This is a genomic window from Pseudomonas asplenii, from assembly GCF_001293465.1.
Classification (GTDB): domain Bacteria; phylum Pseudomonadota; class Gammaproteobacteria; order Pseudomonadales; family Pseudomonadaceae; genus Aquipseudomonas; species Aquipseudomonas fuscovaginae_B.
On sequence record NZ_JSYZ01000019.1, the window covers coordinates 182,966 to 297,020 of the forward strand.

Consider the following 114,055-nt stretch of genomic DNA (forward strand, 5'->3'; position numbering starts at 1 on the left):
GCGATTTCGTACATAGCCTAGCGCAGTTCCCCGGCTTTTCGGTGAATGGCGCCGTGCGGCACGGGGCGCGGCGAGGATGGATTTCATCGGGAGGTGATTGAGCGAGGCAAAATGTTCGCGTTGCGAGTAGCCTGTAGCAGACAGATTGCTGGAGCTATCGATGAAAGGCATGACCCTGGCGGCCGTTGTGTGGGCCGCGCTGACGATGACGTCGGCATGGGCCGAGGACATTGCGCCGGCCCCCGTGACACCCGCTCCGGGTTCCCCGGGCACCGCGACCCCGACACCCTACCCGCAGGTCACCCCACGCACGCCACCCAAGCCGGGCGAAGCCCTGCCGAGCATCGAGTTGCCGTCGCCGCCCAAGGACCAGACCCTGCCGGGCCTGGAGCAGAACGACAAGACGGACAAGGCCAAGCCGAGTTCGAGTTAAACCTGCTGCGAGAGCAACTGCCCGTCGACCATGCGCAGGCGCCTGGACATCGCGATGGCGATGGCGCGAATGATCTTGGCGGCGATTTTCGGCGCTTCGTTGAGCATCTTTTCCAGGGAGTCCTTGCCCAGGTTCAACAACTGGCAGTGGCTGGCCGCGACGCAACTGGCCGAGCGTCGTTCGCCGTCGAGCACCGCCATCTCGCCAAAGGCCCGGCCGGCGCGCAGGGTGGCGATCACCACGGCCTGGCCGGCCTCGTTGAGTTTCTGCACGTTGACGCTGCCGTGGTGGATGATGCACATGAAGGTGCCGGCATCGCCTTCGTGGAAGATTTCCTCGCCCTTGTCCACGCTGCTGATGCTGAAGTAGCCGGCGGCCGCCTGGCAGTCGGCGGGCAGAAGTTGGCTGAACAGACCGCAGTCCATCAGCATGTCGCGAATTTCGTTATTCAGTGAAGTCGGTTCTGACATGTTTCACGATCTATTGTTGTTGTCCGTTCCCGGCCCGGCGGCGCAGCGTCATGGTCTATGACCATGGCGCCGGGCAGAGTTCCTCAGGCGATGCCCAGAACCTTGAATACGAAGCCATATTCGAGCGCTACGTCACGCAATCCCTGGTAGCGCCCGCTCATGCCGCCATGGCCGGCACCCAGCTCGGTCTTGAGCAGGAGTAGATGCTCGTCGGTGCGGGTCGCGCGCAATTTCGCCACCCACTTGGCCGCTTCCCAGTACTGCACGCGGCTGTCGTTGTAGCCGGCGATCACCAGCATCGCCGGGTAGTCCTGGGCGCGGACGTTCTCGTAGGGCGCGTAGGCCTTGAGCCGGGCATGTACCTCGGGCTCCTGCGGGTTGCCCCATTCGTCGTATTCGGTGACGGTCAGCGGCAGGTCGGGGTCGAGCATGGTGTTCAGCACATCGACGAACGGCACCTCGGCGATCGCCGCCTGGAACAGTTCCGTGCGCTGGTTGAGCACGGCACCGATCAACAGGCCGCCGGCGCTGCCACCGCTGATCACCAGTTGTCCGGAGGTGGTCAGGCCTTCGGCGATCAGGTGTTCGGCGCAGGCGATGAAGTCGTCGAAGGTGTTCTGCTTGTGCTCCTGCTTGCCGGCGCGATACCAGGCTTCACCCAGTTCGCCGCCCCCGCGCACATGGGCGATGGCAAAGGCCACGCCGCGTTCGAGCAGGCTCAGGCGGGCATGGGAGAACCAGGGGTCGAGGCTTTCGCCATAGGCCCCATAGCCGTAGAGGTAGAGCGGGGTGGGCTGGCCCAGCAGCTCGCGCTTGACCACCAGGCTGATCGGCACCCGGGTGCCGTCCGGTGCGCGGGCCCACAGCCGTTGGCTGACGTAGGCGTCGGCATCGAACGGGCCGAGTACCGGCGTCTGCTTGAGTACAGCCTGTTCGCCATTGGCCAGGGTCAGTTGACGGACCTGGGCCGGGCGGTTGAGGGCTTCGTAGCGCAGGCGGATGCAGTCGCTGGTGAATTCCAGGCTGTCCTGCACGTAGAGGCTGTAGGCCGCGTCCGGCAGTTGCACGCGATAGGCCGGCAGGCCTTCGGGGCGTACCTCGATGATCGGCAGGCCGCCTTCGCGCAGGCTCAGGCACAGGGCCCGGGCGTTCAGCGTGACCCCTTCGAGCATCACCTGGTCGTTGTGGGGCACCAGCCGTTGCCAGTCCTCGCGACGGGGAATGCCCTCGTCCGCGGCATGGAACAGGGCGAAGTTGATGCCGTCCTGGTTGCTGCGGATGAACCAGCGCCACTGGCCCTGGTAGCGACCGTGGTCGACGGAGTATTCGTGGCCTTCGACCCGCGTCGCCAGGCAGGCGAAGGGCTTGTCCGGCGTGTCGGCGTCGAGCACCCAGGCTTCGCTGGTGGTCTTGCTGCCCAGCATCGCCACCAGTTGCCGTTCGGAGCTGCTGCGGTAGCAGTGCAGGAAGAAGCGGCCGTCTGGCTCATGCAGGACTTGCTCGGCACTCTCCTGGCCCAGCACATGGCGATACAGCTTGTGTGGGCGGTGGGTGTCGTCCAGTTCGCCGAAGAACAGCGTGCGGCTGTCGTTGGCCCAGGTCATGCTGCCGTCGCAGTCGTCGAAGGGCAGCTCGCTGACGCTGCCGCTGTCGAGTTCCTTGACTTACAGGCGGTAGACCTCGTCGCCGCTGGTATCCAGGCTGTAGGCCAGGCGCTGGTGGTCCGGACTGACGCTGAAGCTGCCGAGAGACAGGAAGCCGCCAGCGGCCAGCACATTGGGGTCGAGCAGCAGTTGCTCGGTACCTTCATCCACTGTCAGGCTACCATCGGCCGGGCGTGGGCAGCGGTAGTGGCGGGCGTACTCGTCGCCGGCGGTGGTGCGGGTGTAATACAGGAACGGCCCCCAGGGCGAGGGCAGGGACAGGTCGGTTTCGAGGATCCGTCCCTTGATTTCCTCGAACAGCGTTTCGCGCAGTTCGGCCTGGTCGGCCAGTTGCGCCTGCTGGTAGCTGTTTTCGGCCTTGAGGTAATCGAGCACCGCCTCGCTGTCGCGCTCCTGCAACCAGGCGTAGGGATCGGGACCTTGGTCCTTGCGGGCAATCGGGGCGCTGCTGATGGCGGCTTTGCGGGACATGGGCACTCTCTGTCTTGAGGATCGCTGACGGCGATGCAGCCGGGCCGGCGAAAAGCCGTTATCATAAGCCCCTCATTGCCAGCCTTGCCATGGACACCATGACCGAGAACGACTATCTGATCGCCTGGGGTTGCTACGCCTTTGCCGCCTTGGGCTGCCTGTTGGTGTGGTTTCGCCTGACCCGCTGGACCTGGCGCTGGTTGCGCGAGCCGCTGCGCCTGCTGGTGGCGGTGCTGCTGTTCAGCCCGACCATTCTCGACCCGGTGAAGGAGCGGTTCGCCCCGGCGGTCGCCATTACCGCCCTGGACCTGCTGTTCAAGGTCGGCAACAACGCCTGGCGTGCGGTTTCCGACCTGTTCATGTACCTGGTCATCGCCGCCGGCGTGTACCTGGTCTTCGTCCTGATCCGCTGGCCGCTCGAGCGTTCGAGCAAGGCCCGCAAGCTGCAGGCCGAAGCCGCTGCCGCTGCGGCCCGTGCCGAGATCGAGGCCGACGACCAGCCGTTCGCCGCCGAGCGCCAGGAGCGTCCACGCCGTCCGCCGCCTGCCGCTGGTGCCGGCCGCCAGCGGGTCGAGCCGCGCTTGTAGGCGCGTTGCAGCATTCAAGCGAGAGTCCGAGCATGTGTGAATTGTTGGGCATGAGCGCCAATGTGCCGACCGATATCGTTTTCAGCTTTACCGGGCTGATGCAGCGCGGCGGGCGTACCGGCCCCCATCGCGACGGATGGGGCATCGGTTTCTACGAAGGGCGCGGCTTGCGGGTGTTCCAGGATCCGGCGGCGAGCTGCGATTCGGAAGTCGCGCAACTGGTGCAGCGTTATCCGATCAAGAGCGAAGTGGTGATCGGGCATATCCGCCAGGCCAACGTCGGCAAGGTCTGCCTGTCCAATACCCATCCGTTCGTCCGTGAGTTGTGGGGGCGCAACTGGTGTTTTGCCCATAACGGCCAGTTGGCGGACTTCCAGCCGCGGCACAGCTTCTACCGCCCGGTCGGCGACACCGACAGCGAAGCGGCCTTCTGCGACCTGCTCAACCGTATCCGCGAAGCCTTTCCCGAACCGGTGGAAGTGGAGCAACTGTTGCCATCGCTGGTGGCCGCCTGCGCCGAGTATCGTGGCAAGGGTGTGTTCAACTGCCTGCTCAGCGACGGCGACTGGCTGTTCTGCTACTGCTCGACCAAACTGGCGCAGATCACCCGGCGCGCGCCGTTCGGCCCGGCCCGCCTGAAGGACGTCGACGTCATCGTCGACTTCCAGGCCGAGACCACGCCCAACGACGTGGTCACGGTGATCGCCACCGAACCCCTGACCGAAAACGAGACCTGGACCCGCTACGAGCCGGGGCAATGGAGCCTGTGGCGACGCGGCGAATGCGTCAGCCAGGGCCGGACTGAACAAGGACACCCGTCATGTGGTTGAGTTACCTGCGCTTGATACTGTTTACCCTGGGGCTGCTGCTCGGTGTCCAGGTGCCCGGCTTTCTCAGTGACTACACCAAGCGGGTCGAAGCCCACCTGATCGAGGCGCAGACCAGCCTGCAAGGCTTCCAGAAGACCGCCGAGCAGTTCTTCGGCGGCGACCTGCAGAAACTGGTGGCGCACTATCGCGCCAGCGACGACCCGGTATTCCGCAGCGATGCCGACAGCCTCGGCAACCTGCTCAATCGCCAGCGCCTGCTGGACGACCAGTTCCAGGCGATGCAGGGCCCCTGGTACAAGCGTGCCTTGCAGGTGGCCTATGCCTCCGACCCGGCGATCCGCCAGGAAACCCTGCAGGGCTACACCTACCAGGTATTGCTGTCGCCCGAGGCGATCGGCTGGGCCATGGGCGGTGCGTTGCTCTTCTCCTTCGTGATCGAAGGTTTCTTCCGCCTGGTGGACTGGGTGGTGCTGGGCGGCAAGCGCCAGCGTGAGCGCCTGGCGCGGCGCGAGCGGGGCTGGTGATCCCGCCGCTGTAGGAGCGTGGCTTGCCCGCGAAGCTTTTAGCGGTCTTGAGGCCCCATTCGCGGGCAAGCCACGCTCCTACAGAGCCTTGTGCAGCCCTGGCGGTCACGCCTTCTTCAGCACCACATGCTGCTGCCCCATCTTGTCGGCATAATCATGCAGCACCTGTTGGCACAGTGCGACGATCTCCTCCACCAGCTCTTCGCCGGCCCGCCAGGACACCACCACCTCCAGGTTCGGTGGGCGCTCCTGCAACGCCAGCAGGGTCAATTCGTTCCGGGCCAGTTCCTCGCTGACCAGCGCCAGCGGTAAGGCGCCGATCCCGAAGCCATCGCGCAGCAGGCGGGTGATCGCCGACACCGAGTTCACGCAATTGAGTCGTGGCGCAGAAACCCCATGGGCCTGCAGCAGGGCGAGCAGTTCCTGGTGCGGCCGGGAGTTCTTCGAGAAGGTGACGATCCGCTCCTGCGCAACATCCGTCAGGCTCAGGTACTCGCGGTTGTAGAGCGAATGGCTCGCCACCACCCAGCCCATCGGGTAGCTGGCCAGCTCCAGGCTGCGGATGGACTCCTGGCGCAGCGGGTCGGTCTGCAGGATCAGGTCGAGGAAGCCCTTGTGCAACTGCTCGGCCAGGTTCAGCGCGGTATCGGCCACCAGCTCGATCTCCACCCGCGGGAAGCGCTCGGTCAGCTGTGCCACCAGCGGGCTGAGCCAGGTGTGGATCACCGTGTCCATCACGCCGATCCGCAGGCGGCCGACCTTGGTCGAGCCGGGTTCGATGGCGTGCTTGAGCGCCTGCATCGTATCGAGCATGCGTTCGGCGTGGTCGAGCACCTTCAGCCCTTCGGGCGTCAGCTTGACCCCGCGTGAATCGCGCAGGAACAGCTTGACCCCCAGTTCGCTTTCGAGCACGGCGATCCGGCTGGAAATGGCGGCCTGGGTAGTGAACAGCTTGTCCGCGGTCAGGCGGAAACTCTTGAGCCGGGCGACCCAGACGAAGGTTTCGAGAAACTTGAGATTCATGCAATCAACTTTTCTTATGTCTGGGAACGGCTTTTATTAGTTGGACGCGCCGGGCGGGCACCCTCGAGAATGGCCCAGGCCGACGAATTACCATAAGCATTGCCGACCCCCAGGGCAATGCCCACAGCCCACAGGAGCAGCTACCGTGAGCCGCCTGCTACTCAATTGCGATATCGGTGAAAGTTACGGCAACTGGACCCTGGGTCTGGATGCGCAAGTCATGCCCTTCATCGACTGTGCCAACATCGCCTGCGGCTATCACGCCGGCGACCCGAGCATCATGCGCAAGACCGTCAGCCTGGCCCTGTCCAATGACGTGCGGATCGGCGCCCATCCGGCCTATCCGGACCTGGTCGGTTTCGGCCGCCGCTCCATGGCCTGCACGCCCCAGGAAATCCAGGACCTGCTGCATTACCAGATCGGCGCACTGGACGGCATCTGCCGGGCCCAGGGCGCGCGGGTCAGCTATGTCAAACCCCATGGCGCGCTGTACAACGACATGATGGCCAACCCGCAGCAACTGCGTTCGGTGATCCAGGCGATCGCCGCCTACGACCGCGGACTGCCCCTGATGCTGCTGGCGATGCGCGACAACAGCGCCGCCCAGGCCCTGGCCGACGAGTTCGGCGTGACCCTGTGGTTCGAAGCCTTTGCCGATCGCGCCTACGACCCCGAAGGGCGTCTGGTGTCCCGGCAACTGCCGGGGGCTGTGCACCATGAGCCGCAGCGGATCATCGAGCAGGCCCTGACCATCGCCCGTGGCAACCCTCTGACCGCCAGCGACGGCAGTGCCCTGCGCCTGCACGCCGACACCCTGTGCGTGCATGGCGACAATGCCAGTTCGGTCGAGGCCGTTCAGCGCATTCGCGAGGCCCTCGACCGGCAGGCGACCCCATGAGCGCGGCGCCGATGAAGCCGCGTATCGAAGTGGTGGCGATCGATTGCCTGATGGTGCGTCTGTTCGAGGTGATCGCCGAGGACAACATGCCGTGGATGCTCGCCGCCAGCGAGCGTCTGCGGGCCGGTTTTGCCGGTCAGTTGATCGACCTGGTGCCGTCCTATACCACCCTGATGGTGCATTACGACCTGACGCAACTGAGCCCGGCCCAGGCCCGGGAACTGATCGCCGAAGCGCTGGACGATCTGCAGCCGAACGCCACCGCCGGCGGGCAATGCCACGTACTTCCGGTGTGGTATGACCCGAGTGTCGGCCCGGAGCTGCGCCTGCTGTCCGAGCGCAGCGGCTGGTCGGTGAGTGACATGATCCGCCGCCACAGCGAGCGCGAGTACCAGGTGTTCGCCCTCGGCTTTGCGCCGGGGTTCGCCTTCATGGGGCTGGTGGTCGAACCGTTGGCGGCGCCGCGGCTCGATACCCCGCGCAAGAAGGTGGCGGCGGGCAGCGTCGGCATCGCCGAACGCCAGACCGCGGCCTATCCGGTGGTGTCGCCGGGGGGCTGGAACCTGATCGGGCGTACCCCGAGCAAGCTGTTCGACCGTGAGCGGGACGGCTACAGCCTTATGCAGCCGGGCGATACGGTGCGTTTTGCGGCGGTCGAGCATGCCGAGTTCATCCGCCTGGGTGGCGACGATACGCCTTTGGAGGCCCTGGCATGAGCCATTTGTCGATCGAGGCCAGCACCCGGCTGTGCCTGTTGCAGGACCGTGGGCGGTTCGGTGTGCGTCATCTGGGTGTGACCCAGGGTGGGGCGTTGGACTGGGTGTCGATGGCCTGGGCCAACCGCCTGCTGGGCAACTCGCCGGATGCGCCGGTGGTGGAGATCACCCTCGGCGGCTTTGCCGTGGTGGCGCGGGAAACCTGCTGCCTGGCCCTGGCCGGGGCCGATCTCGGTGCCCAGGTGGACGGGCAGGCGCTGGCGCCCTGGCGCAGCTTTATCCTGGAGGCCGGGCAGCGCCTGCAATTTACCCAGCCACTGCTGGGCGCGCGGGCGTATCTTGCGGCGCCCGGCGGTTTCGTCGCGCCGAAGGTACTGGGCAGCAGCGCCTGTGTGGCGCGTGAGGAACTGGGTGGCCTGGATGGCCTGGGGCAGCCGTTGCACAAGGGCGATAGCCTGCGCTATGCCGGGACAGCGGTGACGCCAGCGGCGGTGCCGGCCGCGCAGGTTCCCGACTTCCAGGCCGAGGCCACGCTGCAGGTGGTGCTCGGTGCGCAGATCGGCGAATTCAGCGGGCAGAGCCTGTTCGATGCGTTCAACAGTCCCTGGACCCTCGACAGCCGCGGCGACCGCATGGGGATCCGCCTGCTCGGGGCGGAGTTGAAGTACCAGGGGCGGCCGATGATTTCCGAGGGGATACCGCTGGGGGCGATCCAGGTGCCGCCGGATGGGCAGCCGATCGTGCTGCTCAACGATCGGCAGACCATCGGCGGTTATCCGCGCCTGGGCGCCTTGACGCCATTGTCGCTGGCGCGGTTGGCGCAGTGCCTGCCGGGCAGTGGGGTGCGACTGGTACCGACGGTGCAGGAGTCGGCGTACCGGCAGCACATCGAGTTCATCAGCCGGTTTGCCTGAGGCCCCAAAAGCTTCGCGGGCAAGCCATGCTCCTACAGGGTGTTGATCGTTCACAAGTCCGATGAACGTCTGCGCCCTGCAGGGGCTTGGCTTGCCCGCGAATAGGCCATCAAGCGATTTCACCTCACTTGGACAGAAACCGCATCCCTTCTTCCAGGCCCCGCAGGGTCAGCGGATACATCTGGTCCTCGATCAGGTCGCGCACGATGTTGGTCGAAGATGTGTACCCCCAGGTGTCCTTCGGATACGGGTTGATCCAGATGAGCTTCTTGTATTTCTCCATGAAGCGCTGCATCCACACGTAGCCCGGCTCTTCGTTCCAGTGCTCGACGCTGCCGCCGGCCTGGGTGATCTCGTAGGGCGCCATCGCCGCATCGCCGACGAACACCACCTTGTAGTCGGCGCCGTACTTGTGCAGCAGGTCCTGGGTCGAGGTGCGCTCCGAGCTGCGGCGCAGGTTGTTCTTCCACACCGACTCGTAGATGAAGTTGTGGAAGTAGAAGTACTCCAGGTGCTTGAACTCGGTCTTGCAGGCCGAGAACAGTTCCTCGCAGATTTTCACGTGGGCGTCCATCGAGCCGCCGATATCGAACAGCAGCAACAGCTTGACCGTGTTGCGCCGCTCCGGCCGCATCCGGATGTTCAGCAGACCGGCGTCACGGGCGGTATGGTCGATGGTGCCGTCGATGTCCAGCTCTTCCGCGGCGCCCTGGCGGGCGAACTTGCGCAGGCGCCGCAAGGCCACCTTGATGTTGCGGGTGCCGAGTTCGACCTGGTCGTCGAGGTTCTTGTATTCGCGCTGGTCCCAGACCTTGACCGCCTTGCCCTGGCGCTTGCCGGCATCGCCGACGCGAATGCCTTCCGGGTTGAAACCGCCCGAGCCGAACGGGCTGGTGCCGCCGGTACCGATCCACTTGTTGCCGCCGGCATGACGTTCCTTCTGTTCCTCCAGGCGTTTCTTGAACTCCTCGATCAGCTTGTCCAGGCCGCCGAGGGACTGGATCTGCGCGCGTTCCTCGTCGCTCAGCGAGCGCTCGAACTCCTTGCGCAGCCAATCCTCGGGGATCAGCGCCTGCAGGTGGTCGTCGAGCTTTTCCAGGCCGTTGAAGTAGGCGCCGAAGGCCCGGTCGAACTTGTCGAAATGCCGTTCGTCCTTGACCAGGATCGCCCGCGCCAGGTAGTAGAACTCGTCCATGTCGGCGAAGGTCACGCGCTGTTTCAGCGCGTTGATCAGGTCGAGCAGCTCACGCACCGACACCGGTACCTTGGCCGCGCGCATTTCATTGAACAGGTTGAGCAGCATGGCTATTGCCCTTCAATGGTTTAACGGCTGCCGCGACGGCTCATGAAGGCCAGGCGTTCCAGTAGCTGGACATCCTGCTCGTTCTTGACCAGCGCACCGGCCAGCGGCGGGATGGCCTTGGTCGGATCGCGCTCGCGCAGCACCGCCTCGCCGATGTTGTCGGCCATCAGCAGCTTCAGCCAGTCCACCAGCTCGGAGGTCGACGGCTTTTTCTTCAGGCCCGGCACCTTGCGTACATCGAAGAACACGTCGAGGGCTTCGCTGACCAGGTCCTTCTTGATGTCCGGGTAGTGGACGTCGACGATCTTCTGCAGGGTTTCGCGGTCCGGGAAGGCGATGTAGTGGAAGAAGCAGCGGCGCAGGAAGGCGTCCGGCAGTTCCTTTTCGTTGTTGGAGGTAATGATGATGATCGGGCGCTGCCTGGCCTTGATGGTTTCATCGATCTCGTAGACGTAGAACTCCATCTTGTCGAGTTCCTGCAACAGGTCGTTGGGGAACTCGATATCGGCCTTGTCGATCTCGTCGATCAGCAGGATCACCCGCTCCTCGGACTCGAAGGCCTCCCAGAGCTTGCCCTTCTTCAGGTAGTTGCGCACATCGTGGACCTTGTCCACGCCCAGTTGCGAATCGCGCAGGCGGCTCACCGCGTCGTACTCGTAGAGGCCCTGGTGCGCCTTGGTGGTGGACTTGATGTGCCAGGTGATCAGCTTGGCGCCGAAGGACTCGGCCAGTTGCTCGGCGAGCATGGTCTTGCCGGTGCCGGGCTCGCCCTTGACCAGCAGTGGACGCTCCAGGGTAATGGCGGCGTTGACGGCCAGCTTCAGGTCAGCGGTGGCGACGTAGGCCTGGGTGCCTTCGAACTTCATCTATGCTTCCTCGAACGGTAGCGCCGGCCCGGCAGCGGGCGGCGGGGGAAATTCCATGTTCCGACTATAACGCGGTGTCCGGTCGAGTGTGAACGCAGACGGCTTATTCAGTCTCTGAATGGAGCGTCACATCCTGACCTGGTCAGGCCCGTCAGCCGGTGCCGGGCTTGGGCTGCTCGTAGCGGGCATTGAAGGCCTGGATGAAACCGTTGCGCAATATCTGCAAAAAGGCGGCGAACGCGCTGATATCCTGCTGGTGGACGCTGCCGCTGAGTTCGACGCGGGTGGCGAACTGGTTCTTCTTCTGGTTTTTCAGCAGGGTCTCGCCGGCGCCGACGATGGCTTCCCAGACCGAGCGCAGCAGGCTCTTGTCCTGGTTCTCGACGTCCTGCTGCCAGTCGAACACTTCGACATCGTGCAGCAACGGCTTGATATAGCCGGTGAGCCGGCCCTTGTCGGCCTGGGCCTCGATCACCACGTCGCCGCTGCCGCCGTTGAAGTCGAACTTGCCGTAGGCCGCGGCGAAGTCGTTGACCTTGCGCAGCTCGATGCCGGTGGCCCGCAGGCGGAATTCGAAATCCTCGAAGTTGCTCAGCGGATCGAAGGTGGCGGTGGTTTCCAGGGGCGCGTGGCCGAGCAGCAGGGCCTTGCCTTCGAAACGCGCATCGCGATGGCCCTTGAGGTCGACGATGTTGGTCAGGTTGTAGAGGCTGGCATTGACCTGGGTGGCCTGCAGGTTGACCGGTGGCTGGGAGTTGAAGTTGCGGAAGGTGATGCGCCCGTTGTCGATGCGCACCTCGTTGAGGGTGATCGGCAGCAGTTTGCCCAGTTGGGCGCGCCAGTCGGTGCCCTGACCGGTCTGCGAGGCCTGGCGATTGTTCGCGCCGCCGTCGACGAAGTTCAGTTCCGGTTCGACGAACTGCACCTCGGCCACCACCGCATGGTTTTCCCAGAGGGCTTTCCAGCTCACCGACAGGTCGATCAGCGGCGCCTTGAGGAACGGCACTGGCACCTTGCCGGCGACCTTGACGATTTCCAGCCCGTTGATCCGGTAGGCGCCGCGCCACAGGGCCAGGTCGACATCCGTCACCTGGCCGCGGTAGTCGCCCATGTCGGCGAGCTTTTCATTCAGGTAGTTGCGTACCAGGTAGGGCAGGGCCAGGTTCACCGCCACCACCAGCAGAACAACAATTGCCAGGCCCCACAACGGCCAACTGTAACGACGTTTCATCGACGTGCCCCGCAGACTGTCCATAGGCGATGGACCCCCGGCAACGCGAGACGTTCGCATGACTGGACGCCCGTCACCTCGGGGCATACCCTTGTGGGCTAATTCTCAAATGAACATAGGACCTGTCATGAGCCGTATTTTTGCCGACAACGCCCATTCCATCGGTAATACGCCCCTGGTTCAGATCAACCGCATCGCCCCCCGCGGCGTAACCATCCTGGCCAAGATCGAAGGGCGCAACCCGGGGTATTCGGTGAAGTGCCGGATCGGCGCGAACATGATCTGGGACGCCGAAAGCAGCGGCCGCCTCAAGCCGGGCATGACCATCGTCGAGCCGACCTCCGGCAACACCGGCATCGGCCTGGCCTTCGTCGCCGCCGCCCGCGGTTACAAGCTGCTGCTGACCATGCCGGCGTCCATGAGCATCGAGCGGCGCAAGGTGCTCAAGGCCCTGGGGGCCGAACTGGTGCTGACCGAGCCGGCCAAGGGCATGAAAGGCGCTATCGAGAAGGCCGGTGAAATCGTCAACAGCGATCCGGCCCGGTACTTCATGCCGGCGCAGTTCGACAACCCGGCCAACCCGGCGATCCACGAAAAGACCACCGGTCCGGAAATCTGGAACGACACCGATGGCGCGGTCGACGTGCTGGTGGCTGGCGTCGGCACCGGCGGCACCATCAGCGGCGTTTCGCGCTACATCAAGCAGACCCAGGGCAAGCCGATCCTCTCGGTGGCGGTGGAACCGGTGACGTCGCCAGTAATCACCCAGACCCTGGCCGGGCAGGAGGTCAAGCCGTCGCCGCACAAGATTCAGGGCATCGGTGCCGGTTTCGTGCCGAAGAACCTCGACCTGTCGCTGGTCGACCGGGTCGAGCTGGTGACCGACGAGGAGTCCAAGGCCATGGCCCTGCGGCTGATGCAGGAGGAGGGCATCCTCTGTGGCATCTCCTGTGGCGCGGCGATGGCGGTGGCCGTGCGCCTGGCGGAAACCCCGGAGATGCAGGGCAAGACCATCGTCGTGGTGCTGCCGGACTCCGGCGAGCGCTACCTGTCGAGCATGCTCTTCAGCGACCTGTTCACCGAGCAGGAAAACCAGCAGTAACAGGCGGGGCGACGCCGGCCTTTTCCCCACAGGCCGGCTCCCGGTGGGCCGGCCTGTGGGCGATCATGGATTGACCTGACCTGCATCAGTCCGCCTTCAGGCGCCTTATGCTAATTAACGCTTTGTTGCGCAGTTCTTAACGCTGATTGTTGAGTTGCGCGGGTTTTTCCGGCGGTCGGTAATGTTTATCATGGCCGGCTGCCACGTCTCGTGGATTTTTCCTACCCGGACGTCGCCCATTTTCAAGGAGTGCTGAATGACCTTTTCCTTCGCCGCCAAGGCCGCCGTGTTGCTGCTGTTCGTGGGCAGTACGCTCTACGTGCATCTGCGGGGCAAGGCGCGTTTGCCGGTATTGCGCCAGTTCGTCAACCATTCGGCGCTGTTCGCTCCGTACAACGCCCTGATGTACCTGTTTTCCGCGGTGCCGTCCAGACCGTACCTGGACCGCAGCAAGTTTCCCGAACTGGACGTGCTCAAGGACAACTGGCAGGTGATCCGCGAGGAAGCCATGCACCTGTTCGACGAGGGCTACATCCGGGCCGCCGAGAAGAACAACGACGCCGGCTTCGGTTCGTTCTTCAAGAAGGGTTGGAAGCGTTTCTACCTCAAATGGTATGACAAGCCGCTGCCGTCGGCCGAAATGCTCTGCCCGAAGACCGTCGAGCTGGTCAGCCGCATCCCCAACGTCAAGGGCGCGATGTTCGCCCTGCTGCCCGGCGGCAGCCACCTGAACCCGCACCGCGATCCGTTCGCCGGTTCGCTGCGTTATCACCTGGGCCTGTCGACGCCGAACTCCGACGATTGCCGGATTTTCGTCGATGGCCAGGTCTACGCCTGGCGTGACGGTGAAGACGTGATGTTCGACGAGACCTACGTGCACTGGGTCAAGAACGAAACCGAGCAGACCCGGGTCATCCTGTTCTGCGACGTCGAACGGCCGTTGAGCAACCGCCTGATGACCTCGATCAACCGTTCGGTCAGCGCCTTCCTGGGCCGTGCCACCGCACCGCAGAACGTCGATGACGAGCGCGTGGGCGGGATCAACCAGGCCTATGCCTGGAGCAAGCGCTTCAGCGACAACTTCAGCAGCGTGGTCAAGCAGTGGAAGCGCAAGCATCCCAAGGCCTACCGCGTGATGCGTCCGGTGCTGGCGGTCCTGGTGGCCTGGGCCCTCGGCTACTGGCTGTTCGGCTGATCTGTTGCAATAGGTGACGAGCGCTGGTTATAGTCAGCGCTCGGTGCATCGCCTGATTCACCGTCGTTTCCCCTCACTGAAGATCTGCCTATGCCAGCTTCCTCCCTCAACGCGGTCGTCGTTCCAGCGCTCAACGCTGGCGTAGTGCCGTGCGGAAGCCTGCAACCGCTGCAGATCAGTCATTACCCACCACCTGTCAGTAGCACGCCGGTGTGCGCCGTCGTATCACCGCCAGGCGTCGTTGGCATTCGGGGCTGATCAGCAAGCGTTGCTGTTTTCCTGCCTGCCCGCCTGAAAAAACCTACTGAATCTTCAGCTTCACAGCTGAGTTGGCATTTGCCTGAATCACAGGTGGTATCCATGTTGGTCATTTCAAAGCAATCCGCGACTGCGGCGGCTTCGACGAGTCTGTTCGTGCTGCTCTGGAGCAGCGGGGCTATCTTCTCCAAGTGGGGCCTGGCCCATGCCTCGCCGTTCGCCTTTCTGCTGGTGCGTTTTTCCATTGCCCTGCTGGGCCTGCTGTTGCTGGTCCCGCTGCTCAAGTTCAAGTTGCCCAAAGGCGGCAAGCCGCTGCGTTATGCCGCGGCGACGGGGCTGGTGTTGCTCGGCGCCTACCAGATCTTCTATCTGCTGGCGCTGGACCTGAAGGTCACGCCGGGCGTCATGGCGACGATCATGGGCGTGCAGCCGATCCTCACGGCGGTGCTGATGGAGCGCCAGCGCTCCTGGAGCCGGATGTTCGGTCTCGGGTTGGGGCTGGCGGGGCTGATCCTGGTGGTCTACCAGGGCATCGGCCTGGCGGGCATGTCGCTGGCCGGGATGCTCTTCGGCCTGCTGGCGCTGGCGAGCATGACCTTCGGTTCGATCATGCAGAAGCGCATCACCGACAATCCCCTCGGCACGCTGCCGGTGCAGTACCTGGCCGGGCTGCTGTTGTGCGGAGTGTTCGTGCCGTTCCAGCCGTTTCATGTCGAGACCGGCAGTGGCTTCATCATTCCGGTGCTGTGGATGGGGCTGGTGGTGTCGGTGCTGGCGACGTTGTTGCTGTACCGGCTGATCGCCCGGGGCAATCTGGTGAATGTCACCAGCCTGTTCTACCTGGTGCCGGCGGTGACGGCGGTCATGGATTACCTGATCTTCGGTAACCGGCTGGCGTTGCTGAGCATGCTCGGGATGGGGTTGATCATCGTCGGCCTGGTATTCGTGTTCCGCAAGGCGGGTTGATGCGTCTCTGGAACGGGTACGGCAGCCTGGTGCTGTTGTGCCTGTTCCGGAGCATTCGCGGGCAAGCCCTGCTCCTACAGGATGGCGTCGCTCCGTGCGATCCACAATCTGTAGGAGCCGGGCTTGCCCGCGAATGGGCCCTCAAATTTCCTACAGCGTTACCGCTGCGCCACGGCGCCGGCTTTCGCCACCGCCGGCTTCAACACCAGCCACAACGCCACCGCGATCAATACCCCGCCGTACAGATGCGCCATCGACAGCGGCTCATCGAGAAACAATGCCCCCCACAACACTCCGAATGCCGGGATCATGAAGGTCACGGTCATCGATTTCACCGGCCCGATATTGCTCAGCAGCTTGAAATACACGATGTAGGCGAACGCCGTGCAGATCAGGCCGAGCCCCAGCAGCGCACCCCAGACTTCAAGGCCGCCCCAGCTTGCCGGCGGGTGGCTGATGGCGCTGGCGGCGAAGAACGGCAGGATCACCAGCGTCGCACCGAACATGCTGCCCAGGGCCGACAGCCGTGGGTCGAGCCCGCCCTGATGGTCGAGCCAGCGCCGGGTCAGGAAACCGGCGAAGCCATAGCTGGTGGTGGCGAGCAGGCAGGCGCCCGCACCCAGTAGCAGGTCGAGGTCGAAGGTCACCGGGCCGGCCCGGGTCAGCACCGCCACACCGAACAGCCCGAGGAAAATCCCCAGCAGCTTGTTCAGCGTGAACTTTTCGTGGAAGAACAGGCCGCCGATCAGCACCCCCATCAACGGCGTGGTGGCGTTGAAGATCGACGAGTAGCCGGCCGGCAGCACCTTGGCCGCCACCGAATACAGGGTCGCCGGCAGCCCCGAGTTGATCACCCCGAGCAGCAGGCAGACCTTGAACTTGCCCTTGAAGTCCCATTTCACGCGCATCAGCGCGAGCATCGCCAGCAGGCCGACAGCCGCGATCGAGACACGAAAGAACGCAGTGGGAAACGCACCCAGCACAGGGGCAATGATGCGCATGAACAGGAAGCTGGCGCCCCAGACGGCAGCCAGGCTGAACATGCGGACGATATCGGCGGGATTCACGGTGGGCTTCCTTGGCAGGCTAGGGCGAGCAAGTGTGTCGGGATGTTACGTTCAGGGCAAGGTTGCACAACACGATGACAGGCTTCTAAGCTCAACGGGCTCGCGACCAGAACAACGAACGAAAAATCCCGCAGAGGTTTGACTATGCCGCAGCAATGGCCGGCCGCCGATATCGCCCGTACGATCCTTGATGGCTTCGATAACTATCGCGAGCATTTTCGCCAGATCACCGATGGCGCCCGTGCCCGCTTCGAGGGTGCACGCTGGCAGGAGGCGCAGGCGGCATCGGCGGCGCGGATCAATCTTTACGAAGAGAAGGTCGCCGAGGTCAATGCCCGGTTGCGGGCCGGGTTCGAGGCCGAGTCGTTGCTCGATCTGGGCATCTGGCCGCTGGTGAAAAGCGCCTATATCAGCCTGATCGATGTGCGCTTCGACGATGAACTGGCGGAAACCTGGTACAACTCGGCCTTCTGCAGCCTGTTCAGTCACGACCTGATCAGCGACGGCTGCATGTTCATCCACACCACCCGGCCGTCCCTGCGGCGCGCGCGGGCGGCGCAGACGCGGATCTATCGCCCGCAGGGCGAACTGTCGGGCATGCTCGAACGGATCTTCACCGACTATCGCTTCAGCGAGGATTACGCCGACCTGTCCGGCGACCTGCGGCGCCTCGAAGCGCAACTGCGCGAAAGCCTGCCGGACTGGGTGTGCAAGGACCCGGAACTGAGCGTCGAGCTGTTTTCCTCGGTGCTCTATCGCAACAAGGGCGCCTACCTGGTGGGGCGCATCTACACTCACGACGAGCAGTGGCCGCTGGTGATCCCGTTCCTGCACCGCGAGGGCCGCGGGATCCGTATCGATGCCTTGATCACCGACGAGGCCGAGGTGTCGATCATCTTCTCCTTCACCCGTTCCTATTTCATGGTCGATGTGCCGGTGCCGGCGGAGTTCGTCGGTTTTCTCAAGCGCATCCTGCCGGGCAAGCACGTGGCCGAGCTGTACACCTCGATCGGTTTCTACAAGCACGGCAAGTCGGAGTTCTACCGGGCGCTGATCGACCACCTGGCCAACACCGACGACCGTTTCATCATGGCGCCCGGGGTGCGTGGCATGGTCATGAGCGTGTTCACCCTGCCGGGCTTCAACACGGTGTTCAAGATCATCAAGGACCGCTTCTCGCCCTCGAAGAACGTCGACCGGGCCACGGTGATCGAGAAGTACCGGCTGGTGAAGAGCGTCGACCGGGTCGGGCGCATGGCCGATACCCAGGAGTTCGCCGACTTCCGTTTCCCCCTGGGCAAGTTCGATCCGGCCTGCCTCGAGGAGTTGCTGGAGGTGGCGCCGTCCACCGTGCAGGTCGAGGGCGAGACGGTGCTGATCCGCCACTGCTGGACCGAGCGGCGCATGACCCCGCTGAACCTCTACCTCGACAACGCCAACGAAGCCCAGGTGCGCGAGGCGCTGGATGACTATGGCCTGGCGATCAAGCAACTGGCGGCGGCGAACATCTTCCCCGGCGACATGCTGCTGAAGAACTTCGGGGTCACCCGCCATGGCCGGGTGGTGTTCTATGACTACGATGAAATCTGCTTCCTCACCGAAGCCAACTTTCGCCATATCCCGCCGCCGCGCACCCCGGAGGACGAAATGGCCTCCGAGCCCTGGTACTCCATCGGTCCGCTGGACGTATTCCCCGAGGAGTTCCCGCCCTTCCTGTTCGCCGATATCGGCCAGCGCCGGCTGTTCGCCCAGTTGCACGGCGAGCTGTACGACGCCGATTACTGGAAGGGACTGCAGGAGGCGATTCTCGCCGGCAAGGTCATCGATGTGTTCCCGTATCGGCGGCGGGCATTGGACAACGAGTAGGCTTGGCCAAGGCGGGCTCGCCACAGAGGGGGGCAAATCTGCGACAATCCGCCCCCTGCCTACATAGACGACCCTTGCCGAGCCGATGACCGACGAATCGCCCACTATCGACCAACTGCTGAAAAACCTCGACCTTGCCATGATCGCCGACCGCCACCGCCTGCGGCGGCAGTTGCTCGACCTGCGCAAGAAACCCGATGAAGCCAGGCTGGCTCAGTGGGTCGAGAGAATGCAGGCTTCCTGCGCCCTGGTCACGGCGCGGCGCCAGAGCGTGCCGACGATTCGCTACGACGACAGCCTGCCCATCGCCGCCAAGCGCGACGAGATCAAGGCGGCGCTGCTCAAGCACCAGGTACTGGTCATCGCCGGCGAGACCGGCTCGGGCAAGACCACCCAGTTGCCGAAGATCTGCCTGGAAATCGGCCGCGGCCAGCATGGCCTGATCGGTCATACCCAGCCGCGGCGTATCGCTGCGCGCAGCGTGGCGAGCCGGGTCGCCGAGGAACTGGCGACACCGCTGGGCAGCCTGGTCGGCTACCAGGTGCGGTTCGAGGACCAGAGCGATTCCAACACCCTGGTCAAGCTGATGACCGACGGTATCCTGCTGGCGGAAACCCAGAACGATCGCTACCTCGAACGCTACGACACGATCATCGTCGACGAAGCCCACGAGCGCAGCCTGAACATCGACTTCCTGCTCGGCTACCTCAAGACCCTGCTGCCGCGGCGCCCGGATCTCAAGGTGATCATCACCTCGGCGACCATCGACCTGGAGCGTTTTTCGAAGCACTTCAACGATGCACCGATCGTCGAGGTGTCGGGGCGCACCTTCCCGGTGGAGACCTGGTACCGGCCGATGACTTCCGAGCAGGACGAGGAAGGCAACCGGGTCGAGGACGACCTCACCGTCGATCAGGCGATCCTCGCCACCCTCGACGAGATCGCCGCCCATGAGCGCCATGAGCGCAAGAGCCCCGGCGACGTGCTGGTGTTTTTGCCCGGCGAACGCGAGATCCGCGATGCCGCCGAGATGCTGCGCAAGGCCCAGCTCAAGCACACCGAGATTCTTCCTTTATACGCGCGGCTGACACCGGCCGAGCAGCAGCGGATCTTCCAGTCCCACGCGGGGCGTCGGGTCGTGCTGGCGACCAACGTCGCGGAAACCTCGCTGACCGTACCGGGCATCCGCTACGTGATCGACAGCGGCACCGCGCGTATCAGCCGCTACAGCTACCGCGCCAAGGTCCAGCGCCTGCCGGTCGAGGCGATCTCCCAGGCCAGCGCCAACCAGCGCAAGGGTCGTTGCGGGCGCGTCGAACCGGGGATCTGCGTGCGCCTGTACAGCGAAGAGGATTTCAACGGCCGGCCGGAGTTCACCGATCCGGAAATCCTGCGCACCAACCTGGCGGCGGTGATCCTGCAGATGCTGCACCTGCGCCTGGGCGAGATCACCGCGTTCCCGTTCATCGAGCCGCCGGACGGCAAGGCCATCAGCGACGGCTTCAACCTGCTGCAGGAACTCTCGGCGGTTACCCGCGACAACCAGCTGACCCCGCTCGGCCGCCAGTTGGCGCGCCTGCCGGTGGACCCGCGCATGGGCCGCATGCTGCTGGAGGCAGCCAAACTCGGCAGCCTGCAGGAAGTGCTGATCGTCGCCAGCGCCATGTCGGTGCAGGACCCGCGCGAGCGCCCGCCCGAGCGCCAGCAGGCCGCCGACCAGGCCCACGCGCAGTGGAAGGACGCCGATTCGGACTTCGCCGGGCTGATCAACGTCTGGCGCGGTTTCGAGGAGCAGCGCCAGGCCCTCGGGGCGAGTGCCTTGCGCAACTGGTGCCGGAAGAACTTCCTCAATTACCTGCGCATGCGCGAATGGCGTGACTCCCACCGACAGCTGGCGCTGATCTGCCGCGACCTGCAACTGGCGATCAACAAGGAACCGGCCGACTATCCCAAGCTGCACAAGGCGGTGCTGTCCGGCCTGTTGAGCCAGATCGGCCAGAAGACCGAGGAAGGCGACTACCTCGGCGCGCGCCAGCGGCGCTTCTGGGTCCACCCGTCCTCGGGCCTGGGCCGCAAGCGGCCGCAGTGGCTGATGACCGCCGAACTGGTGGAAACCACCAAGCTCTATGCGCGCATGGTCGCCAAGATCGAGCCGGACTGGATCGAGCCGCTGGCCGGGCACCTGATCAAGAAGAACCACTTCGAACCCCACTGGGAGAAGAAGCGCGGCCAGGTAGTGGCCTTCGAGCAGATCACCCTGTTCGGCCTGATCGTGGTCGGCCGGCGGCCGGTGCATTTCGGCCCGGTCGACCCGGTGGTTTCGCGCGAACTGTTCATCCGCGAGGCGCTGGTGCGCGGCGAAATCCAGTCCAGGGCCAAGTGTCTGGGCGCCAACACCCGCCTGCTCGAACAGCTCGATGAACTGGAGGCCAAGGCCCGTCGACGCGACATCCTCGCCGACGAGGAAACCCTGTTCGCCTTCTACGACGCGCGCCTGCCGGCGGAGATCCACCAGACCGCGACCTTCGACAGCTGGTACCGTGTCCACAGCCAGAAGAATCCGCAACTGCTGATCATGCGCGAAGAAGACGTGCTGGCCCGCGAGGCCAGTGAAGTCACCGCCGCGCAGTACCCGGACACCCTGCATCTGGGCGATCTGACCCTGGCGCTGAGCTATCACTTCGAACCCAACCACCCCCGCGACGGTGTGACCCTGCGCGTGCCGGCGCCGCTGTTGCCGATGCTGCCCGCCGAGCGCCTGGAGTGGCTGGTGCCGGGCCTGATCGAGGCCAAGTGCATCGCCCTGGTACGCAACCTGCCCAAGGCCCTGCGCAAGAACTTCGTGCCGGTGCCGGACTTCGTCAAGGCGGCGCTGCAACGCATCGACTTCGCCGAGGGTTCGCTGCCCCAGGCGCTGGGGCGTGAGCTGCTGCGCATGACGGGCGCGCGGGTCAGCGACGAGGCCTGGGCCGAAGCGGCGCAGCAGGTGGAAAGCCACCTGAAGATGAACCTCGAAGTGGTCGACGCCCAGGGCAAGTTCCTCGGCGAAGGCCGTGACCTGGCGGAACTGACCGCGCGCTTCGCCCAGGCCAGCCAGGCGGCGCTGGCCGTGCCGCAAACCGCGAAAAGCCAGCAGCCGGTGGAAGCCAAGGGTTTCGCCGCTGTCGCCGAGACCACCCAGCAGAAGATCGCCGGCCTGTCGATGACGGTCTATCCGGCACTGGTGGAAGAGGCGGGTACGGTCAAGGAAGGGCGCTTCTCCACCCCGGCCGAAGCCGAGTTCCAGCATCGTCGGGCGTTGCAGCGGCTGTTGCTGCAGCAACTGGCCGAGTCGGCGAAGTTCCTGCGCGGCAAGCTGCCGGGCCTGACCGAGCTGGGCCTGCTGTATCGCGAGCTGGGTCGTGTCGAAGCGCTGGTGGAAGACATCCTGTTGGCCAGCCTCGACAGTTGCATCCTCGACGGTGAAGACCCGCTGCCCCGCGACGGTGCCGGCCTGGCGTCCCTGGCCGAGCGCAAGCGCGGCCACTGGACCGAGCATGCCGAGCGCCTGGCACGCCTGACCCTGGAGATCCTCAAGCTCTGGCACGGCCTGCAGAAGCGCTTCAAGGGCAAGATCGACCTGGCCCAGGCGGTGGCGCTCAACGATATCAAGCAGCAACTGAGCCACCTGGTCTACGCCGGGTTCGTCCGGGAAACGCCGGGGCTCTGGCTGAAGGAATTGCCGCGCTATCTCAAGGCGATCGAGTTGCGCCTGGAGAAGCTGCCGGCCCAGGTGCAGAAGGATCGGGTCTGGAGTACCGAGCTGGGCGGCCTGTGGAGCCAGTACCAGGCCCGCGCGGCCAAGCATGCCCAGGAAGGCAAGCGCGACCCGCAACTGGAACTATATCGCTGGTGGCTGGAGGAGTACCGGGTCTCGCTCTTCGCCCAGCAGTTGGGGACCCGGGCACCGATCTCGGACAAGCGCCTGAACAAGCAGTGGAGTCAAGTGGAAGCCTGACCATGGGTAAAGGCCCATTGATCTTCACAATGGGCCAAACTCCCGTGTTTATGGCACACTTCGCGGATAAATGCCCGGTTCAGCGATTGAGCCGCAAGAAAACCACCCGGCGTCATCCCCGTTGTCAGGGGTTGGCCTTTTTACATGTTGGTACGACTGTACCAATGCCTTCTGCCTGAACAGAACATAGAGGAACGACCGTGCATAACGTCGTCATCAGCGGCACCGGCCTGTACACCCCGGCCAACAGCATTTCCAACGAAGAGCTGGTGCACTCTTTCAATACGTATGTACAACAGTTCAATGAAGAAAATGCGGCGGCCATCGAGCGCGGCGAGGTTCAGGCCTTGACCGAGTCCAGCGCCGCCTTCATCGAAAAGGCCTCGGGCATCAAGAGCCGCTTCGTCATGGACAAGGACGGCATTCTCGATCCGCGGCGCATGAAGCCGCGCCTGCCCGAGCGCAGCAATGACGAGTGGTCGATCCTCTGCCAGATGTCCGTGGCCGCCGCCGAACAGGCCCTGCAACGGGCCGGCAGGACCGCCGCGGACATCGACGGGGTGATCGTCGCCTGCTCCAACCTGCAGCGCGCCTATCCGGCGATTGCCATCGAGGTCCAGGAAGCCCTCGGTATCCAGGGGTTCGGTTTCGACATGAACGTCGCCTGTTCCTCGGCGACCTTCGGCATCCAGAACGCCTGCAACAGCGTGCAACTGGGCCAGGCCCGGGCGATCCTGATGGTCAACCCGGAGATCTGCACCGGCCACCTGAACTTCCGCGACCGCGACAGCCACTTCATCTTCGGCGATGCGGCGACGGCGGTGATCATCGAACGGGCGGACCTGGCCACCTCGGCCCACCAGTTCGATATCGTCAGCACCAAGCTGCTGACCCAGTTCTCCAACAACATCCGCAACAACTTCGGCTTCCTCAACCGCGCGGGAGAAGAGGGGATCGACGCCCGCGACAAGCTGTTCGTCCAGGAAGGGCGCAAGGTGTTCCGGGATGTCTGCCCGATGGTGGCGGAACTGATCAGCGAGCACTTGCAGGAGAACCAGCTGAATGTCGGCGACGTGAAGCGTTTCTGGCTGCACCAGGCCAACCTCAGCATGAACCATCTGATCGTCAAGAAACTGCTGGGTCGCGACGCCACCGCAGAGGAAGCCCCGGTGATCCTCGACACCTACGCCAACACCAGTTCGGCCGGTTCCGTGATCTCGTTCCACAAGAACCAGGACGATCTGGCGGCCGGTTCCCTGGCAGTGCTCAGTTCGTTCGGTGCCGGCTATTCGATCGGCAGCGTGATTCTGCGCAAGCGCTGATCGAGCGGCGGCATGTGGAAAAAGACAGCGTCGCGATAGTCTCAAAAAGCCACTACTGAAAGCGCAAAGCCCCGTAAACCGGGACTTTGCGCTTTTTTCTGTCGGCTCGAAAAAGTTCCGCTGTCATAAAAGCTTTATATAAAGGCAACGGTCCTGAAATAACCCCACGCCAAGATTCCCTCCCAACAAAGCGGGTCAGTCCCCGGCAACAGCCGTGCCCCCGCACGATGACAGCGGACGTCGCAAAAAAGACCCGAAGCGTTTGAATCCAGAGGAGCGAAACAATGAACAAGTGCACCTTGGCCCTGGCAGTGGCCGTAGGGGTTTTGTCCCAACAAGCATTTGCCGAGAGCCAGGCTGACGCCAAAGGTTTCATCGAAGGTGCTACGTCGACCCTGGGTCTGCGTAACTACTACATCAACACCGACAACCGCAGCGGCAAGCCGGCCCAGAGCCTGGTGTCGGAATGGGGCCAGGGCTTCGACCTGCGTTTCAACTCCGGCTACACCCAGGGCACCGTCGGTTTCGGTCTGGATGTGATCGCTCTGGAAGGTATTCGCCTGGATTCCGGTCGTGGCACCAACGGCGCCACCACCACTTCCTACGGCACCACCATGTTCCCGGCCGAATCCACCGATGGCAAGAACGCCAAGGCCGTCAACGATTTCGGCAGCCTGGGCGTGACTGGCAAGGTGCGCGTTTCGCAGACCGAACTGAAAGTCGGTACCCTGATGCCGAACAACCCGGTCATCAAGTACAACGACGGTCGCCTGCTGCCGCAGACCTTCACCGGTGGCGAGCTGAAGTCGAACGAAATCAAGGACCTGACCCTGGTCGCTGGCCAGGTGGAAGCGGCCAAGGGCCGTAACTCCAGCAACGACGAAGGCCTGTCCCTCGCCGGTGCCAACAGCCCGACCTCGAGCGGCCGTCGCAGCAACAAGTTCTACTACGGTGGTGCCGACTACAAGATCACCAAGGACCTGACCGCTTCGTTCTACCACGGCGAGCTGAAGGACTTCTACTCGCAGAACTTCCTGGGTCTGGTGCACAACTGGGCAATCGGCCCTGGCGTACTCAAGAGCGACCTGCGCTACTACCGCAGCCGTGACAACGGTGCCAATGGTGATACCAGCGCCTACTTCACCACGGGCTACTACGATGACAAGCCAGCCAACAGCCGTACCAAGGGCAAGGTCGACAACGACCTGTACAGCTACCTGGCCCTGTACTCGATCGAAGGTCATACCTTCGGTGCCGGCTACCAGTACACCAAGGGTGACAGCGACTTCCCTTGGCTGAACCAGGGTGACGGTTCGTCCAACAGCACCATCACCGACGCCCAGATCCAGAAGTTCGCCCGTGCCGGCGAGCGTACCTGGCAGGCTCGCTACGCCTATGACTTCGCCAAGGTTGGCGTACCTGGCCTGACCGCCGGCGTGACCTACCTGCACGGCGACAACATCCAGAACGCCGCGGGTGACCAGAGCGAGTGGGAGCGTGACATCAGCCTGGCCTACGTGATCCCGCAAGGCACCTTCAAGAACCTGGGCTTTGCCTGGAAAAACGCCATGTGGCGTACCAACTCGGCCGTGGCTTCCAGCACCCAGGACGAAAACCGCCTGATCGTCAGCTACTCGATTCCACTGCTGTAAGCACTGTTGTGTAAGCTCTTTTTCACTTCACGCCCTGCTCGGCACACTGCCGGCGGGGCGTTTTTTTGCCTTTTGCGCTGTCATTACGGACGTCTTCGCGGCGGTTCGGCGCCCCGACAAGCCCTGCTCCTACAGAGTCGCGTCTTGCACGAGTCCTGCACACGGCGCTGCCCTGTAGGAGCAGGGCTTACCCGCGAAGAGGCCCCCCACAATCGCTACAAGTCCCGTTAGCCCATCATCCGCAAATCATCTCTGCAACGTCTGTCTGAACTCGTTGCACCATGGTGTTCCCACCCCCGTCCCCAGTCCAATGAAATAGTTTTTAATCTCCTCTCCCTGCGCGATACTGCCCCGGCGAATGCACCTGCCCTGGGGATATCGATGCCGCTACAACGCCTGCAAAGCCTTGCCGAGATCGCGCCCGAGGATTGGGATGCGCTGGTGCCGTCGGGGCAACCCTTCCTGCGTCACGCCTTCCTCAGCGCCCTGGAGGACAGCGGCAGCCTCGGCGAGCGTTCCGGCTGGCAGCCGGAGCATCTGCTGCATATCGAGCAGGGGCGGCTGATCGCCGCGTTGCCCAGCTATCGCAAGTGGCACTCCTACGGCGAGTACGTGTTCGACCATGCCTGGGCCGACGCCTGCCAGCGTGCCGGTATCGCCTACTACCCCAAGCTGCTCACCGCCGTGCCGTTCAGCCCGGTCGGCGGCCCACGGCTGCTGGCGGCCAGCGCCGAGGACGGTGTCGAGTTGCTGTCGGCGTTGCCGGGCTATCTGGAGATCGAGGAACTGTCCAGCGCTCACATCAACTTCACCGACGCCCTGGCCGATGCCGCCCTGGCCGGGCAACCGGGCTGGCTGCAGCGCCTGGGTTGTCAGTACCACTGGCAGAACCGCGACTACCGGGATTTTCAGGATTTCCTCGACGCCTTGAGCTCACGCAAACGCAAGCAGATGCGCAAGGAACGCGAGCAGGTGTTGGCCCAGGGTTTCGAGTTCGAGTGGCTGGAGGGCAGGGCGTTGACGCAGGCGCAATGGGACTTCGTCTACGCCTGCTACGCCAACACCTACGCGGTGCGGCGCCAGGCGCCATACCTGACGCGGGCGTTCTTCAGCCTGCTGGCCGAACGCATGCCGGAGGCGATCCGGGTGGTCATGGCCCATCAGGGCGGGCGGCCGGTGGCCATGGCCTTCAGCCTGATCGGCGGCGACAGCTTCTACGGGCGCTACTGGGGTTGCCTGGCGGAGTTCGACCGCCTGCACTTCGAGACCTGTTTCTACCAGGGCATGGACTACGCCATCGCCCAGGGCCTGAAACGCTTCGATGCCGGAGCCCAGGGCGAGCACAAGCTGATTCGCGGCTTCGAACCGGTGATCACCCACTCCTGGCACTACCTGCGCCACCCCGGCCTCAAGGCGGCGGTGGCGGATTTCCTCGAACGGGAGCGGGTCGGCATCCTGGAATATGCCGAGCAGGCGAGGGCGGCGCTGCCTTACCGGCAGGCCTGACCCTCGAGGGCACGCTCAGTCGATCCCGACAAAGCCACCAGTCTGGTGCTGCCACAGGCGCGCATACAGGCCGCCGCGCGCCAAGAGCTCGGCATGGCTGCCGGTTTCGGCAATGCGCCCATGCTCCAGTACCACCAGGCGGTCCATGCGGGCGATGGTCGACAGGCGGTGGGCGATGGCGATCACCGTCTTGCCTTCCATCAGTGTTTCCAGGCTTTCCTGGATCGCCGCTTCCACTTCCGAGTCCAGCGCCGAGGTCGCTTCGTCCATGATCAGGATCGGCGCGTTCTTGAGCAGTACCCGGGCAATGGCGATGCGCTGGCGCTGGCCGCCGGAGAGTTTCACCCCGCGCTCGCCGACATGGGCATCGAAGCCGGTTCGCCCCTCGGCATCCGAGAGCAGTGGAATGAACTCGTCGGCCCGGGCCTTGAGCACCGCCTCGTAGAGTTGCGCATCGCTGGCATCCGGCCTGCCGTAGAGCAGGTTGTCGCGAATCGAGCGGTGCAGCAGCGAGGTGTCCTGGGTAATCATGCCGATGTGCTCGCGCAGGCTTTCCTAGGCGACCTGGGCGATGTCCTGGCCGTCCACCAGGATGCGCCCGCCCTGTAGGTCATACAGGCGCAGCAGCAGGTTGACCAGGGTCGACTTGCCGGCCCCGGAAGGGCCGATCAGGCCGATCTTCTCGCCCGGGCGAATGGTCAGGTTGAGGTCCGAGATCACTCCGCTGCGCTTGCCGTAGTGGAAATCGACATGTTCGAAACGCACCTCGCCACGGCTCACCGCCAGGCGTGGCGCCTGTTCGCGGTCGGTGACGGTGATGGGCTGGGCGATGGTCTGCAGGCCGTCCTGGACCATGCCGATGTTCTCGAAGATGCCGTTGACCACCCACATGATCCAGCCGGACATGTTGACGATCCGGATCACCAGGCCGGTGGTCAGGGCGATGGCGCCGACCGACACCAGCGACTGCGTCCACAGCCACAGCGCCAGGCCGGTGGTGGTGACGATCAGCAGGCCGTTCATGCTGGTGATGGCGACGTCCATGCTGGTGACCACCCGTGATGCCAGTTGGGTCTTCTCGGTCTGCTCCACCAGCGCCTCGCGGGCGTACTGCTGCTCGAAATGGGTGTGGGCGAACAGCTTCAGGGTGGTGATGTTGGTGTAGCCGTCGACGATCCGCCCCATCAGCTTGGAGCGCGCGTCGGAGGACTCCACCGAGCGCTGCTTGACCCGCGGCACGAAGTAGTAGAGCGCACCGCAGTAGCCGGCGAGCCACAGCAGCAGCGGGATCATCAGGCGCCAGTCGGCTTCGACGAACAGCACCAGCGCACTGATCACGTAGATCAGCACGTGCCACAGCGCATCGACCGCCTGCACGGCGGAGTCGCGCAGCGAGTTGCCGGTCTGCATGATGCGCTGGGCGATGCGCCCGGCGAAATCGTTCTGGAAGAAATTCAGGCTCTGGCGCAGCACGTAGCTGTGGTTCTGCCAGCGGATCAGGCTGGTCATGCCCGGGCTGATGGTCTGGTGCACCAGCAGGTCGTGCAGGCCGAAGAAGATCGGCCGCAGCACCAGCGCGACCACCAGCATCCACAGCAGCTCGCCGCCGTGCACCGAGAAGAACTCGGTATTGGGCGTGCCCTGGGCCAGGTCGATGATCCGGCTCAGGTAGCTGAACAGGGCCACTTCGATCAGGGCGGCGAACAGCCCAACGATCAGCAGGGCGACGAAGCTCGGCCAGACCTGGCGCAGGTAATACAGGTAGAAGGGCAGGACCTTGTTCGGAGGCGCGGCGGTGGGAGCGTCGCGGAAGATGTCGATCAGTTGTTCAAAGCGACGATAGAGCATGGGGTCTGATGCCCGTCGATCGGGCTCTCCTTGGAGGTGAAGCCGCGCCGGCCGGGGCTTCCTGCCCGCGGCCGGCTGCTGCCGTTAGTCGATGCGCTTGGCCGACTTGATGTACACCGGGTCCACCGGCACGTCGGACATGCCCTGCTTGTTGGCGGTCGGCGAGTTGACGATGATGTCGACCACCTCCATGCCCTTGACCACCTTGCCGAACACCGCGTAGCCGGCGTCGCGGCCCGGGTCGAGGAAGTCATTGTCCTTGACGTTGATGAAGAACTGGCTGGTGGCCGAGTTCGGGTCCGAGGTCCGCGCCATCGCCAGGGTGCCACGCACGTTGTGCAGGCCGTTGCTGGCTTCGTTGCGGATCGGCGCCTGGGTCGGTTTCTGCACCATCTGCGCGGTGAAACCGCCGCCCTGGGCCATGAAGCCCGGAATCACCCGGTGGAAGATGGTGTTGTTGTAGAAACCGCTGTCCACATAGGACAGGAAGTTCTTGGTACTGATCGGCGCCTTGACCGGGTCCAGTTCGATTTCGATGGTGCCGTTGGTGGTCACCAGTTGCACGTGAGGCGCCTTGGTCGCCTCGGTGGCGGCCATCAGGTTGGCGGCGAACAGGACGGAGCCGGTGAACAGGGCGATTTTTTTCAGCATGGTTCAGTGATCCTGGGTGGTGGTTTCGACTGCGCTCAGAAACTCGAGCAGGGTCCGGTTGAAGACCTGGGGTTGGTCCAGTGGGGTAGCGTGACGGGAGTCGGCGATGACTACCAGTCGGGCATCGGGAATAAGTTTGACATAGCTTTGCTTGAGCGAGACCGGCGTGTAGTCCCGGTCGGCGCTGACGATCAGGGTTGGACAGGTAATCGCCGACAGTCGTTCCTGCACGCCCCAACCGACGATGGCGTCGAAGCTGGCGAGATAGGCGCGCTTGTCATTGCTGGCCCAGCGCTCGGTCATCTTGCGGCGCAGTTCGGCCTGTTCCGGCTTGGGGAACAGCATGGAGCCGAGGGCCCTGCCGATGCTGTTGAGGCTCAGCAGGCGCGCCAGGCTCCAGCGCTTGGCCCACTGCCAGTAGTCGTTGGCGCTGCGTACCTTGACCTCCGGGGCGCTGTTGACCACGCACAGGCTGCGCAGCAGCCGGGGGCGGTCGACCGCCAGCTGGAAACCGATCATGCCGCCCATCGACAGGCCCACCAGGTGTGTCGGGCCCAGCTCCAGGTGCTCGATCAACGCCACCACGTCGGCGGTGAAGCCGGCGATGCTGTAGCGCTGGCGCGGCTTGTCGGAGCGGCCGTGGCCACGGATGTCGACGACGATCACCCGGTAGTGCTCGGCCAGTACCGGCACCTGCAGTTCCCAGTCCTGGCCGCTGGAGCCCAGGCCGTGGACCAGCAGCACCGGAGTACCCTGGCCATGTTCTTCGTAGTGCAGCAGGCAACCGTCGTGTTCGAAATAGGCCATCGGTCAACGTCCTGTCAGGCTTGCAGGGGCGCGGCGAACGGTGCGTCCAGCGGCGCGGTGTCGAAAGTGCGCAGCAGCTCGACGAGAATCTGCGTGGCCGGCCCCAGGGGTTTGTCCTTGTTCGAGTACAGGAAGAACGTCGGGTGGCGGCTGCCGCCCTGATCCAAGGGTAGTTGCTTGAGCAGCCCTTCGCGGATTTCCCGCTCGATCAGGTGGCGCGGCAGCCAGGCGAAGCCCAGGCCATTGCCGACGAAGGTGGCGGCGGTGGCCAGGCTGCCGACGGTCCAGCGCTGTTCGGCGCCGAGCCAGCCGACGTCCCGTGGCTGCTGGCGCCCGGAGTCGCGGATCACCACCTGCAGCTGGCTTTCCAGGTCCTGGAAGGTCAGTTGCCGTTGCAGGCGGTGCAGGGCGTGTTCCGGATGGGCGACGGCAACGAACTCCACCGCGCTCATTTCGGTACCCAGGTAGCCGGGGATATTGAAGCTGCTGATGGCCAGGTCGGCGACGCCTTCAAGCAGCACCTCCTCGACCCCGGACAGCACCTCCTCGCGCAGACGCACCCGGCAACCGCGGCTCTGCGGCATGAACGCGGTCAGCGCCCGCACCAGCCGGGCGTTGGGGTAGGCGGCGTCGACTACCAGGCGAACCTCGGCCTCCCAACCCTGCTCCATGTGGTGCGCCAGGTCCTCGAGCTGGCTGGCCTGCTTGACCAGTTGCCGCGAGCGCCGCAACAGCACCTCGCCGGCTTCGGTCAGCACCGCCTTGCGACCGTCGATGCGCAGCAGCGGCACGCCGAGCTGATCCTGCATGCGGGCCACGGTGTAGCTGACGGACGACTGCGAGCGGTGCAGGGCTTCGGCCGCCTGGGCGAAGCCTCCGTGATCGACCACGGCCTGCAACGTTCGCCATTGATCGAGGGTCACGCGGGGCGCTTTCAAGTTGGGTTCCTCTTGTCCTAAGCTGGCGGTCCACATTGGAGACCGTCGAATGAGAAAGTTCTGTTGCGTATTGCTGGCCCTGCTGCCGGTCAGTGCCCTTGCCTACCCGATCGATGTCGAGAAACAGCTCAATGGCCTGAGCATCGACTACACGGCCCATGACACCGACCAGGACATCGGCTCCCTCCAGTTGAACAACTACGGCAAGACCGATGCGGTGTGCAAGGTGGTCTTCATCAACGGTCCCGAGGCGCCGAAGACCCGCCAGGTGGAGGTATCGGCCGGGAAAACCGTGAACGTCACCGCCAAGTTCAACCGCAAGATCATCCGGCTGCGAATGAACCTCAGCTGCACGGCGAAATGAAAGCACGGGCGGGTTACCGACAAGCATGCGCTTTCTATTAACAAATTTATAGATAGATTGAAGCAGATTTTTCCGCTTTTTAATCGATATAGTCCTGTTTAATCTTTGCTCCATCGACTTAACGCCTTCACCGATGGAGCACTTCCCATGTCCCGCGTACTGATCATCGAAAGCAGCGCCCGCCAGCAAGACTCGGTTTCCCGTCAACTGACCCAGCAATTCATCAGCCAGTGGAAAGCCGCGCATCCCGCCGACGAAATCACTGTACGGGACCTGGCGCAGAACCCGGTGCCGCATCTGGACATCAACCTGCTGGGTGGCTGGATGAAGCCGCAGGAACAGCGCAATGCGATAGAACAGGCGTCGCTGGAGCGCTCCAACGAACTGACCGACGAACTGCTGGCCGCCGACGTGCTGGTGCTGGCCGCGCCGATGTACAACTTCGCCATCCCCAGCACCCTCAAGGCCTGGCTGGACCACGTGCTGCGTGCCGGCGTGACCTTCAAGTACACCGAAACCGGCCCTCAGGGCCTGCTGACCGGCAAGCAAGCCTACGTGCTGACCGCCCGTGGCGGGCTGTATGCCGGTGGCACCCACGATCATCAGGAACCCTACCTGCGCCAGGTGCTGGCCTTCATCGGCATCCATGACGTGGACTTCATCCATGCCGAAGGCCTGAACATGGGCGGCGACCTCCACGAGAAGGGCCTGAACCAGGCGAAAGCCCGTCTGGCCCAGATTGCCTGAGGTCTTAATCTTCAGCTAATCGCGAAGGGGTTAACTGTCTGCAAGTTCATCAAACAGCCCCTTCATGTTGTTTGCGCATCGAACCTCCCTTTGCACTGGTTGCTCCTAAGTGCATGTAACCCGATCCGGCCCCGCTGCCCGATCGGGTTTTTTTATGGCCGCGTGGCGCAAAAGCCGTTAAGGTCGCGGCCATTCTTTGGGGGCGACATTCCCGATCCTTTCAGCAATGGCACGACTTGCTCGAAGGCGCCCCGATCCTGTAGGAGCCGGGCTTGCCCGCGAAGCTTCTAGCGGCCTCAGGGGCCCCTTCGCGGGCAAGCCCTGCTCCTACAAGAATCGGGCTTGGTCACCACATCTATGGGGCATTTATGGGTTACCTGCTTATCGTCACGCTGATCCAGGCGTTTTCCTTCAACCTGATCGGCGAATACCTCGCCGGCCATGTCGACAGCTACTTCGCGGTGCTGGTACGGGTGGTGCTGGCCGGGCTGATCTTCATCCCGCTGACCCGCTGGCGCCAGGTGCCGCCGGCCTTCATGCGTGGCATGCTGCTGATCGGCGCCCTGCAGTTCGGCATCACCTACGTCTGCCTGTACCTGAGCTTCCGCGTACTGACCGTGCCGGAGGTCCTGCTGTTCACCATTCTCACCCCGTTGCACGTGACCCTGATCGAAGACGCGCTCAACCGGCGCTTCAACCCCTGGGCGCTGGTCGCGGCCCTGGTGGCGGTCAGCGGTGCGGCGGTGATTCGCTACGACCGGATCAACCCGGACTTCTTCATGGGCTTCGTGCTGCTGCAACTGGCCAACTTCACCTATGCCGCCGGCCAGGTCATGTACAAGCACCTGGTGGCGCGCCACCCCAGCGACCAGCCGCACTATCGGCATTTCGGCTACTTCTTCCTCGGTGCCCTGGCGGTGGCGTTGCCGGCCTTCCTGCTGTTCGGCAAGGCCCGCTATCTGCCGGACGGTACCCCGCAGTGGCTGGTACTGGGCTTCCTCGGCGTGATCAGTACCGCGCTGGGCATGTACTGGTGGAACAAGGGCGCCTGCCTGGTCAACGGTGGCACCCTGGCGGTGATGAACAACCTGCACGTGCCGGTGGGCCTGCTGATGAACCTGCTGATCTGGAACCTGCAGGAAGACCTGCTGCGCCTGTTCGTGGGCGGCGGCGTCATCCTGGCCGCCGTCTGGATCAGCCGCCTGGGCGTGCGTCGGCCTGCCAGCCTGCAACGCTCCTTGTAGGAATCGACTTGCTGGCAATCTGCTATAACTGCCATCGAACCCGATCCAGGATTCGGCCCAGGGAAGGAAAAACTATTTCAAAACTTCAGCAGGCGCATGGTTTCCCATGGCCTGTCACCGCCCAGGGCTGCCGAATCTGCTGATGGGAACCCTTTTTTTCGGCTTTGCGGCGGTATTCGAAGGCGACGTGCAGACGGCGAAAAATTGCCTATCGTAAAGAGTCTCCACCGGACGAAGAGACCCTTGCCATGGATATCGAGACGCTGTTTGCGGAGTTGCATAGCCTTCCCAGCATTCCCCAAGTCGCCCTGGAACTGGTCCAGCAATTCGACAACCCCCATGAAAGCCTGGAAAAGGTCGCGCGCAACATCGAGCGCGACCCGGTCATTGCCGCCAAGGTGCTGCGCCTGGCGAACTCGGCGCGCTTCAAGGGTGCCCGCGAGTCGGCCAGCATCGAAGACGCCGCGATGCGCCTGGGCTTCAACGTGCTGCGCACCCTGGTCCTGGCTTCGGCCGTGACCGGGGCGTTCAAGTCGGCGCCGGGCTTCGACCTCAAGGTCTTCTGGGGGCGTAGCTTCCAGGTCGCCAGCGTCAGCCGGCTGCTGGCCCGCCAGGCCGGGCTCGATGCTGAAGTGGCGTTCACCTGCGGGGTCATGCACGACATCGGCGAGCTGCTGATCCAGACCGGCGCCCCGGACTACGCCGCGCGCATCAAGGGTGCCAGTGGCACCACCAGTCGTGCCGCCAGCGAAACCCAGCAGTTGGGCTTCGGCTACCCGGAAGTCGGCGCGGAGTTGGGCAAGCGCTGGAACCTGCCGCTGACCCTCCAGTCGGCCATCCGCTACCAGGCCCAGCCGCACCTGGCCCCCGAGGGCCAGCCCTACGCACGGGTCACCGCCCAGGCCATGGAAATCTGCGATGCCCTGGAACAGCACGGCGGGCCGAATGCCGAGGCGCGCAACGCCCTGGGCGGCCCGTTGTTCGACGGCGTCGACCTCGACGCGCTGTTCGACAAGCTGCCCCTGGTGCTGGAACAGGACAAGGCCTTTGCCGATTTCCTTGCCTGACAGGTGATCATTGCGCCGAGCGCTCTGTTTCACGTAGAGCGTTCGTCTATGCCCGCTGCCGAGGGGGCACCTTGGCGTCCCGGTGGGACGCCATCGCCAGCAAGCCGGCTCCTACAGGGCCCGGCTCTGCGGCTCCGGCACATGGCTGGCCCCCAGCAGCGCCGGCAACATCCCCGCCCGCAAGTCGCCGCCACTCGGCTGCTGGTACAGGCTCAGGCCGAACTCCGGCAACACCGCCAGCAGGTAGTCGAAGATATCCCCCTGGATCCGCTCGTAGTCGGCCCACACGGTGGTGCGGGTGAAGCAGTAGATCTCCAGCGGCACGCCCTGGGCCGTGGTCTGCATCTGGCGGACCATGCAGGTCATGTTCTGCTGGATTTCCGGGTGGTTCCTGATGTACGCCAGGGCATAGGCACGGAAGGTGCCGAGGTTGGTCATGCGCCGGCGGTTGGCCGACATGGCGGCGACGTTGCCCTGGGCCTCGTTCCAGGTTTTCAGCTCGGCCTGCTTGCGGCCGATGTAGTCGGTGAGCAGGCGCACCTGGCCCAGGCGCTGTTCCTCGTCGTCATGCAGGAAGCGGATGCCGCTGGCGTCGATGAACAGGCTGCGCTTGATCCGCCGCCCACCGGACTGCTGCATGCCACGCCAGTTGCGGAACGACTCGGACATCAGCCGCCAGGTCGGGATCGAGACGATGGTCTTGTCGAAGTTCTGCACCTTGACCGTGTGCAGGGTGATGTCGACCACGTCGCCGTCGGCCCCGACCTGGGGCATCTCGATCCAGTCGCCGACCCGCAGCATGTCGTTGCTGGTCAGTTGCACGCTGGCGACGAACGACAGCAGGGTGTCCTTATAGACCAGCAGGATCACTGCCGACATGGCACCCAGACCTGACAGCAGCAACAGCGGCGAGCGGTCGATCAGGGTGGCGACGATGACGATGGCGCCGAGCACGAACAGCACCATCTTCGCCAACTGCACGTAGCCCTTGATCGAGCGGGTGCGGGCGTGTTCGGTACGCGCGTAGATGTCCAGCAGGGCGTTGAGCAGGGCGCTCAGCACCAGCATCTGGAACAGGATGGTCACCGCCAGCGCCAGGTTGCCGAGGAACAGCAGGCCGGTCTTGCCCAGGTTCGGTACCAGGTACAGGCCGAACTGGATCACCAGCGACGGGGTCATCTGCGCCAGGCGGTGGAACACCTTGTTCTGGCGCAGGTCGTTGAGCCAGTGCATCGCCGGTTGCCGGCCCAGTAGGCGGGTGGCGTGCAGGATCAGGTAGCGCGCCAGCCGACCGAGCACCAGCGCGACGAGCAGCAGCAACGCCAGGGCCAGCCCGGTGTGCAGCAGGGGATGTTGATCGAGGGCGCCCCAGAGGTCCTGGGCGCCGATCCAGAGCTTTTTCATATCCATGAGGGATGAGGATTCTTCTGCAGGAAATGGCCGAGAGGGATTAGAGCATTTAACCGGGTGAAGATGACCGTTGAAGACACGTCCGTTCACAAAAACGTCACTGTTTATCGGGGGTTGTGCAAAGAAACTCGGCCTTGGCGCTGGAAACCGTTAACCTATGCAGCTGATATTTTGCATTTCTTCGAGGTCAGCCCCCGTGTTTTCCCAATTCGCCCTGCACGAACGCCTGCTCAAAGCCGTGGCCGAGCTTAACTTTGTCGAGCCTACCCCGGTGCAGGCCGCGGCCATTCCGCTCGCGCTCGAAGGGCGTGACCTGCGGGTGACGGCGCAAACCGGCAGCGGCAAGACCGCCGCGTTCGTGTTGCCGATCCTCAACCGCCTGATCGGCCCGGCGAAGATCCGGGTCAGCATCAAGACCCTGATCCTGCTGCCAACCCGCGAGCTGGCCCAGCAGACCCTCAAGGAAGTCGAGCGCTTCTCGCAGTTCACCTTCATCAAGTCCGGCCTGATCACCGGCGGCGAAGACTTCAAGGTGCAGGCTGCGATGCTGCGCAAGGTGCCGGATATCCTGATCGGTACCCCGGGGCGCCTGATCGAGCACCTGAACGCCGGCAACCTGGACCTCAAGGAAGTCGAGGTGCTGGTGCTCGACGAAGCTGATCGCATGCTCGACATGGGCTTCGCCGACGACGTGCAGCGCCTGGTCGACGAGTGCGCCAAGCGCCAGCAGACCCTGCTGTTCTCCGCCACCACCGGCGGTTCCGGCCTGCGCGAGATGATCGGCAAGGTGCTGAACACCCCCGAGCACCTGCAGCTCAATGCCGTCAGCCAATTGAGCGAGAACACCCGCCAGCAGATCATCACCGCCGACCACGACCACCACAAGGAACAGATCGTCAACTGGCTGCTGGCCAACGAGACCTACGAGAAGGCGATCATCTTCACCAACACCCGGGCCATGGCCGACCGTATCTACGGCCGTCTGGTCGCCCAGCACTACAAGGCGTTCGTGCTGCACGGCGAGAAGGACCAGAAGGACCGCAAGCTGGCCATCGACCGCCTCAAGCAGGGCGCGGTGAAGATCCTCGTTGCCACCGACGTCGCCGCCCGCGGCCTGGACGTGGATGGCCTGGACCTGGTGATCAACTTCGACATGCCGCGCAGCGGCGACGAGTATGTGCACCGCATCGGCCGTACCGGGCGTGCCGGCAACGACGGCCTGGCGATCTCGCTGATCTGCCACAACGACTGGAACCTGATGTCGAGCATCGAGCGCTACCTCAAGCAGAACTTCGAGCGCCGCACCATCAAGGAGGTCAAGGGCACCTACAGCGGGCCGAAGAAGGTCAAGGCGTCGGGCAAGGCCGCCGGCACCAAGAAGAAAAAGACCGACGCCAAGGGTGACAAGAAGAAGTCGTCGGCCAAGACACCGACCCGGCGCAAGACTGCCAACCGGCCGAAAAGCGATGCGCCGGCGCTGGTCAGCCAGGACGGCATGGCGCCACTCAAGCGCCGCAAGCCACAGGCCTCGACCGGCGAGTAGGCGCCGGTCATCGGCGGGAGGCCAGGGCTGGCTGAACGGCCACGGTTGTCGCCTGTCCACTACTGACAAGGGAGATTTTTCCTTTCAACAGTGGGAGGTTGCATCAGGATGACGACTTACAACTGGGAACTGATCGAACGTCTGCTCCATGAAGTGCAGAACAGTGCCGGCCACAACTTCGCGCCACGGGCCTATGCCGAGCAACACGCCACGGCCCAGGCGGCTGCGGGTGAGCCGCCGGGCAATCTCGATGAGCTCAAGGCCCTGGCTGCCGATTACGAGCGGGTGCTGCTCAGGAACGGTTTCATCGCGCCGCGGCCGGAAGAGGAGGGGGGCAATGGTGAGAACTTTGTCCTCACGCCAAGGGGATCTAGCCTGCTGAGCCTGATCGACAGCAGCATTCCCGGCAATGACCATCCACGGCTGGTGCTGGATGAGCAGCAGGATGCGCTGGATCCGCGGGTGTTCGACGAGCTGGCGTCCAAGGCGCAGATTGCCTGAGGCCTTTGGGGAGGGTGCTCAACCCTCCTTCAGGCACTTCAACTCGCTGAAGTCCCGCCGCAGATCGGCGATCCGCTTGAGCAGCAACTGCCGCTGGGTCGGGCTGCTCTCGGCCACCAGATCGACTATCAGGCTGCGGGTCGCCCGCTCGGTGCGCTCGTAGGCCTGGCGATACTCCGCCGTCCACAGACTGTCCTGATGCTGCAGCAGTTGCGCGATCCTCTGCTCGAACTCGGCATTGCGGCGTTCGGCGACCGCCTCGCTCAGTTGCGCCTGCCAGTAGGCCCGGTTGGCGATCCACAGACGGTTCTGCTCGCCGAGCGCCGTCGACCAGGCGATGACCCGCTGCTGCTGGCTCAGGCTCAAGGGGCCGATCCAGGCCTTCAGGCGCTTGCTCATCCGTTCGCCGCGATCGCGGATCTGTTCCTCCAGCGGCGGCGCGACATATTCGGCCTGGCGCTCACGCTGCTCCTTGGCGAAGGCTTCGTTCATCTCCGCGACTTGCCGATCGTCCAGGCCCCTGAGCAGCTCGACGGCCGATGGGGTGATCTCCCGGGCCACCTGGGCGATCGCCGTCCGGGCCTCGACGGTGCGCGCCTGCAAGTGGGCGTCATCGACCTGGCCGTTCTCGATCATTGCCTGCACGCGGTCCAGCCAGTGCAGGTAGTCGGGCAACTGGGTGGTGCAGTGCCATTGCAGATGCTCCCTGAGGCGCTCGTTAAGCCAGCCTTTCTGCTCGCGATGCATCTCGATGTAGTCGCCGAGGGTCCAGGGAATGATCACATCGAGGTTGCGATAGGCCAGGCCGATCCGGGTACAGGCGGCGATTGCCAGACTCAGGAGCAGGCAGCAGAGCAGTAGGGCGCGACGGCACGGCATGAGCGAATCCTTGCTGGGGCGTTCTCCCCATAGAACACCGTATGGCCCGGCGGTTCAATGCAAAGATGCATGGCCTTGCGGCAGGCTCCCGGGGTGTGGGCAAGGTGTGAGCCGGTTCGCGGATGAACCGCCGGTTCCCACAGCCTGCCGTGCAGGGCGTGAAACAGCCGCGGGCAAACTCGGGTAGAATGCCCGCCACGCAATGAGGGTATCGGAAATGGCTTTAATCGGGCGCTACAACAGCTTGCAAGTGGTCAAGCACACTAACTTCGGCTTGTACCTGGATGGTGCGCAGGATGGCGAGATTCTTCTGCCCAATCGCTATATCCCCAAGGACGTTCCCAGTGAGGACGAGGACTGGCTGAATGTCTTCATCTACCTGGACAGCGACGACAAGCTGATCGCCACCACCGAGACGCCGAAAGTCCAGGTCGGCGAGTTCGCCAGCCTCAAGGTCAAGGAGGTCAACAGCATCGGCGTGTTCCTCGACTGGGGCCTGCCCAAGGACCTGCTGCTGCCGTACTCCGAGGAAAAGCGCCAGTTGAATGCCGGCGACTACTGCGTGGTGCACGTCTATCTCGACAAGCACACCCGTCGCATCACCGCCACCGCGCGGCTGGACCGCTACCTGGACAAGACCCCGGCCAACTACAAGGTCGGCCAGGAAGTCGATCTGCTGGTGGTCGAAACCACCGACATGGGCTACAAGGCCATCATCAATAACAGGCACTGGGGCCTGATCCACAAGAACGAGGTGTTCAAGTTCCTGCGGTCCGGCAAACGGGAAAAGGGCTACATCAAGCAGATCCGTGCCGACGGCAAGATCAGCCTGAGCCTGCAACCGGTCGGTGAAGAGGCCGCCGGCAGCCTGAATGCGAAGATCCTTGCCAAGCTGCGTGAAAGCAACGGCGTGCTGCCGGTCAGCGACAAGAGCGACCCGGCGCTGATCAGCGACCTGTTCGGGGTCAGCAAGGGCAATTTCAAGAAAGCCATCGGCGCGCTGTACAAGCAGGGCCAGATCGTCATTCATGCCGATCGCATCGAACTGAGCTGAACCGTTGCCGCCAAGGCCCCGGTGAAGCTGCCGAGGCCTTGGCGGGGTTCACGCGCAAGCGTGGGATTTTCCCCGAGAAAGTCCACTTTTATTCTCTTCCAGCAAGTCTTCCCGATCTCGGCTATGTTTCTCGTTACCCCGCCTGAACTGTGTGGGGCGGTGACGGGGGGCTGTCGGTTTTTCAAGCAATCTGCGGCGCCGGTTTCCAGGCGACGGATGGTCATCAGTGATTGCCTGAAGGAACCGATAGCCTTGGAATAGCGAGGCAAAAAGGGATTCTTGCAGTCATGTTCAATTCTAATCTGAAGAAGATTCTAGAGAGCAAAGAAGAAGAGCTTTTCGAGCTGAAGCAGTTGTTCCACGGCATGACGGCTGAAATGATTTCAGTGGTGCTCGATCCGCAGTTTCGCGTCATCGACTTCAATCAGCGTTTCCTCGACCTGTTGGGCTACAAGGACGAGCAAATGAGGAATCGCCCGTTGGATAATTTCGTCCCGGCCTACGTCAAGAACCTGCCTTGCTTTCATAACCTGCAGGCCGCGGTGGCCAAGGGTGTGTCGGTCAGCGACAACTACCGGTTCCTGCGGGCTGATGGCAGCCTGGCCTGGCTGCATGGCAGTTGGCAGCCGGTGAAAAGCGAGAAGGGTGATCTGCTGCATATCCAGTGCTTCGCCCGCGATGTCACGCATACGGTCGAAACCATGAAGGAGAACGAGGCGTTCATCCAGGCGCTGTTGCGCTCCACGGCGGTGATCGAGTTCACCCTCGATGGCGAGGTCATCACCGCCAACGATCAGTTCCTGCGGGCCATGGGCTACTCCCTGGCGCAGATCGTCGGCAAGCACCACCGCATGTTCTGTTCGACCGAAGAGGCCAATTCCAGCCAGTACCAGGCATTCTGGGCCCGGCTCAACCGCGGGGAGTATGTCGCCGATCGCTTCAAGCGTCTCGACAGCCAGGGACGGGACGTGTGGCTGGAGGCCACCTACAACCCGGTGCACGACGCCCAGGGCCAGCTCTACAAGGTGGTCAAGTTCGCCAACGTGGTGACCGACCAGGTGGTCCGCGAGAAAGAGGTCGGCGAGGCGGCGGTGATCGCCTACGGCATTTCGCAGCAGACCGACACCACCGCCCAGCGTGGCGCCACGGTGGTGAAGAATACGGTGGCGACCATGCAGGAAATTTCCGAGGAGATGCAGTCGGCCTCGGAAGGTATCGAGGCGCTGGGCAAGCAGTCGATGCTGATCACCTCGATGGTCCAGACCATCGGCAGTATCGCCGCGCAGACCAACCTGCTGGCGCTCAATGCGGCCATCGAGGCCGCCAGGGCCGGCGAGCAGGGGCGTGGGTTCGCGGTGGTGGCCGATGAAGTCCGGCAGTTGGCCGGGCGTACCAGTGCGGCCACCGAGGAGATCGTCACGGTGGTCCAGCAGAACCAGAAACTGGTGGACGAGGCCGTGCGGGACATGTCCACCAGCCGCGTCAAGGCTGAACAGGGCTTGTCCCTGGCCAACCAGGCCGGTGAAGTGATCGTCGAGATCCAGGACGGTGCCAAACAGGTGGTGGGCGCGGTAGGGCGCTTCGCCAATCAACTGAAATGAGTGCCGCCAGTCAGCTTGATCGCTGTCCGCGCGTCAGCTTGTAGCTTTTTGCCATGATTTAGCGTAATCAACGTCTTGGAAAGCAAGCATTACCTGGGACTTGGAGCTATGATCTGTGTGAGGCGGCCAAGAACCACGTCGCTCGCATTACCCTGAAGGGGGCTTTATGAAAGACAAACTGCAAACCTGGCTCCACGACCTCGGTGTCGCCCTCGGCCTGATCGAGCCTCCCCTGCAACCGGTGCCGATCCGCACCGACGACGACCGCCGCCGCCGGCCGCAGCCACGTCGCTAAGCACCCCGCCAGCTCGCGACTTCCTCCTGAGCCGGGCACGGGTGCCCCTGGCTGTACGACACCGGGACACGTCCGTGTCCCGACCTGTTCGAAAGCAATGAAAATCCACGTTGAGCCGGTGCCCGGGTATCAGGCGGCCCGGGTTTTCGCGTAGATAAAACGGCTCAAGTCCTCAATCGTGTTGATACCGCGCAGGTCTCGCTTGAGATCCAGTTGCACGTGGAATTGTGATTCCAGTTCGTGGAACAGGGCGGCGATATCGAGGGAGTAGCTGTTTTCTTCAGCCTGGGAAGGGTCTTGCAGCCATTTCAGCGCCAGTTGCCGTTCGATGGAGTGGCAGATCTGCTGATGGATTTCGAGCCTGTTCATGATTGCCTCACAGGAAAGGATGTGGGTCACGGATCCCTTTCCCAGGGCATTGCGATAGCTGTCATGAGCATGACACCAGCGATCCTTGTACCTTTTGGCTAATGCCAAAGGCAGTCGCTAAGTGCCAGTACAGCACAGGTTGCTTCAAATGCGTCCAACCATTGGTCGGAGAGCTGGAGGCAAAAAAAACGGATGCGACAACCGACGTCGCACCCGCTGAAGTAAACGCAGTATCAGATGGCGCTGGCCACGGTCGCCGGGCGCCGTGACATCAGGCTGATGACGATGAAGCTGACCAGGCCGACGGCCAGGCTGTAGTAGATCGGTGTATTGGCGTCCAGGCCGTCCTTGAACATGAACACCAATGCGGTGACGAAGCCCAGGGCCATACTGCCGATGGCTCCGGCGGTGGTCGCGCGTTTCCAGTAGATGGCACCGATCAGCGGGATCAGCATGCCGCCCACCAGCAGGTTGTAGGCCAGGGTCAGGGCGCTGATCACGTCACTCACCACCAGCGCGATCCCCAGCACCACCAGGCCGGTCAGGCAGGTGAACAGGCGGTTCAGGCCCAGGCTCGAAGGCTTGCCGCCGCGCAGCTTGGGCAGCAGGTCTTCGGTCAGTACGGTGGAGGCGGCGAGCAGGCCGGCGCTGGCGGTGGACATCATCGCCGCCAGGGCCGCGGCGATCACCAGGCCGCGGATGCCGTCCGGCAGCGACAGTTTGACGATGGCGGCGAAGGCGTTGTTGACGTTGTCCAACTGCGGGATCAGCACGTGGGCGGCCATGCCGATCAGCGCGCAGGCCAGGCCGTAGGCGATGCAGTAGAGCCCGGCGACGCTGCCGGCGTATTTCGCGACCTTCTCGTCCTTGGCGGTGAACACCCGTTGCCAGATGTCCTGGCCGATCAGGATGCCGAAGAAGTAGATCATGAAGTAGGTGACGATGGTGTCCCAGCCGATGGTGGTGAAGCTGAAGCTCGCCGCCGGCAGTTTGCTCACCAGCTCGTCCCAGCCGCCGACGCGGTACAGGCAGATCGGCAGCAGGATGAACATCAGGCCGACGGTCTTGATGATGAACTGGACGATGTCGGTCAGGGTCAGCGACCACATGCCGCCGATGGTCGAGTAGGCCACCACGACGCCGCCGCCGAGCAGCACCGAAACCCAGAACGGCAGGCCGAAGAGCACCTGCAGCACGGTGCCGATGGCCAGGGTCGAGGTCACGCCGATCATCAGGGCATAGGCCAGCATGATCACCGCGCTGGCCTGGCGGGCCAGGGGGGTGTAGCGCTTTTCCAGCACCTGGGTGACGGTGTAGATCTTCAGCTTGAGCAGCGGTTTGGCGAGGAACAGGTTCAGCGCGATGATCCCCAGGCCCAGCGCTGCGCACAGCCAGAAACCGGAAATGCCGTGAACGTAGCCCAGGCGTACGGTGCCGACGGTGGAGGCACCGCCCAGCACGGTGGCGGCCATGGTGCCCATGTACAGGGTCGGGCCGAGGTTGCGTCCGGCTACCAGGTAGTCTTCGTTGGTCTTGGCTCTGCGCATGCCGTAGTAACCGAGCAGGAGCATGCCAGCGGCATAAATGAGTACAACCAATAAATCCAGGGCCATGATGGCGTGTCTCCGATTGTAGTTGTTATGGTGGAACAGTCGGTTGTGGGAGCGTGCTGGCCGGTGAAGCGTTGTGGCGGCTTCCGGTCCCGTTCGCGGGCAAGCCCGCTCCCACAGGGAATGCAAGGTTCGGTTGGGGCTTCGGTTCAGGCCGTTTGCTGTGCGACCGGCTTCTTCGTCGAGCTGGAACCTCGGCTGCGCGGGTCATCCGGCCCGTACACCGCCGGCGATTCCGGGAACAGGCTCAGCAGCACCAGGTACATCAGTGCCGACAGCCCGAGGGTGATCGGCAGGCTGATGTCGATGCCATCGGCCAGGTTGCCCAGCGGGCCGACGAACTGCCCCGGCAGGTTGACGAAGCACAGTCCGACCAGTGCGCTGGGGATCCAGGCCCCGAGGCCGCGCCAGTTCCAGCCGTGGTTGAACCAGTAGCGGCCACCGGTTTCGCCACGGGTGAAGACTTGCAGGTCATCCGGGCAGTAGAAGCCGCGACGCACCAGCAGGCCGATCAGCATGATCACCATCCACGGGGTGGTGCAGGTGATGATCAGCACGGCGAAGGTCGACACGCTTTGCACCAGGTTCGCGGCGAAGCGTCCGATGAAGATGAAGGCGATCGACAGAATCCCGATCAGCAGGGTCGCCTTGACCCGCGAGAGCATCTTCGGGAACACGCTGGACATGTCCAGGCCGGTGCCATACAGCGAGGTGGTGCCGGTGGACATGCCGCCGATCACCGCGATCAGGCATACCGGCAGGAAGAACCAGCTCGGCGATACGGCCAGCAGGCCGCCGACATAGTTGTTCGCCGCGATGTAGTCCGGTGCCTTGACCGCCACGATGGTCGCGGTGGCCAGGCCGAACAGGAACGGGATCAGCGTGGCGAGTTGCGCGGCGATCACCGCCAGCAGGATCTGTCCCTTCGGCGTTTCCCGCGGGATGTAGCGCGACCAGTCGCCGAGGAACGCACCGAAGGAGATCGGGTTGCTCATCGCCACCAGTGCCGAACCGATGAACGCCGCCCAGAACCCGGCCTGGCCGAGGGCCACGGTGCCGGCGAAACGGCTGTCGAACGCCGGGGCGAAGGCGAAGATGCCCAGCAGGAACAACAGGCTGGCCGCCCACACGGCGATGCGGTTGACCCACAGCATGAAGCGGAAGCCGTAGATGCACACCGTCAGCACCAGGATCGCGAACAGGCCGTAGGCCAGGCCCAGGGTCAGGTCGGTTTCCGGTAGGTCGATCAGGCGCTTGGCGCCGCCGATCAGCGCGTCGCCCGAGCTCCACACCGAGAGCGAGAAGAACGCGATGGCGGTCAGCAACGACAGGAACGAGCCAACGATACGCCCGTGGACACCGAAGTGCGCGCCGGAGGACACCGCGTTGTTGGTGCCGTTGATCGGGCCGAACAGGCCCATGGGCGCGAGGATCAGCGCGCCGACCACCACGCCCAGGACGATCGCCCAGACACCGGCCTGGAAGGACAGGCCGAACAGCACCGGGAAGCTGCCGAGCACGGCGGTGGCAAAAGTATTGGCGCCGCCGAAGATCAGGCGAAACAGGTCTCCGGGCCGGGCGTCACGTTCGTTGTCGGGGATCTGTTCGACCCCGTTGGTTTCAATGCTGCTAAGGCTTTTGTCGTTGTTGTTGTTATTCATGATCGCTCCGATCATTGCGGCGCCCCCATCTTCCGCGGGGGCTGCCGCTGTTGGCTAAGGGGAGGGCAGTCCTTGGGGTGTCGCTGACAAATGTTCGTGGCAGGCCAGCCAGTGGCCCTGTTCTTGTTGTTTGCGAAACACGATGGTTTCGCGTTCCTGGCTGAAGAGGTGCTCCCCTTGCAGACGCAGCTCGGTGGCCACGTCATGGATGAAAATCGCCACGTCGCCCTGCAGGCTGACGAAGGCGTTGTTCGAGGTGCACGACAGCACTTCGAAGCCATCCCTGGTACGCCACTGGTCCCACAACGCCTGGTAGGCGTCGCGCGACAGCAGCGGTTGTTCGAGTGTGTGGAAGACGAAGCTGGCATCGGCGCTGAAGGCGCCGAAGTAGGCTTCGCGGTCGTTGGCGGCAAAGGCGGCTACCAGTTCGGCGGCGGCCTTGAGAACCTGGTCACGGTCGTTCATGGTAACGCCTCAGCGGTGGGCCACGCCTGGGAGTACGCAGAGCATTTCGTACAGCAGGTTGGCGCCCAGCAGCGAGGTGTTGCCGGTGGTGTCGTAGGGGGGCGAGACTTCCACCAGGTCGCAACCGACCAGATCGAGACCCTGGCAGCCACGAACGATTTCCAGGGCCTGGATGGTGGTCAGGCCGCCGATTTCCGGGGTGCCGGTACCCGGTGCCCAGGCCGGATCGATACCGTCGATGTCGAAGCTCAGGTACACCGGGCCATTGCCGACCTTCTCGCGAACCTCGGCCATCAGTGGCTCGAGGGATTTATGCCAGCACTCCTCGGCCTGGACCACGCGGAAACCCTGCTTGCGGCTCCAGTTGAAGTCTTCGGCAGTGTAGCCCTGGGCACGCAGGCCGATCTGCACCACGCGGTCGCAGTCCAGCAGGCCTTCTTCGACGGCACGGCGGAAGGTGGTGCCGTGGGCGATCTTCTCGCCGAACATGTGATCGTTGACATCGGCGTGGGCGTCGATGTGCACCAGGCCGACCTTGCCGTGCTTCTTGTGGATCGCCCGCAGGATCGGCAGGGTGATGGTGTGGTCGCCGCCCAGGGTCAGCGGGATGACATTGTGCTCGAGGATGGCGTCATAGGCTTGCTCGATGATGCGCACGGCTTCGAGCAGGTTGAAGGTGTTGATCGCCACGTCACCGATATCGGCAACCGACAGCGAGTCGAACGGCGCGGCACCGGTGGCCATGTTGTAGGGGCGGATCATGACCGACTCGGCACGGATTTCCCGTGGACCGAAGCGGGTCCCGGAGCGCAGCGAGGTACCGATGTCCAGCGGTACGCCGACGAACGCGGCATCGAGGCCGGCGGGCGATTGCAGGTGGGGGAGGCGCATCATGGTGGCGATGCCGCCGAAGCGCGGCATTTCGTTACCGCCCAGTGGTTGGTGAAGAATCTTGTCCACGGGTAAGCCTCATCGTTTGTTCTGGTTATCAGGGGACCGATTCTGCGAAAGACGCCGGGCGGGAAAAATCGCTGTCGGTAAATACTTAGTTCAGATTTTTCTGAACTAATGGGACACTGTGCCGACGGACTGGCTTCCGGCACCGTTGACCCTACCCAGGACCCCCCATGGCCAACGCTTTACCCGACCTGAAACTATTGCGCATCTTCGTCAGCGTGGTGCGCCACCAGGGCTTCGCCAACGCCCAGCAGGAACTCAACCTGTCGACATCGGCCATCAGCACCTACATGAGCCAGCTCGAGTCGACCCTGGGCCTGGTGCTGTGCCACCGCGGCCGCGGCGGGTTCAGCCTGACCAGCAAGGGTGAGCTGTTCCACCAGGAAACCCTGCGCCTGCTCGGTGAACTCGAGGGCTTCGAACAGTACGCCGCCGCTCTCAAGGGCGAGTTGCGCGGCACGCTGAACCTCGGGGTGATCGACTCCACCGTCAGCGAGCCGGCCTTGCCCCTGGCCGAAGCCATCGGTGCCTACAGCCAGGAACATCCGGGGGTGCACCTGCACCTGTCGGTGCTGAGCCCCTACGAACTGCAGCTTGGCGTGCAGGACAACCGCCTGGACCTGGCCATCGGAGCCTTCTCCACGCGCATGAGCGGGCTGGTCTACCAGCCGCTGTATCGCGAGCAGCACTGGCTGTACTGCAGCAACCGCCATCCGCTGTACCACGAGCGGCGGATTCCCGAGCAGGTCATCACCCAGCAGCGCATGGTCGGCCGCGGCTACTGGAGCCAGGCGGAACTGGCCCGGCACGGCTTCAAGCACAGTGCGGCGACCGTGGAAAGCATGGAGGCGCAACTGATCCTGGTGCTGTCCGGCGCCTATATCGGCTATCTGCCGGAACACTACGCCCAGCCTTGGGCGGACAAGGGCGACCTGCGCGTGCTGCTGCCGGCGACCTTTGGCTACCAGGCGCCCTTTTCGATGATCCTGCGCCGTGGCCGTAGCCGCGAGCCGCTGATCCAGACCTTCCGCGACCTGCTCAAGGCGCAGCTCAACCAGCCCTGATCGGAGTCGACCCTATGTCCAGAGCCTGCTGCGAACGCTGCCTGCGTCCCCAGAGCCACTGCCTTTGCGCGCTGATCCCGCAGCTCGACAGCCGCACCCGCGTGCTGGTGCTGCAGCACCCGAGCGAGGTCGGTCATGCCCTGAATACCGCGCGACTGGCGACCCTGGGCCTGACCAATGCCGAGTTGCGGGTGGGGGAGGTGTTCGATGATCTGCCGGCATTGCTCGACCAGCCGGGTTACCAGGCCCGGTTGCTGTTCCCGGCGGATGTTGCACAACTGCTGCAACCGTACGCAGCGGCGGACGACGAACGGCCACTGTTGCTGGTGGTCCCCGACGGCACCTGGCGCAAGGCGCGCAAGCTGTTGCACCTCAATCCGCTGCTGGCCAGCCTGCCGAGGGTCAGCCTGGAACCGGGCGCGCGATCGCGCTATCGCCTGCGCAAGGCGCCGGAGCCGGGAGCGCTGTCGACGGTGGAAGCGATTGCCCGGGCCCTGGAAACCCTGGAGCAGCCGGCTTCGTTCGAGGCCTTGCTCAAGCCGTTCGAAGCGTTGATCGAGGGGCAGATCCAGGCCATGGGCCGCGATATCTACCAGCGCAACCACGGCGAGCGCTAGCGCCGCGGCTCGAGGGTTTTCTGCCGCAGGATATAGACACTGACCAGCACGGCGCTGGTCAGCATGAACAGGCGTGCCCAGAACAGCGGCACCAGGTAGCAGGAAAAGCCGATGCTCAGCCACATCAGGCCGATGGCATAGACCTTGCCCTTGAGCGGGATGCCATTGCCGTCCAGGTAGTCACGGACCCATGGCCCCAGGCGCGGGTGCTCCACCAGCCAGTGGTAGAAGCGTGGCGAACTGCGGGCGAAACAGGCGGCCGCCAGCAGCAGGAATGGCGTGGTCGGCAGGACCGGCAGGAAAATGCCCAGTACCCCCAGCGCTACGCTCAGCCAGCCGATGGCCAGCAGCGCGTAGCGCAGGAATGGCGAGCGACTGCCCGTGGGGCGCATCGCCACCGGACGTGACTCAGTGGTGGCGGGGCTTGAGGATCGCCGGCTTCTCGTCGGGCGCATTGCACAGCAGGTACAGGGCGGTCAGCGCCTCCGGGATCTGCACGATCATGTCGTCCATCAGGTTGGCATCGGCGGCGATGTCGGAGAACTCCGGCTGCTCGTCGAACAGGCCCGAACCGACCATGATCGGCAGGAGCATTTCGCTGACTTCTTCCTCGGCGGTTTCGAACCAGGCTTCCTCACGCAGGAACACCCCTTCCATGAAACCGATGCACCAGCCGCGCAGTTCGGAGTCGTCCGGGTCGTCGCCCAGGTCGAGGTCGCAGGGCAGCTCGAATTCCTCGTCGGAAGCCAACTGGCGGGAGATATGGGCCTTGAGCTGGATCAGCGTGGCTTCGATTTCCTCGCGCTGGGCGGCATCCTTGTAGTGCGGCTCTTCGGCGAACAGCGCGTCGATCCATTCGCGATCGGGGACCACCTCGGAGCAGATCGACAGCGCAGTCAGGTAGCCGTGGGCGGCCACGTAGTCCAGCGCTTCTTCGTGCAGCTCGTCGGCGTCGAGGAAGGCTTGCAGGCGGGTGAGTTGCTCAGCGAAGGACATGGGGGGCTACCTTGGGAATAAACGATGCTGAATTCTAGGCGTTCTTGAGCTCGCAAGCCAGCAAACACATAGATTTGCGCGGTTCTGCTCATCAACAAGGATAGTCATTGATCGACCGGCAGGGCCCTCTGCCGGATAACGCTCGGGTATACTGCCGCGTTTTGTGATGCCCCATTGCGGGTCGCCACGGCTGGAGAAATCCCCGCTTACGGTTTTTTCCGTCAGGACAGCGGCTTTTCGACCAGCCTTTGCAGGGCGTTTCGGTGATTTTTGGAGTGGCTATGCTCGAACAGGCTCAACGCGTCCTCAAGGACATCTTCGGTTACGACAGCTTTCGCGGTCGCCAGGGTGCCATTATTGAGCGCGTGGCCAGCGGCGGCGATGCCCTGGTGCTGATGCCGACCGGCGGCGGCAAATCGCTGTGCTACCAGGTCCCGGCCCTGCTGCGCGATGGCCTGGCGGTGGTGGTGTCGCCGTTGATCGCACTGATGGACGACCAGGTCGCGACGCTGGAGGAACTCGGCGTGGCGGCGGCGGCGCTGAACTCGACGCTGAGTGCCGAGCAGCAGCGCGAACTGGCGGCGCGGATTCGTCGCGGCGAGGTGAAGATGCTCTACCTGGCGCCCGAGCGCCTGGTGCAGCCGCGCATGCTGGCGTTCCTGCAGAACCTCGATATCGCCCTGTTCGCCATCGACGAGGCCCACTGCGTGTCGCAATGGGGCCACGACTTCCGTCCGGAATACCTGCAACTGGGCCAGTTGGCCGAGATGTTCCCCCACGTACCGCGCATCGCCCTGACCGCCACCGCCGACAAGCGCACCCGCGAGGAGATCGTCAATCGCCTGCACCTGGAGAACGCCGAGCGTTTTCTCTCCAGTTTCGACCGGCCGAACATCTTCTACCGCATCGTGCCCAAGGAACAGCCGCGCAAGCAGTTGCTGGCGTTCCTCGCGCAGCGCCGTGCCGACTCCGGTATCGTCTACTGCCTGTCGCGCAAGAAGGTCGACGAGGTCGCCGCGCTGCTCTGCGAACAGGGTTTTCCGGCCCTGCCGTATCACGCCGGGCTGCCCGCCGAGACCCGCGCGGACAACCAGAAGCGCTTCCTCAACGAGGAAGGGCTGATCATGGTCGCGACCATTGCCTTCGGCATGGGCATCGACAAGTCCAACGTGCGTTATGTCGCCCACCTCGACCTGCCCAAGTCCCTGGAGGCCTACTACCAGGAAACCGGGCGGGCCGGGCGTGACGGCCTGCCGGCGGACGCCTGGATGGCCTACGGCCTGCAGGACGTGGTGATGCTCAAGCAGATGCTGCAGAACTCCGAGGGCGACGAGCGCCACAAGCGCCTGGAGCACCACAAGCTCGACGCGATGCTGGCGCTGTGCGAGGAGACCCGCTGCCGTCGCCAGACGCTGCTCGCGTATTTCGACGAGGACCTGCCACAGCCCTGTGGCCACTGCGACAACTGTGTCGACGGCGTGCAGACCTGGGATGCCACCGAGCCGGCACGCCAGGCGCTGTCGGCGATCTACCGCACCGGCCAGCGCTACGGCGTCGGCCACCTGGTGGATGTGCTGCTGGGCAAGGAGAACGACAAGGTCCGCAGTTTCGGCCACCAGCACCTGGCGGTGTTCGGCGTGGGCAAGGCGCTCAGCGAGGGCGAGTGGCGCTCGCTGTTCCGCCAGTTGGTGGCGCGCGGCCTGGCCGATATCGACATCGAGGGCTATGGCGGCCTGCGCCTGAGCGACGCTTGCCGGCCGCTGTTGCGTGGCGAGGTCAGCCTGGAACTGCGTCGTGACCTCAAGCCGCAGGTCGCTGCCAAGAGCGTTTCCGCCAGCCCGGCCAGCCAACTGGTGCGTGGCGAGGAGCGCGAGCAATGGGAGGCCCTGCGTGCCCTGCGGCGCAAGCTGGCCCAGGAGCATGCGGTGCCGCCGTATGTCATCTTCCCCGACTCTACGCTGCTGGAAATGCTGCGCAGCCAGCCGACGACCATGGCCGAGATGGCCAGGGTCAGCGGCGTCGGTGCGCGCAAGCTGGAGCGCTATGGCGAGGCGTTCCTCGAAGTCCTGGCCGGCGAGGCCGAGACGCCCAGGGCGGTCGTCGACATTCGTCACGAACTGATCAGCCTGGCCCGTGCCGGCATGACTCCCTTGCAGATCGCCGGCCAGTTGCAGTGCTCGGAGAAGAACGTCTATACGCTGCTGGCCGAGGCGATTGGCCGCCAGCAGTTGTCGCTGGAGCAGGCCCTGGACCTGCCCGAGGATCTGCTGGGGGAAATCCAGGACACCTTCCTCGATGGCGAGGGCGAACTGCCTGCCGTGAGCGAGGTCGCCGAACTGTTCGCCGGACGGGTGCCCGAGGGTGTCCTGTATTGCGTGCGAGCGGCCCTGCAAGCCGAATTCGAACTATGAGGAGAGGGAAATGGAATATTCCCCGGCCTATCTCTGGGTTATTTGCGACAAGTCATGTTTGTACACAGCTGAGCCCTTGCCTCCGGCCAGGCTCCATGCTTAGCTGACTAATAATTAGTTTTATCTATTTTTAAGTCTGACCATGAGTTCCTTATGTCGTTAACCGATGAACACCGTTTTGGCATGCAACTGGCGCAAATGTCCCGTGGCTGGCGTGCCGAACTGGATCGCCGCCTGGCCGGCCTGGGATTGTCCCAGGCCCGTTGGCTGGTATTGCTGCACCTGGCGCGTTTTTCCGAGGCGCCGACCCAGCGCGAACTGGCGCAGAGCGTTGGTGTGGAAGGGCCGACCCTGGCCCGTCTGCTCGACAGCCTGGAAACCCAGGGGCTGGTCCAGCGCCACTCGGTCGTGGAGGACCGCCGGGCCAAGAAGATCGTGCTTTGTGCCCCGGCGCGACCGCTGATCGAACAGATCGAAACCATCGCCACCGCCTTGCGTCACGAACTGTTCGAGGGCGTCGACGAAGAGGAATTGCGCATCAGCATGCGGGTTCACAGCCGGATCCTGGCGAACCTGGAAAAATCCTGAGGCATTCCCGCTCTGCCGGATTTGGAGAATCCCTGGCCGGCAGACTATAAGATTTACTGGTTCTGTGTATTGTGTCGGCATTCGGACCCCGCTGGCCGTGGGGTGATGTCGGGCCTTTAAGGGATACTCATGCTCGAGAGTTTGCAGTCCGCGTTGCGGTGTTCCACTGAAAAGCCCCTGGTGACCGCGGTCCGGCGGCGCTGGATGGCCGTGGCGGCACTGTCATTGCTGCATCCGGCGCTGGCGTCGGCCATGGGATTGGGGGAGATCACCCTGCATTCGGCGCTCAGCCAGCCGCTCAATGCGGAAATCGCCCTGGTCGATCCCGGTGATCTGAGCGAAGGCGAACTGTCGGTCAGCCTGGCGACACCCGAGGAGTTTTCCCGCGCTGGCGTCGAGCGGCTGTTCTTCCTTAACGACCTGCGCTTCACGCCGGTCCTGCAGGGCAATCGCAGCTTCATCCGGGTACAGTCGAGCAAGCCGGTCAGCGAGCCCTTCCTGAATTTCCTGATCCAGGTCAACCGGCCCAACGGCCGCCTGCTGCGCGAATACACGGTGCTGCTCGATCCACCGGGCAGCGGGACCTACAGCCCGCCGGCGCGCAACAGTACGGTGGAACAGGCAGCGCCCGTCGCCGATAGGGCGCCGCCGCCGGCGACCCAGGGCAAGCGCTACACCGTGACCCGGGGCGATAGCCTCTGGAGCATCGCCAGGCGCCTGAACGAGGCGGGCAGCAAGGCCAGTGTCAATGAGTTGTCCCAGGGCATTCGCGCGCTCAATCCGGGCAGCGAGCGGCTGGCGGTCGGCCAGAGCCTGTTGCTGCCGGATGTTGCCGTGGTCCCGGCCAGCCCACCGGCGACGGCCGCGGCGCCTGCGACCGCGTTGACCGAAGCGGCGCAAAACGCCGCGCAGGGTGCTGAACAACTTGCCGCCGCGACCCTGGAAAACCAGCAACTGCAAAAAACCATCGAGGAGCTGCAGGCGCGCCTGAAGACCCAGGACGAGCAGATCGCCATCGACCAGAAACAGCTGGGTGAGTTGCAGGCCCAGTTGGCGGAACTCAAGGCCAAGCCGGTGGCTCCCCCGGTTGCACCAGCACCGGTGGTGCCTCCTGTCGCTGCTGCTCCGGTGGTCGCCGAACAGTCCGGCGGCCTGAATCTGCTGCTCCTGGCCGCCCTGGCCGTGCTGCTCCTGTTGCTGGCGGCCGCCCTGGTGGTGCGTCGTCGGCGCCGTTCGACGCCACTGCCGGTCGAGCCCGCGCCGCTGCCCCAGGACCCGCCCATGGTCAGTCGTGTGCTACCCGCCAGCGCCGCCGTTGCTCCGGCGGAGCACAACGAGCCGTTGGCCGAGCCGCTGGCAACGGTGGCACGCCGCGAGACCAGTGAGGTCCCGGATGCCCTGGAAGGCGTGAGCATCTACATCGCCTACGGACGTTTCAAGGAAGCGGCGGGGATTCTGCGCGAGGCCATACTCAAGGAGCCGCAGCGCACCGACTTGCGCCTGCGTCTGCTGGATGTGCTGGCCCAGCAGGGGGACAACGACGCCTACACGATTGAAGAACAGCATCTGCTCGACACGGGTTTCAGCGAGTCGACCCTGCGCGACCTGCGGGCCAAGCATCCGAAACTGCATGCGGCGCCCGCACCGCAGGCCGTACCCGCGGCACCGACAGCCGTTCCGGCGGCAACTGCGACGACTCCGACACCGGCTCCGGTCACTGCTCCTGCCGCCGTGGCAGCCGCTGCGACGCTGGCCGCCCCGGTGCTCGCCGCCGACTGGCTGGAAAAGGAGCCCGAGGCCAAATCCGAGCCTGAGCCCGCGCCACTGGAAGACGAGTTCCAGCTCAACCTCGACGACCTGTCGATGGATTCGGACTGGGATCTGGTCAGCCCGTTCGACAACGCCCTGCCGCAGCGGGGCAAGGCCGCCGAGGGGCCGTCGACGCTGTCCGGCATCGACCCGCAGTTCGCCAGCAACCTCAACGAACTGCCGCATGTGTTCGAGATGCCCGACGAGCAGTTTCTCAGCGATTTCGCCGAGCCGGAACCCGAGCGGCCGGCGGCAAACGAACTGAGCCTGTCGCTGGACGCAGACACCCTGGACGACGAGTTCCTCGACAGCTTCATGAGCGATGAGCAGCCCCTGGATATCGAACCGCTGGAAGTGGATTTCGACAGCCTGGAGCGTGAGCAGGCCTCGGCCAGCAAGCTGGAGCAGGCGCAGACCTTCATCAATGTCGGCGACCTGGATCATGCCAGCCAACTGTTGCATGAACTGCTCAGGGAAGGGGATGAGCCGTTGAAGCAGACGGCCCGGACCCTCCTGGCCAGTATCCGCTAGGAGCGCATCATGAGTGCAGGCAAACCGGAAATCGTCATCACCTATTGCACCCAGTGCCAGTGGCTGCTGCGGGCCGCCTGGCTGGCCCAGGAGTTGCTGAGCACTTTCTGCGACGACCTGGGCAAGGTGTCCCTGGAGCCGGGGACCGGCGGTGTGTTTCGCATCACCTGCGATGCCGTGCAGATCTGGGAGCGCAAGGCCGATGGCGGTTTTCCCGAGGCCAAGGTGCTCAAGCAACGGGTGCGCGACCAGATCGACCCGGAGCGCGACCTGGGCCATAACGACGCTCGCTGAGAGGCGCTGACGTCATTGCCACCTGTTGACTGACAACGACGTCATGCCGGCCGGACTCACTCGGAACGGCTGAGCTTGGCCTTGATGAAGCCCGCCACCAGGCTCAGTATCGCGCCGCCGACCCCGCCGCTGGCGATACCGCTGGCAATCGAACTCAGGTCGAGGTTGCCGACGTCTCCACCGAAACTGCCGTTGGTGATGACTGACAGCACCTGGCTGAGCACCACGCCACCAATGCCGCCCGCCAGTGAATTGAACCAGGGGCCGAGACTGTACTTGTCGGTGGCGGCGCCGGCGATATTGCCACCCACCGCACCGCTGACCAGCTGAATCAGGAGACTGATGAATTCCATGGATGAACCCTCCACAGTGTGAGTTGGAGGGCAACTGGCATCGAGCTACTGCTGGATCACTGCCGCCGTCGCCGAGCAGCCCTGTTATCCGGGTAACGACGGCTGACTGTTGCGGATGCTGCAAGTATAGGACAGTCGCGGAAAATCACGGCGCGGCGGCAACTTCCAGGTTTTTTTGGCGTGGCGCGCCGCTCAGCAGGCTCGACAGCACGATCGCGACGATGATCAGTACACCGCCAAGCAGCATGCGCGGGCTCGGGTTTTCGCCGAACAGCCACCACGCGGCGGCGATCCCGTACACCGGTTCCAGGGCGAAGACCACCGCGGCGGTGCGTGCCTTGATCACCGCCAGGCTGGCGACGAACAGGCTGTGGGCGACGGCGGTACAGAACACGCCGAGCAGGCCGAGCCACAGCCAGTCCAGCGCGCGGACCCCGGTGAGGTGAGGCGCCGCCCAGGGCAGCAGGCAGAAGGCGACCACCAGGTTCTGGCACAGCGCCGCCTGGACCGCGCTGACGCGCCCGGAGCCGGCCCGATTGTTCAGCGACAGCAGCGAGAACAGCAGCCCGGACAGCACGGCCCAGAGTAACCCGCTGGTGGCCTGGCTGGCGAGGTCGAACTCGGGGGTGATCAGCACCAGGCCGATGCTGACCAGCAGCACCAGGAGTATCTCGTTCAGGCGGATGCGCTCGCGGAAAATCACCCCTTCGAGAATCACGGTGAACGCCGGGAAACTGGCAAAGCCCAGGGTGGCGACGGCGACGCCGGCGACCTTCACCGCGAGGAAGAAACTGATCCAGTGTCCGGCCAGCAGCAGGCCGCTGACCAGCAGTCGGCCCCAGTCCCGCCCCGGCAGGCGCTGCCAGCCGTTGTTGCGGGCGAGGCTGGCGAACACCGCGAGGGCGAGCACGGCGAAGCCGGCGCGGCCAAAGACGATGAGGGTAGCGGAGGTGGTGGCGAGTTTGCCGAACACACCGGTCAGGCCGAACATCAGTGCGCCGATATGCAGGGCGCCGAGGGCGGAGCGGGGAGTCATGGCGATCCTTGAGAACGTTTGGGCACGGGCTGGCAGTCTAGGGCGCGGGGTATGGCGCCGTCTGTCGCGGGACTCGCGTCAGTTGTCGCCAGACTCGCGGCGCAAGGCTGTCGGCGAAGCGCCGAACTCGCGCAGGATGGCGGCGCAGAAGGCGCTCTGCGAGCTGTAGCCGACACGCGCGGCGATCTCGCCGACCGGCAGCGCGGACTCGCGCAACAGGCCGAGGGCGAGCCGTAGCCGCCGGGTGCGGATGTAATCCATCGGTGTCTGCCCGCACTCGGCCATGAACCGTGCATGCAACCGGGCGTTGGACAAGCCGGCGATGCGCGCCAGGTCGGCGACCTCCAGCGGGCGGGCGGCGTAGCGATCGATATGCGCGTCGAGGGCCGCCAGAGGCAGGCGCTTTTCGGCGATCACCACAGCCGGAGCGTTCAGGCTGGCCAACAGCAGCACCGCGCCCTGGCGGGCGATCAGCGGATCCTGCACCGGGCTGTTCGCCAGCCAGTCGACCAGGCGGCCCTGGCTGGCATTGAGCGCCAGCGAACCGGCCCGGTCGATCAGCCGTCGGCTGGCGTCGGCGTGTTCCCCCAGCGATTGCACCAGCCAGTGCTCGTCCGGCACGTCGAGTACAAGGCAGCGGCTGCCGTCCGGGCTGCCGCAGGTGTGATGGGCATCGTAGGGGACCACCGCGACGCTCTGCTGCACCACCCGGCTGCCGCGGCCCTCGATCTCGAAATCGAGCCGGCCGGACAGGCCGAACACCAGCTGGGCATGGGCGTGGCTGTGGACGATCAGTTCTTCGCTGTATTGGCGCAGGGTCAGGAACGGGCCCATGGCGGTCTCCTCGGCAGAGGTTCAGTCTACACCGGTTGGGCCGGTTCGGCGGCTGTCACAAGACTGTCGTTTGCCTGTCATGGTCAGTTCACTGCCCCGGTGCAAGCTCAGGAAAAATCCGGAGAATGCCCATGACCCGTGCGGAGCTCGCCAAACCCAGTCGCAAGCAGCGTGTGCGAACGCTGTGGATTTCCGATGTGCATCTCGGCACCCGGGATTGCCAGGCCGAGCATCTGTCGCAGTTTCTCAAGGGCTATCATGCCGACCGTATCTACCTGGTCGGCGATATCATCGACGGCTGGAAGATGCGGGGCGGCATGTACTGGCCCCAGGCGCACACCAACGTCATCCGCCGCCTGCTGACCATGAGCAAGCGCGGCACCGAGGTGGTCTACGTCACCGGCAACCATGACGAATTCCTGCGTCGCTACTCGAAGCTGATCCTCGGCAATATCCAGCTGGTGGACGAAGCCGTGCACGTGACCGCCGATGGCCGCAGGCTGCTGGTGATCCACGGCGACCAGTTCGATGTGATCACCCGTTACCACCGCTGGCTGGCGTTTCTCGGCGATTCGGCCTACGAGTTCACCCTGACCCTCAACCGCTGGCTGAACCATTGGCGGGCGCGCTACGGCTATGGCTACTGGTCGCTGTCGGCCTACCTGAAGCACAAGGTCAAGACCGCGGTGAATTTCATCAGCGACTTCGAGGAAGCCATCACCCACGAATGCGTGAAGCGTGGGCTCGATGGCGTGATCTGCGGCCATATCCACCATGCCGAAATCCGCCAGGTCGGCGACGTGGAGTACCTGAACTGCGGTGACTGGGTCGAATCCTGCACGGCACTGATCGAGCACTGGGACGGTACCATCGAGCTGTATCGGCTGGCCGATGCCCAGGCGAAAGAGGCCCAGCTCAGGCTGGACCTGCAGAAGGTCACTCAGCCTGGCTGAGCCCCCGACACCCTTTTTTCCCTAGAAAGGGACGCGCCCGAGCAACATGTCTCGGTACATGACGAAATCGCCCAGCAGGCTGTAGAAAGGATGCTGAAAGGTTGCCGGGCGATTCTTCTCGAAGAAAAAGTGCCCGACCCAGGCGAACCCGTAGCCGGCCAGTGGCAGCAGGGGCAGGAGTGCCCAGGCACCGCGACCGATGATCAGCGCGAGAATGAAGATCACCAGGGTGGTCCCGACGAAATGCAGGCGGCGACAGGTGCTGTCGGCGTGCTCGTTCAGGTAGTACGGGTAAAACTCACTAAAGCTGTTGAATTTCCTGGCGTTTTCCATTGAGTACTCTCCGTACTTCTTATTGGCGGCGTTGGGTCGCTCCTTGGGGAGCCTGTTTCAGTCTAGATTTGTGTGGCGGTGACGACCAGTGACAATAGGCGCCACTTTAGTATCCTTGGGCCATCAGTCGTTGTATGCGGCACACCATGTAAAGAACAGGCCATGAGCGAGAGAACCACTTCTGCAAGCTGGGCGATGGGGATTGTCAAGGCGTTGGAAATGGACGGTCTGGATTGCCGGGCCCTCTTCCAGCAGTTGGGGCTCGATTACGCCGCACTGGAGGACCCCGATGCACGTTTCCCCCAGGACTCGATGACGCGCCTCTGGCAGCGTGCGGTGGCGCTTTCCGGCAACCCGGCGATCGGCCTGAACATGGGCAAGGTGGTACGTCCGGCGTCCTTCCATGTCGCCGGCTATGCGTTGATGTCCAGCCGGACCCTGGCCGAAGGATTCATGCGCCTGGTGCGCTACCAGCGGATCATCGCCGAGAGTGCGGACCTGAGTTTTCGCCTGCTGCCTGAAGGTTATGCGCTGATCCTGACCGTCCACGGTGATCATCTGCCGCCAACCCGGCAGAGTGCCGAGGCCTCACTGGCCTGTGCGCTGTCGTTATGCAGTTGGCTGACCGGGCGAGCCCTGCAGCCGCGCAAGGTGCTGCTGCAGGGCTCGCAACCGGAGGATATCAACCCCTACCGCCAGGCGTTCCACGCGCCGCTGGTGTTCGATGCGCCCTATGATGCGCTGATTTTCGAGAAGGCCGACATGGAAGCGCCGTTACCGACGGCCAATGAGGCCATGGCCCAGTTGCACGATCGCTTCGCCGGTGAGTACCTGGCCCGTTTTTCCGAGAGCCGGGTGACCCACAAGGCACGGCAGGTGCTGTGCCGGTTGCTGCCCCAGGGCGAGCCCAAGCGCGAGATCGTCGCGCAGACCCTGCACCTGTCCCAGCGTACCCTGCAGCGGCGCCTGCAGGAGGAGGGCACGAGTTTCCAGACGCTGCTCGACGACACCCGCCGCGAGTTGGCCGAGCAGTACCTGGCGCAGCCGCGCATGACCCTGCTGGAGATCGCCTACCTGCTCGGCTTTGCCGACCCGAGCAATTTCTTCCGCGCCTTCCGTCGCTGGTTCGAGGTGACGCCCGGCGAGTACCGGGCGCGGCTGCAGGGCACGGTGGTGCCGATCAGTGACGCCAGAACGCCGGAATACACAGCACGAACACTGTGATGATTTCCAGGCGCCCCAGCAGCATGCCCACCGAGAGGATCCACTTGGCGCCATCCGGCAGGCTGGAGAAGTTGCCTGACGGGCCGATCACCTCGCCCAGGCCCGGGCCGACCCCGGACACGGTACTGGCGGCACCGGTCAGTGCGGTCATCCAGTCCAGGCCGATCAGCGACAGGGCCAGGGCAATGGCGCAGATGGTGATGGCGAAGAAGAAGGAAAAGGTCAGGATCGAGCGGACGATTTCCTCGTCGAGCCGGTGACCGTTGTACTTCTGCTTGATCACCGCCCGCGGGTGGATCAACTGGTTGAGGTTGGCCTTGAGCAGGATATAGGCGACCTGGAACCGGAAGATCTTGATCCCGCCTGCCGTCGACCCCGAGCAGCCGCCGATGAAACCCAGGTAGAAGAACAGCATCAGCGAGAAATTGCCCCACAGGCTGTAGTCGCCCAGGGCGAAGCCGGTGGTGGTGACCACCGAGGTCACGTTCAGCGCCACGTGGCGCAGGGCGTCGAGCCAGTGCAGGTCGGTGGTCCACCAGTACCAGGTGCCGAGGACCAGCCAGGTGACCAGCAGCAGCCCCAGCAAACCCTGGACCTGCTGATCCTTGATCAGGGCCTTGCGGTGCCCGCGCAGGGTCGCGACATAGAGGGTGAACGGCAGGCTGCCGAGAATCATCACCACCACTGCGACCCAGTGCACCGCCGGCTGGTGCCATTTGGCCAGGGATTGATCGGAGGTCGAGAAGCCCCCCGTGGAAATCGCCGACATCGAATGGTTGATCGCATCGAACAGGCTCATGCCGGCCCACCAGAAGGCCAGGGTGCCGAGGATGGTGATGCCGACATAGGCGGTGACGATCAGCCGGGCCACCATGTGCGAGCGCGGCATGACCTTCTGCGAGCGGTCCGAGGACTCGGTCTGGAACAGACGCATGCCGCCGATGCGCAGCAGCGGCAGGATCGCCACCGCCATGCCGATGAAGCCGATGCCGCCCAGCCAGTGCAGCAGCGAGCGCCAGATCAGGATGCCGGGGGACATGTCGTCCAGGCCGCTGAGCACCGTCGAGCCGGTGGCGGTGATGCCCGACATGCTTTCGAAGAAGGCGTCGGCATAGCTGGTGTGCAGGGTCAGCAGGAACGGCAGGGCGGCAAAGACGCACACCACCACCCAGCTCGACACCGTGAGCAGGTACATGTCCCGGGGACGCAGGTGCACCTGTTCCGGGCGCCCGGGGATCACCAGGGCCAGGCCGGCCACGAAGGTGAGGGTGCTGGCCCAGAGGAACGAGGGCAGGTCGCCGGTGCGGTCGAAAATCACCAGGGTCAGCATGGGCACGACCATGCTGATGGCGAGGGTGATCAGGAATATGCCGATGATGAAACCGATGATGCGCAGGGTCGGCAACGCCATGAAATGAGCTCTGGGCAGGGAAAGGCGGTCATTCTACCTGCGGACCTGTCCATGTAAACCGCCAGGGCCTGGGCAGATATGGCTAGAATAGCCGCACATTTTTCCTCAGGAGGTAGCCCATGGAGGCTCTCGACAATTTGCTCAACCGTGTTTCCGCACCGCGCCTGCTCGACCCGGCACCGACGGCGGCCCAGCGCGAAGTGCTGTTCCAGGCGGCCATGCGGGCGCCGGACCACGGCCAATTGCAGCCGTGGCGCTTCCTGACCGTGGAGGGCGCGGCACGTGAGCAGTTGGGCCAACTGCTGGCCGAAGCCGTGCAGGAAAAGGGGGGCGAGGTGACCCAGGCGGCGCTGGACAAGGCCCACGCGATGCCCCTGCGGGCACCGTTGGTGGTGGTCGTGGTGGCGCGCCTGCAGGAGCACTTCAAGGTACCGAAGTCCGAGCAACTGCTGGCTGCCGGCTGCGCGGCGCACGGCATCCTGCTGGCGGCGCACGCCCAGGGGATCGGCGCGGTCTGGCGCACCGGCGAGCTGTCCTACTCGCGGCATGTGGCCAAGGGCCTGGGCTTGAGCGATGACGAGGAAGTGATCGCGTTCCTCTACCTCGGCACGCCACAGAACGAACTGCGGGCCGCGCCCAAGGTCGACCTGACGCAATTCGTCAGCGCCTGGTCGGCCTGAGGCCTTCAGGCTCTTTCGCTGCAGGAGCCGGGCTTGCCCGCGAAAGGGCCGGCAAAAGCACCCCAAATCCCCCGGCCTTCGCCTCAGGCCGTTGCGGCTCCCGGCTCCAGCGGCAGGTCCAATGTGGCGATAAAACCGCCCTGCGGATGATTGGCCAGGGTCAGGCTGCCGCCGTGGCGTTCCGCCGCCCGCCGGGCAATCGCCAGGCCCAGGCCGTGACCCGCGGCGGTCTGGCCCGGGGCACGGAAGAACGGCTCACCCAACTGCGCCAGGTGCTCGGCTTCGACGCCGGGTCCGTGGTCACGCACGCTGATTTCGATCCGCTCGCCCTGGCGTCGGGCCAGAACCTCGATGGCCTGGCCGTCGGGATTGAAACGCTGGGCGTTGCGCAGCAGGTTGTCCACCGCCCGTTCGATCATAGTCGGCCAGCCTCGCAGGCTCAGCGCCTGCTCGGCCTGCAACTGCACCGGTTGCTGCGGGTTGCCGAGCAGGGTTTCCTGTTGCAGTTCCTGCAGCAGCTGATTGAGGTCGACCTGTTCGGCGCTGGCCTGGTCGGCATCGACACGGGCCAGGGCGAGAATTTCACTGATCAGCGCTTCCAGCCGATCGCACTCGCGGGTCAGGCGTGGCCACAGTCGCTCGCGTTCCTCGGGCGACGAGCGCTCCGCCAGGGCCAGGGCGATCTTCAGGCGCGCCAGTGGCGAGCGCAGTTCGTGGGAGACATCGCGCAGCAATTGCCGCTGGCTGCCGATCAGGCTCTGCAGCCGTGCCCCCATCAGGTTGAAGTCCTTGGCCAGCACGCCGAACTCGTCGCGACGCGAGGCCAGCCTGGCCAGGCTGTTCTGTTGGTAGGCGGTCTGGCCCAGGTCATGCACCGCGCCGCGCAGGCGACTGAGCGGGCGGGTGATCGACAGGGTCACCAGCAGGCTGAACAGGGTCAGCACCACCAGCGCGATCCCCAGGGCACTGAGTGGCCAGAGCAGGCTGCCGCGGTGCCAGGCATCCAGTTCCGGGTGCGGGATACGGTAGATCAGCAGGTAGGTGTCGCCGCTTTTCGGACTGGTGTACTCCACCGTCAGCCGGCGCCAGGGCAGGCGTCGATCATCGTTGTGCTGGCGGGCCTCGAAGGCGGCCGCGCGGCGCGGGAAGGTACCGCGTACCACCGGGTCGCCGCTTTCGTTGAGCACCTGGACGTCGATGTGGTACTGCTTCTTGCGTTGTTCGAGGATGTCCTGGGCGGCGTCCTCGCCCTGTTCTTCGTAGGTCTGGGTCCAGTCCTCGGCCAGGGTCGCCAGGCCCGGGTGGCGGCTGAGAATCCAGGCATCCTGGTTGAGCATGTGCCCGAGCAGAATCGACAACCCCGCAACAAGGGCAATGGCCAGCCAGAAGCTGGCCAGGATGCGCCAGAACAGTGAACGCACGGCAAGTCCTCAAATCAATCCGGTGGAAACAGGCAAAGCCCGGCGGCGTTGGCCGTCGGGCGGGTGGCCTGTGTGGCGGATTCGGATACTGGAATCAACCGTACAGGCCACTGTACAGCGGATTATTGCGCCTTTTGCGCGTGCTGTGCTTTCCAGGCCTTGAATTCGGCCCATTCGGCGCGGCGTTCGGCGCGTTTTTTCTGGATCTCGTCGAAGGTCTTCTGCTGGTCAGGCTTGAGCAGGGCGCGGATTTCCCCGTCGGTTTTCTGGCGGGCGGCGTCCAGCTCGCCCTGGAAGGCCGCCTGGTCGGCTGGTGAGAGCTTGGCCAGGTACTTCTCGGTGAGTTCCTTGCGAGCGTGCATCTGTTCGCCCATCAGCCTGCCGATGGCATGACGCTGTTCGCGGCTCAGGTCCAGTTGGCCGTAGGGGGCTTTCCAGTGAGGCTCGCCGCCATGAGGGCCACCAGGGCCGCCCAGCGGGCCACCACCTTCGGGCATGGCCATGGCAACGGTCGGCAGGGCTGCAGCGAACATCAGGGCGATAAGGGTCTTGCGCATGGTGTTTCTCCTTGTCTCGGTTCCGGTCGGTCCGGGTGAGTACAGATTAAGGAGATCAAGGTCAGCGGCGGTCAGCGGAGGGTAAAGCTTGGGTAAAGACGTTTTGCGGGGGAGCTGACATTGGAGGTGGATGGCCACCAAAGGCGGTCATCCACCCCTCGCATCAGGGTGCGTAGTAGTACCCGCGACTACGCAGCGCCACAATCCGCGGCCTTCCATCCGGATGCGGGCCGATCTTCTTGCGCAGGTTGCTGACATGCATGTCCAGGCTGCGATCGTAGAGGGTCAGCTTGCGACCGAGGGCGATCTGCGCCAGTTCCTGCTTGTCCAGCGGTTCGCCCGGCTGTTGCAGCAACGCTTCGAGCAGGCGGCTTTCGGAGACGGTGAGGGTAAAGTCCTGCTGATCGATGGTGACCACGCCGCGTACCGGGCTGAAACACAGGTCGCCCAGCTCCAATTGGCTCGGGGTTGCGGTCGGATGACTGCGGCGCAACACGGCGCGCAGGCGGGCGGTCAGTTCCCGTGGGTCGCAGGGCTTGGCCAGGTAGTCGTCGGCGCCCAGCTCCAGGCCGAGGATGCGGTCCAGCGGCTCGCCCCGGGCCGACAGCATCACTACCGGCAGTTCCGGATGATCGCTGCGCAACTGCTTGAGCAGTTCCAGGCCACTGCCATCGGGCAGCATCACGTCCAGCACCACCGCCGCCGGGGAACTGTCGGCCAGGGCCTTGCGGGCGCTGAGGCCGTCGTGGCAGGCACGTACCTGGAAGCCTTCCTGGCTCAGCCAACTGCTCAGGAGTTCGCACAGCTCCTGGTCATCGTCAATCAGTAACAGGTCGCTCATGAAGTTCTCGATAACAGATCGCCCTCGGGCGCTCTCAATTCAACCATTGCCGACGTTGTCGGCGTCCGCCACTGGCGAAGATACCGCAGAGCATGGCCAGGAGTGCAACTCCACCGCCGGTGATGAACCATTGCTGCTGGTCGGTCAGCAGGCGCGGAGCCGGGTTGGCCAGCGCTTCCTTGAGTTGCAGCTTGAGGCGTTGGTTCTCCTGGCGCAAGCGGCTCAGTTGGGGGCTTTCGCGTTCGGCATCGGCGCTGGACAGTTGCTTGCCCAGCTCTTCGCGCAAACGCTCGCTTTCCTTCAGGCGCTGCTGCAGATCGTTGATCTGGCTCGCGGCGCTCAGCGACAGCGGTACGGCGTTGCCCGCACTGCCTTCCTCGGCCAGGGCGGTCGCACCCAGCGACAACGTGATCAACAGCAGACACAACGGACCTTTACGCATCGGAAACTCCTGATTCCAATCGGTATTCAGGATGTTGTCGGCTGTCGGGCGGGAATAATGAGCGATTGCCTGCACGACACCCGGCCAGTGGGGGGCGTGCAGGCCGGTATCACGGCAGGGTCCGGCGGAACGGCTTGACCACGACGTTGTCGTAGACGCCGGCGGCAACGAACGGATCGGCCTCGGCCCAGGCCTGGGCCGCTGCCAGGGAGTCGAACTCGGCGACGATCAGGCTGCCGGTGAAGCCGGCGGCGCCCGGGTCGTTGCTGTCGATGGCCGGGTGCGGGCCGGCCAGGATCACGCGGCCTTCGGCATTGAGCTGCTGCAGCCGCTCAAGGTGCGCCGGGCGTGCCGCCAGGCGTTTTTCCAGGGAATTCTCGACGTCTGTGGCAATGATCGCGTAGAGCATGTCAGTCCTCGGTTTTGGGCGTAGTCGAATCGGCGTCGTGCAGGTGGCGGGACAGGTAGATGCCCTGGCCCACCAGGAACAGCAGGGTCATGCCCAGGCTGCCGAACACCTTGAAGTCGACCCAGTACTGCTGGAAGGTGAAGGCGACGAACAGGTTGGCGGCACCGCAGAACACGAAGAACACGATCCAGGCCAGGTTCAGGCGCAGCCAGATCGGCTCCGGCAGGCTCAGGGCGTGGCCCATGATGCGCTTGATCAGCAGGCGGTCGCCGATGAAATGACTGCCGGCGAAGGCCAGGGCGAACAGCCAGTTGACCACCGGGGCCTTCCACTTGAGGAAGGTTTCACTGTGGAAGGCCAGGGTCAGGCTGCCGAACACCAGGCAGGCGATCAGCGTCAGCCACTGGCTTTTCTCCAGCTTGCGCTGTTTGATGAACAGGGCACCGTAGACCACCAGCGAGCTGACGATCAGCACCGCCGTGGCGCTGTAGATGCCACCGACCGTCACGCTGTGGCCGGCGATGTCGATGAGGCGGGGTTCGATTTTGTAGACGATGAAGAACAGGAACAGCGGGATGAAATCGATGAATTGTTTCACAGTGGCAGCCAGAAGCAGGATGTAGCGGCATAATAACAAACATACTTGTCAGCGAAAGCGCCACCCAGAGGTTATTCAGTTCCCGTGGAAATCGACCTGCACTGCCATAGCACGGCCTCCGACGGCGCCCTGGCGCCAGCGGCTCTGGTTGCCCGTGCGCACGAGAGAGGCGTGCGGGTTCTGGCCCTGACCGACCACGACACCCTCGAAGGCCTGGCCGAGGCCCGCGAAGCGGCGCAGGCCCTGGGCATGCAACTGGTCAACGGGGTCGAGCTGTCCTGCACCTGGGGCGGAGCGACCATCCATGTGCTCGGCTACGGCTTCGATGAACAGGCGCCGCCGCTGGTCGAGGCGATTGCCCGCCTGCATGAGGGCCGTTGGCTGCGTTCCGAGGAGATCGCCCGCAAGCTGGCCCTCAAGGGCATGCCCGGTGCCCTGGAAGGCGCGCGGGCGATCCAGCAGGAGTTGGGTGACAGCGGCAACGCCCCGGCGCGCCCGCATTTCGCCGATTTCCTGGTGCGCGCCGGGTTCGTCAAGGACCGCGCCGAGGCCTTTCGCAAATGGCTGGGGGCCGGCAAGCTGGGCGACGTCAAGTTGCACTGGCCGTCCCTGGAGGACACCGTCGGGACCCTGCGCGCCGCCGGTGCCTGGGTCAGCCTGGCGCATCCCTGGCACTACGATTTCACCCGCAGCAAGCGTCGCAAGCTGATTGCCGACTATATTCAAGCGGGAGGCCAGGCAATCGAAGTGGTCAACGGGCACCAGCCGGCCGAGCAGGTCGGCAGCCTGGCGATCCTGGCCCGTGAATTCGGGCTGCTGGTCAGTGCCGGCAGCGACTTTCATGGCCCTGGAGGCTGGTCCGAGATCGGTGAGTACCGCCCGCTTCCCGACGATCTGCCGCCACTCTGGTGTCGGTTCAAACATGACCAGCCATCAACCGCACGCGTCTGAACAGGAAGACAACGTGAGTCAATTTTTCCAGATACATCCGGAAAATCCCCAGGCGCGCCTGATCAAGCAGGCGGTGGAAATCATCCGCAAGGGTGGGGTGGTGATCTACCCGACCGATTCGTCCTATGCGATTGGTTGCCAGATCGGCGACAAGAGCGCGGTCGAGCGCGTGCGCCGGCTGCGGCAACTGGATGACAAGCACAACTTTGCGCTGATCTGTGCCGACCTGTCGCAGCTCGGCCTGTTCGCCAAGGTCGACACCGGCCTGTTCCGCCTGCTCAAGGCGCACACACCGGGGCCCTACACGTTCATCCTGAACGCCACCCGGGAAGTCCCGCGGCTGTTGCTGCACCCGAAAAAGCGCACCATCGGCCTGCGCATTCCCAGCCACCCGATCGCCCTGGCGCTGCTGGCCGAACTGGGAGAGCCGCTGATGAGCGTGAGCCTGATCCTGCCTGACGCAAGCGAGCCGATGGTCGATCCCTACGAGATCCGCCAGGTGCTGGAGCACCAGGTCGACCTGATCATCGACGGCGGTTTTGGCGGCCTCAAGGCGTCCACCGTGATCAACCTGGCCGACGGTGATCCGCAGGTTGTGCGGGTTGGCTGCGGCGACCCGGCACCGTTCATGGTCGAGGCCTGAATGTCCGCCGTTGAAACTGTCGAGAGCCAGGCCGGAGCCCAGCAGGAACTGCCATTCGCCATGGTCTATGGCCAGGCGGTCATGGAAATGCCGGTGGACCTGTACATTCCGCCGGATGCCCTGGAAGTTTTCCTCGAAGCCTTCGAAGGCCCGCTGGACCTGCTGCTGTACCTGATCCGCAAGCAGAACATCGATATCCTCGACATTCCGGTGGCGGAAATCACCCGCCAATACATGGGCTACGTCGAACTGATGCAATCGGTGCGCCTGGAACTGGCCGCCGAGTACCTGGTGATGGCGGCCATGCTGGCCGAGATCAAGTCGCGCATGCTGCTGCCGCGTTCGGCCGAGGTCGAGGAGGAGGAAGAGGACCCGCGGGCCGAACTGATTCGCCGGCTGCAGGAGTACGAGCGCTTCAAGAATGCCGCCGAAGGTATCGATGGCCTGAGCCGGGTCGGCCGCGAGATCATCGTGCCGCAACTGGACGCCCCCGAGGCCCGTGCGCGCAAGCTGCTGCCGGATGTCGCCCTGGAAGAGGTGCTGATGTCCATGGCCGAAGTGTTGCGCCGTGGCGACATGTTCGAAAGCCACCAGGTCACGCGTGAGCAGCTGTCGACCCGCGAGCGCATGAGCGATGTGCTCGAACGTCTCAAGGGTGGCGGCTTCGTGCCCTTCGTCGAGCTGTTCAGCGCCGAGGAGGGCAAGCTCGGCGTGGTCGTGACCTTCATGGCGATCCTCGAGCTGGTCAAGGAATCCCTGGTCGAGCTGGTGCAGAATGAGCCCTTTGCGGCGATCCATGTGCGTGCCCGCGCCGAATAACGAGCTTAATCAATGAACCTGACTGAACCCCGCGAGCTGGCCCCGCTGCTTGAAGCCTTCCTGTTGGCTTCGGGAAAGCCGCAATCGATGGAACGCCTGTACGAGTTGTTCGAGGAGGGCGAGCGCCCGGAACCGCCGGTTTTCAAGAAAGCCCTGACGATCCTCGCCAAGTCCTGCGAGGGCCGTGCCTTCGAGCTCAAGGAGGTGGCCTCCGGTTACCGCCTGCAGATTCGCGAGAAATTCGCGCCGTGGGTCGGTCGGCTCTGGGAGGAGCGTCCGCAGCGCTATTCGCGGGCGATGCTGGAAACCCTGGCGCTGATCGCCTATCGCCAGCCGATCACCCGTGGCGAGATCGAGGATGTAAGGGGCGTGGCGGTCAACAGTCAGATCGTCAAGACCCTGCTGGAGCGCGAGTGGATTCGCGTCGTCGGCTATCGCGAGGTGCCGGGCAAGCCGGCGATGTTCGCCACCACCAAGGCCTTTCTCGACTATTTCAACCTGAAGAACCTCGACGACCTGCCACCCTTGGCGGAACTGCGCGAGCTGGAACCGGACCCGGTGCTCGATTTCGACGACGCGCCGGTGCCCGAGGGGCTGCAGGCGCTGGCCGATGCCAGTGTCGATCCGGACGCGGAAGACGAGCCGAAGAAGGAGGAGACCAGCTTCCATACCCTGCTGCTGGAGCTGGACTCCATGGAGGAGGGGATCAAGACCGACTTCGACGACCTGCTCCGGGATGGCGAGGCTCCAGCGTCGACGGGGGCGTTTGCGGACGAGCCCGGTTTGTCGTCGCCTGGGGCCTTCGACCTGCCGGAGCGGGAGGAGGAGGCGGAGTCCGGGCTGGATGACGGGTTTGGGGCGGAGCCTGAATCGGAGCCAGACGAAATCGAGGACGGGCCGGAGGAGGACCTGGTCGGTGCCGCCGAAGCCCGCGAGCGTTTGCTGGCTGCGGTCGCCGCGCTGGATGCCGGCAAGCCGGCGCCTGAACCGGCCACCGAACTGAGCGAAGAGGAAGCCGAGGCCCAGGCACTGGCCGAAGCCATCGAGAACGAACGGCGCCAGTGGGAGGATTGAGGTAACCTTGTGTGCGGGGGCCAAGTGTCTTTGGCTCGTCTGCGATGAGCGGTCGGATCGGCTGGTCACGCCATGGCGCCCGGGCATGCCAGGGCACCTGCATGCAGGCCGCCTTCGACGGTTCACGGGCAAGCCCGGCTACTACATGATGCGCAACGTCGAAGATCCGCGTATGATTCGCGGCCCTTCGACGAACCCGTTCGTCCACGACAGTTTTTTATCTCTATCAGGCCAGGCCTGAATCGACACACCGGGAGGTGCCCAGATGAGTGACAACGATCTGCAAGACCAGGACAGCCAACCCATCCGCCCCGCAGGCGAAAAACTGCAGAAGGTCCTCGCCCGTATCGGCGTGGGCTCGCGCCGTGACGTGGAAGGCTGGATCAGCCAGGGCCGGATCAAGGTCAATGGCAGCGAGGCCACCCTCGGCCAACGCGTCGACCTGCACGACGCCATCACCATCGATGGCAAGGTCATCAAGCGCGAAGAGGCCGCCGAGTCGGTGCGCCGGGTGATCATGTACAACAAGCCCGATGGCGAGATCTGCACCCGTGACGACCCGGAAGGCCGTCCGACCGTGTTCGACAAGCTGCCACGGCCGAAAGACGGGCGCTGGATCAACATCGGCCGCCTCGACATCAACACCACCGGCCTGCTGATGTTCACCACCGACGGTGAACTGGCCAACCGCCTGATGCACCCGTCCTACGAGATGGACCGCGAGTACGCGGTACGTGTGCGGGGTGAAGTCGACGACGAGATGATCGAGCGCCTCAAGGCTGGGGTCATGCTCGAGGACGGCCCGGCCAAGTTCACCGACATCCAGCAGGCGCCCGGTGGCGAAGGCTTCAACCACTGGTATCACTGCGTGGTGATGGAAGGCCGCAACCGTGAGGTCCGTCGCCTGTGGGAATCCCAGGGGCTGGTGGTCAGCCGCCTGAAGCGCGTGCGTTTCGGTCCGGTGTTCCTCAACTCCGACCTGCCGATGGGCCGCTGGCGCGAAATGAGCCAGTCCGAGGTCGATATCCTCAGTGCCGAAGTCGGCCTGACCCCGGTGGCGATGCCGCAACTGAACGCCAAGAGCAAGGACAAGCTGGAGCGCATGCAGCGCAAGTCCTCGCGTCCGATGGCCCGGAGCGAGCGTGTGCGGACCCTGCGTCCGGCGATCGGCGACGCTGCCGAGCGTCCGAGTCGCGAGCCGCAGATCGAAGGCGAGCGTCCGGCACGCAAGCCGTCCCGTCAGGATGGCGAGCGGGCTCCGCGGGCACCGCGCCCGGCTGGCCGTGGTCCGGCGAACCGGGGGACGCCGGTGGCCGAGCGCCCGGCGGACAGCAAGCGCCCGGGCAAGCCGGCGCCGAAGTCCAAGCGCCCGGGCATTGGCCTGGTGGACAACGGCACGCCTTCGGGCAAGCGGCGTGGTGCACCGGCCGGTTCCGGCCAGCGTCCCGGCTTCGGTCGGCGCAAGCCTGAATAAGCGCCAAGCGTCTTGAGAAAACGCCAATCGTCCGATTGGCGTTTTTTTTTTGCAGATTTTTTTCGCTGCGCGAAGTGGAAAATTTTCGTTACACGTCGTCAGGAAAAATTGACGAGTTAGTCGGGAAAACCCCCTGAATTCATTGGCTTCGACGCCCTGTAAGGAATAGTTTCCGAGGCGCCGGGCGATCCTGGTTTTTGCCCTGGCAAGGCCTCTTGTCCGCCGCCAGCGGCGGCGGTGTGATATCCCCATACCTGCCGGTGGTGGTCTGGCGGTGTACAATGCGCGCCGTTTTAACTGTGACCCAACTGCGTACTCGCGCATTTTGTGCTGTCCGGTGGCTGCCTTGCGACGCCTCCGAAGCCAATACCCTCAAGGTTATCCGCCTTGTTCACTCCATCCTGTCACAAGCACGATGGGTTCGATTTCGTCACAGATAAAAACAAACAGGTGACGCATGACTTGTAGCAATCCTCGCAATCACTGCCCTCTTAATACCTGGCGTCCACGCCGCGGCCTGGTGTTTGTCCCCAGGGTTTCGTCTATCGCTTATCGCTGATACCTCGACGCCCACGAACATCATCCAACCTTGCGTGAGACCCTTTCCAATGAGTGGAACCCTTCCTCCTTCGGGCGAGCTGAAACGCGGCCTGAAAAATCGTCATATCCAGCTGATCGCCCTCGGTGGGGCCATTGGTACCGGTCTGTTCCTCGGTTCGGCCGGGGTGCTGAAGTCCGCCGGTCCGTCGATGATCCTCGGCTACGCGATCTGCGGCTTCATCGCCTTCATGATCATGCGCCAACTGGGCGAGATGATCGTCGAAGAGCCGGTCGCCGGCTCCTTCAGCCACTTCGCCCACAAGTACTGGGGCGGTTTCGCCGGATTCCTGTCGGGCTGGAACTGCTGGATCCTGTACATCCTGGTGGGCATGTCGGAGCTGACCGCGGTCGGCAAGTACATCCACTACTGGTGGCCGGACGTGCCGACCTGGGCGTCGGCGGCAGGCTTCTTCGTGCTGATCAACCTGATCAACCTGGCCAACGTGAAGGTCTTCGGTGAGGCCGAGTTCTGGTTCGCGATCATCAAGGTCGCGGCCATCGTCGGCATGATCGCCCTGGGCAGCTACCTGCTGGTCAGCGGTCACGGCGGCGAGCAGGCTGCGCTGAGCAACCTGTGGTCGCACGGCGGATTCTTCCCCAACGGCGTCAGCGGCCTGGTCATGGCCATGGCGATCATCATGTTCTCCTTCGGTGGCCTGGAGATGCTCGGGTTCACCGCGGCGGAAGCCGACAAGCCGAAGACCGTGATTCCCAAGGCCATCAACCAGGTGATCTACCGGATCCTGATTTTCTACATCGGTGCCCTGGTGGTGCTGCTGTCGCTGACGCCGTGGGACAGCCTGCTCACCACCCTCAACGCCTCTGGCGATGCCTACAGTGGCAGCCCGTTCGTCCAGGTGTTCTCGATGCTGGGCAGCAACACCGCGGCGCACATCCTCAATTTCGTGGTCCTGACTGCGGCACTGTCGGTGTACAACAGCGGTACCTACTGCAACAGCCGCATGTTGCTGGGCATGGCCGAGCAGGGCGACGCGCCGAAGCTGCTGGCCCGCATCGACAAGCGTGGGGTGCCGGTGTGGTCGATCCTCGCCTCGGCGCTGGTGACCTTCGTCGCGGTGCTGATGAACTACCTGATCCCGCAGCATGCGCTGGAGCTGTTGATGTCGCTGGTGGTCGCGACCCTGGTGATCAACTGGGCGATGATCAGCTACTCGCACTTCAAGTTCCGCCAGCACATGAATCGTACCCGGCAGGCGCCGCTGTTCAAGGCGCTGTGGTACCCGTACGGCAACTACATCTGTCTGGCGTTCGTGGTGTTCATCCTCGGTATCATGCTGATGATCCCGGGCATCCAGGTCTCGGTGTACGCGATTCCGGTGTGGCTGGTGTTCATGTGGGTCTGCTACGGCATCAAGAACCGTCGCGGTGCCCAGCAGGGCCTGCCGGTTGCAGGCTCCGCCGTGAAGTAGACGGCACCTGTCACCGACAAACCCGGCCCTGTGCCGGGTTTGTCATTTCTGTATCCTGAACGCTCTGATCGCGGACGTCTTTTCCATGCTGGTGATTTCCAACAACGTGCAACTGCCCGACCACGAGATCGAGTGGACGGCGATTCGTGCCCAGGGGGCCGGTGGGCAGAACGTCAACAAGGTCTCCAGCGCGGTGCACCTGCGTTTCGACATTCCGGCCTCGTCGCTGCCGCCGTTCTACAAGGAGCGCCTGCTGGCCCTGAGCGACAGCCGTATCACCGGCGACGGGGTGGTCGTGATCAAGGCCCAGCAATACCGGACCCAGGAGCAGAACCGCGCCGATGCCCTGTTGCGCCTGGTGGAGCTGATCCAGGCGGCGACGAAGGTGGAGAAGAAGCGCCGTCCGACCAAGCCGACCCTGGGCTCGAAAAAGCGCCGCCTGGACAGCAAGTCCCAGCGCGGGGCGATCAAGGCCGGACGCGGCAAGGTGGACTACTGACGCTCTATGTCATTCGTCAAAGTCTTTGGGCCCACAAGCCTTGCACGGAACCCTGGCACCTCCCACGTCGGGCTCAGGCCTGGTCGCGCTGCTCGCGACGTTTAGGGGCCTGGCGATACAGGTAGAGGCTCAGGCCCAGGCCGGAAACCGAGGCCAGCGCGGCGAACAGGAAAATCGAGGCAAAGCCGAAGCCGGCGGCGATTGCGCCGACCAGCGGGCCGGTGATGCCCAGCGACAGGTCGATGAACAGCGAATAGGCGCCCACTGCCGCACCGCGGCTGGAGGCTGGTACCAGGTTGACCGCTTCCACGCCCAGCGCCGGAAACACCAGCGAGAAACCGAACCCGCTCAGCGCCGCGCCGGCCAGTGCCCAGTGGGCATCCGGCGCAACCCACAGCAGCAACAGGCCTAGGGTTTCCACCGACAGGCAGGCAATCGCTACGCGAAAGCCGCCGAGGCGGTTGATCAGGTTGCCGAACAGCAGCCGGGCGCCGATGAAGCTCGCGCCGAACAGGGTCAGGCACAGCACGGCGTTGCCCCAATGCCGGGTGGCGTAATACAGGGTGATGAAGGTTGCGATGGTGCCAAAGCCGATGGAGCCCAGTGCCAGCCCGGTGCCATGGGGCAGTACCCGACCGAGGACGTGCAGGAACGGCAGGCGCTCACCGGCGACGATCGGGGCCGCCTGCTTCGGCCAGGCCAGCAGCAGGCCGAGGCTCGCCAGCAGCAGGATGCTGACACCCATGCTCCACAGCCCCAACTGGTTGACCAGCCACACCCCCAGCGGCGCACCGACGGCGAGGGCGCCGTAGCTGGCGATGCCGTTCCAGGAAATCACCTTGGCGGTGTTCTGCGCGCCGACCCGGCCGATGCCCCAGCCGATGGAGCCGGAGCCGACCAGGCTCTCGGCGCTGCCGAGGATCAGCCGACCGATGAACAGGCTGGCCAGGCTCAGGGCCGGCACACCCTGGAGGAAGCTCGGCAGCAGCATGAACACCCCGCTCAGGCCGCAGCCGGCCAGGCCGTACATCACCGCGCGCTTGCTGCCCAGGTTGTCGATGATCCGGCTGGCGTAAGGGCGGCTGAGCAGCGTCGCCAGGTACTGCACGCTGATCACCAGGCCGGCGATAACCGCGCCGAAACCCAGCTCACTGTGGACGTAACCTGGCAGTACCGCCAGCGGGATGCCGATGTTCAGGTAACCGATGAAGGTGAACAGGACGATGGAAACGACTTGCAGCGTCACCGCGAGGGGGCGCTGGGAATCTGACGTGGGCAAAGGCTCACCATGGCAGCGAAGGGTAAAGATAGGCTGCTTATGATAACGAGGCTAAGAGAGTTGTAGGGCGTTAAATCGAAAAAAACGTCGGACAGGGCATCAGGATTGCGGCTGTGCCAGCAAGCGGGTGGTCACCAGTGCGGCCAGGGCATTTTCCTGGCTGCCGAAGCGGGCGAGCAGGGCGGCCTGCTTTTCCTCGGACAGGTTGTTCCACAGTGCGATCATCTGTTCGGCGGTGCCGATCAGCAGGTTGGCCTGGGTTTCGTCGAAGGTGTCGGTCACGGTGTGTTCCTGGAGGATGGGTTCTGCCTGGCCGTGTGAAAAAACATCAGCTGGTGGTTTTTCACACGGTCAGTTCTTACAGGCCTCAGTCCTTGCTGTCGGCCTTCAGGCTGTCGGCAGCCTCATGGGTTTCAGGCTGTTCGGCGCTGGCTTGTTGCGGGGTTTTCTGCTCAGTTTCGTGCAGGCTCGGGAAGGGGAAGTTGGGTATTTCGTGCATCTTCGTCACTCCTTGCAAAGTCTGTTTTTAAATCGCTGGGTAGATCCGCGCTTTTAAAAAGCCTGGGCAGGATACAGCACTGCAGGTGACAGAAAGATTTTTTATCTTTCATGCGGCTCGGCCATTCGTCGCCGGGGCATTGAACAAATGCTGCCCGCCAGTGCGCTCCCCCGGGTGGGGGAGCGCATGGGCTTACTTGCAGACGGCCGCGATCGCCTCGGCCAGTGCATCCAGGCGGGTCGCGTCGATGCCGGCGACGTTGGCCCGGCCGGAGCTGACCATGTAGATGCTGTACTCGTCACGCAGCCGCTGTACCTGGCTTGGCGACAGGCCGGTGTAGGAGAACATCCCGCGTTGCACCCCGATATGGGCGAAGCGTTCCGCCAGGCCATGGGGCGTAAGTGCCTCGACCAGGCCGCTGCGCAGTTGGGCGATGCGCGCACGCATGGCTTCGACTTCCTCGGCCCAGAGCTGTCTCAACTGCGCATCGCCGAGGATGGTCAGCACCACCGCGGCGCCGTGATCCGGCGGGTTGGACCAGAGGTTGCGCGCCACCGCCGCCAATTGGCTGCGCACATCCAGCAGCTTCTCGGCATTGGCGGTGCAGACCAGCAGCGCGCCGGTACGTTCGCGATACAGGCCGAAGTTCTTCGAGCAGGAACTGGTGATCAGCACTTCCGGCAGTTCCCTGGCGAACAGGCGGACCGCCCAGGCATCCTCCTCGACGCCATCGCCAAAGCCCTGGTAGGCGAAGTCGATCAGTGGCAGCAGCTCGCGCCGGCGAACGACCTCCAGCACCCGCTGCCAGTCGGCATGGGACAGGTCGAAACCGGTCGGGTTGTGGCAGCAGGCGTGTAGCAGCACCACGTCGCCCTTGGGCGCCTGTTCCAGGGCCGCGAGCATGCCGTCGACATTCAGGCGGTTGTCCGCGCCGACGTAGGGGTAGTGGCTGATCTTCAGGCCGGCGGCGTTGAAGATGGTCTCGTGGATCGGCCAGGTCGGGTCGCTCAGCCAGATGCCGCGTCCCGGCAGGCACTGGGCGATGAAGTCCGCGCTCAGGCGCAGCGCGCCGGTGCCACCCGGGGTCTGGGTGGCACCGACCCGGCGCTCGGCGATCAGCGGCGAATCCGCGCCCATCACCAGTTCGCACAACAGGCTGCCGAAACGCAGGTCGCCATGGCCGCCGATATAGGACTTGGTCAGTTGCCCGTCCACCAGCTTCTGCTCGGCCAGCTTGACCGACTGCAGGATGGGCGTCAGGCCCTGGGCGTCCTTGTAGACGCCGACACCGAGATCGAACTTGTTCGGGTTCGGGTCCTGGGCATAAGCCTCCAGCAGACCGAGGATCGGGTCGCCGGGTACGCGCGCGATGGCGTTGAAATGCATTATTTAAGGCCCTCGGCGGTTTTGCCGACCTCGTCGGTGCGTGCCGCCATGATGAAATCGTTACGGTGCAGGCCCTTGATGGAGTGGCTCCACCAGGTCACGGTGACTTTGCCCCACTCGGTCAACAGGCCCGGATGATGGCCCTCGGCTTCGGAGATGGCGCCGACGGCATTGGTAAAGGCCAGCGCGAACTGGAAGTTCTTGAAGCGGTAGACCTTCTCCAACTGCATGATGCCGTCGCGAACTTCGATATTCCAGTCCGGAATCTGCCGCAGCAGTACCGGCAGTTCCTCGTCGCTGACCTGTGGGGCATCGGCGCGGCAGGCTTCGCAGTGGGCTTGGGTGAGGGTGGTCATGGTGTATTCCTGTCTGTCGTTCTTGTTCGTTGCACGCCCCTCGGCGATACCGGTCGGCGGCATCGGCGCGAGGGCTCTCGGGAGGTGGCCGAAGGTCGCCGGTCAAGCGGCCTTGGGCGGGAATTTAGGGGCCCGCAGGCCCAGTTGCATGGCTTGTTCGACCAGCCCCATGATGTCCTCGTGGGCCAGGTCGAACAAGCGCTTGAGGTCCGGCAGGGCGAAGTACACCGGCTGCAGGATATCGATGCGATAGGGGGTGCGCATGGCTTCCAGCGGGTCGAACGGCTGGTGTTCGGGTTCGCCGGACAGGCTGTAGACCGTCTCCTTGGGCGAGGAGAGGATGCCGCCGCCGTAGATGCGTCGGCCTTGCGGGGTATCGACCAGGCCGAATTCGATGGTCATCCAGTACAGCCGCGCCAGGTACACCCGTTGTTCCTTGGTGGCCTTGAGGCCGAGCTTGCCGTAGGTGTGGGTGAATTCGGCGAACCAGGGATTGGTCAGCAGCGGGCAGTGGCCGAAGATCTCGTGGAAGATGTCCGGTTCCTGCAGGTAGTCCAGCTCCTCTTCGGTGCGAATGAAGGTCGCTACCGGAAACTGCTTGTTGGCCAGCAGTTCGAAGAAGGTCTGGAAGGGAATCAGCGCCGGCACCCGGGCCACCTGCCAGCCGGTGGTCGCGGCCAGTACGGCGTTGATTTCGCCCAGTTGTGGAATCCGGTCATGGGGCAGGCCGAGCTTTTCGATACCGTCCAGGTATTCCTGGCAGGCACGACCCTCGATCACTTTCATCTGCCGGGTGATCAGGGTGTTCCACACCGCGTGCTCGGCGGCCGGGTAGTCGATAAACCCTTGCGCATCGGGCTCGCGAGCCACGTATTGCGTCTGCTTCATACAGCTCTCCTGCTAGAGGGATCGTTCTTGTTATGTCCAGCGTTGTGCCTAAGTGTTGATCCGCCATGGTCGCGAATGCACCGGGCTGGGCGGTATAGGAAGTGGCGCAGGCGGGCTTTTTCCGTAAAGTAATCGTTACAAATGTCGCGTTGTGCCCGGTGGTCGGCATTTTTCCTGGGTGGTTTTGTTGATCGGTGTCACGTAATCTTTACGAAAAACTGCGGCGCCACCCAAAAAGTTCTCGGATCGATTCCGCCAGACCCGTCTGGATGGAGGTTTCGTTCCCGTCGAGCAGTCCTGACCACCTTCCCGGGCTTTTTTCATGCGTATCAAAGTGCACTGCCAGAACCGCATCGGCATCCTTCGCGACATCCTCAACCTGCTGGTGGATTACGGCATCAACGTGGCCCGGGGGGAGGTCGGCGGCGACCAGGGCAATGCGATCTACCTGCATTGTCCCAACCTGATCAATCTGCAGTTCCAGGCGCTGCGGCCGCGGTTCGAGACCATCGCCGGGGTCTTCGGCGTAAAACGGGTCGGGCTGATGCCCAGCGAGCGCCGGCACATGGAGCTCAATGCCTTGCTGGGCGCGCTGGAGTTTCCGGTGTTGTCCATCGATATGGGCGGTTGCATCGTCGCGGCGAACCGGGCGGCGGCACAGTTGCTCGGGGTGCGGGTCGACGAGGTGCCGGGGATTGCCCTGTCCCGCTATGCGCCGGATTTCGACCTGCCGGAACTGGTGCGCAGCAACAAGTCTCGGATCAATGGCTTGCGGGTCAAGGTCAAGGGTGATGTGTTTCTGGCGGATATCGCCCCGTTGCAGCCCGAGCACGAGGACAGCGAGGCCATGGCCGGCGCGGTTTTGACGCTGCACCGGGCCGACCAGGTCGGCGAACGGATCTACAACGTGCGCAAGCAGGAGCTACGCGGGTTCGACAGCATCTTCCAGAGTTCACGGGTGATGGCGGCGGTGGTCCGCGAGGCCCGGCGCATGGCACCCCTGGATGCGCCGCTGCTGATCGAGGGCGAAACCGGCACCGGCAAGGAGTTGCTGGCGCGTGCCTGCCACCTGGCCAGTCCGCGTGGTCAGGCGCCCTTGATGGCGCTCAACTGTGCCGGCCTGCCGGAGTCGATGGCCGAGACCGAACTGTTCGGTTACGGTCCCGGCGCGTTCGAGGGCGCGCGGGCCGAGGGCAAGCTCGGCCTGCTGGAACTCACGGCGGGCGGTACGCTGTTTCTTGACGGTGTGGGGGAGATGAGCCCGCGGCTGCAGGCCAAGCTGCTGCGCTTTCTGCAGGATGGTGGCTTCCGTCGGGTCGGCAGCGACGAGGAGGTCTACCTCGACGTGCGGGTGATCTGCGCGACCCAGGTCGATCTGTCGGAGCTGTGCGCCCGCGGCGAGTTTCGCCAGGACCTGTATCACCGCCTCAATGTGCTGTCGCTGCATATTCCGCCGTTGCGCGAATGCCTGGATGGCCTGACGCCGCTGGTGGAGCATTTCCTTGACCAGGCCAGCCGGCAGATCGGTTGCCCGTTGCCGAAGCTGGCGCCGGCGGCGATGGAGCGGCTGAGCCATTACCACTGGCCGGGCAATGTCCGCCAACTGGAAAACGTGCTGTTCCAGGCGGTGTCGTTGTGCGATGGCGGCCTGGTCAAGGCCGAGCATATTCGCCTGCCGGACTACGGCGTTCGCCAGCCACTGGGGGATTTTTCCCTGGAGGGCGGGTTGGACGAGATCGTCGGGCGGTTCGAGAAGGCGGTGCTGGAACGGCTGTATTCGGAACATCCGAGCAGTCGGTCGCTGGGCAAGCGCCTGGGGGTTTCCCATACCACCATTGCCAACAAGCTCAAGGTCTATGAAGTCGGTAAGGCGGACGGAGTAGGCAACGCGCAGGACACGGGCTCATCTCTCTGACCGAGGCTTGCCGCTAGCGGCATAACGGCGCCGTTTTTTCGTCTTTGTTCGACAGTCAGGCATCCTTGCCTTGTCGCCATAGCCCCGGCAGAGCAGGGGTTGCGGGGCGTAACGCAATGTTGGTGCAGAAATTGCTAAGCCTCTCGCCGTACAGCGGTGGGCGGCAAACGTCCGTCAGCAAGAGGAAAGACTGTGGACAAGTACCTTTACGTGGCAATGACCGGCGCCAGCCAGAACGCCCTGGCGCAAAAGGCGCATGCCAACAATCTGGCGAACATCTCTACCAGCGGCTTTCAGCGTGACCTGGAACAGGCCCGTTCGATGCCGGTGTTCGGTGACGTCTTTCCGGCGCGTGCGTTTGCCATGAGCGAGCGGCCGGCAACCGATTTCTCGCCGGGCGCGATGCAGGAAACCGGGCGCGATCTCGACGTGGCCGTGGGCGGCGACGGTTGGATGGCGGTGCAGACCCCGGACGGTGGCGAAGCCTATGTGCGTACCGCAAGCATGAATATTGACGCGCTCGGTGTGCTGCGTGCCGGCAACGGCATGCCGGTGATCGGCAACGCCGGCCCGATCGCCGTGCCGCCCGAGTCGAAGATCGAAGTGGGCCAGGACGGCACCATCAGCATCCGCTCGATGGGCGAGGGGCCACGCGTGGTGGCCGTGGTCGACCGCATCAAACTGGTCAAGCCCGACCTCAAGAACATGACCAAGGGCCTGGACGGCATGATCCACACCAAGGATGGGCAGCCGGCGGCCGTCGATGCCAGCGTCAAGCTGGAGTCGGGTTTCCTCGAGGCGAGCAACGTCAATGCCGTCGAAGAGATGACCGCGGTGCTGGCCCTGTCCAAGCAGTTCGAACTGCATATCAAGATGATGAACACCGCGAAAGACGATGACCAGGCAATGGCTCGGGTCTTGCAGATCAGCTAATCACCACAACGTAGCGCCGTAAAACAGGCGCGCGAAGGAGAACAGAATGCTTCCGGCTCTATGGGTTGCAAAAACAGGTTTGGCGGCGCAAGACACCAACCTGACCACCATTTCCAACAACCTGGCCAACGTCTCGACCACCGGCTTCAAGCGTGATCGTGCCGAGTTCCAGGACCTGTTGTACCAGATCAAGCGTCAGCCTGGCGCCCAGTCGACCCAGGACAGCGAACTGCCGTCGGGCCTGCAACTGGGTACCGGTGTGCGCATCGTCGGTACGCAGAAGAACTTCGCCGCCGGTAGCCTGCAGACCACCGATCAGCCCCTGGATATCGCAGTCAACGGCCGTGGTTTCTTCCAGATCCTGCAACCGGACGGCACCACGGCCTATACCCGTGACGGCACCTTCCACCTGGACAACACCGGCCAGATCGTCACCGCCGCCGGTTTCGCCCTGCAGCCGGCTATCGTGATCCCGAACAACGCCCAGACCTTCACTGTCGGCAAGGACGGCACCGTCTCGATCACCACCGCCGGCAACCCGGCTTCGCAGGTGATCGGCAACCTGCAGACCGCCGACTTCATCAACCCGGCCGGCCTGCAGGCCATCGGTGGCAACCTGTTCCTGGAAACCGCCGCCAGCGGCGCGCCACAGGTCAGCACGCCGGGCCTGAACGGTTTCGGTACCACCGAGCAGAGCACCCTGGAAACCTCCAACGTCAGCACCGTTGAGGAGATGGTCAACATGATCACCACCCAGCGTGCCTACGAAATGAACTCCAAGGTGATCTCCACCGCCGACCAGATGCTCTCGTTCGTCGCGCAGAATCTGTAATCAAGTCTATGTGGCGGCCCCGGGGTCGCCGGCAACACCGTGAGGTAAGGGTCATGAATCGGTTGTTTTCTATTCTCGCGCTGAGTGGGATTGCTGCGCTGGCGGGGTGCGTAAGCCCGCCGCCCAAACCCAATGACCCGTACTATGCGCCGGTGTTGCCGCGGACCCCGCTGCCAGCCGCGGCGAACAACGGCTCGATCTACCAGGCCGGTTTCGAACAGAACCTGTATGGCGACCGCAAGGCGTTCCGGGTCGGTGACATCATCACCATCACCCTGAACGAAGCTACCCAGGCCAGCAAGAACGCCAACTCCAACCTGTCGAAGAAAAGCTCCAACAGCCTGGGCCTGACTTCGCTGTTTGGCAGTGTGCCGAACACCAACAACCCGCTGGGCAGTGGCGACCTCACCCTGAATGCCGGCTATACCGGTAACCGTGCCAGCGACGGCTCCGCCAAGGCCGGCCAGAGCAACAGCCTGACCGGTTCGATCACCGTCACCGTGGCCGATGTGCTGCCCAACGGCATCATTGCCGTGCGTGGCGAGAAGTGGCTGACCCTCAATACCGGCGACGAGTTGGTACGGATCGCCGGCCTGGTCCGGGCCGACGACATCGCCACCGATAACACCGTGCCGTCCACCCGCGTGGCCGATGCGCGCATCACCTATTCGGGTACCGGCTCCTTTGCCGATACGAGTCAGCCGGGCTGGTTCGACCGTTTCTTCCTCAGCCCACTCTGGCCTTTCTAGGTGCCGACGATCATGTTCAACTTCAAGCATCTGATGGCGGCCGTGCTGCTGATGTCGACCGCCCTCAGTGTCCATGCCGAACGGTTGAAGGACATCGCCAGTATCTCCGGCGTACGTTCCAACCAACTGATCGGCTACGGCCTGGTGGTCGGCCTGAACGGTACGGGTGACCAGACCACCCAGACCCCGTTCACCCTGCAGACCTTCAACAACATGCTGTCGCAGTTCGGTATCAAGGTGCCGGCCAACTCCGGCAGCGTCCAGCTCAAGAACGTCGCGGCGGTGTCGGTCAGTGCCGACCTGCCGGCGTTCGCCAAGCCGGGGCAGGTGGTCGACATCACCGTGTCCTCCATCGGTAACGCCAAGAGCCTGCGGGGCGGCACCCTGCTGCTGACGCCTTTGAAGGGTATCGACGGCAACGTCTACGCCATCGCCCAGGGCAACCTGGTGGTGGGTGGCTTCGATGCCGAGGGGCGTGACGGTTCGAAGATCACCGTCAACGTTCCGTCGGCTGGCCGGATCCCCGGTGGTGCGTCCGTCGAGCGGGCGGTGCCGAGCGGCTTCAACCAGGGCAACAGCCTGACCCTGAACCTCAACCGTTCCGACTTCACCACCGCCAAGCGCATCGTCGACAAGGTCAACGACATGCTCGGCCCTGGCGTGGCCCAGGCCATTGACGGTGGTTCGGTACGGGTGACCGCGCCGCTGGACCCGAGCCAGCGTGTCGACTACATCTCGATCCTGGAAAATCTCGAGGTCGATCCGGGTCAGGCGGTGGCGAAGGTCATCATCAACTCGCGCACCGGCACCATCGTGATCGGTCAGAACGTCAAGGTTTCGCCAGCGGCAGTGACCCACGGCAGCCTGACGGTGACCATCACCGAGGACCCGATCGTCAGCCAGCCGGGGCCGCTGTCCAATGGCACCACGGCGGTCGTCCCGCGCTCGCGGGTCAATGCCCAGCAGGAAGCCAAGCCGATGTTCAAGTTCGGCCCGGGAACCACCCTGGACGAGATCGTCCGTGCGGTGAACCAGGTGGGGGCGGCGCCAGGCGACCTGATGGCGATTCTCGAAGCATTGAAACAGGCCGGCGCGCTGCAGGCCGACCTGATCGTGATCTGAGGTCGATTCCATGGTCGATATTCGTAACAGCGGGATCGTCAACGTCAGTGACTCGGGGGCGTACACCGACCTCAATCGCCTGAACAACCTGAAGGTCGGCGATCGCACCAGCGACGGCAACCTGCGCAAGGTGGCCCAGGAATTCGAATCGCTGTTCCTCAGCCAGATGCTCAAGTCGATGCGTTCGGCCACCGAGGTGCTGGGCCAGGACAACCCGCTCAATACCCCGACGGCCAAGCAGTATCAGGAAATGTATGACCAGCAGCTGGCGGTGACCATGTCCCGCCAGGGGGGGGGGATCGGCCTGGCCGATGTGCTGATGCGCCAGATGTCGAAGGAAAAGCACACCAGGCCCTCCGACAGCGGCTTGACGGTCGGACCGCCGGCCGGCACGACCGCAGCGCCTGCCGCACCGGTCGAGACGCCGATCGCCGCGGGTACCGTCACTTCGACGCCGGGTTCGCCTTTCACCCGTTCCAACGGTCAGCACGCCTTGTGGGCCTCGCGGGTTGCCCATGGCAATGCCGCCGATGGCACCCTGCGCAATGACGTGGCCAAGCTCAATGCCCGGCGCCTGGCGCTGCCGAGCAAGCTCACCGACCGGCTGTTGGCCGGCCTGGTGCCGTCCGCCGATGCCAGCCAGGTCGCCGCGGCCGGCTACGCCGTGCCGGAGCGCAGCACTGCCTCCGCCGATGCGGCGCTGAAGAACGACAGCCTGGCGGCCCGCAGCATCGCCGTGCCGGCGGCACGCATGCAGATCTATGGTCGCGCGGTGGCCCAGCCGCCGTTGGCGCCGGCCAAGCGTGCCTTCAGCTCGCCTGACGAATTCGTCGCCACCATGCTGCCGATGGCCGAGCAGGCCGCCAAGCGTATCGGTGTCGATCCGCGCTACCTGGTGGCCCAGGCCGCGCTGGAAACCGGCTGGGGCAAGTCGGTCATGCGTCAGCAGGACGGCAGCAGCAGTCACAACCTGTTCGGCATCAAGGCCGGCAGCAGTTGGCAGGGGCCGCAGGCGCGGGCCATTACCAGTGAGTTCCGCGACGGGCAGATGGTCAAGGAAACAGCGGACTTCCGTTCCTATGCGTCCTATCAGGACAGCTTCCACGACCTGGTGACCCTGCTGCAGAGCAACAGTCGCTATCAAGATGTGCTGAAGTCGGCCGATAAACCTGAACAGTTTGTGCGTGAGCTGCAAAAGGCCGGGTATGCAACCGATCCGGATTACGCCAGCAAGATCACGCAAATAGCAAAACAGATGAAGAGCTACCAGAACTACGCTGCGGTGACGGGCGCTTCCACGAATTTATAAGGTCTGAATCATGAGTTTGCTCAATATCGGGATGACGGGGTTGAACGCTGCCAGCTCGGCCCTGACGACTACGGGTAACAACATTGCCAACGTCGACACGGCCGGTTATTCGCGTCAGCAAACCGTGCAGACCACTGCAGCCTCGCAGCGTTACGGCAACGTTTTCATCGGCACCGGGACCACCCTGGCGGATGTGCGCCGGGTCTACAGCGCCTACCTGGAATCGCAGCTGCACACCGCGACCTCGCTCAACAGCGATGCCTCGTCGTACCTGGCCCAGGTCACGCCGACCGACTCGATGCTGTCCGACACCAACACCGGCATGACCGCGTCCCTGCAGAGCTTCTTCACCTCCCTGCAGGCCGTCTCGACCAAGCCGACCGATGATGCCGCCCGCCAGAACACCCTGAGCAGTGCCAAGGCCCTGAGCGATCGCTTCAACTCCATCGCCAAGCAGCTCAACGACCAGAACACCGGGATCAACACCAACCTGGCGGACATGGCCGACCAGGTGAACAAGCTGGCGACCAGCATCGCCCAGCTCAACGAGCAGATCACCAAGATTTCCCCATCCGCCGGTGCGCCCAACGACCTGATGGACAAGCGCAACGATGCCGTGCGCCAGCTGTCCGAGCTGGTCGGCACCTCGGTGACCGAGCGGGGTTCCAACTATGACGTGTACCTGGCCAACGGCCAGCCGCTGGTCATGGGCAACTCCACCAACACCCTGTCGGCCGTCCCGAGCAAGGACGACCCGAGCCGCTACTCGCTGCAACTGGACCGTGCCTCCAGCACCATCGACATCACCGACACGGTGAGCGGCGGCGAGATCGGCGGTCTGCTGCGCTATCGTACCGAGGTGCTGAATCCTTCGCTCAACGAGCTGGGGCGCGTGGCCATGGTCCTGGCCGACCAGATGAACAAGCAGAACGCCCAGGGTATCGACAAGAACGGCAATTTCGGCACGGCGATCTTCAACGACATCAACAGCGCCGCACTGGTCAGTCAGCGCAGCATCGCCAAGTCGACCAACAACCCGGCTTCCGGCAACCTGAACGTCAACATCAGCAACACCGGCGCGCTGACCACCTATGACTACCAGGTGACCTTCACCAACGGAACCGACTACACCGTCAAGCGTTCCGACGGTACCAACATGGGGTCTTTCAGTACCACGACCACGCCACCGCCGGTAATCGACGGCTTTACCCTGAGTCCGAACAGCGCCACGCCGATGACCGCCGGTGACAGCTTCAAGGTCACCCCGACCCGCAGCGGCGCCAGCGATATCCAGATGGTGATGACCGACTCCAAGAGCATCGCTGCCGCGGCGGCGCTGACCGGCGTAACCAGCGCCAACAATGGCGGGACCTACACCCAACCGGTGCTGGTCGACCAGTTGGGCACCCCCAACGCGACCAATAACGCGCAGTTGCAGGACGCCATCAAGTACGGTACCCCGGTCAAACTGGTGTTCGACGCCGCCGGTACCGGCGCTGCGGCCGGCACCCAGGGCTATACCCTGACCGACGCCAAGGGCAACGTCATGGGTACCGGTACCATCGTGCCGGGCCAGGGCAACACCCTGAACCTGAAGATCAACATGGTCGACGCTTCGGGCAACCCGGTGATGGACAACACGGTCACGCCACCCGTGCAGAAGACCTTCACCGTGCAGACCACCGTGGGTGGCAATCCGAAAGCCGGCGAGAGCTACACCATCTCGATGACGGGTGCCGCTTCTTCGGATAACCGCAACAGCGCAGCCCTGATTGGCCTGCAGACCAAGCAGACGGTCGACACCGGTACCGCGAGCAAGGGCATCAGTCTGTCGGATGCCTATGGCAAGCTGATCTCCAATGTCGGCACCAAGGCGGCCCAGGCCAAGTCCGACAGCGAGGCGACCACCACCGTGCTGACGACCGCCAAGGGCGCCCGGGATTCGCTGTCGGGGGTCAACCTCGACGAGGAAACCGGCAACCTGGTCAAGTACCAGCAGTACTACACCGCCTCTTCGCAGATCATCAAGGCGGCCCAGGAAACCTTCAGCGTGCTGATCAACAGTCTTTAAGGAGTCGTAATTCATGCGCATTTCCACCGCCCAGTATTACGAAACGACCGCCGCCAACTATCAGCGCGGCTACGACGGCATGCTCAAGAGTGCGGCCGAGGCGAGCAGCCTGACCAAGGTCAACACCGCCGCCGACGACCCGGTCGGGGCCGCACGCCTGTTGCAACTGGGTCAGCAGAGCGCTGCGCTGGTGCAGTACACCACCAACGCCAACTCGCTCAAGACCCAGTACAGCCAGAGCGAAACCGCGCTGCAGTCGATCCAGGATGCGATGCAGCGTGCCCGTGAGCTGGCCCTGTCGGCCAACAACGGCACCAAGACCGACACCGATCGCAAGGCGGTCGCCCAGGAGCTGGCGCAGTTGCAGGATACGATCCTCGGCCTGATGAACAGCCAGGATTCCGATGGCAACTTCCTCTTTGGTGGCTCGAAGACCGGCGCAGCGCCTTACACCGCCAACGCTGACGGTACCTTCAGCTACAACGGTGACCAGTCGACCTTGAGCCTGCAGGTCGGTGAAAACCTGTCGCTGGGCAGCAACATCACGGGCTGGGAAGCCTTCCAGCAATCGATCAACACCGCGCGCACCAGTGTCACCATGACCGCTCCGGCGGTCGATGATGGCCGGGTGACGCTGTCCAACGGTCTGGTCAGCAACAGTGCCACCTACGATGCCAAGTTCACCGCTGGCCAACCGTACACCGTGACCTTCCTCAGCAGTACGCAGTTGAAGATCACCGATGCGCTGGGCAACGACGTGACGTCGGAAGCGAGCCAGAACGGTGTCGTCAGCAATAGCAGTGGTGCCAACCAGTCGGTGAACTTCCGTGGTCTCGACCTGGCCCTGAATATCAACCTGAAGTCGGGTGATGTACCGGACACAGTGATTGCCGGTCATACCTTCACCCTGGCCGCACAGCCGGACACCTTCAATACCACCCGCAGTGCCGGTAACCCGTCGACCACGGTGATCACCGGGGCGACCACCACCAACCAGACCGCCTACACCAGCACGTTCCCCAACGGTGGGGCGACCATCAAGTTCGGTGCCGGTGGTGCCTATGACGTGTATGCCACGCCGATCACCTCGACCAGCCAGCCGATTTCCTCGGGCACCATGGCTGCGCCACCGGCGGCGCAGACCATCACCGCAGCCGGGGTCACGTTCACATTCAGTGGTGCGGCGTCGGCGGGTGACCAGTTCATGGTCCAGTCCAACAATCACCAGACCCAGAACATCCTCGACACCCTGACGTCGATGATCAGTGCCCTGAACACGCCGGTCGATGGCAATCCGGCTGCCCAGCAGAAGCAACTGGCGACGATGAATGCCGGGATCAGCAACATCGATAGCTCGTTCGCACAGGTGAGCTCGGCACGGACCACTGTCGGTGCACGTGGAGCGGCGCTGGATAACCAGGCGGCCACCAACGAAAGCCTGACCCTGGCCAACACCAGCAGTCAGCAGGCGATCCGCGACTCCGATCCGGCCGAAGTGATGACCCGCCTGACCCTGCAGCAGACCATGCTGCAGGCCGCCCAGCTGGCTTTCAGCAAGGTCAGCCAGTTGGGGCTGTTCAACAAGATCTGATGACATCGGGCGCATCAGCGCCCCCCTTGTCGTCTGCCAGCCGCTGCATTTAGCGGCTTCAGGGCCCCTCCCGGCCGGGAGGGTACCCTCCGCTCGAGAGTCCCGCCGTGAATTCCATGCCGCTTGTCAGTGTCGCCATTCCCGCCTCCAATCCACGGTTTTTCTCCAGGGCCCTCAGTGGCGTACTGAGTCAGGCCTATGGCAATTTCGAGGTCATCGTCTGCGACGACAGTTGCGGCGACGAAATCGAGCGGGCGGTCCTGGAGCTGAGCGAGAGTATTGGCAAGGCCGTACGGTATGTGCGCAACCCGCAGCCACTGGGTTACATCGGCAACCTGCATGCCTGCCTGGCACAGGCGCAGGGCGAATATGTCAAATTCCTGATGGAAGATGACCAGTTGCTGTCCGATATCCTGGCGCAGCAGGTCCAGGTGTTCCTCGAACAGCCGGACGTCAACCTGGTGCTTGCGCAGCGACTGTTTTGGGATGCCGATGGCCTGCAGTTGCCGTCGCGGCTGGAAAACACCGCGCTGTCGCCGGCTTCCGGCCTGTTCAAGGGCGAAGACCTCTTGGCCATCTGCGAAAACTTCCCGGTGAACTTCTTTGGCGGGCTGACCTGCGCGATGTTCCGACGCGCCGACCTGGTCGAGCTGTTGCCGGCACTGACCCAGCCGGGTCACTGCTTTGTCGCTTCCCTCGACCTGGCTCTATACATCTGCCTGTTCCGTCGCGGTACCCTGGCGATGCTGAACAACGTATTGAGCATTGAGCGTCTCTATCCGGAACGCATGAATCGCCAGCAGGCGATGAAGGATGCGGCCGCCACGGAGATGGAATGGCTGGTGCAGATGCTCAAGGCGCGTAGCGGCGAGTCGGCGCCGGCCCCAGGCTGGGTGCGTTACCTGCCGTTGGCCAACGCTGCCGGCTTGCCGCGCGAGTGGGATGAGCTGCCGCTGAGTCGTACCCTGGGCAACAAGCAGACCACCCAGCCGTGGCGTGTCGGTATTGCCAGTGAGAGCTTCACCCAGTTGTATACCGAATGGCTGGCTTGTCGGACCCTGCCCGAGCCGCAGAAAAAACTGCTGCCCGATACCCTGGCGGGTTGGGCCCGGCAGCCCAGGATCGTCCCGGTGGTGATCGACGAACAGGGCGGCAGCGCCAGTCTGGATATCACCCTGCGCAGTATCGAGGAACAGCTCTACGCTCCCGAGTTGACCCTGTTGCTGTCCAGTACCTGCTCCGAGGCGAGCCTCGACGGCAAGGTATTCCGTCTGCCGCTGGCGGATGACTGGCGCGAGCAGTTGAACGGGTTGCTGCCGCAACTCGACGGTGCCGACTGGTTCTATCTGCTGCGCGCTGGCGATCGCCTGCGCGAGCCTGCGCTGCTGGTGCTGGCCGAGCGTATCCTGGTTTCATCGGCGGTCCGTTGCATCTACAGCGACGAGGGTGCCCTGCGCGATGGTGAGTCCGCCGATCCGGTATTCAAGCCGGACTTCAACCTCGACCTGATGCGCAGCTATCCCTACGTTGGCCGCGCGCTGGCCTTCCAGCGCAAGGGCTTCGTCGAGCTGGACGGGTTCGACATCGTCCGGGGCGAGATGGCACCCCACGATCTGCTCTGGCGCATGGTGGAAAGCGATGGCACCCGTGCGGTGGAGCATATCGCCGAGGTTCAGGTCGAGTCGCTTTTTTCGCTGGCCCGATGGCTGTCTTCGCCAGAGGTGCTGGCGCTCGCACCGCAGGTGACCGAGGCTCACCTGAATCGCCTGGGTATCGCCCACCGGATTCATCCGGGGGACGATTCTCCGCTCACCCGTATCGATTACCTTCACGCGAGTCGTCCGCTGGTGTCGATCATCCTGGTCAGCAAGGACCAGTGTGCGGCCCTGCAGCGCTGCATCGATACCTTGCTGGAGCGTACCGCCTATGCCGACTACGAGTTGTTGCTGGTGGACAACGGCAGTGAAAGTGCCAGCGCGCGGGCCTGGTTCGACAACATGGCCCAGTTGGGCAGTGAACGCCTGCGGGTGCTGTCATACCCTCAGCAGGGCAATCCCGCCGCCGTGCGCAACTTCGCCGCGCAGCAGTCTCGTGGCGAATATCTGCTGCTGCTCAACCCTTATGCCGTGATCACCAATACGCAGTGGCTGGACGAGATGCTGGCCCAGGCCCAGCGTCCGGAGGTCGGCGTAGTAGGCGCCAAGCTGTTCAGTCCAGAGGGACGGGTGGTGCACGCCGGGGTGATTCTCGGCCTGCGCGGGCCGGCAGGCCTGCCGTTCTATGGTGAAGTGATGCAGGCGACCGGTTATATGCATCGGCTGCAGGCAGTACAGGATTTCAGCGCGGTCGGTGCCGATTGCATGCTGATACGCAAGTCGCTGTTCGAAGGTCTCGGCGGGCTGGACGAGGAGAGCTTCGCCCAGACCCTCAACGAGGTGGACTTCTGTCTGCGGGTCGGCCAGAGCAATCACCTGGTGGTCTGGACGCCATTCGCACAATTGGCCCTGGGCGCCGCACCCGAGGTCAAGCTCGAAACCGAGCAGAAGGCCAGGCGCCAGCTCGAGGAGCAGAGTTTCTACCAGCGCTGGTTGCCGATCATCGCCCGTGACCCGGCCTACAATCCGAGCCTGACGCTGGATGGCCTCAACGGTCCGAGCTTCAGTCTCGAGCCGGGCCTGCGTGATGGCTGGAGCCCGTTCTGCGCACGTCACCTGCCGAAGATCATGGCGCTGCCGATCAACGCCTCGGCCGTCGGCCATTACCGGATGACCCAGCCATTGATCGAGCTGGAAGCCTCCGGGCGGGCGATCGGCCGTACCTATTACAACCTGCCGTCAATCATCGAGGTCGAGCGACAGTCGCCGGACGTTATCGTCCAGCAGGGGCGCTACACGGCGCAGCCGATCGAGGAAATCGCGGTGCTGATGAGCTACAGCAACGCGCGACGCATCTATGAACTCGATGACTATGTCATTGATCCGCCGCGCAAGAACGGGCATATCCGCAACCTGCCGCAACGGGATGAGATGGAGCGCCTGATTCGTCGCGGGATCAGCCTGTGCGATCGGGTGGTGGTGTCGACCCAGCCACTGGCCGACGCGCTGTCGTCGATGCACCAGGATATCCGCGTAGTACCGAACATGCTGGCGCCGCACATGTGGAACGGCCTGCACAGCCAGCGCAGGACCACGAAGAAACCACGGGTAGGCTGGGGTGGTGGTACCAGTCACGCGGGCGACCTGGCGGTCATCGCCGATGTGGTGCGTGAGCTGGCCAATGAGGTGGACTGGGTGTTCTTCGGTATGTGTCCGGAAGAACTGCGGCCGTACATGCACCAGTTCCATGGGGTGATCGACCTCAAGGATTACCCGATGAAGCTGGCCAGCCTGAATCTGGACCTGGCCCTGGCGCCGCTGGAGTTCCATATCTTCAACGACTGCAAGAGCAACCTGCGCCTGCTGGAGTACGGGGCCTGCGGCTATCCGGTGATCTGTACCGATACCAAGGCCTATGCCGGTTACCTGCCGTGCACACGGATCCGTACCAACACCACCGACGAGTGGATTCAGGCCATCCGCATGCACCTGGCCGACCCGGATGCCAGCTATCGCATGGGTGACGAGCTGCGCGAAACCGTCCTGCGTGACTACATGCTGCAGGGCGACAACGTCCGCTACTGGGAGCAGGGCTGGCTGGCCGATTGAGGTCTGCGCCTGGCCGCATGTAACCGCTGTAGCTGCAGGGCTTCCCTTGCGAAGCGATCTGGCCGACTCGCCACCTATAAGCCAGCTCCCACAAGTCCGTGGAGCTGGCGCGTTTCCTGCAAGCCCCCCTTCATATCGCCATAAATCGTGCACTTGGCGTCATGGCCTGGCGCTACTGCTCACGATTTGACCCGGCAGTCTGGGAAGTCCCACAGGGCCCGAGCTGGTCCTGTGCTGAAGAATAAGGGGACGTTGATGAAGGCAGTAATTCTGGCGGGCGGCCTGGGTACGCGGATCAGCGAGGAGTCGCATCTCAAGCCCAAGCCGATGATCGAGATCGGTGGCAAGCCAATTCTCTGGCACATCATGAAGCAGTACTCGGCCCACGGTATCCACGATTTCGTGATCTGCCTGGGGTACAAGGGCTACGCGATCAAGGACTTCTTCGCCAACTACTTCCTGCACACCTCCGACGTCACCTTCGACATGTGCAATAACCGCATGGACGTTCACCAGAACTACAGCGAGCCGTGGCGCGTGACCCTGATCGACACCGGCGAGGAAACCATGACCGGTGGTCGACTGCGTCGCGCCGGCCACTACCTGCAGGACGAGGACGCGTTCTGCTTCACCTACGGTGACGGCGTCTCGGATCTCGATATCGGTGCGCTGGTGAATTTCCACCGGGCCAGCGGCAAGCTGGCGACGGTCACCGCCGTGCAACCGCCTGGCCGCTATGGCGCGCTGGAGCGTGATGGCGACAGTGTTCGTGGTTTCATCGAAAAGCCCCGTGGCGACGGCGGCTGGATCAATGGTGGCTTCTTTGTCCTGTCGCCCAAGGTCCTGCCGCTGATCAGTGGTGACTCCACCGTCTGGGAAGCCGAGCCGCTGATGGGCCTGGCCGCCGATGGCCAGTTGAATGCCTTCCAGCATGACGGCTTCTGGCACCCGATGGACACCCTGCGCGACAAGAATCACCTCGAACAGCTCTGGCAGAGCGGGGAGGCCCCATGGAAGCAGTGGGACTGAGCCGGGCGTTCTGGAACGGCAAGCGGGTCCTGTTGACCGGCCACACCGGCTTCAAGGGCAGTTGGCTGGCCCTCTGGCTGCAGAGCCTGGGTGCCCAGGTCAGCGGTTTCGCCCTGGCACCGGCGACCGAACCGAACCTGTTCGACCTGGCACGGGTCGGCGAGGGCATGGACGATCGTCGTGGTGACCTGCGTGACCTCGGCGCGCTGCTGGAACTGATTGCCGAAACCGAGCCGGAAATCGTCCTGCACCTGGCCGCCCAGCCGCTGGTGCGCGAGGCCTATCGTGACCCGCTCGGTACGTATTCAAGCAACGTCATGGGCACGCTCAACCTGCTTGAGGCGATTCGCCAGGTCGGCGGCGTGAGTGCCTGTGTGCTGATCACCACCGACAAGGTCTACGCCAACCAGGAATGGGCCTGGCCCTATCGCGAGAACGAAGCCCTCGGCGGTCATGATCCCTACAGCAGCAGCAAGGCCTGCTGCGAGTTGCTGGCGCAGTCCTACGTGGCGTCCTTTTTCCCGCCCGAGCGCTATGACGTGCATGGCCTGGCGGTGGCAACCGCGCGGGCTGGCAATGTTCTTGGCGGCGGCGACTTTTCGCCGGAGCGGCTGATTCCCGACGTGCTGCGCGCCTGGTCGGCGGGCGAGCCGGTGACCCTGCGTTATCCCCAGGCCGTACGACCCTGGCAGCATGCGCTGGAACCGCTGGCGGGCTACCTGCAATTGGCCGCCGCGCTGTATGAGCGCGGGCCGGACCTGGCCGGTGCGTGGAATTTCGGGCCGGGCGAGGATGACATGTGCAGCGTCGGCGACGTGGTCGCGCGGCTCGCCGGGCGCTGGCCGCAGGCTCCCGGACTGCGGGTCGAGCCAAGCGAGTTGCACGAGGCCGGGCTGTTGCGTCTGGACAGCAGCCGCGCGCGGCAGTTGCTCGGCTGGCAACCACGCTGGTCGTTGCAGCAATGCCTGGAGCAGACCCTCGACTGGCACCTGGCCTGGCAGGGCGGTGCCGACATGCGGGCGATCACCCTGGCCCAGCTGGACCTCTATCGGGGGGCGCTGTGAGCGAGTTCCTGATCCAGGCCTTGCCGCTGGCGGGGTTGTTCAACGTGCAGCACAAACGCCACGCCGACTCGCGTGGGCATTTCTCCCGGTTGTTCTGCGAGGGCAGCCTGAGTGCCTTCGGCGAGCCTTTTCACATCCGCCAGATCAACCACTCCTGCACCCGTGAGCGCGGCAGCGTGCGCGGCCTGCATTACCAGAATGCCCAGGCCCCGGAAGCCAAGCTGATCACCTGCCTGCGCGGTGAGGTCTGGGACGTCGCGGTGGACCTGCGGCCGGAGTCGCCGACCTTCCTGCAGTGGCATGCCGAGCACCTGTGTGCCGGCGATGGCCGCAGCCTGCTGCTACCGGCCGGTTTTGCCCATGGCTTCCAGGCCCTGAGCGACGATGCCGAGCTGCTGTACCTGCACAGTGCCGACTACACGCCGCAGAGTGAAGGCGGGTTGTCGGTGCTCGACCCGCGCCTGGCGATCACCTGGCCCGAGGCTGTCAAAAATCTGTCGGCCAGGGATGCCAGCCATCCGCTGATCGACGCGTCTTTTCCTGGAGTGCGTCTATGAACTGCCGAGGTTGCGGCACCCCACTGGTCCTGCCGTTGATCGATCTCGGCACGTCGCCGCCGTCCAACGCCTACCTGCGGGCCGAGCAATTGGAGCAGGCGGAGGCCTGGGTACCGCTGAAGGTCGCGGTGTGCCAGAGCTGCTGGCTGGTACAGACCGAGGACTACACCCGCGCCGACACGCTGTTCGACGCCGACTACGCCTATTTCAGCTCGTTCTCCAGCACCTGGCTGGCCCATGCCGAGCGCTACGTGGCCGAGATGGTCGAACGCTTCGGCCTGACCGGCGACAGCCGGGTGGTGGAAGTGGCGGCCAACGATGGCTACCTGCTGCAGTACGTGGCCGGCCGCGGCATTCCCTGCCTGGGGGTCGAGCCGACCCGCAGCACCGCCCAGGCGGCGCGGGACAAGGGCCTGGAGATCCGCGAGCTGTTCTTCGGCCTGGACACCGCCCGGCAGTTGCGTGAGGAGGGCTGGGCCGCCGACCTGATGGCGGCCAACAACGTGCTGGCCCATGTGCCGGACATCAACGATTTCCTCCAGGGCTTTGCAACCCTGCTCAAGCCGACGGGCGTGGCGACCTTCGAGTTCCCGCACCTGCTGGCACTGATGGCCGGGCACCAGTTCGACACCTTGTATCACGAACACTATTCCTACCTGTCGCTGACCGCCGTGCAGGCGCTGTGCGAGCGCAATGGCCTGGAAGTCTTCGACGTCGGCGGCCTGTCGACCCACGGCGGTTCGCTGCGGGTATTCGTGCAGCGCGCCGACGGTGAGCGGCGCGACGTGCTGCCGGTGGTGCGCCAGGTGCTGGACGCCGAACTGGCCGCCGGAGTGAAGACCCCGGCGTTCTACGCCACCCTGGCGCCCGCCGCCGAACGCATCAAGCACGATCTGCTGCGTTTCCTGCTCAAGGCCAAGGCCGAAGGCAAGCGCGTGGTCGGCTATGGCGCGGCCGCCAAGGGCAATACCCTGCTCAACTACGCCGGGGTACGTCCGGACCTGCTGGCCTGGGTCGCCGATGCCAACCCGCACAAGCAGGGCAAGTTCCTGCCAGGCAGCCGGATTGCGGTGGTCTCGCCGCAGCGTATCGCCGCCGAGAAGCCGGACTATGTACTGGTGCTGCCGTGGAACCTGTTGCAGGAAGTCAGTCAGCAGCAGGCGGTTGTGCGCGAGTGGGGCGGCCACTTCGTCGTCGCCGTGCCCGAGTTGACCGTCCTGTGAGCGGCTTGAAGGTACTGGTCACGGGAGCGACCGGTTTTGTCGGCCGCCACCTGGTTGCGGCGTTGCTCGCCCGTGGGCATTCGGTGCGGGCTGTGGCACGCAATGGACAGGCTGCGGGAAAACTGCCGTGGATCGACGATGTCGAGTTCATCGCTGCCGATGTGCACGCCGAAGACCTCGACCCGGTCAGCTTGACGGCTGGTGTCGATGCGTTGGTGCATCTGGCTTGGCCAGGCCTGCCGAACTATCAGGCGCTGTTCCACTTCGAGCACAACCTGTTTGCCGACTACCGCTTCATCAAGCGGGCGGTCGAGGCCGGCGTGCCCCAGGTGCTGGTCACCGGCACTTGTTTCGAGTACGGCATGCAGAGCGGTCCGCTGAGTGAAGCGGCGATGCCGCAGCCGAGCAATCCCTACGGCCTGGCGAAGAATACCCTGCGCCTGTTCCTGGAGGCGCTGCGCCAGCAACTGCCGTTCAATCTGCAGTGGGTTCGGCTGTTCTACCTGTACGGCGAGGGGCAGAACCCGAACAGCCTGCTGGCCAGCCTGGACCGGGCCATTGACGCCGGTGCGGAGCGCTTCGATATGTCGGCGGGTGAGCAACTGCGGGACTACCTGCCGATCGAGGTCGCCGCCGGCTACCTGGCGCGGTTATTGGAGCAGCGGGATTTTTCCGGAGTGGTCAATTGTGCAAGTGGCCAGCCGATAGCGGTCAGGACCCTGGTCGAACGACGCCTGCGCGAGCGCGGTGCCTCGATCGCCCTGAACCTGGGTCACTATGGTTACCCCAGCCACGAGCCCATGGCGTTCTGGGGCGTGGCGCAGCGGCTGCAACAGCTATTGGGAGTCGAACATGGCGCATGAGTTGTATCGGGCAAGCGGCTTGCCGGTGCTGCAGAACCGTACCTTTGCCGACGCGGCCTCGGCCAGGGCTTCGGCCAGTGCCGACATGGTCCTGGTACAGGACGAGGTCAGCGGGCTGATCTTCAACCAGGCTTTCGATGCCGACAAGCTGAGCTACGACAGCGATTATCAGAACGAGCAGGCCCACTCCGGTCAATTCCAGCGCCACCTGCACGACGTGGAAGGTATCATTGCCCGGCACTTCAAGGGACGGAGCCTGATCGAGGTCGGTTGTGGCAAGGGTTATTTCCTCGAACTGCTGCGTGGGCTGGGCTACCGCATCACCGGCATTGACCCGGCCTACGAGGGCAGCAACCCCGACGTGATCAAGGCACCGTTCACCCGGGGCCTGGGCTTGGCTGCCGATGCCCTGATATTGCGGCATCTGCTTGAGCATATCGCCGATCCGGTGGCCTTCCTCGCCACGATGGCCGAGGCCAACCAGGGTGGGCAGATCTATATCGAGGTGCCGTGCTTCGACTGGATCGTCGAGCACCGGGCCTGGTTCGACCTGTTCTACGAGCACGTGAACTACTTCCGTCTGGATGACCTGCGTCGCCTGTTCGGCACCGTGCACGAGGCCGGTCACCTGTTTGGTGGGCAGTACCTGTACATCGTCGCCGACCTCGGCAGCCTGCGCCCGAGGCCGAGCGAGCCGGTGCGCCGCCAGCAGTTGCCGGATGATTTCAGCGCCAGCCTGGACCGGGCGGTGCGCATTATCCGTGAGGCGCCCGGGCAGGGCTCCTGTATCTGGGGCGCCTCGTCCAAGGGGGTGATCTATTCGCTGGCTCTGCAACGGGCGGGCGTGACGGTGGACCAGGTGGTGGATATCAATCCGGCCAAGCAGGGGCGTTATCTACCCCTGAGCGGTGTGCGCGTGTCGTCGCCGCAGGAGGCCATGGACGCCTTGCCCGAAGGCGCCAACCTGTTTGTGATGAATTCCAATTACCTCGAAGAAATCAAGCGCATGACCGGTGGACGCTACGTCTACCACGCCGTCGATAGCGCCTCCTTTCAATGAACTTTTGCGAGAACGACCCCATGAGCAATAACCCGATTCAAGCTTTCGAAGCCGAGTGCAAGGCCGAAATCGCCGCCCAGGGCCAGGATGAGAAACTCCAGGGACTGGCCCGCGAATTCTTCAACGAATCCGCCAGGCACAAGTACAGCTACCACTTCTCGTGGATGGGGCGACCGATCATCCAGCTGCCTCAGGACATGATGGCGATGCAGGAGATCATCTGGCAGGTCAAGCCGGACCTGGTGATCGAGTGCGGTATCGCCCACGGCGGTTCGATCATCTACTACGCCTCGCTGCTGGAGCTGCAGGGCCATGGCGAGGTGCTGGGGATCGATCGTGACATCCGTGCGCACAACCGCGAGGCGATCGAAAGCCACCCCATGAGCAAGCGCATCAGCATGATCGAGGGGTCGAGCATCGACCCGGCGGTGGTCGAGCAGGTACGTGCCGCGGCTGCCGGCAAGAAGGTGATCCTGGTTCTGGACTCCAACCACACTCATGAGCACGTGCTGGAAGAGCTGCGCCTGTACGCGCCGCTGGTATCGGTCGGCAGCTACTGCGTGGTGATGGACACCGTGGTGGAGGACATGCCGCCGGAGTTCTTCCCCGATCGCCCATGGGGCCCGGGTGACAACCCGAAGACCGCGGTCTGGGCCTACCTGGAAGAGAACCGCGATTTCGAGATCGACAAGCAGCTGGAGAACAAGTTGCTGGTCACTGTCGCACCGGATGGCTATCTGCGCCGGGTGCGTTGAGCAGCCACATCATCATGGGTTCATTGGTCGATTCGGCAGTTTGGGGATAGGTTATGCAAGGCAAGTACGTTTTCGAGCAGGCGCGGCTCCTGGGGGATGCGGAGTCCCTGGGGGATCTGTTGACGGTGGTGATGGTCACCCACAATCGGCCGGCGTTCCTGCGCCGGGCGGTGTTCTATTACAGTACCCTGCCTTGCAAGCTGCTGATTCTCGACTCGTCGCCTGAGCCCTGCGCCGAGGTCGCCGAGGGTCGCCCTTGGGTCGAGTACCTGCACGTACCGCAGTACGACTACTGGAAACTGCAGTACAAGTTCGCCCACGGCGTGATGAGCGTGAAGACGCCCTACATGGTGTTCGCTGCCGACGACGACTTCATTCTCCATGACTCCCTCAGCCAGTCCGTGGCCTTCCTGGAGGATCATCCCGACTACGGCATGTGCCACGGCTACTGCCTGATGTATCTGACCTTGGCCAACAGCGTCCTGTACTACCGCCGCGACAAGAAGGTCTGTGAGGACTACAACTCCGAGCGTGCCCAGGATCGCGTGCTGAGCTACATGGGCCAGTACCTGCCGCCGTTCTACGCGGTGCACCGTACGGACCTGATGCGCGACTGGCACTCGGCGATGCCCAAGGGTACGAGTTTCCAGTGGCAGGAAATCGGTCACGTCTACTACATGCTGGCCCGGGCCAAGGCGCGGATCCTGCCGATCCCCTACGTGGTGCGCGAGCTCAACTACGGTGATTCGGAGCACAATACCGAAGTCTACCACTCGCTGTCCTACACCGATGCCAAGTCGACCGCCGAGCGTGAAGCGTTCGCCGAGTTCCTGGCGACACTGCCCGCCGGCATTGAGGGCCTGGATCAGGCCCAGACCAAGGCCTTCGCCCTGGAAAGCTTCGAGGCTATGGTCGACAGCCTGCGCAGCGGTCGGGCGCTGACTGTCGAGATGATCTTCGACTCGACCTGGAACAGCATCGATGAGCCGCCACAGCGGCGCTTCGGACCCAAGCAGTACATGGAGATGCCGTTCTACAATCAGATTTTCTTCGATCGACTGACCTGGTTCGAATTCCTGTTGCATGCCATGCCCGCCGGCCGTTCGCAGTTGCAGCGGTTGGAAGCGGCCTGGACCCGTCAACAGGCGCTCATGCGCCCACACAACAACGACACCCCGGAAAGCGTGGTCGATCGGCTGTGGCAGGCCCACGATTGCAACCTGTTCAACCGGCGGGTGATCAGGGCCCTGGCGCAAAAGCTCGAGGTCCTCGGTGAACATGACGATGCCCAGCGTATCGCCGCCTGGAGCGAGCGTCTGGATGCGGTGTCGAGCGAAGACAACCGGGCGACGTTCGATGCCATGCTATCGGGTCGCCTGCTGCACTGGCTGGATGCGCGTGAACCGGATGCCGGCGAACGCCAGGTGATTGCCGAGTATCAGGCCCAACAGGGCAGTGGTCCGGTGTTCGGCCTGATGCTGCTGGACCTCACGGACGATGTCGACAAGCTTCAGGTGACCCTCGACAGTCTGCTGGAAGGGCACAGCAAGGCCTTTCGCATCGCGGTCTTCACCACGGGTGAACCACAGGCGGCGACGACGCTGCAGAATACCCTGCACTTCATCCGGGTGACCGAGGGCAACTACGTCGACAAGCTCAACCAGTTCGCCCGCCAGTCGTCCTGCGACTGGTTGATGCTGGCCCAGGTTGGCGACGAGTTCACTGCCAGCGGCCTGCTGAAGGCCGGCCTGGAGCTTCGTCACGCCGAGGGCTGCCGCGCGGTATGCATCGATGAAATCCAGCGCGATGAAAATGGTGCGCTGACCGATGTCTTCCGCCCGGGCTTCAACCCCGACCTGCTGTTGAGCGTACCGGCCCTGATGGCGCGGCACTGGTTGATCCGGCGTGATGTGCTGGTCGAGGCCGGCGGCTACAGTGCCGACTACCGCGATGCCCTGGAGTTCGACCTGCTGCTGCGGTTGATCGAGCAGGGCGGTCTGGCCGGACTTGCACACCTGGACGAGCCTCTGCTGATTTGCGCGAAGCCGGAGCTGGAGGAGAACGTCCACGAGCGCTCGACGCTGTTGCGCCACCTCGGCGTGCGTGGCTACAAGGCCCAGGTCAGCTCCCAGGAGCCGGGTACCTACATGATCGACTACCGGCACACTGAACGTCCGCTGGTCTCGATCGTCATCCATGGCGCGGCGGAATTCGACGAGTTGGAGCGCTGCCTGACTGCAGTGCTGCAGCGTACGCGTTACTTGAACTACGAAGTGCTGGTGGCCGATCACCCGAGCCGTGCCGAGGCGTTGTCCAGCTGGCTGCAGGGGCAGCCGCAGGCCAGCAAGGTCAGCGTGCTGCAGTCTGACTGGTCGAGCACTCCGGCCTTCTGCAATGCCGCGGCGCGTCAGGCAAGTGGCGAATACCTGGTGCTGCTGGCGGCCGACAGTGAGGTGGTCAACCCCAACTGGATCGAGTCGTTGCTCAACCAGGCGCTGCGTCCGGAAGTCGGGGTGGTCGGTGCCAAGTTCTATAACCGCGATGGCAAGATCTCCCAGGCTGGTCTGATTCTCGGCCTGAACGAGGGCATCGACTCACCGTTCGTGGGCGAGAAGAAGGACGCCAAGGGCTATATGCAACGCCTGGCGGTCGAGCAGAACTACTCGGCGGTCTCGGCGGTGTGCCTGATGGTGCGCAAGGCGCTCTTCGATGCGCTGGGTGGTCTGGACGAGGGCGATTTTGCCGAGGGCTTCAGTGAAGTCGATCTGTGCCTGAACATCGGTCAGGCCGGATACCTGGTGTCGTGGACGCCGCAGGTGCAGGTTCTGCATCCGGGCGTGCTGCCCAAGGCGCCACAGGCCCTGGCGGCACTGCGCGAGAAGTGGGCGGCGAACCTGGCGGCCGACCCGGCGTACAACTCGAACCTGGCATTGCAGGGCAAGGGTTTCACCCTGGGCGCGGCTTACCACGTGGATTGGGCGCAGTTGCTGGTGTAGGCCGGTAGGCAGGAGAAGGTATGTTCAACGGCAAATCGATTTTCATCTCCGGTGGTACCGGCTCGTTCGGGCGCAATTTCATCCGGCGCCTGCTGGAACAGTATCAGCCCAAGCGGGTGGTGGTGTTCTCGCGTGACGAGCTCAAGCAGTACGAGATGCAGCAGACATTCAATGCCCCGTGCATGCGTTATTTCCTGGGCGATGTGCGCGATGTCGAGCGGCTGCGCCAGGCCATGCGCGGTATTGATTTCGTGGTGCATGCCGCGGCGCTCAAGCAGGTGCCTGCGGCTGAATACAATCCCACGGAATGTATCCGCACCAACGTCAATGGGGCGGAGAACATCATTGCTGCGGCTATCGACAACGGTGTGGAAAAGGTCGTGGCCCTTTCCACGGACAAGGCTGCCAGCCCGATCAATCTCTATGGTGCGACCAAGCTGATGTCTGACAAGTTGTTCGTGGCTGCGAACAACATCGCCGGGGACCAGCAGACGCGTTTTGCCGTGGTGCGCTATGGCAACGTGGCGGGGTCGCGTGGTTCGGTGGTGCCGTTTTTCGACAAGTTGATCAAGGAGGGCGCGGGTGAACTGCCGATCACCGATGAGCGCATGACGCGCTTCTGGATCACGCTCGATCATGGCGTGCAGTTCGTGCTCGACAGCTTTGCACGGATGCATGGTGGCGAGGTCTTCGTGCCGAAGATTCCGTCGATTCGTATCGTCGATCTTGCTCGTGGCATGGCAGGTCATTTGCCGCACAAGCATGTGGGAATCCGTCCTGGTGAAAAACTCCATGAGCTGATGGTGCCTCTGGACGATGCGCGGATGACGCTGGAGTTTGCCGATCACTACACCATCCAGCCATCGATCCGCTTCACCCAGGTCGATGTCGACTTTGCCGTGGATGGCCTGGGCGAGCGCGGCCAGCCGGTGCCCGAGGACTTCGAGTACCGTTCCGATACCAACCCGCAGTTTCTCTCTGTGGCCGAGCTTGCCGAACTGCATGACGGCCTCTGCGCATGATTCCCTACGGGCGTCAGAACCTTGACCAGGCGGATATCGATGCAGTCGTAGCCGTACTGCAATCGGACTGGCTGACCCAGGGGCCGACCATCGAGCGATTCGAGTCGGCACTGGCGGCGCGTTGTCAGGCCTCGCATGCCATTGCAGTGTGCAATGCGACTGCCGCCCTGCATATCGCTTGTCTGGCCGCCGGTCTGGGGCCAGGCGATTGGCTCTGGACCAGCCCAAATACCTTCCTGGCATCGGCCAACTGCGGTCTTTACTGCGGTGCCCAGGTTGATTTCGTCGACATCGACCCATCAACCTGGAATCTCGATGTCGCTGCCTTGAAACGCAAGCTGAGGGTGGCTGAGCAGGCGGGCAACCTGCCCAGGGTGGTGGTGGCCGTAGCCTTCTCCGGGCAAAGCTGCGATATGCGGGCCATCGCGCAACTGGCCCGTGAGTACGGCTTCATCCTGATCGAGGACGCCTCCCACGCGGTAGGGGCATCCTATGCCGCAAGCCCGGTAGGCAGTGGGCGGTTCGCCGACATGACGGTCTTCAGTTTCCATCCGGTCAAGATCATCACCACCGCCGAGGGCGGCATGGTTTTGACCAATCGCCCGGAATTGGCCGAACATCTGCGTCGCCTGCGTAGCCATGGCATGACCCGCGATCCGGCGCAGATGAGCGAGCCCAGCCATGGTCCCTGGTACTATCAGCAGATCGAGCTGGGTTTCAATTACCGGATCACCGATATCCAGGCAGCGCTCGGCCTGTCGCAGTTGAACAGGCTGGACACCTTCATCGCTCGGCGGCGCTATCTGGCCGAGCGTTATCAGCGTCTGCTGGCGGATCTGCCGGTGACGCTGCCGGGCCTCCAGCCTGAGGCCGAATCGGCTTGGCACCTGTATGTGATCCGGCTGCAACTTGAGCGTATCGGTATCACTCATCGGGAGGTCTTCGAGGCCCTGCGGGCGGCGGGGATCGGTGTGAACCTTCACTATATCCCCGTGCATCTGCAGCCCTACTACCGCGAGTTGGGCTTTGCCGAAGGCGACTTTCCCGAGGCCGAGCGTTATTACGCCGAGGCCATCAGCCTGCCGATGTACCCGGATCTGGGTGACGAGCAACAGAATTATGTTATCGATCAATTGCGGCGGATCTTGAACAGCGAGGGCAATCATGCGTGAGCTGAGTGAGCAGGAGCACTTCTGGCGCGGCGAGTTCGGTGATGAGTACCTGGGGCGCAACCAGGGCCATGAACTGATCGCCGCCAACCTGGCGTTGTTCGCCAAGGCGCTGGCACGCACGGTCCGGCTCGACAGCCTGCTGGAGCTGGGCACCAACACCGGCAACAACCTGCGGGCCTTGCACCAGTTGCTGCCCGGCTGCCGGTTGCAGGGCGTGGAAATCAACGCCAGGGCCTGCGAGCAGGCGAACGGGTTGGGCATCGCCGAGGTCTGGCACGGCTCGCTGTTCGACTATCCGCGCGAGCAGCGTTTCGACCTGACCCTGAGCAAGGGCGTGCTGATCCATCTGGCGCCCGAGCTGTTGGCGGCGGCCTATGAACAACTCTACGAACTGAGCGGGCGCTACATCCTGCTGGCCGAGTACTACAACCCGGTGCCGGTCGAGGTGTCCTATCGCGGTCACGGCGGCAAGCTGTTCAAGCGCGACTTCGCCGGCGAGATGCTCGATCGCTACCGCGACCTGCAGTTGCTCGACTATGGCTTCGGTTACCACCGCGACCGGCAGTTCCCGGTCGACGATCTGAACTGGTTCCTGCTGGAAAAACGTCCTTGAGCGCCGTGGCGATCATCCCCGCGCGGGGTGGCAGCAAGCGGATCCCGCGCAAGAACCTCAAGCTGTTCCATGGCGAGCCGATGATCGCGCGCTCGATCCGGCTGGCGCTGAACAGCGGGCTGTTCGAGCAGGTGGTGGTCAGTACCGACGATGCGCAGATCGCCGAGGTGGCGCGCGAGCAGGGCGCGCGCGTGCCGTTCATGCGGCCGGCAACGTTGGCCGATGATTTCACCGGTACTGCGGCGGTGATCGCCCATGCCGTCGAGGCGTTGGTGCAGCAGGGCCAGGTTTTCGACTATGCCTGTTGCATCTATGCCACGGCGCCGCTGTTGCAGGGGCGTTTCCTGCGCGAAGGCTTCGAGTTGCTGGAGCGGCATCCCGAGCGCTCTTTCGCGTTCTCCGTCTGCGAGTTCGGCTTTCCGATCCAGCGCGCACTGACCCTGACGGACGAGGGGGCGTTGACCGCGCTCTACCCGGAGCACCGCCAGACCCGTTCCCAGGATCTGCCGCCGGCGTTCCAGGATGCCGGGCAGTTCTATTGGGGGCGCAGCGCCGCCTGGTTGCGCGGCGATGTGCTGTTTTCCGAAAGGAGCCTGCCCGTGCGGCTGCCGCGCCATCTGGTCCAGGATATCGATACGCCTGAGGATTGGCTCCGGGCGGAGTACCTGTACTCGGCCTTGCAGGCCGCAGGGGAGTTGCAGTCGTGAGAGTGCTGTTTCGGGCTGACGCTTCGGCCGCCATTGGCAGCGGGCACGTTGCCCGTTGCCTGACGTTGGCCGCGATCCTGCGTGCCGGCGGTGCCCAGGTGCTGTTCGCCTGTCGGGACCTGCCCGGCAATGCCCTGGCCCGGCTGGCCGGGGAGGGGTGGCGCAGTGTGGTCCTGCCGGGTGCCTATCCGGGTGAAGAGCCCGCCCTGGGTATCGAGGCGCCGTTGCCCTGGCAGGCCGATATCGAGGCCCTGGAGTGCAGCCTGGCGGGGGAGCCGGCATTCGACTGGATCGTCGTCGACCACTATGGCCTCGACCATCGCTGGCAGACTGCCGCTCGACGCTGGGCAGGACGGATCGCGGCGATCGATGACCTGAACAACCGCCAGCATGCGGTGGACCTTCTCTTCGACCAGAATTTCACCGCCGGCGACCCCGAGTATGCCGGACGGGCCCTGGCGCCTTGCCGGCAACTGCTCGGCCCACGCTACGCGCTGATTCGCGACGAGTTCCGCCGCCCCCCGGTGCCGATCAACGTCCAGGCCGGGCGGGTACTGGTGAATTTCGGCGGGCTCGACGGGGCCGGGGAGACCTGGAAGGCCATGCTGGCCCTGGCGGATTTCCACGATCTGCAGGTTGATTTCGTCGCCGGCACGGCCAACCCACGGCTGGCGCAACTGCAGGCGATGGCCGCGGATCGCCCATCGTGGCGGGTGCAGACCTTCGTCAAGGATTTTGCCGAGCTGATGGCCCGCGCCGATCTGTTCATCGGGGCCGGTGGCGGCACCAGTTGGGAGCGGGCCGCACTGGGCTTGCCGACCCTGTGCATCGCGGTGGCCGAGAACCAGCAGGCCAACGCCGAACGGCTGGCGGCGGCGGGTGCGCATATCTATCTGGGTAGCAGCCAGGCGGTGGATGTCGATCACCTGAAGCGGGCGGTGGGTTTCGTGCTCGGCAATGTCGGCCTGCGCCGCAGCCTGGCCGAGCGCTCGCGCGGCCTGGTCGACGGGCTCGGTGCCCGACGTTTTGCCGTCGCCCTGTTGGGGGCGGGCCTCGACGTGCGGCAGGTGACTCCAGAGGATTCACGGCGCTTGTTCGATGGCCGCAACCATGAGCCGGTCCGTCGGGCGTCGCTGAACAGCGCGCCGATCGAGTGGCCGGCGCATCAGGCCTGGCTGGCGGCGAAGCTGCGCGATCGCACCTGCCTGCTGCTGATCGCCGAAGCGGCGGATGGCCCGGTGGGCGTGCTGCGCTATGACCTGGCGGACGAGCGCGCCGAGGTTTCCCTGTACCTGTTCGAGGGCCGCCTGGGGCTGGGCTGGGGCAGGGCGCTGCTGGCCCGTGGCGAACGGGCCTTGCGCGAGCATTGGCCGCAGGTGACGGTGATCGACGCCCGTGTGCTGCCGGATAACCCGGCATCGATCGAATTGTTTCGCAACAGCGGTTATGTCCAGTCGGCCAGCCGTTTCGAGCGTGTAGTGAAGGATCAGCTCCATGACTAGTTTCAAGATCGGCCAGCGCGTGATTGGCCCGGACGCACCGCCGTTCGTCATCGCCGAAATGAGCGGCAACCACAACCAGTCGCTGGAGGTGGCCTTGCAGATCGTCGAGGCGGCGGCCAGGGCCGGCGCCCATGCGCTGAAGTTGCAGACCTACACCGCCGACACCATGACCCTGGACCTCGCCGAGGGCGAGTTCTTCATCAAGGACCCCGGCAGCCTGTGGGCCGGCTCGTCGCTGTATGAACTCTACGAGAAGGCCCACACGCCCTGGGAGTGGCATGCGCCGATCTTCGCCCGGGCGAAAGAGCTGGGCATGCTGGCGTTTTCCACGCCTTTCGACGAAACGGCCGTGGATTTCCTCGAAAGCCTCGAGGTGCCGGCCTACAAGATCGCCAGTTTCGAGAACACCGACCTGCCGTTGATTCGTCGGGTCGCCGCGACGGGCAAGCCGCTGATCATCTCCACCGGCATGGCCAGCGTTGCCGAGCTGGATGAAACGGTCCGTGCCGCGCGAGCCGCCGGTTGTCGCGACCTGGTGCTGCTCAAGTGCACCAGCACCTACCCGGCGTCACCGCTCAACAGCCATATCCGCACCATTGCCCACCTGCAGCAACTGTTCGGCTGCCAGGTGGGGCTGTCCGACCATTCCATGGGGGTTGGCGTCGCGGTGGCGGCGGTGGCCCTGGGGGCGACCGTGGTGGAGAAACACTTCACCCTCGATCGTGCCGCCGGCGGGGTGGACGCCAGTTTCTCCCTGGAACCGGCCGAACTGGCCAGCCTGGTGGTGGAGACCGAGCGGGCCTGGCAGGCGTTGGGCCAGGTGCGTTATGGCGCCACCGAGGCGGAGCGCAAATCCCTGGTCTACCGGCGTTCGCTGTACGTGGTGCAGGACGTCGCCGAGGGCGAGCCCTTCACCGTGCAGAACGTGCGGGCGATCCGCCCCGGCCTGGGGCTGGCGCCCAAACATGCCGAGTCTGTGCTCGGGCGCAAGGCCCGGGCGGCCCTGAAACGCGGTACGCCCCTGGACTGGTCGTTGATCCAATAGCCTCCTTGGCATCGATTCGGGCAAAATAGGCGTGACTTGTGAGTCATGACGTGCATCTTCACAGTATTGTATTTTCCGGGGATGCGGGCGCCTGAGCCTTTTCGGTCGGTGATCGCCCCGTTGTATCCGCCGTTTTCGCCCTGTCTTGGGGTGACGGAAAATCCCTGTTGATCGGCGCCCCTCGATGCCTGCGAGCGGTGATATTCAGCTGTTTATTATTGGGAATTCATAATGATTGGCATAAAAAGCATTGCCAGTTACGTGCCGACAGCCGGCGTGGACAACTACGCTCAGGGTGCCAAATTCGCCAAGGATGAAGAGTTCATCCTGGGCAAGATCGGTTCCGCCTTCCTGCCGCGCAAAGACGCCGGGCAGGAAACCTCGGACCTGTGTGTCGAAGCGGCAAATGCCTTGTTCGCCAGCAATCCGCAACTCAAGCGCGAGAGCATCGACGCGCTGATCGTCGTCACCCAGAACGGTGACGAGGAAGGCCTGCCGCATACCGCGGCGATCGTCCAGGACAAGCTCGGCCTGCCGACCCACGTGGCGGCGTTCGACATTTCCCTGGGCTGTTCCGGCTACGTCTATGGCATCTATGCCATGAAGGGCTTCATGGAGGCTGCCGGCCTGAAGAATGGCCTGCTGATCACCGCTGACCCGTATTCGAAGATCGTCGATCCGGAAGACCGCAACACCACCATGCTGTTCGGCGATGCCGCGACCGCGACCTGGATGGGTGAAGACGCGCCCTGGCAGTTGGGCAAGTCGAAGTTCGGTACCGATGGCTCCGGCGCGCCGCACCTGAAGGTCAGCGACGGGGTGTTTTTCATGAACGGCCGCCAGGTGTTCAACTTCGCCCTGCTCAAGGTGCCGGCGCATCTGCATGAACTGCTCGAGGACTCGGGCCTGCAGCCGAGCGATATCGACGCCTTCTGCATCCACCAGGGCAGTGCGGCGATCGTCGATGCGGTGGCGCGGCGTTTCGAGGACAAGCCGGAGAAGTTCATCAAGGACATGACCGAGACCGGCAACACCGTGTCATCGAGCATTCCGCTGCTGCTGGAAAAGCACGTGCTCAACTCGACCTGGAAGCGCGTCGCCCTCAGTGGCTTCGGCGTTGGCCTGTCGTGGGGCTCGGCGATCATTCATCGACCCTGATTCCACAGGGTTGCAAAGTGGCGCTCCGGGTGAGTTAACCTTGAGCGCTATTTTTTTGCGCGGAGCGAGGCAGGATGAGCGATAGCTTTGAGCGGAATGCCCGGATCATCGAGGCGCGCTGGCCGCAGGTGTGGCAGCGCCTGCTGGCCGAGGAGAGTGACCGGCTGGCCATCGAGCTGGTCGAGGGGCTGGGTTCGACGCTGAGTGTCGGCGGCGTGCAACTGACCAGTCGGCATGACCGTATCGCCGAGGCGCGCCTGCAGGCCGCCTGCCTGCCGCCTGGCAGTGCCACGCTGCATGTCTATGGCACGGGGCTGGGTGATCTGCAGCAGGTGCTGCTGGAGTCGCCGCAATTGCAGCGGCTGAACGTGCATGTGCTCAATGGCGCGTTGTTCAAGCGGGTGCTCGGGCTGCTGGAGCAGGATGGCTGGCTGGCCGATCCGCGGGTCGAACTGGGTTATGCGGCCGATCATCCGGAAATCCTCTTCCCGTTTTTTGCGCTGCCGGCCGAGTTGGTCCTGGCCGACGATTGCAATGCGCGGATGCGCGACCGGCTGGTGGCCGAAGTGCACCTGAGTTTCAACAACCGCGAGTTCGACCCGCAATCCCCGGATATACTTCAGCGCCTGGATGAGACTTGCGGGATCTTCGCTGCCGATCGCGATGTCGCCGAGTTGTTCGCAACGCGAGCGGGGCAGCACTTCTACGTGATCGGCACCGGGCCGAGCCTCGAACAGCAGTTGGACAAGTTGCGCGCGGTTCGCGCCCAGGCGCAGCGCCCCCTGTTCATCAGTGTCGATACCGCCTACCGGCCGTTGCAGGAGCAGGGCATCAAGCCCGACCTGGTGGTGAGCATCGACCAGCGTATCGGCTTCAGGCACCTGCCGCCCGAGGCGTCCGAGGGGATTGCGCTGGTCTACATGCCCATGAGCGATCCCCAGGTGCTCCGGGCCTGGCAGGGGCCGCGCTATGGGGGCTATTCCGCCAGCCCGGTCTATGGGGCGGTTCGCCAGCAGTTCCAGCGGGGCATGCTGTATGTCGGCGGCAGCGTGCTGCACCCGGCAGTCGATCTGGCGGTGAAGATGGGGGCCGCGACCATTACCCTGTTTGGCGCCGATTTCGCCTTCCCGATGAACAAGACCCACGCCGGCTGGAATGATGGCGAGCTCGGTCCGGGGGTCAACGAGGCGCGGCACTGGGTGCTCGATGGCAATGGCCAGCGGGTGCGCACGCAGTTGAATTTCCGTCGCTATCTCTGCGAACTGGAGCGTTATATCGCCGCGCATCCGCAGGTGCGTTTCCTCAACAGCAGCCGGGCGGGCGCGCGGATTATCGGCAGCGGGTTCGACCAGGAGTTCGTGCAATGAAGCCCTTCGAATACAGTATCGGCGAAGCGCGGCGCTGCTCGGCATTGTTCCGCTTCGGTCGCGATGTCGAGGCGGCGCTGGTGATGGTCGAGGTCTTCGACGGCATCCAGGCGCTGCTTCAGCAGGCACCTGCCGAGGTGCAACAGACATGGACGCAACTGCTGGTGTCGATGCTCGACTGCCAGGAGCGCCAGGACTGGCTCGGATTGGCCGATACCCTGCAATACGAATTGGTCGAGCTGCTGGAGACGGTCCAGGGCGCGTGAGGATGCCCTGGTGACGAACGGTTGGGCATGGGCGGTTCTCTGGCGCCATTTTTCCTGTTGGCGCTATGCGCTAAGCCTTTGTTTTTAGAGGGGTGGCAGGTTGCTAGCAAATTTTTTGAAAAAAGCCCTCAAGCAACCTGCCATACCGACGATAACTATTACGAAGGTTCTCTAGGCCACACCCGGCGGATGCCAGGGCCGGAAGCCGTAGTACACCACCCAACGAGGAATTCGTCATGGCTTTAACTGTAAACACCAACACTACGTCGCTGAACGTTCAGAAGAACCTGAACCGTGCTTCCGATGCCCTGTCTACCTCCATGCAGCGCCTGTCTTCCGGTCTGAAAATCAACAGCGCCAAAGACGACGCCGCTGGTCTGCAGATCTCCAACCGCATGTCTTCGCAGATCCGTGGTAACAACCAGGCTGTGCAGAACGCCAACGACGGTATCTCCGTTGCCCAGACCGCTGAAGGCGCTCTGCAAGCTTCGACCGACATCCTGCAGCGTATGCGTGAACTGGCTGTTAAAGCCCGTAACGGAACCAACGGCACTGCCGACCAGACCGCGACCAACGCCGAATTCGCTCAGATGTCTGACGAACTGACTCGTATCGCTCAGTCCACCAACCTGAACGGCAAATTCCTGCTGGACGGTTCGGCTGGTACCGTGACCCTGCAAGTCGGCGCCAACACCGGCACCGCCAACCACATCGACCTGGTTCTGAGCTCGAAATTCGACGCCGCCAGCCTGTCGGTAGGTAGCGGTACTGTGGTTCTGACCGGTACCACCGGTACTGGTGCAGGTTCGGCCTCGGACAACATCGACAACGCGATCACCGCTATCGACGCGGCAATCGCTACCATCGGTGCTACCCGTGCCAACCTGGGTGCTTCGCAGAACCGTCTGACCAGCACCATCTCCAACCTGCAGAACATCAACGAAAACACCACTGCTGCACAAGGTCGCGTACAAGATACCGACTTCGCCGCGGAAACTGCTAACCTGACCAAGCAGCAGACCCTGCAACAGGCTTCCACCTCTGTTCTGGCTCAGGCTAACCAACTGCCTTCCGCTGTACTGAAGCTGCTTCAGTAATTTCGGAATGAGTTTTGGCGGGGGAGTGTGCTTGCCACGCTCTCTCGCCTTTTTACGTTGAGAGGTGATGAAGATGGACATGAGTGTAAAGCTTAATCTGTCTTATCCAGCTGTTCTGCCAGCCAGTTCCAACAGCACCACTGTGGTTGATAAGACGGCTGCGGCACCTCAGGCGGATAAGGTGCAAGCGGCTCCAGACACCGACGCCACCAACAAGGATGCGGATTCCTCCGAAAGACTCAAGCGGGCTGTTCAGGATATTGAAAAGTTCGTGCAGTCGATCAAGCGTAACCTGGAGTTCTCGATTGACGAACATTCCGGGAAAGTCATCGTCAAGGTCATCGCCAGCGAGACGGGCGAGGTGGTCAGGCAGATCCCTTCCGCCGAGGCCATGAAGTTGGCTGACAGCCTGAGTTCGGCGAGCAGCCTACTGTTCGACGGAAAAGCCTGACAACTGGCATGAATAGTGTTTGCTGGATCTTTGGCTGTTGATAAAGGTCAAAAGATCGGCAGCAATCTGACGGGAGAGGCACATGGCAAGTCCAATTTTACCGGGAACGGGCCTAGGCTCGGGTCTGGATATCGGTTCGATCGTTACCGCGCTGGTGAACGCCGACAAGTCGGCGAAGCAGACGCAGATCGACACCGCGACAAAAACCAACACACTGAAGATTTCCGGTGTCGCGTCCCTGAAGAGCGCCCTGGCTGCGTTCCAGAAGACCATGACCGACCTGAGTGCTTCGCTCACCGCGTTCGCCGGTTATACGGCGACCTCGGGTACGGCGACCACGCTGAGCGCGACTGCCGATAACACCGCCGTTCCAGGCACCTACAACGTTGTCGTGTCGAGCCTGGCCACGGGTTCGAAGGTGGCCAGCGCCGCATTTGCCGGCGGTGCCAGCAGTGCCATTCCGAGTGGTACCCTGACTATCAGTCAAAATGGCACTAACTACAATGTCGACATCCCGGCCAATGCCACCTTGCAGAGTACCCGGGACCTGATCAACAACAAGCTGGCGGGCAATGGCTTCTCGGCCAACATCGTCACCGACAGCAGCGGTGCTTCGCGCATGGTGATCAGTTCGACCACCACGGGTGCGGGCTCCGACATCAAGGTCAGCGGTATCGCCGGCCTGGAGATTGACGGTACCCAGGTGATGAGCAGTACTCCGTCATCGACGGACTCCGGTGCGGTCAGTGCCCTGGCCACGGATGCTTCGCTGACCGTCGATGGCCTGAAAGTGACCAGCAAGAGCAATACCGTGACCGGTGCGATCAGCGGCCTGACCCTGAATCTTTTGTCGGCCGGTGCTCCCGGCGTCGGTGCCAGCTCGACGGTCACCGTGGCGACCAATACCGACGGCCTGCAGAAATCGATCCAGTCGTTCGTCGATTCCTACAACACCCTGATGAGTACCATCAACTCCCTGTCCAAGGCGACGGCGGATGCCAATGGCAAGCTGACGGTGTCTGCGGCGTTCACCGGTGACTCCCTGCCGCGTTCGCTGATTTCCGACATTCGCGAGCAGCTTACGGCTCCGGGGCCGGGTGGGGCGCTGTCGGTGCTGTCGCAGTTGGGCGTGTTGACGGTGGCGGGCAGTGATGCCAGCAATTCCGGTAATCTGTCCCTCGATACCGCCGCGTTCAACAAGGCCATGGCCAAGCCAGGCATGAGCGGTCAGGTGCAGCAGTTGTTCAACGGTACCAACTCGACCAATGGCCTGTTTTCGCGCATCGGTAACACCCTCGACACCTACCTGGGTAAACAGGTCGCCGGAACCAGCCTGCGTACGGGTGGTTTGCTCGACGACCGCAACACCAGCCTGCAGAAGGTGGCCAAGAACCTGACCGAGCAGCAGGCGGCATTGGACTTGCGGGTCGCCAACATGACCAAGACCCTGACGGCCAAGTACAACGCCATGGATCTGTTGGTCGGGCAGATGAAAGCGACGGCGTCCAGTATCACCTCGTTCTTCACCTCGCTGAACGCGCAACAGTCCGCCAAGTAATCTGGGCTGACGCCAAAAACCCGGCTACGCTGAATGGCGCGCCGGGTTTTTGCCTTTCGGGTTAAAGTTTTTTGACTCGAAGGCGATACACTGGTCATACGAACTTTTAGAGTGGCAGCGAGGTACGACATGAACCCGATGTTAGCCCTTCG

Annotated in this window: 104 protein-coding genes and 4 pseudogenes (1 of these 108 only partly in view); 71 read left to right on the plus strand and 37 right to left on the minus strand. The window is 63.8% G+C overall.

The genetic code is table 11. The features are described from left to right. Nucleotides 1–160: 160 nt before the first annotated feature. Nucleotides 161–433, plus strand: coding sequence for a hypothetical protein (locus PF66_RS24200; protein ID WP_054061380.1), 273 nt, complete (start codon nucleotides 161–163; stop codon nucleotides 431–433). On the opposite strand, the gene PF66_RS24205 is transcribed toward PF66_RS24200, so the two are convergent. Together PF66_RS24205 and PF66_RS24210 are read right to left on the minus strand one after the other, a co-directional pair. Beyond that, the gene (locus tag PF66_RS24205) at nucleotides 430–903 is read right to left on the minus strand and encodes a cyclic nucleotide-binding domain-containing protein (protein WP_054061379.1); all 474 of its coding nucleotides are present in this window, start codon (nucleotides 901–903) and stop codon (nucleotides 430–432) included. The two genes, PF66_RS24200 and PF66_RS24205, sit on opposite strands and share 4 nt — an antisense overlap. A gap of 83 nt (nucleotides 904–986) precedes the next feature. Next, a pseudogene (locus PF66_RS24210) lies at nucleotides 987–3,038 on the minus strand (S9 family peptidase). Nucleotides 3,039–3,127: 89 nt separating this feature from the next. Between PF66_RS24210 and PF66_RS24215 the strand changes: the two are divergent. The 3 genes from PF66_RS24215 to PF66_RS24225 are packed head-to-tail and all read left to right on the plus strand — an operon-like array spanning nucleotide 3,128 to nucleotide 4,979. Then, entirely contained in the window at nucleotides 3,128–3,625 is a 498-nt protein-coding gene (locus tag PF66_RS24215; protein WP_054064032.1) for a hypothetical protein, read from the plus strand. Nucleotides 3,626–3,657: 32 nt separating this feature from the next. Continuing rightward, entirely contained in the window at nucleotides 3,658–4,455 is a 798-nt protein-coding gene (locus tag PF66_RS24220) for a class II glutamine amidotransferase (RefSeq protein ID WP_054064033.1), read from the plus strand. After that, nucleotides 4,446–4,979 carry a DUF2937 family protein gene (locus PF66_RS24225; protein WP_054064034.1) on the plus strand — a complete coding sequence of 178 codons (534 nt, stop codon included), beginning with the start codon at nucleotides 4,446–4,448 and terminating at the stop codon, nucleotides 4,977–4,979. Before PF66_RS24220 ends, PF66_RS24225 begins: the two co-directional genes overlap by 10 nt. Before the next feature lie 105 nt (nucleotides 4,980–5,084). Here PF66_RS24225 and PF66_RS24230 read toward each other — a convergent pair whose 3' ends face one another. Continuing rightward, on the minus strand, nucleotides 5,085–6,002 hold the full coding sequence (locus tag PF66_RS24230; protein WP_054064035.1) for a LysR family transcriptional regulator: 918 nt from the start codon (nucleotides 6,000–6,002) through the stop codon (nucleotides 5,085–5,087). Nucleotides 6,003–6,147: 145 nt separating this feature from the next. Between PF66_RS24230 and PF66_RS24235 the strand changes: the two genes are divergently transcribed. The 3 genes from PF66_RS24235 to PF66_RS24245 are packed head-to-tail and all read left to right on the plus strand — an operon-like array spanning nucleotide 6,148 to nucleotide 8,530. Continuing rightward, complete coding sequence (locus PF66_RS24235) at nucleotides 6,148–6,900, plus strand: 5-oxoprolinase subunit PxpA (RefSeq protein WP_054064036.1); 753 nt, start codon at nucleotides 6,148–6,150, stop codon at nucleotides 6,898–6,900. 11 nt (nucleotides 6,901–6,911) lie between these two features. Next, on the plus strand, nucleotides 6,912–7,616 hold the full coding sequence (locus PF66_RS24240; protein ID WP_054064106.1) for a 5-oxoprolinase subunit B family protein: 705 nt from the start codon (nucleotides 6,912–6,914) through the stop codon (nucleotides 7,614–7,616). After that, the gene (locus PF66_RS24245) at nucleotides 7,613–8,530 is read left to right on the plus strand and encodes a biotin-dependent carboxyltransferase family protein (RefSeq protein ID WP_054064037.1); all 918 of its coding nucleotides are present in this window, start codon (nucleotides 7,613–7,615) and stop codon (nucleotides 8,528–8,530) included. The genes PF66_RS24240 and PF66_RS24245 overlap by 4 nt, the downstream gene beginning before the upstream one ends. A 124-nt stretch (nucleotides 8,531–8,654) precedes the next feature. On the opposite strand, the gene PF66_RS24250 is transcribed toward PF66_RS24245, so the two are convergent. The 3 genes from PF66_RS24250 to PF66_RS24260 all read right to left on the minus strand — a co-directional run bounded on the left by PF66_RS24250 (nucleotide 8,655) and on the right by PF66_RS24260 (nucleotide 11,930). Then, a complete protein-coding gene (locus PF66_RS24250) occupies nucleotides 8,655–9,833 on the minus strand; it encodes a vWA domain-containing protein (protein WP_054058330.1) in 1,179 nt (392 codons plus the stop codon). Nucleotides 9,834–9,853: 20 nt separating this feature from the next. Beyond that, nucleotides 9,854–10,699 carry an AAA family ATPase gene (locus PF66_RS24255; RefSeq protein WP_054058329.1) on the minus strand — a complete coding sequence of 282 codons (846 nt, stop codon included), beginning with the start codon at nucleotides 10,697–10,699 and terminating at the stop codon, nucleotides 9,854–9,856. 151 nt (nucleotides 10,700–10,850) lie between these two features. Next, nucleotides 10,851–11,930, minus strand: a complete 1,080-nt coding sequence (locus PF66_RS24260) for a DUF748 domain-containing protein (RefSeq protein ID WP_054058338.1) — start codon at nucleotides 11,928–11,930, stop codon at nucleotides 10,851–10,853. Between the two features lie 127 nt (nucleotides 11,931–12,057). Between PF66_RS24260 and cysK the strand changes: the two genes are divergently transcribed. From cysK to PF66_RS24275, 3 genes are all read left to right on the plus strand, one after another. Further along, the gene (gene cysK / locus PF66_RS24265) at nucleotides 12,058–13,032 is read left to right on the plus strand and encodes a cysteine synthase A (RefSeq protein ID WP_054058328.1); all 975 of its coding nucleotides are present in this window, start codon (nucleotides 12,058–12,060) and stop codon (nucleotides 13,030–13,032) included. Nucleotides 13,033–13,288: 256 nt separating this feature from the next. Next, a complete protein-coding gene (locus PF66_RS24270; protein ID WP_054058327.1) occupies nucleotides 13,289–14,227 on the plus strand; it encodes an aspartyl/asparaginyl beta-hydroxylase domain-containing protein in 939 nt (312 codons plus the stop codon). Nucleotides 14,228–14,587: 360 nt separating this feature from the next. Then, nucleotides 14,588–15,451 (plus strand): DMT family transporter, encoded by an 864-nt coding sequence (locus PF66_RS24275; protein ID WP_054064038.1) that lies wholly within the window; start codon nucleotides 14,588–14,590, stop codon nucleotides 15,449–15,451. 158 nt (nucleotides 15,452–15,609) lie between these two features. Here the strand turns inward: PF66_RS24275 and PF66_RS24280 are convergent, their stop codons facing one another. After that, the gene (locus tag PF66_RS24280; protein WP_152973079.1) at nucleotides 15,610–16,518 is read right to left on the minus strand and encodes a DMT family transporter; all 909 of its coding nucleotides are present in this window, start codon (nucleotides 16,516–16,518) and stop codon (nucleotides 15,610–15,612) included. Between the two features lie 144 nt (nucleotides 16,519–16,662). On the opposite strand from PF66_RS24280, the gene aceK reads away from it, so the two are divergent. The 5 genes from aceK to PF66_RS24305 all read left to right on the plus strand — a co-directional run bounded on the left by aceK (nucleotide 16,663) and on the right by PF66_RS24305 (nucleotide 26,861). Next, on the plus strand, nucleotides 16,663–18,384 hold the full coding sequence (gene aceK, locus PF66_RS24285; protein ID WP_054064039.1) for a bifunctional isocitrate dehydrogenase kinase/phosphatase: 1,722 nt from the start codon (nucleotides 16,663–16,665) through the stop codon (nucleotides 18,382–18,384). Between the two features lie 85 nt (nucleotides 18,385–18,469). Further along, entirely contained in the window at nucleotides 18,470–22,381 is a 3,912-nt protein-coding gene (gene hrpA / locus PF66_RS24290; protein WP_054058324.1) for an ATP-dependent RNA helicase HrpA, read from the plus strand. 200 nt (nucleotides 22,382–22,581) lie between these two features. Further along, nucleotides 22,582–23,703 carry a beta-ketoacyl-ACP synthase III gene (locus PF66_RS24295; RefSeq protein WP_054064040.1) on the plus strand — a complete coding sequence of 374 codons (1,122 nt, stop codon included), beginning with the start codon at nucleotides 22,582–22,584 and terminating at the stop codon, nucleotides 23,701–23,703. 284 nt (nucleotides 23,704–23,987) lie between these two features. After that, on the plus strand, nucleotides 23,988–25,355 hold the full coding sequence (locus PF66_RS24300) for an OprD family porin (protein WP_054058322.1): 1,368 nt from the start codon (nucleotides 23,988–23,990) through the stop codon (nucleotides 25,353–25,355). Between the two features lie 381 nt (nucleotides 25,356–25,736). Further along, a complete protein-coding gene (locus PF66_RS24305) occupies nucleotides 25,737–26,861 on the plus strand; it encodes a GNAT family N-acetyltransferase (RefSeq protein ID WP_054058321.1) in 1,125 nt (374 codons plus the stop codon). A gap of 15 nt (nucleotides 26,862–26,876) precedes the next feature. Here PF66_RS24305 and PF66_RS24310 read toward each other — a convergent pair. From PF66_RS24310 to PF66_RS24325, 4 genes and pseudogenes are all read right to left on the minus strand, one after another. Further along, nucleotides 26,877–28,709: pseudogene (locus PF66_RS24310) on the minus strand (ABC transporter ATP-binding protein). Between the two features lie 84 nt (nucleotides 28,710–28,793). Continuing rightward, on the minus strand, nucleotides 28,794–29,360 hold the full coding sequence (locus PF66_RS24315; RefSeq protein WP_054064041.1) for a peptidylprolyl isomerase: 567 nt from the start codon (nucleotides 29,358–29,360) through the stop codon (nucleotides 28,794–28,796). Nucleotides 29,361–29,363: 3 nt separating this feature from the next. Then, nucleotides 29,364–30,167 carry an alpha/beta fold hydrolase gene (locus tag PF66_RS24320; protein WP_054058318.1) on the minus strand — a complete coding sequence of 268 codons (804 nt, stop codon included), beginning with the start codon at nucleotides 30,165–30,167 and terminating at the stop codon, nucleotides 29,364–29,366. A 14-nt stretch (nucleotides 30,168–30,181) separates the two neighbouring features. Then, the gene (locus tag PF66_RS24325) at nucleotides 30,182–31,105 is read right to left on the minus strand and encodes a LysR family transcriptional regulator (protein ID WP_054064042.1); all 924 of its coding nucleotides are present in this window, start codon (nucleotides 31,103–31,105) and stop codon (nucleotides 30,182–30,184) included. A gap of 49 nt (nucleotides 31,106–31,154) precedes the next feature. On the opposite strand from PF66_RS24325, the gene PF66_RS24330 reads away from it, so the two are divergent. The 4 genes from PF66_RS24330 to PF66_RS24345 all read left to right on the plus strand — a co-directional run bounded on the left by PF66_RS24330 (nucleotide 31,155) and on the right by PF66_RS24345 (nucleotide 34,527). Beyond that, the gene (locus tag PF66_RS24330) at nucleotides 31,155–31,469 is read left to right on the plus strand and encodes a hypothetical protein (protein WP_054058317.1); all 315 of its coding nucleotides are present in this window, start codon (nucleotides 31,155–31,157) and stop codon (nucleotides 31,467–31,469) included. 147 nt (nucleotides 31,470–31,616) lie between these two features. Continuing rightward, the gene (locus tag PF66_RS24335) at nucleotides 31,617–32,216 is read left to right on the plus strand and encodes an FMN-dependent NADH-azoreductase (RefSeq protein ID WP_054058316.1); all 600 of its coding nucleotides are present in this window, start codon (nucleotides 31,617–31,619) and stop codon (nucleotides 32,214–32,216) included. A gap of 368 nt (nucleotides 32,217–32,584) precedes the next feature. Continuing rightward, the gene (locus PF66_RS24340) at nucleotides 32,585–33,460 is read left to right on the plus strand and encodes a carboxylate/amino acid/amine transporter (protein ID WP_054064043.1); all 876 of its coding nucleotides are present in this window, start codon (nucleotides 32,585–32,587) and stop codon (nucleotides 33,458–33,460) included. Nucleotides 33,461–33,708: 248 nt separating this feature from the next. Beyond that, nucleotides 33,709–34,527: an HDOD domain-containing protein gene (locus tag PF66_RS24345; protein WP_054058314.1), complete on the plus strand. Its 819-nt coding sequence runs from the start codon at nucleotides 33,709–33,711 to the stop codon at nucleotides 34,525–34,527. 111 nt (nucleotides 34,528–34,638) lie between these two features. On the opposite strand, the gene PF66_RS24350 is transcribed toward PF66_RS24345, so the two are convergent. Beyond that, the gene (locus tag PF66_RS24350) at nucleotides 34,639–35,937 is read right to left on the minus strand and encodes a mechanosensitive ion channel family protein (protein ID WP_054058313.1); all 1,299 of its coding nucleotides are present in this window, start codon (nucleotides 35,935–35,937) and stop codon (nucleotides 34,639–34,641) included. 196 nt (nucleotides 35,938–36,133) lie between these two features. Here PF66_RS24350 and PF66_RS24355 point away from each other — a divergent pair, with 196 nt between their 5' ends. Continuing rightward, nucleotides 36,134–37,480, plus strand: a complete 1,347-nt coding sequence (locus PF66_RS24355; protein WP_054064044.1) for a DEAD/DEAH box helicase — start codon at nucleotides 36,134–36,136, stop codon at nucleotides 37,478–37,480. A 108-nt stretch (nucleotides 37,481–37,588) separates the two neighbouring features. After that, a complete protein-coding gene (locus PF66_RS24360) occupies nucleotides 37,589–37,981 on the plus strand; it encodes a hypothetical protein (protein WP_054058311.1) in 393 nt (130 codons plus the stop codon). An 18-nt stretch (nucleotides 37,982–37,999) separates the two neighbouring features. Here the strand turns inward: PF66_RS24360 and PF66_RS24365 are convergent, their stop codons facing one another. Then, nucleotides 38,000–38,860 (minus strand): DUF6279 family lipoprotein, encoded by an 861-nt coding sequence (locus tag PF66_RS24365; protein ID WP_054064045.1) that lies wholly within the window; start codon nucleotides 38,858–38,860, stop codon nucleotides 38,000–38,002. Between the two features lie 217 nt (nucleotides 38,861–39,077). Between PF66_RS24365 and PF66_RS24370 the strand changes: the two genes are divergently transcribed. From PF66_RS24370 to PF66_RS33695, 4 genes and pseudogenes are all read left to right on the plus strand, one after another. Beyond that, on the plus strand, nucleotides 39,078–39,914 hold the full coding sequence (locus PF66_RS24370) for a CvfB family protein (protein ID WP_054064046.1): 837 nt from the start codon (nucleotides 39,078–39,080) through the stop codon (nucleotides 39,912–39,914). Nucleotides 39,915–40,201: 287 nt separating this feature from the next. Further along, nucleotides 40,202–40,966, plus strand: a pseudogene (locus PF66_RS34025) (PAS domain-containing protein); the annotation flags it as partial. A gap of 117 nt (nucleotides 40,967–41,083) precedes the next feature. Then, nucleotides 41,084–41,515 (plus strand): annotated as a pseudogene (locus PF66_RS34030) (methyl-accepting chemotaxis protein); the annotation flags it as partial. 166 nt (nucleotides 41,516–41,681) lie between these two features. Further along, entirely contained in the window at nucleotides 41,682–41,810 is a 129-nt protein-coding gene (locus tag PF66_RS33695) for a PA1414 family protein (protein WP_273819320.1), read from the plus strand. A 129-nt stretch (nucleotides 41,811–41,939) separates the two neighbouring features. Here PF66_RS33695 and PF66_RS24380 read toward each other — a convergent pair whose 3' ends face one another. The 5 genes from PF66_RS24380 to speB all read right to left on the minus strand — a co-directional run bounded on the left by PF66_RS24380 (nucleotide 41,940) and on the right by speB (nucleotide 46,875). Continuing rightward, entirely contained in the window at nucleotides 41,940–42,179 is a 240-nt protein-coding gene (locus PF66_RS24380) for a hypothetical protein (protein WP_054058307.1), read from the minus strand. Nucleotides 42,180–42,412: 233 nt separating this feature from the next. Next, nucleotides 42,413–43,792 carry a sodium:solute symporter gene (locus tag PF66_RS24385; RefSeq protein WP_054064048.1) on the minus strand — a complete coding sequence of 460 codons (1,380 nt, stop codon included), beginning with the start codon at nucleotides 43,790–43,792 and terminating at the stop codon, nucleotides 42,413–42,415. 146 nt (nucleotides 43,793–43,938) lie between these two features. Further along, complete coding sequence (locus PF66_RS24390) at nucleotides 43,939–45,450, minus strand: purine-cytosine permease family protein (protein ID WP_054058305.1); 1,512 nt, start codon at nucleotides 45,448–45,450, stop codon at nucleotides 43,939–43,941. Nucleotides 45,451–45,504: 54 nt separating this feature from the next. Then, nucleotides 45,505–45,915, minus strand: a complete 411-nt coding sequence (locus PF66_RS24395; RefSeq protein WP_054058304.1) for a YybH family protein — start codon at nucleotides 45,913–45,915, stop codon at nucleotides 45,505–45,507. Between the two features lie 9 nt (nucleotides 45,916–45,924). Continuing rightward, complete coding sequence (speB, locus tag PF66_RS24400) at nucleotides 45,925–46,875, minus strand: agmatinase (protein WP_054058303.1); 951 nt, start codon at nucleotides 46,873–46,875, stop codon at nucleotides 45,925–45,927. Nucleotides 46,876–47,042: 167 nt separating this feature from the next. On the opposite strand from speB, the gene PF66_RS24405 reads away from it, so the two are divergent. Continuing rightward, a complete protein-coding gene (locus tag PF66_RS24405) occupies nucleotides 47,043–47,936 on the plus strand; it encodes a LysR family transcriptional regulator (RefSeq protein WP_054058302.1) in 894 nt (297 codons plus the stop codon). Between the two features lie 14 nt (nucleotides 47,937–47,950). Continuing rightward, nucleotides 47,951–48,553, plus strand: coding sequence for a tRNA-uridine aminocarboxypropyltransferase (locus tag PF66_RS24410; RefSeq protein ID WP_054064049.1), 603 nt, complete (start codon nucleotides 47,951–47,953; stop codon nucleotides 48,551–48,553). Here the strand turns inward: PF66_RS24410 and PF66_RS24415 are convergent. Next, nucleotides 48,550–48,945 (minus strand): YbaN family protein, encoded by a 396-nt coding sequence (locus PF66_RS24415; protein ID WP_054058300.1) that lies wholly within the window; start codon nucleotides 48,943–48,945, stop codon nucleotides 48,550–48,552. The genes PF66_RS24410 and PF66_RS24415 overlap by 4 nt on opposite strands. Before the next feature lie 16 nt (nucleotides 48,946–48,961). Next, on the minus strand, nucleotides 48,962–49,549 hold the full coding sequence (locus tag PF66_RS24420; protein WP_054058299.1) for a YecA family protein: 588 nt from the start codon (nucleotides 49,547–49,549) through the stop codon (nucleotides 48,962–48,964). Between the two features lie 281 nt (nucleotides 49,550–49,830). Between PF66_RS24420 and recQ the strand changes: the two genes are divergently transcribed. The 4 genes from recQ to PF66_RS24440 all read left to right on the plus strand — a co-directional run bounded on the left by recQ (nucleotide 49,831) and on the right by PF66_RS24440 (nucleotide 55,182). Further along, nucleotides 49,831–51,960 (plus strand): DNA helicase RecQ, encoded by a 2,130-nt coding sequence (gene recQ, locus PF66_RS24425; RefSeq protein ID WP_054058298.1) that lies wholly within the window; start codon nucleotides 49,831–49,833, stop codon nucleotides 51,958–51,960. A 153-nt stretch (nucleotides 51,961–52,113) separates the two neighbouring features. Continuing rightward, nucleotides 52,114–52,548, plus strand: a complete 435-nt coding sequence (locus tag PF66_RS24430) for a MarR family transcriptional regulator (RefSeq protein WP_054058297.1) — start codon at nucleotides 52,114–52,116, stop codon at nucleotides 52,546–52,548. A gap of 129 nt (nucleotides 52,549–52,677) precedes the next feature. Further along, nucleotides 52,678–54,888, plus strand: a complete 2,211-nt coding sequence (locus PF66_RS24435; RefSeq protein ID WP_425357914.1) for a FimV/HubP family polar landmark protein — start codon at nucleotides 52,678–52,680, stop codon at nucleotides 54,886–54,888. A 9-nt stretch (nucleotides 54,889–54,897) separates the two neighbouring features. Beyond that, nucleotides 54,898–55,182, plus strand: coding sequence for a SelT/SelW/SelH family protein (locus PF66_RS24440; protein ID WP_054061539.1), 285 nt, complete (start codon nucleotides 54,898–54,900; stop codon nucleotides 55,180–55,182). 56 nt (nucleotides 55,183–55,238) lie between these two features. On the opposite strand, the gene PF66_RS24445 is transcribed toward PF66_RS24440, so the two are convergent. From PF66_RS24445 to PF66_RS24455, 3 genes are all read right to left on the minus strand, one after another. Then, nucleotides 55,239–55,535 (minus strand): hypothetical protein, encoded by a 297-nt coding sequence (locus PF66_RS24445; protein ID WP_054061538.1) that lies wholly within the window; start codon nucleotides 55,533–55,535, stop codon nucleotides 55,239–55,241. A gap of 145 nt (nucleotides 55,536–55,680) precedes the next feature. Beyond that, on the minus strand, nucleotides 55,681–56,571 hold the full coding sequence (locus PF66_RS24450) for a DMT family transporter (protein WP_054064050.1): 891 nt from the start codon (nucleotides 56,569–56,571) through the stop codon (nucleotides 55,681–55,683). Nucleotides 56,572–56,649: 78 nt separating this feature from the next. Next, a complete protein-coding gene (locus tag PF66_RS24455; protein WP_054064051.1) occupies nucleotides 56,650–57,405 on the minus strand; it encodes an AraC family transcriptional regulator in 756 nt (251 codons plus the stop codon). Between the two features lie 131 nt (nucleotides 57,406–57,536). Here PF66_RS24455 and PF66_RS24460 point away from each other — a divergent pair, with 131 nt between their 5' ends. Next, nucleotides 57,537–58,358, plus strand: coding sequence for a UDP-2,3-diacylglucosamine diphosphatase (locus PF66_RS24460; RefSeq protein ID WP_054061176.1), 822 nt, complete (start codon nucleotides 57,537–57,539; stop codon nucleotides 58,356–58,358). A 21-nt stretch (nucleotides 58,359–58,379) separates the two neighbouring features. Here PF66_RS24460 and PF66_RS24465 read toward each other — a convergent pair whose 3' ends face one another. Continuing rightward, complete coding sequence (locus PF66_RS24465; RefSeq protein WP_054064052.1) at nucleotides 58,380–58,691, minus strand: DUF962 domain-containing protein; 312 nt, start codon at nucleotides 58,689–58,691, stop codon at nucleotides 58,380–58,382. Between the two features lie 162 nt (nucleotides 58,692–58,853). Between PF66_RS24465 and PF66_RS24470 the strand changes: the two genes are divergently transcribed. Then, nucleotides 58,854–59,915, plus strand: coding sequence for an AraC family transcriptional regulator (locus PF66_RS24470; protein ID WP_054061178.1), 1,062 nt, complete (start codon nucleotides 58,854–58,856; stop codon nucleotides 59,913–59,915). Here PF66_RS24470 and PF66_RS24475 read toward each other — a convergent pair. Further along, the gene (locus tag PF66_RS24475; protein WP_054061179.1) at nucleotides 59,872–61,326 is read right to left on the minus strand and encodes a TrkH family potassium uptake protein; all 1,455 of its coding nucleotides are present in this window, start codon (nucleotides 61,324–61,326) and stop codon (nucleotides 59,872–59,874) included. The genes PF66_RS24470 and PF66_RS24475 overlap by 44 nt on opposite strands. Before the next feature lie 119 nt (nucleotides 61,327–61,445). Between PF66_RS24475 and PF66_RS24480 the strand changes: the two genes are divergently transcribed. Then, on the plus strand, nucleotides 61,446–62,006 hold the full coding sequence (locus PF66_RS24480) for an NAD(P)H nitroreductase (protein ID WP_054064053.1): 561 nt from the start codon (nucleotides 61,446–61,448) through the stop codon (nucleotides 62,004–62,006). An 83-nt stretch (nucleotides 62,007–62,089) separates the two neighbouring features. Here the strand turns inward: PF66_RS24480 and PF66_RS24485 are convergent, their stop codons facing one another. From PF66_RS24485 to PF66_RS24510, 6 genes are all read right to left on the minus strand, one after another. After that, entirely contained in the window at nucleotides 62,090–63,427 is a 1,338-nt protein-coding gene (locus PF66_RS24485; protein WP_054064054.1) for a sensor histidine kinase, read from the minus strand. 122 nt (nucleotides 63,428–63,549) lie between these two features. Further along, nucleotides 63,550–63,984 carry an LTXXQ domain protein gene (locus PF66_RS24490; protein WP_054057599.1) on the minus strand — a complete coding sequence of 145 codons (435 nt, stop codon included), beginning with the start codon at nucleotides 63,982–63,984 and terminating at the stop codon, nucleotides 63,550–63,552. Nucleotides 63,985–64,147: 163 nt separating this feature from the next. Beyond that, the gene (locus PF66_RS24495; protein ID WP_054057598.1) at nucleotides 64,148–64,825 is read right to left on the minus strand and encodes a response regulator transcription factor; all 678 of its coding nucleotides are present in this window, start codon (nucleotides 64,823–64,825) and stop codon (nucleotides 64,148–64,150) included. A 34-nt stretch (nucleotides 64,826–64,859) separates the two neighbouring features. Beyond that, nucleotides 64,860–65,267, minus strand: coding sequence for a translation initiation factor 2 (locus tag PF66_RS24500; RefSeq protein ID WP_054057597.1), 408 nt, complete (start codon nucleotides 65,265–65,267; stop codon nucleotides 64,860–64,862). A gap of 109 nt (nucleotides 65,268–65,376) precedes the next feature. After that, on the minus strand, nucleotides 65,377–65,676 hold the full coding sequence (locus tag PF66_RS24505) for a YciI family protein (protein WP_054057596.1): 300 nt from the start codon (nucleotides 65,674–65,676) through the stop codon (nucleotides 65,377–65,379). 1 nt (nucleotide 65,677) lies between these two features. Next, nucleotides 65,678–66,274, minus strand: coding sequence for a septation protein A (locus PF66_RS24510; RefSeq protein WP_054057595.1), 597 nt, complete (start codon nucleotides 66,272–66,274; stop codon nucleotides 65,678–65,680). An 84-nt stretch (nucleotides 66,275–66,358) separates the two neighbouring features. On the opposite strand from PF66_RS24510, the gene PF66_RS24515 reads away from it, so the two are divergent. From PF66_RS24515 to arfB, 7 genes are all read left to right on the plus strand, one after another. Next, nucleotides 66,359–67,225: a PHP domain-containing protein gene (locus PF66_RS24515; protein ID WP_054064055.1), complete on the plus strand. Its 867-nt coding sequence runs from the start codon at nucleotides 66,359–66,361 to the stop codon at nucleotides 67,223–67,225. Nucleotides 67,226–67,238: 13 nt separating this feature from the next. Then, nucleotides 67,239–67,868, plus strand: coding sequence for an L-threonylcarbamoyladenylate synthase (locus tag PF66_RS24520; RefSeq protein WP_054057593.1), 630 nt, complete (start codon nucleotides 67,239–67,241; stop codon nucleotides 67,866–67,868). Nucleotides 67,869–67,988: 120 nt separating this feature from the next. Beyond that, a complete protein-coding gene (locus PF66_RS24525) occupies nucleotides 67,989–68,687 on the plus strand; it encodes a segregation and condensation protein A (protein ID WP_192842678.1) in 699 nt (232 codons plus the stop codon). Between the two features lie 12 nt (nucleotides 68,688–68,699). Beyond that, nucleotides 68,700–69,761, plus strand: coding sequence for an SMC-Scp complex subunit ScpB (gene scpB / locus PF66_RS24530; RefSeq protein WP_054064057.1), 1,062 nt, complete (start codon nucleotides 68,700–68,702; stop codon nucleotides 69,759–69,761). Nucleotides 69,762–70,026: 265 nt separating this feature from the next. Beyond that, the gene (gene rluB, locus PF66_RS24535; protein WP_054064058.1) at nucleotides 70,027–71,235 is read left to right on the plus strand and encodes a 23S rRNA pseudouridine(2605) synthase RluB; all 1,209 of its coding nucleotides are present in this window, start codon (nucleotides 70,027–70,029) and stop codon (nucleotides 71,233–71,235) included. 608 nt (nucleotides 71,236–71,843) lie between these two features. After that, nucleotides 71,844–73,265, plus strand: a complete 1,422-nt coding sequence (locus PF66_RS24540) for an amino acid permease (protein WP_054061195.1) — start codon at nucleotides 71,844–71,846, stop codon at nucleotides 73,263–73,265. Between the two features lie 85 nt (nucleotides 73,266–73,350). Then, complete coding sequence (gene arfB, locus PF66_RS24545) at nucleotides 73,351–73,764, plus strand: alternative ribosome rescue aminoacyl-tRNA hydrolase ArfB (RefSeq protein WP_054061196.1); 414 nt, start codon at nucleotides 73,351–73,353, stop codon at nucleotides 73,762–73,764. A 73-nt stretch (nucleotides 73,765–73,837) separates the two neighbouring features. Here the strand turns inward: arfB and PF66_RS24550 are convergent, their stop codons facing one another. From PF66_RS24550 to phhA, 6 genes are all read right to left on the minus strand, one after another. After that, on the minus strand, nucleotides 73,838–75,043 hold the full coding sequence (locus tag PF66_RS24550) for an MFS transporter (RefSeq protein WP_081006113.1): 1,206 nt from the start codon (nucleotides 75,041–75,043) through the stop codon (nucleotides 73,838–73,840). Nucleotides 75,044–75,142: 99 nt separating this feature from the next. Next, nucleotides 75,143–75,325: a hypothetical protein gene (locus PF66_RS24555; protein WP_054061197.1), complete on the minus strand. Its 183-nt coding sequence runs from the start codon at nucleotides 75,323–75,325 to the stop codon at nucleotides 75,143–75,145. An 85-nt stretch (nucleotides 75,326–75,410) separates the two neighbouring features. Then, nucleotides 75,411–75,542 (minus strand): hypothetical protein, encoded by a 132-nt coding sequence (locus PF66_RS33700; RefSeq protein ID WP_275044058.1) that lies wholly within the window; start codon nucleotides 75,540–75,542, stop codon nucleotides 75,411–75,413. Between the two features lie 192 nt (nucleotides 75,543–75,734). Next, entirely contained in the window at nucleotides 75,735–76,928 is a 1,194-nt protein-coding gene (locus tag PF66_RS24560; RefSeq protein WP_054064059.1) for an amino acid aminotransferase, read from the minus strand. After that, a complete protein-coding gene (locus PF66_RS24565; protein ID WP_017903286.1) occupies nucleotides 76,928–77,284 on the minus strand; it encodes a 4a-hydroxytetrahydrobiopterin dehydratase in 357 nt (118 codons plus the stop codon). The genes PF66_RS24560 and PF66_RS24565 overlap by 1 nt, the downstream gene beginning before the upstream one ends. 102 nt (nucleotides 77,285–77,386) lie before the next feature. Further along, nucleotides 77,387–78,172, minus strand: coding sequence for a phenylalanine 4-monooxygenase (gene phhA, locus PF66_RS24570; RefSeq protein ID WP_054061200.1), 786 nt, complete (start codon nucleotides 78,170–78,172; stop codon nucleotides 77,387–77,389). A gap of 322 nt (nucleotides 78,173–78,494) precedes the next feature. Between phhA and PF66_RS24575 the strand changes: the two genes are divergently transcribed. The 30 genes from PF66_RS24575 to fliS form a co-directional block, all read left to right on the plus strand. Next, the gene (locus PF66_RS24575) at nucleotides 78,495–80,087 is read left to right on the plus strand and encodes a sigma-54-dependent transcriptional regulator (RefSeq protein ID WP_054064060.1); all 1,593 of its coding nucleotides are present in this window, start codon (nucleotides 78,495–78,497) and stop codon (nucleotides 80,085–80,087) included. A gap of 192 nt (nucleotides 80,088–80,279) precedes the next feature. Beyond that, nucleotides 80,280–81,020 (plus strand): flagellar basal body rod protein FlgF, encoded by a 741-nt coding sequence (locus PF66_RS24580; RefSeq protein WP_054061204.1) that lies wholly within the window; start codon nucleotides 80,280–80,282, stop codon nucleotides 81,018–81,020. Nucleotides 81,021–81,066: 46 nt separating this feature from the next. Further along, the gene (flgG, locus tag PF66_RS24585) at nucleotides 81,067–81,852 is read left to right on the plus strand and encodes a flagellar basal-body rod protein FlgG (RefSeq protein WP_010449983.1); all 786 of its coding nucleotides are present in this window, start codon (nucleotides 81,067–81,069) and stop codon (nucleotides 81,850–81,852) included. A 53-nt stretch (nucleotides 81,853–81,905) separates the two neighbouring features. Next, entirely contained in the window at nucleotides 81,906–82,601 is a 696-nt protein-coding gene (flgH, locus tag PF66_RS24590; protein ID WP_054061206.1) for a flagellar basal body L-ring protein FlgH, read from the plus strand. Nucleotides 82,602–82,613: 12 nt separating this feature from the next. Beyond that, a complete protein-coding gene (locus PF66_RS24595; RefSeq protein ID WP_054064109.1) occupies nucleotides 82,614–83,723 on the plus strand; it encodes a flagellar basal body P-ring protein FlgI in 1,110 nt (369 codons plus the stop codon). 10 nt (nucleotides 83,724–83,733) lie between these two features. Then, the gene (flgJ, locus tag PF66_RS24600) at nucleotides 83,734–85,032 is read left to right on the plus strand and encodes a flagellar assembly peptidoglycan hydrolase FlgJ (RefSeq protein WP_054064061.1); all 1,299 of its coding nucleotides are present in this window, start codon (nucleotides 83,734–83,736) and stop codon (nucleotides 85,030–85,032) included. Between the two features lie 10 nt (nucleotides 85,033–85,042). Then, entirely contained in the window at nucleotides 85,043–87,103 is a 2,061-nt protein-coding gene (gene flgK / locus PF66_RS24605; RefSeq protein ID WP_054064062.1) for a flagellar hook-associated protein FlgK, read from the plus strand. A 13-nt stretch (nucleotides 87,104–87,116) separates the two neighbouring features. Beyond that, nucleotides 87,117–88,694 (plus strand): flagellar hook-associated protein 3, encoded by a 1,578-nt coding sequence (locus PF66_RS24610; RefSeq protein ID WP_054064063.1) that lies wholly within the window; start codon nucleotides 87,117–87,119, stop codon nucleotides 88,692–88,694. 116 nt (nucleotides 88,695–88,810) lie between these two features. Further along, nucleotides 88,811–92,398 carry a glycosyltransferase gene (locus tag PF66_RS24615; protein ID WP_054064064.1) on the plus strand — a complete coding sequence of 1,196 codons (3,588 nt, stop codon included), beginning with the start codon at nucleotides 88,811–88,813 and terminating at the stop codon, nucleotides 92,396–92,398. Between the two features lie 255 nt (nucleotides 92,399–92,653). Then, nucleotides 92,654–93,427: a glucose-1-phosphate cytidylyltransferase gene (rfbF, locus tag PF66_RS24620; protein ID WP_054064065.1), complete on the plus strand. Its 774-nt coding sequence runs from the start codon at nucleotides 92,654–92,656 to the stop codon at nucleotides 93,425–93,427. Continuing rightward, the gene (gene rfbG, locus PF66_RS24625; RefSeq protein ID WP_054064066.1) at nucleotides 93,409–94,491 is read left to right on the plus strand and encodes a CDP-glucose 4,6-dehydratase; all 1,083 of its coding nucleotides are present in this window, start codon (nucleotides 93,409–93,411) and stop codon (nucleotides 94,489–94,491) included. The genes rfbF and rfbG overlap by 19 nt, the downstream gene beginning before the upstream one ends. Then, a complete protein-coding gene (locus PF66_RS24630; RefSeq protein WP_054064067.1) occupies nucleotides 94,488–95,048 on the plus strand; it encodes a dTDP-4-dehydrorhamnose 3,5-epimerase family protein in 561 nt (186 codons plus the stop codon). The genes rfbG and PF66_RS24630 overlap by 4 nt, the downstream gene beginning before the upstream one ends. Further along, nucleotides 95,045–96,271, plus strand: coding sequence for a class I SAM-dependent methyltransferase (locus PF66_RS24635; protein WP_054064068.1), 1,227 nt, complete (start codon nucleotides 95,045–95,047; stop codon nucleotides 96,269–96,271). Before PF66_RS24630 ends, PF66_RS24635 begins: the two co-directional genes overlap by 4 nt. Before the next feature lie 5 nt (nucleotides 96,272–96,276). Then, nucleotides 96,277–97,134: an NAD-dependent epimerase/dehydratase family protein gene (locus PF66_RS24640; RefSeq protein WP_081009903.1), complete on the plus strand. Its 858-nt coding sequence runs from the start codon at nucleotides 96,277–96,279 to the stop codon at nucleotides 97,132–97,134. After that, nucleotides 97,124–98,194 carry a class I SAM-dependent methyltransferase gene (locus PF66_RS24645; RefSeq protein ID WP_054064070.1) on the plus strand — a complete coding sequence of 357 codons (1,071 nt, stop codon included), beginning with the start codon at nucleotides 97,124–97,126 and terminating at the stop codon, nucleotides 98,192–98,194. The genes PF66_RS24640 and PF66_RS24645 overlap by 11 nt, the downstream gene beginning before the upstream one ends. A 20-nt stretch (nucleotides 98,195–98,214) precedes the next feature. After that, nucleotides 98,215–98,949, plus strand: coding sequence for a cephalosporin hydroxylase family protein (locus PF66_RS24650; protein ID WP_054064071.1), 735 nt, complete (start codon nucleotides 98,215–98,217; stop codon nucleotides 98,947–98,949). Nucleotides 98,950–99,002: 53 nt separating this feature from the next. Further along, nucleotides 99,003–101,945 (plus strand): TIGR00180 family glycosyltransferase, encoded by a 2,943-nt coding sequence (locus tag PF66_RS24655; RefSeq protein WP_054064072.1) that lies wholly within the window; start codon nucleotides 99,003–99,005, stop codon nucleotides 101,943–101,945. Between the two features lie 20 nt (nucleotides 101,946–101,965). Next, a complete protein-coding gene (pseB, locus tag PF66_RS24660) occupies nucleotides 101,966–102,967 on the plus strand; it encodes a UDP-N-acetylglucosamine 4,6-dehydratase (inverting) (RefSeq protein ID WP_054064073.1) in 1,002 nt (333 codons plus the stop codon). After that, a complete protein-coding gene (pseC, locus tag PF66_RS24665; RefSeq protein ID WP_054064074.1) occupies nucleotides 102,964–104,139 on the plus strand; it encodes a UDP-4-amino-4,6-dideoxy-N-acetyl-beta-L-altrosamine transaminase in 1,176 nt (391 codons plus the stop codon). The genes pseB and pseC overlap by 4 nt, the downstream gene beginning before the upstream one ends. Continuing rightward, a complete protein-coding gene (locus PF66_RS24670; RefSeq protein WP_054064075.1) occupies nucleotides 104,132–104,752 on the plus strand; it encodes a pseudaminic acid biosynthesis-associated methylase in 621 nt (206 codons plus the stop codon). Before pseC ends, PF66_RS24670 begins: the two co-directional genes overlap by 8 nt. Continuing rightward, nucleotides 104,749–105,459, plus strand: a complete 711-nt coding sequence (pseF, locus tag PF66_RS24675) for a pseudaminic acid cytidylyltransferase (protein WP_054064076.1) — start codon at nucleotides 104,749–104,751, stop codon at nucleotides 105,457–105,459. Before PF66_RS24670 ends, pseF begins: the two co-directional genes overlap by 4 nt. Then, entirely contained in the window at nucleotides 105,456–106,961 is a 1,506-nt protein-coding gene (pseG, locus tag PF66_RS24680; protein WP_054064077.1) for a UDP-2,4-diacetamido-2,4,6-trideoxy-beta-L-altropyranose hydrolase, read from the plus strand. The genes pseF and pseG overlap by 4 nt, the downstream gene beginning before the upstream one ends. Then, nucleotides 106,954–108,006 carry a pseudaminic acid synthase gene (gene pseI / locus PF66_RS24685; protein ID WP_054060756.1) on the plus strand — a complete coding sequence of 351 codons (1,053 nt, stop codon included), beginning with the start codon at nucleotides 106,954–106,956 and terminating at the stop codon, nucleotides 108,004–108,006. The genes pseG and pseI overlap by 8 nt, the downstream gene beginning before the upstream one ends. Before the next feature lie 231 nt (nucleotides 108,007–108,237). Beyond that, nucleotides 108,238–109,164: a ketoacyl-ACP synthase III gene (locus PF66_RS24690; RefSeq protein ID WP_054060755.1), complete on the plus strand. Its 927-nt coding sequence runs from the start codon at nucleotides 108,238–108,240 to the stop codon at nucleotides 109,162–109,164. 74 nt (nucleotides 109,165–109,238) lie between these two features. Beyond that, on the plus strand, nucleotides 109,239–110,531 hold the full coding sequence (locus tag PF66_RS24695) for a motility associated factor glycosyltransferase family protein (protein WP_054064078.1): 1,293 nt from the start codon (nucleotides 109,239–109,241) through the stop codon (nucleotides 110,529–110,531). Further along, nucleotides 110,528–110,797, plus strand: a complete 270-nt coding sequence (locus PF66_RS24700) for a hypothetical protein (protein WP_054064079.1) — start codon at nucleotides 110,528–110,530, stop codon at nucleotides 110,795–110,797. The genes PF66_RS24695 and PF66_RS24700 overlap by 4 nt, the downstream gene beginning before the upstream one ends. A 236-nt stretch (nucleotides 110,798–111,033) precedes the next feature. Continuing rightward, complete coding sequence (locus PF66_RS24705; RefSeq protein WP_054060752.1) at nucleotides 111,034–111,894, plus strand: flagellin domain-containing protein; 861 nt, start codon at nucleotides 111,034–111,036, stop codon at nucleotides 111,892–111,894. A gap of 73 nt (nucleotides 111,895–111,967) precedes the next feature. Then, on the plus strand, nucleotides 111,968–112,345 hold the full coding sequence (locus PF66_RS24710; protein WP_054060757.1) for a flagellar protein FlaG: 378 nt from the start codon (nucleotides 111,968–111,970) through the stop codon (nucleotides 112,343–112,345). Between the two features lie 82 nt (nucleotides 112,346–112,427). Beyond that, the gene (gene fliD, locus PF66_RS24715; RefSeq protein WP_054060751.1) at nucleotides 112,428–113,903 is read left to right on the plus strand and encodes a flagellar filament capping protein FliD; all 1,476 of its coding nucleotides are present in this window, start codon (nucleotides 112,428–112,430) and stop codon (nucleotides 113,901–113,903) included. A 129-nt stretch (nucleotides 113,904–114,032) separates the two neighbouring features. Beyond that, nucleotides 114,033–114,055, plus strand: the beginning of a protein-coding gene (fliS, locus tag PF66_RS24720) for a flagellar export chaperone FliS (RefSeq protein ID WP_054060750.1). It continues 373 nt past the right edge of the window; the window shows 23 of its 396 coding nt (coding positions 1–23); the start codon lies at nucleotides 114,033–114,035; its stop codon lies beyond the right edge, outside the window.

Coding starts and splice junctions, on each gene's coding strand:
- PF66_RS24200 (WP_054061380.1), top strand. CDS start 161: ATGAAAGGCATGACCCTGGCGGCCGTTGTGTGGGCCGCGCTGACGATG.
- PF66_RS24205 (WP_054061379.1), bottom strand. CDS start 903: ATGTCAGAACCGACTTCACTGAATAACGAAATTCGCGACATGCTGATG.
- PF66_RS24215 (WP_054064032.1), top strand. CDS start 3,128: ATGGACACCATGACCGAGAACGACTATCTGATCGCCTGGGGTTGCTAC.
- PF66_RS24220 (WP_054064033.1), top strand. CDS start 3,658: ATGTGTGAATTGTTGGGCATGAGCGCCAATGTGCCGACCGATATCGTT.
- PF66_RS24225 (WP_054064034.1), top strand. CDS start 4,446: ATGTGGTTGAGTTACCTGCGCTTGATACTGTTTACCCTGGGGCTGCTG.
- PF66_RS24230 (WP_054064035.1), bottom strand. CDS start 6,002: ATGAATCTCAAGTTTCTCGAAACCTTCGTCTGGGTCGCCCGGCTCAAG.
- PF66_RS24240 (WP_054064106.1), top strand. CDS start 6,912: ATGAAGCCGCGTATCGAAGTGGTGGCGATCGATTGCCTGATGGTGCGT.
- PF66_RS24245 (WP_054064037.1), top strand. CDS start 7,613: ATGAGCCATTTGTCGATCGAGGCCAGCACCCGGCTGTGCCTGTTGCAG.
- PF66_RS24250 (WP_054058330.1), bottom strand. CDS start 9,833: ATGCTGCTCAACCTGTTCAATGAAATGCGCGCGGCCAAGGTACCGGTG.
- PF66_RS24255 (WP_054058329.1), bottom strand. CDS start 10,699: ATGAAGTTCGAAGGCACCCAGGCCTACGTCGCCACCGCTGACCTGAAG.
- PF66_RS24260 (WP_054058338.1), bottom strand. CDS start 11,930: ATGAAACGTCGTTACAGTTGGCCGTTGTGGGGCCTGGCAATTGTTGTT.
- cysK (WP_054058328.1), top strand. CDS start 12,058: ATGAGCCGTATTTTTGCCGACAACGCCCATTCCATCGGTAATACGCCC.
- PF66_RS24270 (WP_054058327.1), top strand. CDS start 13,289: ATGACCTTTTCCTTCGCCGCCAAGGCCGCCGTGTTGCTGCTGTTCGTG.
- PF66_RS24275 (WP_054064038.1), top strand. CDS start 14,588: ATGTTGGTCATTTCAAAGCAATCCGCGACTGCGGCGGCTTCGACGAGT.
- aceK (WP_054064039.1), top strand. CDS start 16,663: ATGCCGCAGCAATGGCCGGCCGCCGATATCGCCCGTACGATCCTTGAT.
- hrpA (WP_054058324.1), top strand. CDS start 18,470: ATGACCGACGAATCGCCCACTATCGACCAACTGCTGAAAAACCTCGAC.
- PF66_RS24300 (WP_054058322.1), top strand. CDS start 23,988: ATGAACAAGTGCACCTTGGCCCTGGCAGTGGCCGTAGGGGTTTTGTCC.
- PF66_RS24305 (WP_054058321.1), top strand. CDS start 25,737: ATGCCGCTACAACGCCTGCAAAGCCTTGCCGAGATCGCGCCCGAGGAT.
- PF66_RS24315 (WP_054064041.1), bottom strand. CDS start 29,360: ATGCTGAAAAAAATCGCCCTGTTCACCGGCTCCGTCCTGTTCGCCGCC.
- PF66_RS24320 (WP_054058318.1), bottom strand. CDS start 30,167: ATGGCCTATTTCGAACACGACGGTTGCCTGCTGCACTACGAAGAACAT.
- PF66_RS24330 (WP_054058317.1), top strand. CDS start 31,155: ATGAGAAAGTTCTGTTGCGTATTGCTGGCCCTGCTGCCGGTCAGTGCC.
- PF66_RS24335 (WP_054058316.1), top strand. CDS start 31,617: ATGTCCCGCGTACTGATCATCGAAAGCAGCGCCCGCCAGCAAGACTCG.
- PF66_RS24340 (WP_054064043.1), top strand. CDS start 32,585: ATGGGTTACCTGCTTATCGTCACGCTGATCCAGGCGTTTTCCTTCAAC.
- PF66_RS24345 (WP_054058314.1), top strand. CDS start 33,709: ATGGATATCGAGACGCTGTTTGCGGAGTTGCATAGCCTTCCCAGCATT.
- PF66_RS24350 (WP_054058313.1), bottom strand. CDS start 35,937: ATGGATATGAAAAAGCTCTGGATCGGCGCCCAGGACCTCTGGGGCGCC.
- PF66_RS24360 (WP_054058311.1), top strand. CDS start 37,589: ATGACGACTTACAACTGGGAACTGATCGAACGTCTGCTCCATGAAGTG.
- PF66_RS24365 (WP_054064045.1), bottom strand. CDS start 38,860: ATGCCGTGCCGTCGCGCCCTACTGCTCTGCTGCCTGCTCCTGAGTCTG.
- PF66_RS24370 (WP_054064046.1), top strand. CDS start 39,078: ATGGCTTTAATCGGGCGCTACAACAGCTTGCAAGTGGTCAAGCACACT.
- PF66_RS33695 (WP_273819320.1), top strand. CDS start 41,682: ATGAAAGACAAACTGCAAACCTGGCTCCACGACCTCGGTGTCGCCCTC.
- PF66_RS24380 (WP_054058307.1), bottom strand. CDS start 42,179: ATGAACAGGCTCGAAATCCATCAGCAGATCTGCCACTCCATCGAACGG.
- PF66_RS24385 (WP_054064048.1), bottom strand. CDS start 43,792: ATGGCCCTGGATTTATTGGTTGTACTCATTTATGCCGCTGGCATGCTC.
- PF66_RS24390 (WP_054058305.1), bottom strand. CDS start 45,450: ATGAATAACAACAACAACGACAAAAGCCTTAGCAGCATTGAAACCAAC.
- PF66_RS24395 (WP_054058304.1), bottom strand. CDS start 45,915: ATGAACGACCGTGACCAGGTTCTCAAGGCCGCCGCCGAACTGGTAGCC.
- PF66_RS24405 (WP_054058302.1), top strand. CDS start 47,043: ATGGCCAACGCTTTACCCGACCTGAAACTATTGCGCATCTTCGTCAGC.
- PF66_RS24410 (WP_054064049.1), top strand. CDS start 47,951: ATGTCCAGAGCCTGCTGCGAACGCTGCCTGCGTCCCCAGAGCCACTGC.
- PF66_RS24415 (WP_054058300.1), bottom strand. CDS start 48,945: ATGCGCCCCACGGGCAGTCGCTCGCCATTCCTGCGCTACGCGCTGCTG.
- PF66_RS24420 (WP_054058299.1), bottom strand. CDS start 49,549: ATGTCCTTCGCTGAGCAACTCACCCGCCTGCAAGCCTTCCTCGACGCC.
- recQ (WP_054058298.1), top strand. CDS start 49,831: ATGCTCGAACAGGCTCAACGCGTCCTCAAGGACATCTTCGGTTACGAC.
- PF66_RS24430 (WP_054058297.1), top strand. CDS start 52,114: ATGTCGTTAACCGATGAACACCGTTTTGGCATGCAACTGGCGCAAATG.
- PF66_RS24435 (WP_425357914.1), top strand. CDS start 52,678: ATGCTCGAGAGTTTGCAGTCCGCGTTGCGGTGTTCCACTGAAAAGCCC.
- PF66_RS24440 (WP_054061539.1), top strand. CDS start 54,898: ATGAGTGCAGGCAAACCGGAAATCGTCATCACCTATTGCACCCAGTGC.
- PF66_RS24445 (WP_054061538.1), bottom strand. CDS start 55,535: ATGGAATTCATCAGTCTCCTGATTCAGCTGGTCAGCGGTGCGGTGGGT.
- PF66_RS24450 (WP_054064050.1), bottom strand. CDS start 56,571: ATGACTCCCCGCTCCGCCCTCGGCGCCCTGCATATCGGCGCACTGATG.
- PF66_RS24455 (WP_054064051.1), bottom strand. CDS start 57,405: ATGGGCCCGTTCCTGACCCTGCGCCAATACAGCGAAGAACTGATCGTC.
- PF66_RS24460 (WP_054061176.1), top strand. CDS start 57,537: ATGACCCGTGCGGAGCTCGCCAAACCCAGTCGCAAGCAGCGTGTGCGA.
- PF66_RS24465 (WP_054064052.1), bottom strand. CDS start 58,691: ATGGAAAACGCCAGGAAATTCAACAGCTTTAGTGAGTTTTACCCGTAC.
- PF66_RS24470 (WP_054061178.1), top strand. CDS start 58,854: ATGAGCGAGAGAACCACTTCTGCAAGCTGGGCGATGGGGATTGTCAAG.
- PF66_RS24475 (WP_054061179.1), bottom strand. CDS start 61,326: ATGGCGTTGCCGACCCTGCGCATCATCGGTTTCATCATCGGCATATTC.
- PF66_RS24480 (WP_054064053.1), top strand. CDS start 61,446: ATGGAGGCTCTCGACAATTTGCTCAACCGTGTTTCCGCACCGCGCCTG.
- PF66_RS24490 (WP_054057599.1), bottom strand. CDS start 63,984: ATGCGCAAGACCCTTATCGCCCTGATGTTCGCTGCAGCCCTGCCGACC.
- PF66_RS24495 (WP_054057598.1), bottom strand. CDS start 64,825: ATGAGCGACCTGTTACTGATTGACGATGACCAGGAGCTGTGCGAACTC.
- PF66_RS24500 (WP_054057597.1), bottom strand. CDS start 65,267: ATGCGTAAAGGTCCGTTGTGTCTGCTGTTGATCACGTTGTCGCTGGGT.
- PF66_RS24505 (WP_054057596.1), bottom strand. CDS start 65,676: ATGCTCTACGCGATCATTGCCACAGACGTCGAGAATTCCCTGGAAAAA.
- scpB (WP_054064057.1), top strand. CDS start 68,700: ATGAACCTGACTGAACCCCGCGAGCTGGCCCCGCTGCTTGAAGCCTTC.
- rluB (WP_054064058.1), top strand. CDS start 70,027: ATGAGTGACAACGATCTGCAAGACCAGGACAGCCAACCCATCCGCCCC.
- PF66_RS24540 (WP_054061195.1), top strand. CDS start 71,844: ATGAGTGGAACCCTTCCTCCTTCGGGCGAGCTGAAACGCGGCCTGAAA.
- arfB (WP_054061196.1), top strand. CDS start 73,351: ATGCTGGTGATTTCCAACAACGTGCAACTGCCCGACCACGAGATCGAG.
- PF66_RS33700 (WP_275044058.1), bottom strand. CDS start 75,542: ATGCACGAAATACCCAACTTCCCCTTCCCGAGCCTGCACGAAACTGAG.
- PF66_RS24560 (WP_054064059.1), bottom strand. CDS start 76,928: ATGCATTTCAACGCCATCGCGCGCGTACCCGGCGACCCGATCCTCGGT.
- PF66_RS24565 (WP_017903286.1), bottom strand. CDS start 77,284: ATGACCACCCTCACCCAAGCCCACTGCGAAGCCTGCCGCGCCGATGCC.
- phhA (WP_054061200.1), bottom strand. CDS start 78,172: ATGAAGCAGACGCAATACGTGGCTCGCGAGCCCGATGCGCAAGGGTTT.
- PF66_RS24575 (WP_054064060.1), top strand. CDS start 78,495: ATGCGTATCAAAGTGCACTGCCAGAACCGCATCGGCATCCTTCGCGAC.
- flgG (WP_010449983.1), top strand. CDS start 81,067: ATGCTTCCGGCTCTATGGGTTGCAAAAACAGGTTTGGCGGCGCAAGAC.
- flgH (WP_054061206.1), top strand. CDS start 81,906: ATGAATCGGTTGTTTTCTATTCTCGCGCTGAGTGGGATTGCTGCGCTG.
- PF66_RS24595 (WP_054064109.1), top strand. CDS start 82,614: ATGTTCAACTTCAAGCATCTGATGGCGGCCGTGCTGCTGATGTCGACC.
- flgJ (WP_054064061.1), top strand. CDS start 83,734: ATGGTCGATATTCGTAACAGCGGGATCGTCAACGTCAGTGACTCGGGG.
- flgK (WP_054064062.1), top strand. CDS start 85,043: ATGAGTTTGCTCAATATCGGGATGACGGGGTTGAACGCTGCCAGCTCG.
- PF66_RS24610 (WP_054064063.1), top strand. CDS start 87,117: ATGCGCATTTCCACCGCCCAGTATTACGAAACGACCGCCGCCAACTAT.
- PF66_RS24615 (WP_054064064.1), top strand. CDS start 88,811: ATGCCGCTTGTCAGTGTCGCCATTCCCGCCTCCAATCCACGGTTTTTC.
- rfbF (WP_054064065.1), top strand. CDS start 92,654: ATGAAGGCAGTAATTCTGGCGGGCGGCCTGGGTACGCGGATCAGCGAG.
- rfbG (WP_054064066.1), top strand. CDS start 93,409: ATGGAAGCAGTGGGACTGAGCCGGGCGTTCTGGAACGGCAAGCGGGTC.
- PF66_RS24635 (WP_054064068.1), top strand. CDS start 95,045: ATGAACTGCCGAGGTTGCGGCACCCCACTGGTCCTGCCGTTGATCGAT.
- PF66_RS24645 (WP_054064070.1), top strand. CDS start 97,124: ATGGCGCATGAGTTGTATCGGGCAAGCGGCTTGCCGGTGCTGCAGAAC.
- PF66_RS24650 (WP_054064071.1), top strand. CDS start 98,215: ATGAGCAATAACCCGATTCAAGCTTTCGAAGCCGAGTGCAAGGCCGAA.
- PF66_RS24655 (WP_054064072.1), top strand. CDS start 99,003: ATGCAAGGCAAGTACGTTTTCGAGCAGGCGCGGCTCCTGGGGGATGCG.
- pseB (WP_054064073.1), top strand. CDS start 101,966: ATGTTCAACGGCAAATCGATTTTCATCTCCGGTGGTACCGGCTCGTTC.
- pseC (WP_054064074.1), top strand. CDS start 102,964: ATGATTCCCTACGGGCGTCAGAACCTTGACCAGGCGGATATCGATGCA.
- PF66_RS24670 (WP_054064075.1), top strand. CDS start 104,132: ATGCGTGAGCTGAGTGAGCAGGAGCACTTCTGGCGCGGCGAGTTCGGT.
- pseI (WP_054060756.1), top strand. CDS start 106,954: ATGACTAGTTTCAAGATCGGCCAGCGCGTGATTGGCCCGGACGCACCG.
- PF66_RS24690 (WP_054060755.1), top strand. CDS start 108,238: ATGATTGGCATAAAAAGCATTGCCAGTTACGTGCCGACAGCCGGCGTG.
- PF66_RS24695 (WP_054064078.1), top strand. CDS start 109,239: ATGAGCGATAGCTTTGAGCGGAATGCCCGGATCATCGAGGCGCGCTGG.
- PF66_RS24700 (WP_054064079.1), top strand. CDS start 110,528: ATGAAGCCCTTCGAATACAGTATCGGCGAAGCGCGGCGCTGCTCGGCA.
- PF66_RS24705 (WP_054060752.1), top strand. CDS start 111,034: ATGGCTTTAACTGTAAACACCAACACTACGTCGCTGAACGTTCAGAAG.
- PF66_RS24710 (WP_054060757.1), top strand. CDS start 111,968: ATGGACATGAGTGTAAAGCTTAATCTGTCTTATCCAGCTGTTCTGCCA.
- fliD (WP_054060751.1), top strand. CDS start 112,428: ATGGCAAGTCCAATTTTACCGGGAACGGGCCTAGGCTCGGGTCTGGAT.